This is a genomic window from Arthrobacter sulfonylureivorans (genome assembly GCF_022637435.1).
GTDB lineage: Bacteria > Actinomycetota > Actinomycetes > Actinomycetales > Micrococcaceae > Crystallibacter > Crystallibacter sulfonylureivorans.
This window is the reverse complement of record NZ_CP093326.1, coordinates 3,305,053-3,417,255: the sequence shown is the minus strand read 5'-3', so window position 1 is coordinate 3,417,255 and position 112,203 is coordinate 3,305,053. Positions and strand designations below refer to the sequence as shown.

Sequence of the window (112,203 nt, the reverse complement as noted above, 5' to 3'; positions counted from 1 at the left end):
TCGCCCTCAACGCCGGCCTGGAGCCGGGCGTTGTGGCGGACAAGGTCCGTGGACTGGGTGACGGCCACGGCCTGAACGCTGCCACCGGCGTGTACGAGGACCTGCTGGCTGCCGGCGTCAACGACCCGGTCAAGGTGACCCGCTCTGCCCTGCAGAACGCGGCCTCCATCGCCGGTCTGTTCCTGACCACCGAAGCAGTTGTCGCCGACAAGCCGGAGAAGTCCGCTCCGGCCATGCCGGGTGGCGACGAGATGGGCGGCATGGGCGGCTTCTAAGCTTCCCTGCCACCTACCTCGGCCTGGTAAACAGGCGATGGTTGACGCGAGGCGCGGTTCCCAGCACGGGAGCCGCGCCTTGCGGTTTTAACCCCTGTCCGCGCGCAGCCAGTCCGGGCCCTCGAGCTGCCAGGCATCCAGCTCCGCGGACAGGTTCCGCTTGGCGCGCTCCAGCCACTTCTCCCGCGCTGCAGGTGTGCGGTACAGCGGGTCCAGTTCCAGCAGCCGGCGGACGACGGCGGTGCGTCCGGCGGCGAAGTCGGCGTCGGCCACGTGGGCATAGTCTTGGCGGACGTTGCGGACATAGCTACGGTACTCTGCCGGCGCTCCGCCGAGGACGGCCAGATCGGCATCGCACAACAGCGCCCCGGATTCGTCCTGCGGGCCGGGGGAGTGTTCCGCCGTGAGCAGGACCAGCCGGACCACTTCGGCCGTCTCGTCAGGGCCGATGCCCGCGGGAGGCAGGCTGGCTGCGGCCAGGTCCGCGGACTCCTGTTCATCCTGGCCGGCGCGGCCGTTGTAGACCGCGTCGTGGAACCAGGCCGCCAGCCACACCGCGCGCGGCCGGCGCCCGGAGTCCACGGACGGCGCGAGCTGCCCCAGCGCTTCCAAGACCGCCAGCAGGTGGCCGGGGCCGTGGTAATGGCGGTGCGGTTCCGCCCAGCGCTCCAGCAGTCCGCGGCCCAGATTCTCCTGCCCGGGCAGCAACTCGTTCCACCGACCCAGCAGTACGCGGCGCAGTTTTTCCGGGCGCTGCCGGGCCGGGACGCGTAGCCCGCTGGCCTGCAGCCGGCGGGTCAGCTCGCCGGCGCTGACCTCGACAGCTCCCAGCTCGACCAGTTCGCGGTAGCGGCTGACCGGCACGTCGTAGTGGTCCCGGTCGAAGGCACGCTCGCGGATCCCGGCGGCCGCGGCGAAGCGGTGCAGCTCGGCCAGCGAGCTGTCCGAGACGAGGTGCGAGAAGTGCGTGCCGTGGGCGGGCCAGAGCGGAGGATCGATAAGTATTGCCACCTGCCCAGCCTAGGGCCAGGAATGTCGGCCGGATCTGAAAAGATGGAAATCATGACTATCACTGCTGCCGCCGACGGCTCCGCCCTCGGCAACCCCGGTCCGGCCGGCTGGGCTTGGTACATCGACAACACGGCGTGGGCTGCCGGCGGCTGGCCGCACGGCACCAACAACCAAGGCGAACTAATGGCCGTGCTGGATCTGTTCCGGGCAACCGCGCACGTGCCCCAGGAGCACCTGCGCGTGCTGTGCGACAGCCAGTACGTGATCAACTGCGTGACCAAGTGGATGCCGGGGTGGAAACGGCGCGGCTGGAAGAAGGCCGACGGGAAGCCGGTGCTGAACGTCGACTTGCTCAAGGACATCGACGAAGTGATCAAGGGACGCAGCTACGAGTTCGAGTGGGTCAAGGGCCACGCCGGCCACCCGCTGAACGAGGCCGCCGACGAACGGGCCCGCGCGGTGGCCGTGGCCTTCCAGAACGGAACCGGTGCTCCGGCGGGTCCGGGGTTCCCGGGCGGACCGGGCACCTCGGGCAGCGCGGTCCTGGGAGCTGCGTCGTCCGGCGCCGCCCGTGCGGGAACCAGCCCGGCCGGCCGCCCAGCGGCGGAGCCCCTTCCTGCCCGCAACGGGTCACGGCCGGCAGTGGCAATGACCCCTGAACCGGATCTGTTCTCCGAACTGGAGGACTTCGCCAGCGACGAGGCGGCCGAGGGGTCGCCGGAAGAGCTGGTGGTCCGGTTGGAACAGCAACTTCTCAGCCCCGCGGTCCGCGCGGACTTCGGCCGGCTGGCTGTGCTGCTGCACCCTGACTTCGCCGAGATCGGCGAAGCCGGCCGGATGTGGACGCGGGACGCGATGATCAGCGAACTCCAGGAAAGCCCTGAGCTGGATGCCTCGCTGGAGGTCTTCGCCGTCGAACGGCTCGGCGAAGACAGCATCCTGCTGACCTACCGCAGTATCCGCCGCGAGGGGTCCGCCCTGCGCAGTTCGCTCTGGCTGCGGGACGGCCAACAGTGGCGCCTGCGCTTCCACCAGGGCACACCCGAACAGGGCTGAGCGGCGGCGCCCGCACCCGGCCGGACAGTGCTCAGGCCAGGAACATCCGGGCGTTGGCTTCCTCCGCCTGCAGGTACTGCTGCGAGGCGTGGGACAACGCCGCGTTGATGCTGGCCAGGGATTCCTCCACTTTCAGCTGGGTGGCCCGCCAGTCCGTGACGAGTTGCTGGAAGTTCGCTGCCGCCGCGCCGGTCCAGAGCGACTCCAACTCGCGCAGTCCGGACTGCATGGTGTTCACCTCCGCCTGCAGCCGCCCGATGGTGCCCTGCACCGCCATGCTCTTGGCGGCGAGGGCCTCGCTGTCTACTTGGAATACGGCCATGGTGTCCTCCGCTGGTGGTGTATCTATCCGACACCGTTCAGGCTAGGCAGCCGTGGACGCTGCCGCGAGGCTCCGGCCGCCGGTTGTGGATAACCGGATGCGTCGGGAGCGTTGTGGATTAGCCGAGGTCGAAGGGCTCGTCTTCGTCCGCCTGCGGATGGAAGGGGATCCTGATGGACATGGTGGCGCCGCCGCCCGGCGTCTCCGTCAGCCGTACCGTGCCGTCGTGCTGGGCCACCAGGGCCGCAACGATGGCTAGGCCCAAGCCCGTCCCGCCGGTTTCGCGATGGCGTGAAGTGTCCGCCCGGTAGAAGCGTTCGAACACCCGCGCCGCCTCGTCTTCGGAAATACCGGGACCATGGTCGCGGATCTCGAGGACGGAATCCAGCCGGTCGTCGATCACCGGTTGGACGCCGACGGCGATCTCCAGCGGCGAACCCTCGGGGGTGTAGCGCAGGGCGTTGGTGACCAGGTTGGCCACCACCTGGCGCAGCCGGGCTTCGTCGCCGCGGATGGGGGCCGGCCGCGGCGCACCGCCGTCGAGCCCCACCACGGTGATCACCCGGTCCGGTGCGCTGGCCCGCGCGTCCAAGGCGGCATCGTTGCCGAGCATAAGAAGGTCCAGCGGTTTGGCTTCGAGGGGACGCTGTTCGTCCACCCGGGCCAGCGTCAGCAGGTCATCCACCAGTTGGCCCATGCGCTTGGCTTCGCTTTCGATTCGGCCCATCGCGGCGCCGACGTCCTCCGGCGACTGCAGCGCCCCGTGCCGGTACAGCTCCGAAAAGCCGCGGATGGTGACCAGCGGGGTGCGCAGTTCGTGTGAGGCATCCTGAACGAAACGGCGCATCCGCTGCTCGGAAGCGCTACGCGAGGCGAAGGCTGTTTCGATGTGGGCGAGCATGGCATTCAACGAACTGGCGAGCCGGCCGACCTCGGATGCGGGGTTGACCACCTCAACGCGGCGCGAGAGGTCGCCGGCGGCAATGGCTGCGGCTGTTCTGTCCACCCGGCTCAAGGGCTGGAAGGACCGGGTCACCGCCAGCCATGCGATGCCGATGGCCGCGACCGTCGAAGACACGCCGATCAGAAGTGTGCTCACCGAAACCTTGTTGAAGGTCTCGTTGACCTCGTTGTAGCTCACCGCAACTGCGACGGAGCCGGCACCATTTTGCAGCGGCGTCACAAACACCCGCCAGCCGTCGCTGTCCCGCTCGATCCCCGGAACGAAGAAACCTTTGCCTTGGACGGCGGCCGCCTCGTCCGGAGAAATGGTCGGCAGGTCCGGGCGGTCGTCGGGGTTGTTGGTATCGATGCTGATCTGGCCGTCGCGTGACAGCAAAGCGCCGTAGTACCGCTCTGACGGGTAGGGGTTTTGGGTGGGGTTGGTCGCCTCGCGGACCAGGAAGGAGGAGATGGCCTGGCGGTTCTTAAGCAAGTCAGCGTCGAGTTGCTTCACCAGCGTGTCATGCAGCAGGGTCAGGGTTAGCACCGAAATGACCGTCAGGGTGGCGACCATGAGCACACCCATGATCAGGACCAGTTGCGACCGCAGGGATGCTGACCTCCAGCGTTCAACCATCGATCAGCGGCGGTCGGCCGTACGCAGCAGGTACCCCACGCCGCGCTTGGTCTGAATCAGCGGCGGCGTGTCCGGATTCGTGTCGATTTTCCGCCGCAGGTAGGAGATGTAGGACTCGACGATCGAGGCGTCGCCGTTGAAGTCGTACTCCCAGACATGGTCCAGGATCTGCGCCTTGGACAGCACCCGGTTCGGGTTCAGCATCAGGTAGCGCAGCAGCTTGAACTCGGTGGGGGAGAGGTCAATGACTTCGCCGCCGCGGCGGACTTCGTGCGCGTCGTCGTCGAGCTCCAAGTCATCCACCTGGATGACCGCGTCGTCCGCCAGCAGAGGCCGGGTGCGGCGGAGCACGGCCCGGATCCGGGCCACCACCTCGTCCAGGCTGAACGGCTTAGTCACGTAATCGTCGCCGCCCACCGTCAGGCCGGTGACCTTGTCTTCGGTCTCGTCCCGGGCGGTCAGGAAGACCACCGGAAAATGACGGCCGGCGGCCCGGAGCTTGCGGGTCACGGTGAAGCCGTCCATGTCCGGAAGCATGACATCAAGCACGGCCAAATCGGGCATGTGTGCTTCGGCAGCGTCCAAAGCCTCGCGGCCATTGGCGGCAGCCACTACCTCAAACCCGGCGAACCGCAGCGAAGTCGACAGCAGTTCCCGGATGTTCGGCTCGTCGTCGACGACCAGCAGTTTGGCTTCGGGCTCAGGCTTTTTCACGTTCCCAGTGTGCTCCCGGTTTCTGGGAGTTTGCTGAATGGATGCTGCAGGCAATCATGGCCTGCGCTGAGGGCGGCGGCTCGGTCAGCCGCGGCGGCTGAACAGCTCCACCGGGGCAAGCGTGCCCTGCCGGACTCCCGCCGCCAGGTTCCCGATCTTCACCCTGGCGTCCGTGCCCATATGCAGGTGCATGCCCAGCGGCGGAGCACCGGAAGCGGACATCTTGTCCTGAGTCCGCTGCAGGAACTCGACAGCGAAACCGTGCCGGTTGCGTTCGCCCTCCAGCCGGAAGCCGGCCGCCGTCAGGGCGGCAAGGTATCCGGTGCGGTCTTCCAGGAATGACGAGGCCGGTGTGGATGCCCAAGGCAGCGGGAACTGCGGAGTGCTCGCGGACATGGACATGATGTCGTAAAGCGCAAAGATGCCTCCCGGCTTCAGCACCCGGTGTATCTCGCGGAAGGCGGCCGCCTTGTCGGGAATGTTCATGCCCACGTGCAGCATGGTCGCCGCATCGAAACTGCCGTCGTCGAACGGCAGCTCCAGGGCGCTGGCCACGCTGAACTGGACCAGCGCCTCCAACCCGGAGCGCCGGGTGAGCGATTCGGCCGTCCGCACCGACCCGGGCGTCAGATCCACACCCTGGACCGTGACGCCCAGATGGTGGGCCAGATAGCGGGCGGGCCCGCCTATCCCGCAGCCAACGTCGAGCACCCGCATACCGGCGCGCAGGCCGGCCCCTTCGGCCACCGACTGCGTGGCGTCGGTGCCGCCGATGTGCAGCTGGTCCGCCGCCGCCAGCACGTCCGGGTCGATGTTGTCCGGATCGTGGCCAAGCGCAGCCAATCCGTCCAGGATGAGGGCCTCCAGGCCGGGATGCTCATAGTGGGCGGCGACGTCGTCTTCGATGTCCATAGCAGCCTCCAACCGGTCGGGATGCCACGAGTGTACGCCCGGACCGAGGCCGTCCGTCCGCCCGCCGCGGGCCGGAACACCGGCTCTCCGCGGCGAAGACGGGGCGAAGAGGTTATCCCTGCACCACGTCTTTGGCGTCCTTGATGGTGTAGGCGTAGCCCTGCTCGGCCAGGAAACGCTGCCGCTTGGCGGCGAAGTCCTGGTCCAGCGTGTCCCGCGCCACCACGGTGTAGAACCGCGCGGACCGGCCGTCCGCCTTGGGCCGCAGCAGCCGGCCCAGCCGCTGGGCTTCCTCCTGCCGGGAACCGAACGATCCGGAGACCTGGATGGCCACGGTGGCTTCGGGCAGGTCGATGGAGAAGTTGGCCACCTTGGAGACCACCAGCGTCTGCAGCTCGCCGCGGCGGAACGCGCCGAACAGCCGCTGCCGTTCCTTGACCGAGGTGCCGCCCTTGATCACCGGCGCGTCCAGATGCTCGGCGATCTCGTCCAGCTGGTCAATGTACTGTCCGATCACCAGCAGTTGCTCGCCCTCGTGCGCCTTCACCAGCGCATCCACCACCGGCGTTTTGGTCGGGGAGGTCGCGCACAGCCGGTACTTGTCGCCGTCGTCGGCCATGGCGTACGCCACCCGCTCGTCCCGCGGCAGATCCACCCGGACTTCCACGCAGTCGGCCGGGGCGATGTAGCCCTGCGCCTCGATGTCCTTCCACGGGGCGTCATAACGTTTGGGCCCGATCAGCGAGAACACTTCGCCCTCGCGGCCGTCCTCGCGCACCAACGTGGCAGTCAGCCCCAGCCGCCGCCGCGCCTGCAGGTCGGCCGTCATCCGGAACATCGGGGCCGGCAGCAGGTGTACCTCGTCGTAAATGATCAGGCCCCAGTCGTTGGCATCCAGCAGCTCAAGGTGCGGGTACAGCCCGCCGCGGCGCATGGTCAGCACCTGGTAGGTGGCGATGGTGACCGGCCGGATTTCCTTGACCGAGCCGGAGTACTCACCCACCTCCTCGGCTGTCAGCGAGGTCCGCCGGACCAGCTCGTCCTTCCACTGCCGCGCGGAGACCGTGTTGGTGACCAGGATCAGCGTGGTGGTGGAACTGGTGGCCATGGCGGCCGCGCCGACCAGCGTCTTGCCGGCCCCGCACGGCAGCACCACGACGCCGGATCCGCCGGCCCAGAAGTTCTCCACGGCCAGCCGCTGGTACGGCCGCAGCTGCCAGCCGCCCGGCTTCGCGGATTCGGCCAGCGCTATCGGATGCGGCCTGCCGTCGACATAGCCGGCCAGGTCCTCCGCGGGCCAGCCGAGCTTGAGCAGCAGCTGCTTGAGCTGCCCGCGCTGCGAGGAATGCACCACCGTGGTCTCGGCGTCGATCCGCGGGCCCAACAGCGGCTGGATCTTCTTGGCGTGCATGACTTCTTCGAGCACCGGGTAGTCGGTGGTGCGCAGCACCAGGCCATGCTGCGGGTCCTTCTCCAGCCGCAGCCGCCCGTACCGGGACATGGTCTCCTCGATGTCCACCAACAGCGCGTGCGGCACCGGGAAGCGGGAGTAGTTCAGCAGCGTGTCCAGCACCTGTTCGGCATCCAAGCCGGCGGCGCGGGCGTTCCACAGCCCCAACGGAGTGATCCGGTAAGAATGCATATGCTCCGGCGCCCGCTCCAGCTCCGCGAACGCGGCGATGGCATGCCGGGCCTCGTTCGCCTGCTCATGGTCCACCTCCAGCAGGATGGTCTTGTCGCTCTGGACGATCAAGGGTCCGTCGGCCATTCAGCTGCCCTCCAGTAGTTCAATGTCCATCACCCGGTGGATGGAGACGGTGCGCTCGCTGTCGCGGTCGGGGTCGAACACGCGCAGCCTGCCGCCGCTGACGGACAGCGGCAGCATGACCTGCCGCCGGTGGTTGCCGTCCGGATCCACAATCCCGATCCGCACCCGCTGCTTCAACCGGATGGCGGTCCGCAGCGTCTCCAGCGTCAGCAGCGGCCCCGCTTCGGCGGCCGGACGGGCCGGAATACCCGTGCTCCGCAGCGCCGCGAGCTGGGCGTCGGTCGCTTCGGCGGTGAGTTCCCACGGATTGGTTTTCACCGGGAACGACGACGGCGCCCGGCCGGCCTTCGCCGTCGCGGCACCGTCCGCCGGGGTGCCGACCGCAGCGAAACCGCCGCTGCCGTTGCCGCGCCCGCCGCCGGTGCCCGCCGCGCCGCCCAGCGCCACGCCGTCGTCGGCCTCCGGGGCAGGCGCATAGCCAAACTGGCGCAGCGAGGCGAGCAGCTCGCGGGCCGCGGTGCGCGAAACGGCCACCGTGGGGGCCAGCCGGCGCAGGCCCAGGCGAGCGGTGCGCGGGTCGGCGAGCAGGTCGGTCAGCGTGTTCTCGTCGTCGCTGCGCAGGAAGCTGGCGGCCGCGCCGAGCCGTAGCGCGCCATGCCGGGACGCGGTGTCCTCCACCAAGTACTCCAGCGGCTGCGGCACGTCGGTGGCCGAGTGCCGGCTCAGGAAGCCGAGGATCCCGGCCGCGTCACGCCCGGCGTCAAGCGCATGCCGGATGCTGTCCGCAGAGAACCGGTAGATGGCGGCAGGGCCTTGGCCTTCGGCGGTGGACAGGAGGGACAGCTCGGCGGCGATGTCCGGGGCCAGATAGCCGGGAGCCACCGCGGTCAGGTCCGCCTGCAGCACGAATTCGACCAACGGTTCCGGCAATTGACCGGCCAACAGCTCGGCGGCGTCGGCGAGCCTGGCCTGCGCCAAGGCGCGTCCCAACCCGGTCAGCGCGCCGGACCCCACCAGCCCCAGCCGTGCCGCCTCGGCAAGGATGCCCGGCACCAGCCGCTCAAACCGCCGCTGCTGGCGCGGCCGGCGCCAGACCAAGTAGCTGGTGACCGCGTCCGGAGAGGGAGCCGGAGTGCTGCCGGTGGCAGCCGCGTCCGGTACGGCATCCGCCGCAACGTCCGGTTCGCCGGGTCCGCCAGCGGAAGCCGCCGGCAGGCACAGTTCTTCCAGCGCTTCGAGAACGCGGCGCCGGACGGCCGGCGCATCGGGACGGGACGCTTCGGCGGCCAGCGCATTGATGGCGGTGTCCGACGGCGTCCTGCCACCCACCAGCGAAGGCGCGCGGTCCAGCTGCAGCCAGGCCGACACGAGCAGCAGCCACTGGTCCTGGCGCGGCAAGGAGGCGAACATGGCGTCCGCGTGGACCACCCAGCGGGAGGTATCGACGTCCAGGACGAGCAGTCCGGCGGCGGCTGCCAGCTCCAGCAACCAGCTGGTCTCGTCCGCTTCGATCCGCAGGGAGTCCGCCAGCCGCCGGACCTCCCGGACGCCCACGCCGCCTGCGCGGAGGGTGACAACCGGGCCCCGGCGGACCTGGTCCAGCAGCTCGGCCACCAACCGCAGCGTCTCGGCTGCGGCGGAGTAGGCCGCGTTGTCGCGCAGCGAATTCCGGACCTGCCCGGCAGCTATCGCGGGCGGCAGGGTGTGCCACGGGTCGGCCATTGCACCGCCGCGGACCGCCAGGCCGGCCGGCCAGGGGAGTTCCACATGCGATGCGTCGATGGGAACCAGCAGCCCGTGCGCTGCCAGCCAATCGATCGGTAAGGTGGCCTCGCGGGGACCGGTGCCGGCCAGCGGGTGCGGCAGTGCGCCGAGCGGGGAACGGCGGAACTTTCCGAGCAGCTCGTCGGTGTGCTCCGGTGCCTGGGCCATCAGCGCCGGCCAGGTCCGCGGGTCGGCCAGCCAGCCGTCGAGGGCGGCTGCCGCCCGGGCGGCCGCTGTGCCGACGCCTTCGTTCCCCTCAGGATCGGGGATGTTGGTCGGCAGCTCATAGCCGGTCTCTTGCAGCAGTCGCACCGTGTGGAGCAGATGATCCGCGGCCACCGTGCTGGAGGCGGCCAAGGTGGCATAGCTTCGGCCCAGTCCGGCCGGGTACGGTCCAAGCGCTTCGGCCAGGCTGGCCACCGGAAGGTAGGCCGGGGGCAGCAGGAGGTCCCCGCCGTCGTCCGCTGGAAAGGCATTGTTGCCGGACGAGGGCAGCTCGGCGCGCACCAGCAGGGCGAGGTCCTGCAGGCGGGCCAGGTACGAGTCCAGGTCCGGCTGGACGGCTGTGCCCGCCGGCGGCACGAGCAGGGGCCGCAGGGAGCGGGCGTCGGCGGCGCGATCGGCATCAACATCGGTGCTGAGCACCACTGCTTCAAGCACTTCAAGCTCGGGCCGGGAGAGGTTCTCTAGCACCCGCTGGAGGCTGATCCGTGTGCAGGCCCGGGCGGCTAGGGCGGAAAAGTCCGGTACGGGCGGCAGGCAGAGATCCGGCCGGGCGCTGAACAGCTGGCGCAGCTCGGCGTCGCTGCGGGCGGCCAACTGGCCGGCCAGGGCACGGATGGAGGACACCGGATTAACGTTACCCCGCACCACTGCGGCCGACGCAGCCCGGGCCGGACCCGCCTTCGCCGGCTCCGGCGGTGCCGCTAGCTGCTGCGGCGACGCCGGATACTGCCGGCCATCAGCAGCACCATCAGCACGAAGGCGATAGGGAAGCAGAACCACGCCAGGCCCATGAAACCGGTCCACACCGGGGTGCCGGTCATGGCGCCGGCCAGAATAACGCCGAGGCTGCCCAGCCCTGCCAGCAGGAGGACGACGGCTGAAAAGACCAGCACGCGGTGCAGCGCACCCGACTCGGCGGGGCGGGGTGCATTCTGGGCGGGGACTGTTCCGGACATGGCACCAGATTAACTCCCGTCCGTGCGGCGGCCCAATCCCGCCCGCACGCCGGGAGCGGAAACGGCCGCACACAAAACTCCGCCGTCGGCGGAACAAGCTAATCTAGAGACAGACTTTCCCCGCCACGCGGAGGCCGCACCTGCGGCCGGTGTACTGCCGGCGGGGCACATGGTAAGAACGCAGCAGCGGGCGGTACCGCCGCGACATTTAAGCAGAACGAGGTAAGCAAAGTGCCCATCGGCAAAGTCAAGTGGTTCGACACGGAAAAGGGCTTCGGGTTCCTGGCCAGTGAAGACGGCCAGGAAGTGTTCCTGCATGCTTCTGCGCTGCCGGCCGGCGTCAAGGACGTGAAGGCCGGCACCCGGATGGAGTACGGCATCGCGGACGGCCGCCGCGGGCCGTCCGCATTGTCCGCCCGCATCCTCGACGCGGCTCCCTCGGTGGTGCGCGCAACGCGCAAGCCGGCCGAGGACATGGCCGTGATCACCGAAGACCTGATCAAACTGCTGGACGAAATCTCCAACGGGCTGCGCCGAGGCCGCTATCCGGAACGCTCCCACGCGTCCAAGGTTGCCGCGGTGCTGCGCCGTGTAGCCGACGACCTGGACGCTTAAGCGGACTTGATGACTGAAAACCTGATCGACTCCGGCGCTGAAACCGCGCCCGTGGAGCAGCCCGTCGTCGGTGGGCCCGAGGCCGAGGCCGCGCCCCGGCGTCGTGCTGCGCGTCGCACCGCCAAGCTTGACCTAGTCCTGGCCGCCGCGGTGGACCGGGCTCGGGAGGGCGTGCTGGAGATCGCCCCGGCCGAACAGATCGGTGCGCATGTCGGCAGCTTTGCCGACGGCGACCGCTTGGTTACCCACCGGTTCGAGGCGAAGCTGGCGGGCTATGCGGGCTGGCAATGGTATGCCACGTTGGCCCGTGTCCCGCGAGGCAAGGAAGCCACGGTCTGCGAAGTGGGCCTGCTCCCGTCCGAGGGTTCGCTGCTTGCTCCCGAATGGGTGCCGTGGGCGGACCGCGTGCGCCCTGAAGAAGTGGCGGCTGCGGCCGAAGCCGAGGCAGCCGAGGCGGCTGAGGCGACCGCGGCAACCGAAGCGCAGGACGTCGCCGAGGCGGCTCCCGCAACGGACACAGGGGAAGTCTCCGCGCCTGAGGGCCAAGACGTGACCGCGGAAGCCGCTGCAGCCGTGGACGAAGACACAGCGGACGAAGCGGCCCCTGCAACTGCGGACGGAGACGCAGCGGACGAGGCGGCCACTACAGACGAGGCAGCCGAGGCTCCGGCCGGCGAGGGCATAACAGAGGCGGCCGAAATCGACGCGACCGAGGACTTCACCGAAGCCACGTCCTGACGTGACAGATCGACGAGGCAGGTTCTACAGCCGGAAGGGGCGGTAAAGCATGTTTCGTTCCTTGCGGCTGTTCAATTACCGGATCTGGTTCTTCGGCGCGCTGGTCTCCAATATCGGCACGTGGATGCAGCGAACCGCCCAGGACTGGCTGGTTTACGACATCCTCACTGAGCAGGACGCCGCCGCCATGGGCATTGTGATGGCGCTGCAGATGGGCCCGCAGTTGGTGATGGCTCCTTGGGCCGGGCTGATTGCCGACCGGTTCGACCGGCAAAAGCTGCTGATGGCCACGCAGATTTCAATGGCGGTGCTGGGCCTTGCGCTGGGCTTGATGGTGATCGCCGACGTGGCACAGCTGTGGCATGTGTATGCCTTCGCCCTGGCACTGGGCATGGTGACGGCGGTGGATGCGCCAGCGCGGCAGACGTTCGTCTCGGACCTGGTCCGCGACGACTACCTGCCCAACGCGGTGGCGCTGAACAGCACCTCGTTCAACCTGGCCCGGATGATCGGTCCGGCCATTGCCGGCGTGCTGACCGTAGCCATCGGTCCGGGCCCGGTGTTCCTGATCAACACCGCCACCTTCGCTGCGATGATCGCTGCGCTGTTGGCCATCCGCAGGCAGGAACTCCACCCGCGGCAAAAGGTGGCCAAGGGCCGCGGCCAGATCCTCGAGGGCTTCCGGTATGTGAAGGACCGGCCGGACCTGGTGGTGGTGCTGGCCGCGATCTTTATCATCGGCACATTTGGTCTGAATTTCTCCGTTTTTGTGGCGTCCATGGCGCGCACCGAATTCGGCGGCCATGCCGGTGACTTCGGCGTGCTCTCCTCGGTGATGGCAGCCGGTTCGGTGACCGGGTCGCTGCTCAGCGCGCGCCGGGACAGGCCGCGGCTGCGCTATGTCTTCGGCGCGTCGGCGGCCTTCGGTGTTGCCTGTACGGCGGCGGCCCTGGCGCCGACCGTCTGGCTCTTCGGGCTGGCACTGGTGCCGGTGGGGGCAGCGGCAATCACCATCATGACCAGCGCCAACGCGTACGTGCAGACCACCACCGACCCGATGATGCGCGGACGCGTCATGTCCTTGTATATGGCCATCCTGATGGGCGGAACCCCGATCGGAGCTCCGCTGGTCGGCTTGGTGTCCAATAGCTTCGGCCCGCGCTGGGGGCTGGGGGTGGCAGCACTGTCAGGAGTGGCCGCCGCCGCCGTGGGGATTCTGTGGGCCTGGCGCGCGCACCACATGCGGCTGCGGTTCGATCGCTCGGCCCGGCGAAAGCTGAGCATCACCTATGGCGTGCCGGACCGGCCGGTCTAGGCGGGGGCCGGTTCGGACCCAAAAGAAGTGGGGCCAAAACAATGAAGGTCCGGCTCCCGTGAGCGGGAAGCCGGACCTTATTTGGTATACGGTGCGGAACTTAGTCCTGCAGCCGCTCCACCACGTAGTCGATGCAGGCCAGCAGGGCGCTGACGTCTTCCGGATCGACGGCGACGAAGGTGGCAATGCGCAACTGGTTGCGGCCAAGCTTGCGGTACGGTTCCACATCCACCACGCCGTTGGCGCGAAGCACCTTGGCCACCGCCGCGGCATCAACCGACTCGTCGAAGTCGACGGTCGCGATGACGTTCGAGCGGTGCTCAGGGTTGACCACATATGGCGTCGCCAGCGCGGAGGCCTCGGCCCACTGGTACACCCGCCCGGCCGAATCGGCGGTGCGGCCGGAGGCGAAGTCCAGGCCGCCGTTGCTGTTCAGCCACTGGATCTGCGCATTGAGCGTCACGAGGGTGGCCAGCGCGGGCGTGTTGTAGGTCTGGTTCTTCAACGAATTATCGATCGCCGTTTCCAGGTTGAGGAAGTCCGGGATCCAGCGGCCGGTGGCGCCGATCTTGGCAGCGCGTTCCAGCGCGGCGGGGGAGAAGACGCCCAGCCACAGGCCGCCGTCGGACGCGAAGTTCTTCTGCGGCGCGAAGTAGTAGACGTCGCTCTGGGCGACGTCTACGGCGAGCCCGCCGGCAGCCGAGGTGGCGTCGATGAGAACCAGGGCGCCGTCGTCGGCACCTTCCACACGCTGCACGGGGGCGGCGACACCGGTGGAGGTTTCATTCTGCGCCCAGGCGTACACGTCCACGCCGGCCTCTGCCCGCGGCTCCGGCCGGGAACCGGGCTCGGCGGTGATGATGCTGGATTCGGCCAGGAACGGAGCCTTGTTGGTGGCCGCGGCGAACTTGGAGCTGAACTCGCCGAAGGAGAGGTGCTGGGCCTTCCGCTCGACCAGGCCGAACGAGGCGACATCCCAGAATGCCGTGGAGCCGCCGACGCCCAGGATGATCTCGTAGCCTGCGGGTGCCTTGAAGAACTCGTGGAGTCCCTCGCGGACGCTGCCCACCAGGTTTTTGACCGGGGCCTGGCGGTGCGACGTTCCCAGCAGGTTGCGGCCCGCGGCGACCAGCGCGTCGACCTGTTCCGGGCGCACCTTGGACGGACCGGCGCCAAAACGCCCGTCCTTCGGGAGCAGGTCGGCGGGAATGCTGATGGACTGGGTATCGCTCATGAATACCTTTCCTGGCGTGGTGGCAGTGTTCTCGATGGCAGTTCACCGTTGAACGCCCGTATCATTCTGCCCCAACGCCGGCGGGCGCCGTTAGTCGGAACCGGGAATGTTGCGTGGCACCGCGGCGCGTCTACCGGCAGTGAAACTTCCGGTCGTGTAAGGAAAACAGGCTAGGCTGGAGAAGGGCCCCACCCTCATGCCTGCTGCTGGAGCAGCCTTATTTACCGCGCGCCGAGGAGCAAGAACCAATTGACTGATCTCATCGACACCACCGAGATGTACCTGCGCACCATCCTCGAACTCGAAGAAGAGAATATCGTCGCGCTGCGTGCCCGGATTGCCGAGCGGCTGCGCCATTCCGGCCCCACCGTCTCCCAGACGATCGGCCGGATGGAGCGGGACGGACTGGTGGTGGTCACCGGCGACAGGCATTTGGAACTGACCGAACTGGGCCGGCGCAAGGCGACCGAGGTCATGCGCAAGCACCGGTTGGCCGAGCGGTTGCTCTCCGACGTCATCGGCCTGGAGTGGGCCTATGTCCATGACGAGGCCTGCCGCTGGGAACACGTGATGAGCGAGCGGGTCGAACAGCGGCTCTACGATCTGCTGGGCAAGCCGACGGTGTCTCCGTACGGCAACCCGATCCCGGGATTGGAGGCGCTCGGCGGCCAGTCGGCAGAGGAAACCAGCTACGGCTTGCTCAATCTGGCGCAGGCCATGGGCAGCTATACGCCCGATAAGCAGGTCAGCATCGTCCGGCTTGCGGAGCCGATCCAAGTGGAGCCGGAACTGCTGATCCAGCTGGAAGAGGGCGGTCTGAAGCCGGGTGCGACACTGCAGCTGGAGACCGCAGGCGAGTACATTTCCGTGCGCGTGCCGGGTATCGAAGGCGCCCTGGAATTGCCTCCGGAAGTGGCGGCCCACATCTTTGTTTCGATGGAATGAAACGTTGCGCCGCGGAATCACGCGGCGCAGATAACGGATTTATTACTTCCGGGTAATTTTCCGTATAGTTGTGCCGGGCACCGAGACATCGGTCCCGCACCCTCCGCAAGCCGAACCCTGTCGGCGGGGGAGTGTATCCGTGAGACAGGGGCGGAGGACCCACCAAGCGGCAGTTTGTTCGCTGCCTTGGGGTGAAGCCGCAGCGGGCAAAGCCACGGTGAATCGTTCCACTGTTGCTCTGTGCGGTGCGGCCGAGTTTTCTCTTGACTCGAATCCGACAGCTAACTTCGCAGGCGCTTTGGGAGAGGTATAGATTTTGGCAGGACACAAAGCCTCGGGACGGCGCCGTTCAACCGCCCCGGTCGAGTACTCACGCCCGCGCGCAGCAGCGACAGCCGGTCGGCGGCGTGCCCAGCCGGCACCGTCGCCGGTAGCAGCGGCCGCCCGCGACGTCGGCCATAAAACCGCGATTGTCGCCGCCGCCTCCGGCATGGTGCTGACGGTGATGCTTCCGACGACGGCCGGCGCCACAGCCGACGGCCCGCAGGAAGCAGTGGCGACCAGCAGCATCTCCGCGGCCACCGAAGCGCGCCTGACATTTGAACGGGCCGGGCTGACCAGCAAGTTCGACCCGGACACCAAGCTGAAGCAGGTCATGGTCGCCTCCGGCGGAAAGGCCAAGGCGATCGGCAGCGAGGGATCCCTTTCGCAGCCGATGGACGAGCTGATCAAGACTTCGCCGTTCGGCTACCGGGTCAGCCCCATCACCGGTTATGCCGGAGAGTTGCACACCGGCCAGGACTACGGGGCCCCCTGCGGCACGCCCGTTGCTGCAGCGGCCGGCGGCACCGTCGTCGAGGCCGGGTTCCAGGTTGGCGGCGGCGGCAACCGGATTGTGGTGGACCACGGCAACGGCCTGGAGACCACGTACAACCACCTGAGCACCATCGACACTGCGGTGGGCGCCGCCGTGGCCCGTGGCGAGGTTTTGGGCGAGAGCGGCACCACCGGAGCGTCAACCGGCTGCCATTTGCACTTCGAAGTCATGGTCAACGGCAAGCTGGTGGACCCCACCGGCTGGCTCTGATTGACACGCCGTAACCGGAATGTGACTCAGACGCCAAACTGTTATAAGGTTTCACCTGTGCCTGGCATCAACTGCCAGGCACCTTCGGGCGGAATGCCGAATTCTGCCGTCGCCCGAAGTTCGTTCGCACCGAATCGCATGGCAGAAGCGGGGGACCCACTTCCCGGACATCGCAGGATGTCCTTGGGGTAAAGCCGATCAGGACCGGGCCACCAGCCCGGAAACCGGCCGGCCGGATGAACTCCCATCCGAACCCGACAGCTCACCTCGCAGGCATTTGGGAGAGGTACAACCGTGTCCAAGAGCATTACTGCGGGCCGCCACCGTGCGACCCCTGTCCGCACCAGCCCGCTTGAGACTATTTCCAAGGCTGTTTCCGCAAACGCCGGAACTGTTGGACGCCAAGGTGCCGTGATCGCCGCCGCTACCGGCCTGGTTCTGACCGCTGCCATTCCGGCACAGGCCGTCAGCGCCGAGCGCAGCGTTGATGCCCCGGCCCGCGTGCAGGTTGAAGCCGTGCAGGCGTCAGCGGCCGTGAAGCTGACCTTCGAACGTGCCGGCATCACTTCCACGCCGGCACCGCAGACCGTGGTCCAGGCGGTATCCAACGAGATCAACCCCACGACCGGCGACGACGCCGCATCGGACAAGGGTAAGTCCACCAAGAAGGCCGGCGAAGCTGCCGCAAGCGGAGCGGCCGGCGCCATCGTCGCTGCCGCCTACGGCCAGATCGGCGTGGGCCAGGACTGCACCGCGCTGGTCGAGAACGCGCTGCGCGCGGCCGGCTACGCGGTCGGCGACCTTGCCCCGGCACAGTTCTTTGCTTACGGCACGCAGGTTTCCACGCCGCAGCCGGGCGACATCATCTACTACGCCAACGGCGGTGCCGGCGTGGCCCACGTGGCCATCTACGTTGGCAACGGCCAGGCGGTCCACGGCGGCTGGGCCGGCTACAGCACCGTCCTGGGCAGCGCTTACATCGGCTCCGGCCCGGTGTTCATCCGTCCGGCCGGCTAAAGCCTTCCTGACGCTTTCCGTGCGGTTTGTATCGCGGCGCGCCTTTCGGGGCGCGCCGTCGGTCATTAAGGGCACAGCACGACGGCGGAATTCGGCGCGGGTCCGCCCGCTTCGGTGCGTGCCTGGCAACCTCCGTAACCTAAAAATCACCGTTCCGTGATCAGAACGTGACAATGCTAGCCGGATCGTATACGCTCTTACCCGTGCCAGTTGTCAGACGGCTGGCGCCTCCGGGTGGATTGCCGAGCTCTGCCACCAACCGGAGTTCGTTCGCAAAACTTCGCGGGCAGAGGCGGGGGAACCAAATTCGGGTTCCGTACAGGAACCCTTGGGGTTAAGTCGTCAGGACTCTCAGGCTTTTGCCGGGGAGGAATACGGCCGGGTGCACTCCCATCCGAATCCGACAGCTCACCTCGCAGGCATTGGGAGAGGCCTTTAACGTGTTCAATAACACCGCTACGGGGCGCCACCGCGCCGTTTCCGTCCGCACCAACCCGCTGGAGACGATTTCCAAAGCCGTCTCATCCAATGCCGGATCCATGGGTCGCTCTGCAGCCGTTATTGCTGCCGCCTCCGGATTGGCCCTGACCGCAGGCATCCCCGCGCAGTCAGCCACCATCGAACGCACCGCATCCACCGTGTCCGTCCCCAGCCGCGTTCAGGTGGACACCGTGCAGGCGTCCAGCGCCGTGCAGTTGACCTTCTCGCGCCCCGACATCAAGTCCACTCCGGCACCGGAGCCGGAGCCTGTGGTCGAAACAGTGGCCCAGGAAGTGGCGCCGGTTGTCGAGGAGGCCGCTGACGCTGCACAGGGCGCCGTCCAGAAGGCCGCCCCGGCAGCCGCAGCCAAGCCCGCGGCAGCCCCCGCCAAGGAAGCCGCACCGGCCTCCGCCAGCGGCGTGGCCTCCACCCTGGTCTCCTCCGCCTACGGCCAGGTCGGCATTTCGCAGGACTGCACCGCCATGGTGGAGAAGGCCCTGCGCGCCGCCGGCAAGTCGGTGGGCGACCTCGCCCCGGCGCAGTTCCTCAGCTACGGCACGCAGGTTTCCACCCCGCAGCCGGGCGACCTGCTTTACTACTCCGACGGTGGCGCCGGCGTTGCGCACATCGCCATCTACGTGGGCAACGGCCAGGCCGTCCACGGCGGCTGGACCGGTTACACCACCGCGCTGGCCAGCGCCGACGTCGGATCCGGCTACGTAGCCATCCGCGTCAACTAGGCTTCGTCCTTTTCGGTCCACTGGACCGTCCACCGGCCCCGGTCCACGCCCAGCGTGCGCCGGGGCCAGCGGCGTTTTTGGGTCGATCGGCAAACGTCCGGCCGGATCTTCCGGCGGCCGGGAAACAGCCGGTGAGCATCTGGCTACTCTGCTCTCACACGGCCCACCGGCAGCGAAAAAAGTTAGCGCAGAACGTACCGGCCGTCATACTCTTTGACTGTTAGTGCAGAAAATCCAGTCCCTGGCCGGAACTGAAGCGCCGGTCGGATAGGCCACTCCTAGAGGAATGTGCATGCGCACACTCGTTCTGAATGCCGGATACGAACCGCTGGCGGTCGTCACCTTCCGCCGGGCGCTGCTTCTTGTGCTCACCGGCAAGGCCAGCGTGATCGCTGAGGACGGTGATCCCGTCGTCGGGCCGAACGACATTCTGGGCCGTCCCTCGGTGATCCTGCTTAACCGGTACATTAAGATCCCGTACAATCAGGACACCGCCGTGACCCGCCGCGGAGTGCTGCGCCGCGACAACCACCTCTGCGCATATTGCGGCAAGACGGCCACCACGGTGGACCACGTCCGGCCAAGGTCGCGCGGAGGCGAGGACAGTTGGGAGAATCTGGTGGCCTGCTGCCTGCGCTGCAACAACGCCAAGGGCGACCGCACCCTTGCCCACATGGGCTGGAGCCTGCGGTTCACGCCGCGTCCGCCCAGCGGGGCCCGCTGGCGCATCCGCGACCTAGACCGGCCCGCCCCGGCCTGGAGCCAGTTCCTCGACGCCCATACCGCCGCGTGACTGCTGCCGATTTCGATGCCGTCGTGCTGGCGGGCGGCCGCTCCTCGCGTTTGGGCGGAAGATCCAAGGCGCTGCTGCAACTCGACGGGTCCACGCTGTTGCGCCGCACGCTGGAGGCCGTCCGCGGCTCCCGGCGGATCGCCGTCGTCGGTCCGGATGAGTTGCTGGAGGAAGTGGACACCTTCCGCCGGACGGTGGCCGACGGGCCGCCCCGCCTCCTGCTGACCCGGGAAGACCCGCCGTTCTCCGGTCCGGCCGCGGGCATCGCGGCCGGGGTCCAGGCCCTGGCGGCAGATAACGACGGCGGTGCCCCGCGCCGCGCGCCGTTCACCCTGCTCTTTGCCTGCGACATGCCGTTGCTGGCCGGGCTGCCCGAACTGCTGCTGGGCGGTGCCGCCCGCGCGCCGGAGGCGAAGCTCTGGATCCCGGTGGACGCGGACGGCAGGCGGCAACAGTTGGCGTGCTGTGCGGACAGCGCGGCCCTGGCTGCGGCGGTGCGGAAGGCCGGGGGAGCGGCCGGCCTGGCCGGCCAACCGGTCCGGAGCCTGCTCGCCGGCCTGCCGGCGGTAGAGCTCCAGTTGGAGCGGGCTGGGCTGCACACCTCGGACGTCGACACCTGGCAGGACGCGGACCGCTTTGGCATTGCCCCGCCCGCGCCGTAGCCTGAAACAAACGTCGTACTTGCCCGTGTACCGGGCGGATCGGAGGCCATTGTGTCCGGAGCGGCCGAACAGCTCTCCCCGTATGTCAGCGAACTGCTGAAGGCGCTGGAACTCGAGGACATGCCGGTGGACATCGACGCCGTGCTGGGGCTGGCCGGCGTGGCCGCGCACAGCGTGGTCCGTCCCGCTGCGCCGCTGACCACTTTCGTGGTGGGCTACGCAGCCGGCTTCGCGGCCGCCACCGGGCAGGCCACACCGGAAGTGGCCATCCGCGCGGCCTCCCGCGTGGCCGACGAAGTTGCGCGCCGCCACGGCGCAGTACAGGAGTGAGCTCCGGACTTCGCTGGGAAGACGCCCGGGCCGCCGCCTACGCGGCCGGCCTGGCGGCAGCGCTTCGGCCGGCCGCCGACGTGGAGCTGGCAGCATGCACCGGCCGCACGCTGGCCGCCGACCTGCCGGCGCTGCTGCCGGTGCCGCACTACGCCTCGTCCGCCATGGACGGCTGGGCCATCGCCGGCACCGGGCCGTGGCAATTGGTGCCGGCCGGCACTGGGCTGCGGCCGGGACAGGCCGCCCCGGTGGTCACCGGCGGCCTGATCCCCGACGGCACGGACAGCGTGCTGCGCAGCGAATGCGGGACTGCGGCGACGCAGCAGCTTGAGCTGTGCCCGGGGACCACGGAGCGGGAATTGGCCGCCGGGCGCCATATCCGTCCGGCCGGCGAGGAGACCGCAGCCGGCGCCGTCGTGGTGGCCGCCGGCACGGTGCTGACTCCCGCGCATCTGGCCGTCGCCGCGGTCTGCGGCCACGATGCGCTTCCCGTTGCTGCGGTCCCGCGGGTCGCGCTGCTGCTCACCGGCGACGAGGTCGTCACCTCCGGGATCCCCGCACCGGGCCGGGTCCGCGATACGTTCGGCCCCACCCTGCCGGCCATCATCGCCCGGTTCGGAGGCCAGGTCGCCGGCAGCCGGCGGCTGCCCGACGACTTCGCAACCACGGCGGAGGCCATCGCCGACTGCGGCGGCGACGTGGTGGTCACCACCGGCGGGACCGGCACATCCGCCGCCGACCATCTGCGCCGGGTGCTGGACGCCGACGGCGCCGCCATCCTGGTCCCGTCCATCCGGATGCGCCCGGGGCACCCGGCACTGCTGGCCCGGTTGGCCGACGGGCGCCCGCTGGTAGGCCTGCCCGGGAACCCGCTGGCGGCGATGATGGCGCTGCTGACCCTGGCGGACCCGCTGCTGGCAGGGATGACCGGCCGCCCGCCGGCGCCGCTGCGCACCGTGCGCGCCGGAACAGCCCTGCGGCCGCTGCACAACCAGGACCGGCTGGTGCCTTACGGACTTGCTCCCGACGGCGGTGCCGTCCCCGCGGACCACATCGGCTCGGCCATGATGCGCGGACTGGCGGCCGCCGACGGCGTGATGGTGGTGCCGGCCGCCGGCGCGGACCCCGGCCAACGGCTGCCCGCCCTTGACCTGCCCTGGTGAGCCGGCGCCGGCGACCCGGTCCCTAGACTCCCGCTTCCTTGGCCTCCAGCCGCCCTCCCGTCTGCAGCCGCCCTCCCGTCTGCAGCCGCCCTTCTGTCTCCGGCCGCCCTCCCGCCTCCTTGGCCTCCGGCGCCCGGGCGGCCGCGGCGCGTGCCGTGGATTACCCTTGTAACAGGCAGTAGAGGAGAAGTACATGGGCCGCTTGACCCAGCGCCGGAAGGTGCTCAAACTCAGTCTTGACGCGCCGCCGCGGCGCCGCGAGGACGTGATGGCGGTGGAAGAGCCGCTGGAAATCCGGCTGGCCGGGCGCGCGTTCTCCATCACCATGCGCACGCCGGGCGACGACTTCGACCTGGTGGCCGGTTTCCTGGTCTCCGAGGGCATCGTCTGGTCGCCCGAACAGCTGCTCTCCCTGCGCTTCTGCGCCGGCGAGGACGAGAACGGCCGGCAGACCTTCAACGTGGTGGAGGCACAGCTGGCGCCCGGCGTGGCACTGCCGGATCCGCGGCTGGACCGCCAGGTGGTCACCAGCAGCGCGTGCGGCATCTGCGGCACCGCGTCGATTGACGCGGTGACCAAGCGCTCCCGCTTCGCGCTGCATGATGACGACGCCGGTGCCGCCGCGGGCACTGACGGCACCGACGGCGGCGGTGACGTGGCGCTGGACATCCTGCTGCAGCTGCCGGACCGGCTGCGCGAGCAGCAGCAGGTCTTCGAACGCACCGGCGGCGTGCACGCGGCCGGCCTGTTCAGCTTCGAGGGCGAACTGCTCTGCCTGCGCGAAGACGTGGGACGGCACAACGCGGTGGACAAAGTGGTTGGCTGGGCCCTGCGCGAGGGCAAGCTGCCGCTGCGGAACACGGTGCTGCAGGTCTCCGGGCGGGCCTCCTTCGAGCTGGTCCAGAAGGCCCATCTGGCGGGCATCCCCGCCCTGTCGGCCGTCAGCGCGCCGTCCTCGCTCGCCGTCGAACTGGCGGAAAAAGTTGGTCTGACGCTGGCCGGTTTCAGCCGCGGCCGCAGCGTCAACGTGTACACGCACCCGGCACGGATTGGCACCGCCGTCGGCCATTTGGTGTGAGACCGGCTACGGCTGTCGAGAATTACGTGTGAGCCGGGATACATTAGGGGCATGACTCGCCCGGCACCTGTGAATGACATTGACGAAAGCACCCTGAAGGTCAAGGAACCGAAGAAGGCTGCCGCCGGTATTCCGGCTGTGAAGATTGCGCTGGAGCGCGGCATCGAGCAGGCGGGCGTCGCGCGCACCGCCCGTTCGCTGCTGCGGATCAACCAGCGCGGCGGCTTCGACTGCCCGGGCTGTGCCTGGCCGGAATCCATCACCGGACCGCGCAAACCGGCCGAGTTCTGCGAAAACGGCGCCAAGGCCGTGGCCGAGGAGAACACCAAGCGCACCGTAACGCCTGAGTTCTGGGCGCGGCATTCCATCGAAGAACTGGCCACCAAGACCGAGTACTGGCTGGGCCAGCAGGGCCGGATCACCGAGCCGGTGATCATCCGCGAGGGCGAGACGCATTACTCGCCGATCTCCTGGGCGGACGCATTCAGCCTGATCGGGGAGCGCATCCGGGCGACGACGCCGGACCGCTGCGTCTTCTACACCTCGGGCCGCACCGCGAACGAGACCGCGTTCATGTACCAGCTGTTCGCGCGTTCGCTGGGCACCAACAACCTGCCGGACTGCTCTAACATGTGCCACGAGTCCTCCGGCAGCGCCCTGAACCCCACCATCGGCATCGGCAAGGGCACCGTGTCGCTGGAGGACATCCACCACTCCGAACTGATCTTCGTGGTGGGCCAGAACCCGGGCACCAACCACCCGCGCATGCTCTCCGCGCTGAAGGAGTGCAAGGACAACGGCGGCACTATCGTGGCCGTCAACCCGCTGCCGGAAACCGGGCTGATGGCGTTCAAGGACCCGCAGTCGGTGGACGGGCTGGTCCGCGGCGGCACCAAGCTCGCCGACGAGTTCCTGCAGATCAAGGTGGGCGGGGACCTGGCCCTGTTCCAGGCGCTGGGACACCTGCTGCTGGAAGAGGAAGACCGTGCCCCCGGCACCGTGGTGGACAAGGCCTTCATCGAGGCGAACACCGACGGATTCGAGGACTACGTCGCGGCCCGCCGCCACATCGACTGGACCGAGACCGAGAAGGCCACCGGGCTCTCCCGGCTGGACATCGCGAAGGTGGCCGGACTGTTGGCCAAATCCAAGGCCACCATCATCTGCTGGGCGCTGGGACTGACCCAGCAGCCGCATTCGGTGGATACCCTGCGCGAGATCATCAACCTGCTGCTGCTGCAGGGCAACTTCGGCAAGCCCGGCGCCGGTGCCTGCCCGGTCCGCGGCCACTCCAACGTCCAGGGCGACCGCACCATGGGCATCTGGGAAAAGCCGAAGGAATGGCTGCTGGCCGCGCTGGACAAGGAATTCGGCATCACGTCCCCGCGCGAGCACGGCGTAGATTCCACCGAGGCGATCGACGCCTTCGCCGAAGGCAAGGTGGACGTCTTCGTGTCGATGGGCGGCAACTTCGCCTTGGCGAACTCGGAAACGGAGGCGCTGGAAGCCGGGATGCAGAAGGCCGGCCTGACCGTACATATATCCACCAAGCCCAACCGGTCCCACGTGGTGCACGGCAAGACCTCGCTGATCTTGCCCACGCTGGGCCGCACCGACCGGGATGACAAGCACCCCAACGGCGCACAGTTCCTCTCGGTGGAAGATTCCATGTCCGTCATCCGCTCCACGCAGGGCCGGCTGGAACCGGTCAGCGAGCACCTGCTGGCCGAGCCGGTGATCATCGCGCGGATGGCCCAGGCCACCTTCGGCGATGACCACCCGGTGGATTGGCGGGCGATGGCCGAGGACTACGACGTGGTCCGCGACCACATCTCCCGCGTGCTGCCCGGATTCGAGGACTTCAACACCAGGATCCGGAACAAGAGCGGCTTCGTGCTGCCGAACCCGCCGCGCGACACCCGCTCCTTCGCCACGGACATTGGCAAGGGCCGGTTCACCGTCAGCCCGCTGGAGTATTTGGAGGCGCCCGAAGGCCACCTGATCCTGCAGACCCTGCGCAGCCATGATCAGTACAACACCACGTTCTACGGACTGGACGACCGCTACCGCGGCATCTCCAATGGACGCCGGGTGGTGATGGTGCACCCGGACGACCTGGCCGAACTGGGTTTCGCCGACCGGGACCTGGTGGACGTGATCAGCACGTTCAAGGGCACCGAGCGCCGCGCCGACGCGTTCCGGTTGGTGGCCTACCCGACGGCGCGCGGCTGTGCCGCCGCCTACTTCCCGGAAGCCAATGCGCTGGTCCACCGGGACCTGGTGGCCCGCGAGTCCAACACCCCCGGCTTCAAGGCGATGACGGTGCGCTTCATCCCGCACGAGGAGAAGCAGCTCAGCTGACGCTGCGGCCGCCGGAGGACCGGCCCCTGGCGGACCGAGCCACCCGTTGCGCGCCCAGATCAGGGGTTGGCGTCCAACTCATCGGATGCTGCCCCTGATCTCACCGCGAGGTCACCCTGTGGCGTCCAGATCAGGCGTTATAACGGGCGATCTGGACGCTAAACCCTGCGCTCGACAAAAACGGAGCCGGAGCCTCCGGCAGCTTGACAGAGCCGGGGCGTCCGGCAGCCTGGACGAGGATGGTTCCGGGCGTCCGGCAGTCTGGACGGGGACAGATTCCGCGCGTCCGGCAGCCTGGACGAGGACGGAGCCGGGGCGTCCGGCAGCGCGGACCGGGACAGGTTCCGCGCGTCCGGCGGCCCGGCCGAGGACAGGCGTCGGGTGTCCAACTGCACGGCACCAGGACAGATTCTGGCCGCGGCGGCGCCGGCGGGAACAGCGCGGGCCTCCGGAAGGTTCTAGGGTTGCAGTAGGACCATCAGCCCTAAGGAGCCATCATGTCCATGGAAGGTGCAGCCTGGAGTTCGCTCTACCGGCTTTCGCATTCGAAGGACCAGAAGTCGTTCTCCCGCGACACCGTCCGCCGCACCTTTGCGTTCGCCGCGCCGTACAAGGCCAAGATCACGGTCTTCGTGCTGCTGTCGGTGGTGACTGCCGCGCTGGCCGTTGCCACCCCGGTCCTGGCCGGCCAGGTAGTGGACGCGATCGTCGCCAAGACCGGCATCGAGCTGGTGGCCTGGCTGGCCGTGGTGATCGCGCTGGTGGCCATCGCCGACGCCGGACTCAGCATGGTGACCCGGTGGATCTCCTCCGGCCTGGGTGAGGACATCATCCTGGATCTGCGCACCGCCGTATTCGACCATGTGCAGAAGATGCCGATCGCCTTCTTCATGCGAACCCGCACCGGAGCCCTTGTCAGCCGGTTGAACAACGATGTGATCGGTGCCCAGCGGGCCTTCGCCGGCACGCTTTCCGGAGTGGTCAGCAACGTGGTGGCGTTGATCCTGACGCTGATCGTCATGCTGAACACGTCTTGGCAGGTCACGCTGCTGGCCCTGCTGATGCTCCCAATCTTCCTGCTACCTGCCCGCCGGATGGGCAGCCGTCTGGCGGACCTCCGGCGCGAGACCGCCAACCACAATTCCGCCATGAGCACCCAGATGACCGAGCGGTTCTCCGCACCCGGAGCCACGCTGGTCAAACTGTTCGGCCGCCCCGCCGACGAATCCCGCGAGTTCAAGCTGCGGGCCCAGCGCGTGCGAGACATCGGCATCAAGACGGCGGTCATGCAGTGGGTCTTCGTCACCGCGCTGACCCTGGTGTCGGCGCTGGCGCTGGCCCTGGTCTACGGGCTGGGAGGCTTCTACGCGATCATTGGCCAACTGGAGCCGGGCGACGTGGTGACCCTGGCCCTGCTGCTCACCCGCCTGTATGCCCCGCTGACGGCCCTGGCGAACGCCCGGGTGGAGATTTCCAGCGCACTGGTCAGCTTTGAGCGGGTCTTCGAAGTGCTGGACCTGAAGCCCCTGATCACCGAAAAGGACGACGCCGGTACCGTCCCGCCGGGACCCGTCTCCGTTGAGTTCAAGGACGTGCGGTTCGCCTACCCATCCGCCGAGAAGGTGTCGCTGGCCTCGCTGGAAGAGGTGGCCACCCTCGACGCCCGCGGCGGCGATGAAGTGCTGCACGGCATCAGCTTCCGGGTGGAACCCGGCCAGACGCTGGCGCTGGTGGGCTCCTCGGGCGCCGGAAAGTCGACCATGGCCCAACTGCTGGCCCGGCTGTACGACGTGGACTCCGGTTCCGTTGAACTCTCCGGCATCGATGTCCGGGACCTGAGCTTCGAGGCGCTGCGCGGAACCATCGGGATGGTGACCCAGGACGGGCACTTGTTCCACGAAACCATCCGCTCCAACCTGCTGCTGGCCCGGCCGGAGGCCAGCGACGCCGAGATCTGGGACGTGCTGCGCCGTGCCCGGCTGGAAGAACTGATCAAGTCTCTGCCGGATGGTCTGGACACCATGGTGGGGGAGCGCGGCTACCGGCTCTCCGGCGGCGAACGCCAGCGGATGACCATTGCTCGGCTGCTGCTGGGCCATCCCCGGGTGGTCATCCTGGATGAGGCAACGGCGGCACTGGACTCGACCAACGAAGCCGCCGTGCAGGCGGCGCTCACCGAGGCACTCGCGGGGCGCACCGCCGTCGTTATTGCGCACCGGCTCTCCACCGTGCGCTCCGCCGACCGCATCCTGGTGGTGGAGGGCGGACGGATCGTGGAGCAGGGCACACACGCCCAGCTGCTGGCGCTGGAAGGCCGCTACGCCGAGCTCTACCGGACCCAGTTCCTCAGCGACGCCACGGTGGCCAGCTGATCCGGAGGGGTTGAAGCGCACCGCGCCGACAGTCCAGCCGCGCCAAGCGTGTGCTTGGGCCGGTCAATGACTAGAGTTGCTGTGGGGTCCCCGGCGACAAATGAGCGGAAAGCGGTGCAATGCAGCGAGGAACCAACCTGGGCCGCTTGGGCGGCTACAACCAGGCTGTGATCCTGGATGCCATCCGTCGCGCCCACGAGGGCATCGCCCGGGTGGAGCTGGTGGAGCGCACCGGGCTGTCCCCGCAAACTATCTCCAACGTAGTGCGCCGGCTGGTGGACGAAGGCCTGGTCCGGGAAGACCGCAAAACGGTCAGCGGCCCGGGCAAACCGCGAACGGTGCTGCAGCTGGAGGTATCCAGCCGGTTGGCTATCGGCATCCATCTTGACCCGGTGGTCATGACCTTGGTCATGCTCAATCTCGACGGCGAGGTGGTGGCCCGGGCCCGGCACGACAACCCCGGTGCGGGCCAGCCCGATGGCATGACGGCGGCCATGGCCGCCGCGGTCGAAGAACTGATCGCCGCCTCGGGCATCGAGCGCCACCGGATCCTGGGCATCGGGCTTGCTGCGCCGGGGCCGATCGATGCGGCCGAAGGCGCGGTGGTGGACCCGCCGATGATGCGCGAATGGAGTTCGGTGCCGCTGCGCGAACCACTCAGCCGCCTGACGGGGCTGCCGGTGCTCATGGATAAGGACACGACTGCGGCGGCGGTGGCGGAGCTCTGGGCCAGCGGACGTCAGGAGCCCGAGAACTTTGTGTTCGTGTATCTGGGCACGGGCCTGGGCGCCGGCGTGGTCCTAGACGGCGCGGTGCTGCGCGGAGCCTCCAGCAACATCGGCGAGATCGGCCATTTCCCGGTGGACGAGGAGGTGCCCCTGTGCGAGTGCGGGAAACGTAATTGCGTGGGCATGGCGTTGAATTTCGGCACGCTGTTCCAGCAGGCCGCGGAGACTGGCATTTTTCCGTCCGACGCCGAGCTGGGCGACCGGCACCAGGCCACCGAGAGCATCATCACCCTGTGCCGGAAGGCCGTTGAGGGCGATGCTGCCGCCGCGGCGATCGTCGGCCGGGCTGCCCGGTTGGTCGGCGGCACGGTGGCTCAGGTGGTGAATATCTTGGACGTGGACCGGGTGATCTTCGGCGGCCCCTTGTGGAACGGGCTCGAGGAGCTTGCCCTGCCGATCCTGCACCAAGAGATCAACACCCGCTTCGTCTCCCGGGCCATCCATGGGGTCGAGGTGGTCTCGTCCTCGCTGGGGTTCGAAGTGGGTGCCATCGGCGGCGCCTGCCTGGTTCTGGACGACGCGTTGTCGCCGAAGGCCAGCGGGCTGCTATTGGGCAGCTGACTGCAGGGCCGTACCACACGCAGCTGAACATCCTGTGCTTTTCGTCATATTCCTTGACTTTGAGCGCCCCTGTGCCTTGCAGCTTGCATTATTTAATCCAATCGATTTAGATAAGAAGTGGCGGCAGTGCCTGGAGTACTCACACTCTGGGGAATGAACGGCTCCGGAGCGGCTTATGTGCTTCAGGGGAACGGCGCGGTCGTCAGCCAACAGGTGGCAGGAAGCTGCTGCTGGCTCCGAGGAACGGGAAGAAACGGAACCAGCGGTCCCATGCTGACAGGGATTCCTGCCCACTTCGGTGGAAATGCACTACAACAGGCCACCGTCTGTGCTTCCGTGGGGGGTTGCACAGGCGGGGGCCTGTTTCCGTCTGAGCAGAGTCCGGCCGGCGTCCGTGTATGACAGTGTCACAGCGGGACGGGGCGGCGACGGCCGGGGCGGCGGTGGCTGAAGCGGCGCACGCCGCGGGTAAGGATCAGTGCCCCCGGGCAGATTCGAACTGCCGACACCCGCTTTAGGAGAGCGGTGCTCTATCCCCTGAGCTACGGGGGCAACGCCAAAAGCTTAGCTTAACTGGCGTGCCGTACCGGTGCGGCGGCCGGGCGGCGGAAGCATCGGTGGCTCACGCTTCGCCAGGCCACGCCCCTCCCGGGCCGGGCCCGCTCAGCCTTCGGCCGGAACGGAACCCTCGGCCGGCTTTGGCTTGCGGGTGAAGACCGCGAGCGCCGCCACCACCAGGCTCAGCCCGAACAGGATGGACTTGGCCACCGTGAGGAAGCTCGCCAGCGAGGCGTCGCCCACCGGGTCCGTTGCCAGCATGGCATCGACCGCAACGTTTTCGCCCAGATCGGCTGCCACATAGAGCACGACGACGGACCATGCCAGCCAGCGCCAGAGCCGTAAGCGGACTTGCTGGCCCAGCAGGATCAGCCAGGTAAAGCCGAACAGCAGCGGGAAGATGGTGTCCGCGGTCTTGTGCCAGTAGTTGTACTGTCCGGCCCCGTCTTCGCCGAACGCCGTCCGGAGTTGCTGCGCGTATTCGGTGGAGTACCCGCCGATGAGGGTGTCCGGCAGGCCCAGTCCGCCGGTCAGCTGGGCGAACTGCGGCATCACCAGCAGGAACGAATAGCCGAACAAGAACGCCGAGGCCACCGCTCCGGCGATAACGATCAGGTTGGCGTTGCCGGCCGCGCGCTGGGGGGACCGGGTGCTGCCGGGGATGGCAGGCTTTGCCGCGCCGCCAGCGGGGGCCGGGGCTGCCGCGGCACCGTGTTTCTTCGCGCGCTGTGCTGGGGTTTTGGACATGCCTCCATTATGCCGGTGCAGCCATCTGCCGACTGTTGGCGGAAGATTTGGCGGCCGTCCCCGAGTGTCGGTGGCGGCTAATAGACTTAAGGGACCATGGATTTCCTCACCGACCCGGCATTCGACCCGCATGTTGCCTCTCCGCCCGCCCCGCACCTGCCCGGCGCAGAAGAGCTGCTCTCGGGGCTGAACCCGCAGCAGGAAGAGGCTGTCAAGCATGCCGGCTCCCCGCTTTTGATCGTCGCCGGTGCTGGATCCGGCAAGACCCGCGTGCTCAGCCACCGCATCGCCTACCTGCTGGCCACCCGTCGGGCGCGTCCGGGCGAGATCCTGGCCATCACGTTCACGAACAAGGCCGCCGCGGAGATGCGCGAGCGGATTGAGTCGCTGGTGGGGGACCCGGCCAAGCGGATGTGGATCTCCACGTTCCACTCCTCTTGCGTGAAGATCCTGCGCCGCGAAGCCAAGCACGTAGGACTGAACTCGAACTTCTCCATTTACGATTCGGCAGACACGCTGCGGATGGTCAACCAGGTGGCCAAGGGGCTGGACCTGGACCCGAAACGGTTCCCGCCCAAAACCATTCAGCACAAGATCTCGGCGCTGAAGAACGAACTGATCGACGACGAGGCCTTTGCCTCCAGCGCCAACTATTCGGATCCGTTCGAACAGGCGGTCGCCTCGGTCTACACCGGGTACACGCAGCGGATGCGCCAGGCCAATGCCATGGACTTCGACGACCTGATCGCCCAAGTGGTCTTCATCTTCCAGGCCTTCCCGGCGATTGCCGACTCTTACCGCCGCCGCTTCCGCCATGTGCTGGTGGACGAATACCAGGACACCAACCACGCCCAGTACCGGCTGGTGCGAGAGCTGACCCGCGAGTCCGAGGACGGGGCACTCCCGGCCGGCGAACTGACCGTGGTGGGCGACTCAGACCAGTCGATTTACGCCTTCCGCGGGGCGGACGTGCGCAACATCGTCGACTTCGAAAAGGATTACGCCAACGCGCGCACCATCCTGCTGGAGCAGAACTACCGGTCCACGCAGACCATCCTCAGCGCGGCCAACTCGGTCATTTCGCGGAACCCGAACCGCTCGGCCAAGCGGCTGTGGACCGCCGAGGGCGACGGCGAAAAGATCATCGGCTACGTGGGCGAAAACGAGCACGACGAGGCGCGGTTCATTACCGATGAAATCGACCGGCTGCAGGACTCTGAAGGGGTACGGCCCGGCGACATTGCCGTGTTTTACCGGACCAACGCCCAGTCCCGTTCCATCGAGGACCTGCTGGTTCGGGTGGGGCTGCCCTACAAAGTGGTCGGCGGCACCCGCTTTTATGAGCGCAAGGAAATCAAGGACGCGCTGGCCTACCTGCGGGTTCTGGTGAACCCGGACGATGTGGTCAACTTGCGCCGGATCCTCAACGAACCCAAGCGCGGGATCGGTGAGCGGGCCGAGTATGCCGTGGCCGCGCTGGCGGAGCGGGACCGGGTCTCGTTCATGGCGGCACTGCGCCGCGCCGAGGAAGCGCCCGGCATGGCCACCCGGTCGGTGAACGCGGTGGCCGGCTTCGTGAAGCTCATCGACGACCTGGCCGAAGTCGCCGCCGGATCAGGCGCTGCGGCAGCACTGGAAGCCGTGCTGGAACAGACCGGCTATCTGGCCATGCTGCGGCAAAGCACTGACCCGCAGGACGAGTCCCGCGTGGAGAACCTCGCGGAGCTGGTGGCAGTGGTGCGGGAATACGAGCGCGACAACCCTGACGGGTCGCTGTCCGAATTCCTGGAACAGGTGGCGCTGGTGGCCGATGCCGATCAGATCCCCGACGCCCCGGACGCGGAGGCTGCGCAGTTGGCCAAGGACCAGGGCGTGGTCACGCTGATGACCCTGCACACCGCCAAGGGGCTGGAATTTCCGGTGGTTTTCCTCACCGGCATGGAACACGGGGTCTTCCCGCATCAGCGGTCGATGTCCGACCCGAAGGAACTGGCCGAAGAACGGCGGCTGGCCTATGTGGGACTGACCCGGGCCCGCAAGCGGCTGTACCTGACCCGGTCCGAGTCGCGGAGCATGTGGGGTCAGAGCCAGTTCAATCCGGCCAGCCAGTTCATCGAAGAGGTGCCGGCCGAGCTGATCGACTGGAAACGCGAGGGCAGCGCACGGCCCATGTTTGCCTCTGCGGGCAGCTTCGGGTCGAGCCGCTATGGTGGCTCGCACTGGGGTGCCGGTACAGCCAGCAACCAGGACATCAGCAATCTGCGCGGATCGGCGCCGTCAATCACCAGCGCCAAGACCCGGGCCGGCCGCGTGCAGCCGCAAAAGGAAGTCATCGCGCTGGCCATCGGGGACAAGGTCAACCACACCAGCTTCGGCAACGGAACGGTGCTGAGCCTCGAAGGAGCCGGTGACAAGACGGTAGCCAAGGTGAAGTTCGACGCGGGCGAGAAGCGGCTGCTGCTGCGCTACGCACCTCTGACTAAGATCGTTTAACCACACCGCCACCCTGCTGGGAGATTCGCCACGTTTCGGCAGCTGCATTTGGCAGCGGCCTGACCCGGCGCTTACCGTTCTTATCCATGGATCGCGTGGACATTAGTACCCTGGAACGGCTGGCGACCCCCGCCTTTTGGCTCGACACCCCGCTGCGCGTGTCGCTGATTCTGCTGGGCGGATTCCTGGCAAATATGGTGCTGCGGATGGTGATCAAGCGCGTCACCGGAAAGATCGCCGACGGCGAGACCGCCAAGCTGGACAAATTCGATCCCGTCGCGGCCCGCAAGAACAGCAAGGACCCGCGCTACTGGCTGATGCAGGATTCGCCGATCGCCGCGGTCCGCCGGGCCCAGCGTTCCAAGACGATCGGATCGGTGCTGCGTTCGATCACCACGATCGTGCTGGCCACCCTCACCATCCTGATGGTGCTCACCGAGCTGAATTTCAACCTCGGCCCCCTGCTGGCCAGCGCCGGTATTGCCGGTGTTGCCATTGGCTTCGGCGCCCAGACGCTGGTCAAGGACTACCTGTCAGGACTGTTCATGGTGGCCGAAGACCAGTACGGCATCGGCGACGTGGTCGATCTGGGCGAAGCCTCCGGCACCGTGGAATCGGTCGGTCTGCGGGTCACCCAGGTGCGTGCCGTGGACGGCACGCTGTGGCATGTCCGCAACGGCGAGATCCTGCGGGTGGGCAACTCCTCGCAGGGCTGGGCGCGGGCAGTGCTGGACATCCCGGTCCCTTACGACTCCGATGTGGAGAAGGTCTCCGAGCTGATCCTCAAGACCGCGATGGAACTGCGCATGGACGAGGACAACCGCAGGCTGATCCTGGACGACCCGGAGGTCTGGGGCGTGGAGGCGCTGACCGGTGAATCCGTGGTGATCCGGTTGGCGATCCGCACCAAGCCGTTGGAGCAGTGGGCGATCGCGCGCAAAATGCGGGCCCGCCTGAAGGCCGCCTTGGCCGAAGAAGGGCTGCGGATCCCGCTGCTGAACCAGACCGTCATCCGGGGCAGTGCGCCCTCGGCCGCTGCCGCGCAGGGTGGGGGCACCCCTCAGGGCGAGGACCCTGCCCAGGGCGAGGACGCCGCCGTCGCCGATCAGGCGGAAGTTGGCAGCAAGCATTAGCCTCACGGCGCCGTTACCTCAAGCCGTGACCATTCTACAAGTTGTAGAAGTGTGCCCTTGGCCACTAAAGCGGTAGTCTGGGACCGGCCCCCGGCGCCAAAGGGACTAGAGTTCCCCATGGAGCATTGCAGGCATCCGTCCACCGTCCGTGGCCACCGTCACGGCCAACCGTGGATGCCGCTCCGAGTCAGAAACGACTTCGACGTAGAAGGACACAACCCGTGGACCTGTTTGAATACCAGGCGCGCGATCTCTTCGAGGCACACGGAGTACCCGTGCTGGCTGGAATCGTTGCGTACACCCCAGAAGAAGCCAAGGCAGCTGCTGAGAAAATTGGCGGCGTAGTTGTCGTCAAGGCTCAGGTGAAGGTCGGAGGCCGCGGTAAGGCCGGCGGCGTCAAGGTCGCCAAGACCCCGGACGAGGCGTTCGAACACGCCTCCAACATCCTCGGTATGGACATCAAGGGCCACACCGTCAACAAGGTCATGATCGCCCAGGGCGCCGACATCGCCGAGGAGTACTACTTCTCCGTGCTGCTGGACCGGGCCAACCGCAACTACCTGGCCATGTGCTCGGTAGAGGGCGGCATGGAGATCGAGCAGCTGGCTGTTGAGCGGCCTGACGCCCTCGCCAAGGTTGCCGTTGACCCCGCCGTCGGCATCGACCAGGCCAAGGCCGACGAGATCGTCGCCGAAGCCGGCTTCGCCGAGGAACTGCGCCCGAAGGTCGCCGAGGTCATCATCAAGCTCTGGGACGTGTTCAAGAAGGAAGACACCACCCTGGTTGAGGTCAACCCGCTGGTCAAGACCGGCGCCGGTGACATTGTTGCCCTGGACGGCAAGGTCTCGCTGGACGAGAACGCCTCCTTCCGCCAGCCCGGCCACGAGGAACTTGAGGACAAGGACGCCGCGGATCCGCTTGAGGCCAAGGCCAAGGAGCTGGACCTGAACTACGTCAAGCTCGACGGCCAGGTTGGCATCATTGGCAACGGCGCGGGCCTGGTCATGTCCACCCTGGACGTCGTCGCCTACGCCGGCGAGAACCACGGCAACGTCAAGCCCGCCAACTTCCTGGACATCGGCGGCGGCGCCTCGGCCGAGGTCATGGCTGCAGGCCTGGACGTCATCCTCAATGACAGCCAAGTCAAGAGCGTGTTCGTGAACGTCTTCGGCGGCATCACCGCCTGCGACGCCGTGGCAAACGGCATTGTCAAGGCGCTGGAAATCCTGGGCGATAAGGCCAGCAAGCCGCTGGTCGTCCGCCTCGACGGCAACAACGTCGATGAAGGCCGGCAGATCCTGCTCAACGCCAACCACCCGCTGGTCACCCTGGCCCTGACCATGGACCAGGGCGCCGACAAGGCCGCCGAACTGGCCAACGCCTAAGGACCGAGGAACTAAGAATATGTCTATCTTCATCAACAAGGACTCGAAGGTCATCGTCCAGGGCATCACCGGCGGCGAAGGCTCCAAGCACACCGCGCGCATGCTGCACGCCGGCACCAACATTGTGGGCGGCGTGAACGCCCGCAAGGCCGGCACCACCGTCACCCACGGTGAGAAGACCCTGCCGGTGTTCGGCACGGTCAAGGAAGCCATGGCCGAGACCGGCGCCGACGTCTCCATCGTCTTCGTGCCGCCGGCTTTCACCAAGGACGCCGTGGTCGAGGCCATCGAGTCTGAAATCGGCCTGGTCGTAGTGATCACCGAGGGTGTGCCGGTGCAGGACTCCGCAGAGTTCTGGGCCCTGGCACAGTCGAAGAAGGATGCCAGCGGGAATCAGATCACCCGCATCATCGGCCCGAACTGCCCCGGCATCATCACCCCGGGCGAGTCCCTGGTGGGTATCACCCCGGCGAACATCACCGGCAAGGGCGGCGTGGGCCTGGTCTCCAAGTCCGGCACGCTGACCTACCAGATGATGTACGAACTGCGCGACCTTGGCTTCTCCACCGCCATCGGCATCGGCGGCGACCCGGTCATCGGCACCACCCACATCGACGCCCTGGCTGCGTTCGAGGCTGATCCGGAGACCAAGGCAATCGTGATGATCGGCGAAATCGGCGGCGACGCCGAGGAACGTGCCGCCGAGTACATCAAGAACCACGTCACCAAGCCGGTTGTCGGCTACGTGGCCGGCTTCACCGCACCGGAGGGCAAGACCATGGGCCACGCCGGCGCCATCGTGTCCGGCTCCAGCGGCACCGCGCAGGCCAAGAAGGAAGCTCTCGAGGCCGCGGGCGTCAAGGTCGGTAAGACCCCGTCCGAGACCGCGCACCTGCTGCGCGAGGTGTACCCGGAGCACGAGGAAGCCTCCAACCTCTAGGCGCACCGCCATCAGTTGCTGAAGCCCGCCACCTGCACACGGTGGCGGGCTTCACTGTTTTCTGGCGGCCGCCGAAACCCGTTTAGGCTGGATCGAATACCACTGCACAGGAGGCCACATGCGCGCTGCCATCATCCACGGACCGGGTGACATCCGGGTCGAAGACCGCCCCGATCCGAAAATCCTCACCCCGACCGACGCAGTGGTCCGGGTGACGGCCTCCTGCGTCTGCGGCTCTGATCTCTGGCCGTACCGCGGCGCGCGTGAGCCAGGGGATCCGCATCCGATCGGGCATGAATTCATCGGCATCGTGGAGGCCATCGGCGATCAGGTCAGGACCTTGTCCGTCGGCGACCTGGTGATCGCGCCGTGGGCGATCAGTTGCGGCCAGTGCCCGGCCTGCCGGGACGGCGTGCAGACGTCCTGCGGGCACCGGGCCAGCTGGGGAGGCAGCGATGAGCACGGCCTGCCGGTCGACGGCGGCCAAAGCGAGGCAGTCCGGGTGCCCCTCGCCGACGGCACGCTCGTGGCCGTTCCCGGCGTAAGCCAGCCGGATGACGCACTGGCCAAGAGCCTGCTCACGCTCTCCGACGTGATGGGCACCGGCCACCATGCCGCCCTCAGCGCCAAGGCCGGCCCGGGGCGCACCGTCGTGGTGGTGGGCGACGGCGCCGTGGGGCTCTGCGCCGTGCTGGCAGCTAAGCGGCTGGGCGCGGAGCGGATCATCGCCATGTCCCGGCATGCAGACCGGGCGGCGCTGGCGCGTGAGTTCGGCGCTACCGACATCGTCGCGGAACGCGGCAAGGCCGCAGCGGACCAGGTCAAGGCGCTGCTCGGCGGCGTCCTCGCCGATTCCGTGCTCGAATGCGTGGGCACGGCGGAGTCGATGGATCAGGCGCTCCGCTGCACCCGGCCGGGTGGTGCGGTCGGGTTCGTGGGCGTACCGGTCGGCGGCGCCGAGCTGCCGGTCTGGACCCTGTTCCGGAAGAACATTGCCGTGGCCGGCGGCGCCGCCCCCACCCGCGAGTATCTGCCCGAACTGCTGGAGGACGTGCTGGCCGGCACGATCAACCCCGGCAAGGTCTTCGACGCCGTGATGCCGCTGGAGGCCGCCGCGAAAGCCTACAGTGCGATGGACGAACGCCGCGCCATCAAGGTGCTGCTGCGGCCCTGACCACGCCGTCCACGGTCAGCTGCGCAACCGTTCCATGCCGGGATCGACCAGCGGTTCGGCGGCCACCGTGGCGGGAACCCGGCGGCCGAAGTACTCGATTTCCACAGTCTGGCCTTCGGACGTGTCCGCGGGGAGCCAGGCATAGGCCACGGGCCGCCCCACCGTGTAGCCGAACGCGGCGCTGGTGACGTATCCGGACAGGACGTTGTCTACGTAGACCGGTTCCTTGCCCATCACCACGGACCGACCGTCGTCGATGGTCAGGCAACGCAGCCGACGGGTCGGCGACCCGGCAGCCGCCAGCGCGGAGGCGCCAACAAAGTCGCCCTTGTCCGCCTTGACCGCAAAGCCGACGCCGGCTTCCTCCGGGGTGTGCTCGGTGGTCATGTCCGTGCCCCAGAGCCGGTACCCCTTCTCCAGCCGCAGGCTGTTGAAGGCCGCGCGGCCGGCGGCGATGAGACCCTGCTCCTGTCCGGCCTCGAACAGTGCGTCCCAGAGCCGTAAGCCCTGGTCTGCAGAGGTGTACAGTTCCCAGCCCAGTTCGCCCACATAGGAAAGCCGCATGGCCGTGACCGTCAACCCGGCGATGCGGACCTGTGCCGTCCGGAAGTACTTCAGCGAAGCGTTGCTGAAATCGTCGCTGCTGACCTTGGCCATGACCTCGCGCGCCAGCGGCCCCCACAGTCCAATGCAGCAGGTTCCCGGCGTGATATCCGTGACCTGTGCCCACTGCGCCGGATCGGCCGCCGACTGCGCGGCCGCTTCGCCGCGCAGGTACTCGTAATCGGCGTTGTTGTTGATGCCGGCCTGGAACCGTTCCGGCGCCAGCCGAGCCACGGTGATGTCGCTCCGGACACCGCCGACGGCATCCAGCAGCAGGCAGTAGGTCACCGCGCCGGGCCGCTTGTCCAGCTGTCCGGTGCTCAGCCGCTGCAGCAAGGGCAGTGCGCCCGGGCCGGAGACCTCAACCCGCTTGAGCGGGGTCATGTCATACATGGCGACGGCGGTGCGCGTCTTCCACGCTTCGGCGGCGGCGATGGGGGAGTGATAGCGGGCCGCCCACGCCTCCCGTTCGGGTTCCCGCCAGTCCTGCGGCAGGTCGGCCAGCAGAGGTGCGTTGGCTTCGTACCAGTGCGGGCGCTCCCAGCCGCCGGACTCCAGGAACACCGCACCGAGTTCCTGCTGGCGGCCGAAGAACGGACTGGTGCGCAGGTTCCGCGGCGACTCACGCGGCTGCAGCGGATGCAGCACGTCGTAGATCTCCACGAAATTCTGCTGGGACGTCTCGCTGATGTAATCCGGGGCCAGTTGCACGTCTTCGAACCGGCGGACGTCGCCGTCGTGCAGGTCCGTCTGCGACCTGCCGTCCACCAACAGCTCCGCCACCGCCTTGGCCACGCCGGCGGAGTGGGTCACCCACACGGCTTCCGCCAGGTAGAACCCGGCGACTTCCGGCGACTCGCCGATCAGCGGACCGCCGTCGGGGGTGAAGGAAAAAATGCCGTTGAAGCCGTCGGTGATGCTGGCGCCGTGGAGCGCGGGCAGCAGGCGCTGGCTTTCCCGCCAGGACGGAGCGAAGTCCTCCGGCGTGAAGTCCAGCCTCGACGGCATCCGATCTTCGGATATGTCGGCGGCGGGGACGGCGGGCAGCCCGTCCAGCTCCACCGGCATGGGTCGGTGCGCGTAGGAACCGATCCCGAGCCGGTCGCCGTGCTCGCGGAAGTACAGGTCCGCGTCCTGGTGCCGCAGGATGGGCAGCCGGGCACCATTGGGCAGCTCGTTCCGGCCGGCAAGTTCCGGCAGGGCCGAGGTCGTGACGTATTGATGTGCCAGCGGGAGCAGCGGCACGGTCATGCCGGCCATCGCGCCCACCTTCGCCCCCCAAAATCCTGCGCAACAAACAACGACGTCGGCCGGCACCCTCCCGGTGTCGGTCGCCACCGCGGTGACCCGTCCGCCGTCGTGCTCGATGCCTGTCACGGTGGTGGAGCCGCGGAACTCGATCCCCGCGGCGGAGGCGCGGGCAATCAGCAGCCGGACGGCACGGGCGGCCAGCGCGAGGCCGTCGGAGGGGATGTGCAGGCCGCCGAGGACATTGCCGGCCGGCAGCAGCGGATGGTGTTTCTCGCACTCATCCGGATCGATCAGCCGGGCCTCCACGCCCCATGACGCGGCGAAGCCGGCCTTGCGCTTGAGGTCTTCGAACCGGGCGGGCGTGGTAGCCACCTCCAGACCGCCCACTTGGTTGAAGCAGGAGATGCCGTCCGCTGTCAACGAGAGCATTTTGCCCACCGTGTAGCCGGCGAACTCGGTCATGGTCTTGGACGGGTTCGTTTGGAACACCAGCCCCGGGGCGTGCGAGCTGGAGCCGCCGGCCAGATGCAGCGGGCCCTGCTCCAGGACGGTGACGTTTCTCCAGCCGCGGGTGGCCAGTTCGTCCGCCAGGTTGGCGCCGACAATCCCGGCTCCAATAATGACGACGCGCGGGGTGGTGCTCATGCGGCAATGCTCCTTCAGATAGCTGGACGGGACAAGGGGTTGGGCGGGACAAGCGGGTACGGCGGGACAACGTGCGGCGGGTGGAATCTGCCGGCCGCGGCGGGCAGGCTCGTTGCTGGCTGGTGGACGCCATTGCTACACGTCCGTCGACCTACACGTAACCGTCGACCTTCACACCGGGCGGGAGGTTCGGTTCCTCTTCCGATTCCCGGACCATGATGGTGCCGTCCTGGACGATCACCTCGTGGACCCGGACCGGGAGTTTGGCCGGTGGCGCGTCCACCCCGCCCGTGCGCAGATTGAACTTTGACGCGTGCAGCGGGCATTCGACTTCGCAGCCCTCGACCCAGCCGTCGGCCAGCGAGGCGTCCTGGTGGGTGCAGGTGTCGTCGATGGCAAAGAGCTCGCCTTCTTCGGTGTGGAAGACCGCGATGGGAGGCGAGGTGTCCAGCCTGATGGCATCGCCGGGTGCCAACTGGCTCAACGGGCAGGCTTCGTGCATGGAGCGCCTTCTTTCTGGCGGCCGCGTGCTGCGGTCAGTTCCGTGGTGAACAACGTTGTCCACAATAGGCAACAGTGTGCCCCGTCACCTTCCGTTGTCAAGGACCCGGCGGCAATTTTTCCCGCCCAAAAAGAGGAAGCGGAAATCTCTTGACAGCGGGGCCGCGAATCTCCATTGTGTTTCACATAGCGCTTCATGTTGCGTATGGCGCTTCTTGGATGATCTACCCGCCGCTTTGAAAGGTATTCCCAATGCAGACCCTCGTCGTCATCGGGGCATCCCTGTCCGGTCTCTCTGCTGCCCGGGCGGCGCGTGCGCAAGGATTTTCAGGTCGTCTGGTCATTGTGGGCGCCGAGCTCCATCCGCCCTACGACCGTCCGCCGCTGTCCAAGGACTTCCTGGCCGGCCGGATCACTGAAGCGGATCTGGCGCTGTCGGAGGTCGACGACGATCTGGCGGCGGAGTGGCTCCTCGGTGTGAAGGCCGTACGCCTCGACACTGAGTCGAAGACCGTAGCCCTCAGCGACGGACGGAGTCTCGCCGCGGACGGAATGGTTTTGGCCACGGGTGCCTCCGCCCGGGTACTGCCCGAGGTCGACGGCTGCAGCAACGTGTTCACCCTCCGTACGCTGGACGACGCCCGTGCACTGCGCGGGCAATTGCAGCCCGGGCGGAAAATGGTGGTGGTCGGCGCCGGGTTCATTGGCGCCGAAACCGCGTCGACGGCACGTGCCGCAGGCCTCGACGTCACGGTCATCGAGCGTTCCGCTGCCCCGCTCTCCGGAGCGCTGGGCGCCGAAATGGGGGCGGCCGTGGCCGGTCTGCACGCCGCCGGCGGAGTGGACATGCTGTGCGGCACCTCCATTAAGTCATTCCGGATACTGGGCGGCAGTGTCAGCCATGTAGTGCTGGACGACGGCCGGGAGCTGCCCGCGGACATTGTGCTGGTGGGCGTCGGCGGACAACCGAACACCGACTGGCTGATCGGTTCCGGGATCCAGTTGGGCAACGGCGTGCTCTGCGACGCAGCGGGCCGCACCAACATCCCGTCGATTGTGGCCGTCGGCGATTGCGCAGCCTGGTGGAATCACCGGCTGCAGGCGCACCACCGGGTTGAGCATTGGACCGGCGCGCTGGAGCGGCCGGCCTTGGCCGTTGCCGCTTTGCTGCAGGGCGGAACGGTACCGCGGGCGGTTCACCCGCCGTATTTCTGGTCCGACCAGTACGGTTCGCGGATCCAGTTTGCCGGCCACGTGCACGGGCACGACCGTGTCCAGGTTGAGCACGGGTGCCTCGAAGACCGCAGCTTTCTGGCCGTCTACTACGCCGGTGATGAACCGGTCGCCGTACTGGGGGTCAACCAAGTCCGCCAGTTCACCAGGTGGCGCAAGTTTCTGAACCGGGAAGCCGAACGGTATGCGGAAGCCCCGGCGGGCGCGTTCGCCGCGGCCTCCTGACGCGCTCTACCTCAACCAGCAACGCTGACCGATCTGTACACAAGGAGTACCGCATGACCGCTGAGATCGTCTCGGAGAGCCTGATCGCCACTCTGCCCGGCCATACCTATGTTGACGACGACGTCTTTCGGGCCGAGCAGGAGCGCATCTTCGAACAGATGTGGTTTTGTGCGGTCAGGTCCGCCGATCTGGACAAGGCCGGCGCCTACCGGACCGTGCAGATCGGACGCGAATCGGTCATCGTGACCCGCAACCGCAAGGGCGCGGTCCGTGCGTACTACAACATCTGCCGGCACCGGGGGGTCAAGCTCTGCATGGAAGAGAGCGGGGAAGCGGGGCGTTCGTTCCAGTGTCCCTACCACGCCTGGACCTACGACTTCGACGGCAAGCTCATCGCGGCGCCCAACCTGACCAAGATGCCGGACATTGACAGGCAGAAGTATGGGCTGGTGGACGTGCCGGTCCGCGAGTACATGGGCTACGTGTGGCTGTGCCTGGCAGATGAACCGCCCTCCTTCGATGACGATGTGGTCGGCGCGATCGAAGAGCGATTGGGCGACGCCGGAGCGATCGCCGGCTACGACATCGCGAACCTGAGCCTGGGCCGGAGGATCAGCTACGACGTGAAGGCCAACTGGAAGCTCATCATCGAAAACTTCATGGAGTGCTACCACTGCGCCACCATCCATCCGGAGCTGACGGAAGTCTTGCCCGAGTTCGCCGACGGGCTGGCCGCGCAGTACTTCGTGGGACACGGCGCCGCATTCGGCGAGGACATCCAGGGCTTCACCGTGGATGGCTCCGAAGGGCTTGAACGCATTCCGGGCATCGGCGAGGACCAAGACCGGCGCTACTACGCCATCACCATCAAACCGACGGTGTTCGTCAATCTGGTGCCCGACCACGTGATCATTCACCGCATGTTTCCGCTTGCCGCAGACCGGACCGTGGTGGAATGCGACTGGCTGTACATGCCCAGCGTGGTGGAAGCGGGCAGGGACCTCACCGCATCGGTGGAACTGTTTCACCGGGTCAATCAGCAGGACTTCGACGCCTGCGAACGCTGCCAGCCGGCGATGAGCTCCAAGATTTACGCCAAGGGCGGGGTGCTGGTTCCCAGCGAACACCACATCAGCGCGTTCCACGAGTGGGTCACTGCCCGCCTGACCGAGCCGGCCTCCGTCGTCAATTGACGGCCGCCGCCCTTACTGGCCGCCGGCCGCCGTTGTCGTCATTGGGCAGCCAGCGGCCCACCGGCACGGTTCAGCTGTCCCGGGAGTAACCCATCCGGGCGCTGATGTCCTGCCCGGCCTGCTTGACGTCCTCGATCAGGCCGGGCATCTCCTGGGGCATGAACCGGAATGCGGGACCGGAAATGCTGACGGAACCGATCACGGATCCCAAGTGGTCCCAGACGGGGACGGCAATGGAGTTGAGGCCGATCTCGAATTCTTCCTGGACAACCGCGTAACCGTTGGCGGATACCAGCAGCAGTTCTTTTTCCAGCTTCTGCCGGGACGTGATCGTCTTGGCCGTCAGCGCCGGCAACCGCGTCTGCTTAACGATCTTTAAACGGTCCTCCGAGCTGAGCCCGGCCAGCAGCACCTTGCCGCTGGAGGTGGCGTGCAAGGGTGTCAGGCTGCCGATCCAGTCGGACATCGCCAGGGTGGAGGTGCCCCGGGCCTGGTCCACGTTGACGGCAAAGTTGGAACGTAGCACCGCCAGGTTCACGGTTTCCTTGTACTGTTCAGCCAGTTGCTCCAGCACCGGCCGGGCCTCGCGGACCAGGCTCAGGTTCCCTGGAATGGAATTGGCCAGCCGCAGAATTCCGAACCCCAGCTGGTACTTCCCGCGCTCCGTGTTCTGCTGGACCATGCCCCGGTGGTCCAGCGATGCCAGCAGCCGTGAGGCGGTGGACTTGTGCACGCCCATTTCCTCGGCGATGTCGCTGACCCCGGATTCCCCGCGCCGGGCCAGGATTTCCAGCACGGTGATGGCGCGGTCCACGGACTGCACCCCACGGTTCAGGTTATCCGGTGATGCCTCGTCGTCGAGCTCTTCAGGTTCAGCCATGGGACCATAGTCTCAAATTCCGTCAGGATCGACGTTGTAGGGGCATGGCAGGGAGCGTCGCCTAGCTGGTGGTGGCGTCGCCGGCGCGCGCCGCCTTCGCCGAACGGTGCGAACCGAACGCCGTGTAGTCCGCAGTGCCGGGCTCTCCCCAGACGACCAGCACGCGCAGCGGGCCGGAGCCGGTATTGGCCAGATCGTGCTCCGAGCCTGCCGGCGCCAGCACCGCATCACCCGCGGCCAGATCGTGAACCTGGCTGTCCACCGTCATCCGCGCAGTCCCCTCGATCACCACATAGAGTTCCTCGAGCGCTCGGCCGCTGTCCGGATGGGAATGCATGCCTTCGGTTCCGCCCGGCGGCAGCTCCCACGTCTGCACGGCCACCGGCAGGCGGGACTGTTCGTGGAACAGCCACTGCATCGTCACCGGTGCCGTGCCGCCGTGGAGGTTGTAGTCAAAGGCATAATCGCCGCGTCGTTCCAGCATGGCTTCAGCGTACGCCGACGGCTTCAGGGTCTTCCTGGCGGGCCGGCTGCGGTGCCGTCACGGGAAACTCGTGGGACAGGGCGGCGGCCATACCGGCGGAGGCACGTTGCAACAGGATGATGCCCTTGGCTGCCGTCGCTTCGGCGGCGGAGGAGAGGCAGCCGGAGGCCGGAGTCAGTTCGGGCCTGACCGGCAGGACGTCGTAGTTCGGCAGGACGGCGGGCGGTGCGTCGACCACCTTGTCCATCCGGACCCGCTCCGGGTACAAGTGCAGCATCAGCGATGTCTCCAGCACGCCGCCGTGTTCCAGGTCCCAGCCGGTGAAGCCGTTCGGATACAACTCGGCGATGGTGGCGTCGTCAACAAAGTCCCAGTAGGAGAGCAGGACCACTTTGGCGTCGTCGATGCCACCCTGGTGCAGCTCGCGGAGCGCCAGATCGACGCCTTCGTACAGGAACTGGTAATTCTCGAAGTGGCCGTTGATGAAGGCGATGTTCCGTGCGCCGTGTCGGGCAAATTCCAGCGTCAGGGTCTTGGCGATGGCGATCATGGTGGAGGCATCCAGGCTGGTGGTGCCAGGGAGATGGTTGCCGCCCCCCGAACGCTGCTGGGACTTGTAGCCGTAGACCACCGGTGCGGCGACTAGTGCGTCGATTGCCTCCGCTGTTGCTCCGGCCAAGGCCTTGGAGAGGAGCACATCGACATTGAGCGGCATGTGCGGGCCGTGCTGTTCGATGGATCCAACGGGTATCAGCACCACGGCGTTGTCCTGGGTGATGCGTTCGCGATAGGTAAAGGCGTCGAGTTCTTCCATGTACACGCTGGTGCGCATGCTGTCTCCAAGATCGTGGTTGCTGGTCCGGCCGCGGGGACAGGCCCTTATAAAGCCGTGGATATGGTGCTGCTGTGGCGGGACCGAGCGGTCCCGCCACAGCAGCGTGAGGGTCAGGCCTGGATGATGTTGTTTTCCGGGCCGAAGCCGAATTTGGTGATGTTTTCGACGCCGTCTTCGCTAATGACGAGAATGTCGTGTTCGCGGTAGCCGCCGGCGCCGGGTTCGCCGTCGGCGACGGTGATCATCGGTTCCATGGAAACCACCATGCCGGGTTCCAGGACGGTGTCGATGTCCTCGCGCAGTTCCAGGCCGGCTTCGCGTCCGTAGTAGTGCGAGAGGACGCCGAAGGAGTGGCCGTAGCCGAAGGTGCGGTTCGGCAGCAGGCCGTGGCCGATGTAGATCTCGTTCAGCTCGGCTGCGATGTCCTTGCAGACGGCGCCGGGCTTGATCAGTTCCAGGCCGCGGCGGTGGACCTCCATGTTGACGTTCCACAGTTCGAGGGAGCGCTGGTCCGGCTCGCCGAGGAACAGGGTGCGTTCCAGGGCGGTGTAGTAGCCGGAGGTCATCGGGAAGCAGTTCAGGGACAGGATGTCCCCGCGCTGCAGTTTGCGGGTGGTGGCCCAGTTGTGTGCGCCGTCGGTGTTGATGCCGGACTGGAACCAGACCCAGGTGTCGCGGACTTCGCGGTGCGGGAAGGTGCGGGCGATCTCGTGCACCATGGCTTCGGTGCCGATCAGAGCCACTTCGTATTCGCTGATGCCTTCGCGGATGGCGGCCTTGATGGCTTCGCCGCCGAGGTCGCCGATCCGTGCGCCGTGTTTGATGACCTCGATTTCCTCGGCCGACTTGATCATCCGCTGGCGCATGGCGTCCTGGGAGACGTCGAGCAGTTCGGCGCCCTCGAAGGCGGCCTGGATGCGCTGGCGGGTCATCAGCGGCAGGGCGTCGTCCTCGACGCCCAGGCGGCGGGCGCTGACGCCGCGCTGGCGCAGGGCTTCCTGCAGGCCGAAGTAGAAGTTGTCACGGCGCCAGTCCGTGTAGACGATGTTCTCGCCGTAGCTGGTGCGCCACGGCATGCCGGCGTCGATGTTCGCGGTGACCGTGACCGAGTCATCGGCGGTGACCACCAGGGCGTAGTTGCGGCCAAACGTGGTGTACAGGAAGTCCGAGTAGTACTTGATGCCGTGGTAGCTGGTGAGGATGACGGCGTCGAGCTCTTTGGCGGCCATGATGGCGCGCAGGCCGGTCAGGCGGCGTTCGAACTCTGCATCGGAGAAGGTCAGTTGCTGCTTTTCTCCGTTGTGCAGGACCTTCAGGCGCTCGAGTTCGGAAACGCTGTTGGCTGAGCTGGGGGCGATGGTCATGGGTTCTCCTTTAGTGCAGTTCGTACATGAGGTCGTAGTGGTCTTAGGGGGTAGGTGCGACTGTCCGGTTCTCGGGAGCGGGAGGAGTGTCCGGGTGGACAGACTCTTCAGCGTCAGTCAGGGCTGTTTCGCAGCTTCCGTAGTTCTTCAAGAACTCCTCGTCGGAGCTGCTTTCCTTGAGGCCCAGTGGAATGCCGGCGGCGATGCGGGACCGGAACCGGGGGTATCCGAGGAAGAAGTAGACGCCAGCAGCCGTCACCGTTCCGCCGAGCCAGGAGAAATCGATGCCGCCTACCGCGGTGGCGATCGGTCCCTGCAGGACGGGGACGGAGCCGTACATGCACATCCAGGTCATGAAGATGCCGGCAAAGAAAGCGATAAAGGCTGACGGGTTGAAGGCCTTGAGTTGGGTGTCTTCAACTGAGCGGAACAGGTAGCTGAAGTTCTTGTGGCGGCGCTCGAAAACGAAGTAGTGCACGGCCATGATGCCGCCCCAGGTGGCGACCCACGCTGCGATCGCGATGATCCAGTTGTGCAGCAGGTGGGCAAAGTCGGTCGCGAACATGAAACCGATGACCGCCGCCATGGCGAGGCAACCCACCAGGATAGAGAGCTTCTTGCGGGAGACCTTGATGTCAAGGGCTTGCGTGGCGACGCTGAAGGTGTACATGTTGATGATGTTCGTGGCGATCGGACCGTGGATCACCAGCAGGATGACCGGGATCGCGAAGGCACCGTAGTTTTCGACGATGAGTTGGCCGGGATCCGCGCTGCCATTCTTTGTTGCCAGGCTTGCACCGAGCACACCGAGCCAGACAACCGGGAGGAACTGGCCCAAGACGCTGACGATGTAGAGCTTGGACGGCCGGATCTTCTTGCTGACGAAGCGGGAGTAATCGGGGGCGTAGGTGAACCAGCCGATTCCCCAGCCGATGCCGATGGCGGTCATGATGGAGGACATGGCGGCGATCCGGGGCATTCCGGTGAGCACCTCGCCGACAGGGCCCTGGTAGGACCAGTCAATGTCGAGCTGGGTCCAGGCCACGATCGACATGGCGATCAGCACCAGGACCGTCGGCGGCATGGTGATGCGCTCGAATCGGGCGATGGCCCGGTAGCCGCGGTAGCAAATGGCTACTTGGATGCTCATGATCACGGCCGCTGTGGCGATCCGCCAGCCCAGGTTCGATTGCGTGGGGTCGACCCAGCCGATCATTCCGAACAAGGCCATGATGAGATCTAGGATCACCCAGGTGTTGACGGCAGACCAGCCAATGGCGATCACGGCTTGGATGGCCGCCGGCAAGTAGGCGCCGCGGCGGCCAAAAGCCCCACGGGCCAGGAGCATGCCGGTGGCGCCGGTGCGTTGCCCCAGAATGACGAAGAAGCCAAACCCGAGCATGCCGATGACATTGCCGGCGATCAGCACAGTGAGCGTATCGGCCAAGCTGAGGCCCAGGCTGATGCCCAGGGCCCCGAGGATCCAGTTGATCGGCGCGACATTGGCGCCTGCCCAGATCCAGAACTGGCCGGAGAGCTTGGTGGTGCGGGCCGATTCGGGAACCGGCTGAAGGATGTCTTCTACTTGATGAGTGCTTTGCTCGGATTTGGTGGCGGATCTCTGGCTCATGGCTGTTCTCCTAGCGAATTAGAACGGGAAGCGGAGCAGGCCTTCATCCAGAGTAGAGGTGATGCAACTCACAGCGTATATTCGGAACGTAACCACTTAGGGGTCCAACCGGCGACACTCTGTCGCTATGGTGTCGGCCCGTGTGCCTAAAGATGAGAGTTTTCCATGGTTGTTAAGCTGTCGGATGTGCTGGAGCTGGAAGTGATGCAGCGCGCCAGTCCGTTGGTGCGTGCGGGCAAAGCGTTGATTCCCGCCGGCACGGTGAGATGGGTCCATTCGAGCGAAGTCCTCGAAATTGCGCCGCTCCTGCGCGGTCAAGAACTGCTGCTCAGCGGCGGGGATGCCCTGTTGAACCTCCGGCCTGCCGCGCAACACGAGTACGTCCGGAGCCTGGCTGCGCGGCACGTGACGGCCTTGGCGATTCAAACTGCGGGTTCTGGCCGCTCCCTGTCCGCCGAACTCGTCCAAGCGGCCGAGGAGGTCGGGCTGCCGCTGATCGAGTTGCGGCGCGTGGTGCCGTTCGTGGAAATCGCGGAGGAGGTTAACCGGAAGGTCGTAGCCGAACACGTCACGGCCCTGCAGACCGCGGATTCCCTCTCGCAGCGTCTAGCGGAACACCTTGCTACGTCGGGTCCGACACTTAGCCCATTGATCGAGATCGTCTCGCAGGCGCTGCGGATCGAGGTGGCACTGCTGGATCCCAGTGGTAGCGTCCTGGAATTTGCCGGCGGCTTCCCTCCTGATTCCACTTCGGTCAATGTGGAATCCGACATTTTTGTTGGCAGTCTGGTGTCCGCCCGGCTCCGGCTTCAAAGCCGGGAGGACGTCCCGCCCGAATTGTTGAAGACGGTGGGGGAGCGGATCGGCAGCATTTTGGCATTGGCCGTTTCCCAGCAGCACCGGCCAACAGCGCAGCAGATTGCCCACACCGGTTTGATGCGGGCTGTAGTCGGCGGGGCAGGTGCTTCCCAGATTCACGAACTGTGCACAGGGGCCGGCGTGTCGACGGTTCAGCCGACCTGCGTCATGGTGTTTCGCCGGATCGGGTTCACCAGTGTGCGGGGAGTGGCAGAAAAAATCCTCAGGACCCGCTGCCCCGAAGCCCTGACCTATCTGGACGGCGAAAGCCTCTGGGCCATGGTCCAGCTCAGTGTGAGCGGGACGCGCCAAGAGCGACGGCAGATGCTGGAAGGATTGCGAGCCGACCTTCGCGGTCTGGCGGTGGCGGGCGCCGTGGGCCCAACCGTGGCCACGGTGCTGCATGCTCACTCGTCGGTGGTTGAAGCCCGTCTCACCCAAGCGGTGGGGGCTCCCGACGATCTGGAGTCCAACCTCCGCGACTGTGAGGATTTCCTCCTCGAACGGCTGGCCGCCCGTGAGCTTTCCGGGCCGGTGGGCGGACGCATCACCCAGGAGTTGCTGGGCGAACTGCTGGACTATGACAGCAGACGGGGAACGCGGCTGCTCGGTACCCTCGACGCCTGGCTGATCAGCGGATGTAATTCTGCCGAGGCTGCCCGCACCCTCTTTATTGAGCGCCAAACGTTGCACAAGCGGCTGCGCAAAATATTCGAGCTGATCGGCGGCGACCCGCGCGGCAGTGCAAAATTACCCGGACTCTTTTTGGCAGTGCACCTGGCGAAGAATCCGTCGCCGATAGAAGTCGGCGTCTAAGGACTGGCAGGGCTACAACACGGCGCGGATGGTTTTTTCGAAGCTGGTGATGTGTTCCAGGGCGAGGCCGGATGCGCGGTCCGCATCGCCGTCGACGATTGAGTCCAGCAGTTCCACATGCTCGGTGATGTGGCCGGCGACGGAGGGCACCTTGTCCAGGACCAGGCACCAGATCCGGGTGGCCAGGTTGTCCAGCCGGATCAGCGTGTCCTCCAGATACGGGTTGCCGGCGGCCCGGTAGATGGCCCGGTGCACGCTGAGGTCGTAGCGCATCAGGTCATGCTTTTCCGGCCGGTCGTCGTCGAGCTTCTCGATCTCCCGGGCTAGCTGGGAGAGTTCCGCGCGCAGGGTTGCGCCGGCAGCTTCCGCGGCCTTGCGGGCGGCGAGTGGTTCCAGCACGCGGCGCAGCTCCGAAACCGCGGCCAGTTCGGTGATGTCCACGATGGTGGCGAAGGTGCCGCGCCGCGGATAGGAGATGACCAAGTGGTCGATCTCCAGTTTCTTCAGGGCCTCGCGCACAGGGGTGCGGCCGAAGCCTAGCTGGGCCGCCAGCTGGCCGTCGTTGATCGGAGCGCCGGGCCGGATGTCCAGCATGATCAGCTTGTCCCGCAGGGCCCGGTAGGCCTGTTCCGCCAGCGACAGGGACTCGATGCCGGCATCGGTTTCGGCTGTGATGCTCATGGTGCTCCTTGCTCGGCCGGGGGCCTGGTTGTCGGGCGGGCGGTCCAGGCCGGCTGTTAAAGCAGGACCTCTTGACTCGCTGTGATGCCCATCATACTATTGCAACCAGTTCTGATATATCAGTCACACATTAGTCGTGTTGGAACAGTTTCTTCAAAGGAGTCATCGGATGGCGAACACCCTTTCCGCCACCTTGGCCGCCGCGGATCCCGAGGTTGCCGCAGCCATTGGCCGCGAGCTGGAACGCCAGCAGTCCACGCTGGAAATGATTGCGTCGGAGAACTTTGCCCCCACTGCGGTGATGGAAGCCCAAGGTTCGGTGCTGACCAATAAGTATGCCGAGGGCTACCCGGGGCGACGCTACTACGGCGGCTGTGAGCACGTGGACGTGATCGAACAGTTGGCCATCGACCGGGTGAAGGAGCTCTTCGGTGCGGAGGCTGCCAACGTCCAGCCGCACTCAGGTGCCCAGGCCAATGCGGCGGCAATGTTCGCCTTGCTCACGCCCGGCGACACCATCCTGGGTCTGAACCTGGCGCACGGCGGGCATCTGACCCACGGCATGAAGATCAACTTCTCCGGCAAGCTCTACAACGTCGTCTCTTATGGAGTGTCCGAGACGGACCACCAGATCGACATGGCCGAAGTTGAGCGGCTCGCCGTCGAGCATGAGCCGAAGCTGATCGTGGCCGGCTGGTCCGCCTACACCCGGCAGCTGGATTTCGCCGCCTTCCGCCGCATCGCGGACACGGTGGGCGCCTACCTGATGGTGGACATGGCGCACTTCGCCGGACTGGTCGCCGCCGGACTGCACCCGAACCCGGTGCCCTACGCCGACGTCGTCACCACCACGACGCACAAAACGCTGGGCGGCCCGCGCGGGGGAGTCATCCTCTCGAAGCAGGAGCTGGCCAAGAAGATCAACTCGGCGGTGTTCCCCGGACAGCAGGGCGGCCCGCTGGAGCACGTCGTGGCGGCCAAGGCAGTTGCCTTCAAGTTCGCCGCCTCCGAGGAATTCGCCGACCGGCAGCGCCGCACGCTGGAAGGCTCACAGCTGTTGGCCAAGCGCCTGCTGGCCGACGACGTTGCCGCCGCCGGCATCAGCCTGGTCAGCGGTGGCACCGACGTGCATCTGGTCCTGGTGGACCTGCGCCACTCCGAGTTGGACGGCCAGCAGGCCGAGGACCGGCTACACTCCATCGGCATCACCGTGAACCGCAACGCCGTGCCCTTTGACCCGCGCCCGCCGATGGTTTCCTCCGGCCTGCGGATCGGAACGCCGGCGCTGGCCACCCGCGGCTTCGGTGCCGCCGAATTCACCGAGGTGGCCGACATCATCGCCACCGCTCTGAGCCGCGAACCCGCCGCGGACCTGCTGGCCGAACTGCGCAGCCGCGTCGCCGTGCTGGCGGAGAAGTTCCCGCTGTACCCCAACCTGAACGCCGAGCCGAACGGAGCCGAATAATGGCCGATCTGCTGCCCGAGCATCCCGATTTCCTCTGGCGGAATCCGGAGCCGAAATCCTCCTACGACGCCGTGATCGTCGGCGGCGGAGGCCACGGCCTGGCCACCGCCTACTACCTGGCCAAAAACCATGGCATGACCAACATCGCGGTGCTAGAGCGCGGCTGGTTGGCCGGCGGCAACATGGCTCGCAACACCACCATCATTCGCTCCAACTATCTGTGGGACGAGAGCGCGGGAATCTACGAGCACTCGCTCAAACTCTGGGAGCAACTGCCGGAGGAGCTCGAATACGATTTCCTCTTCTCCCAGCGCGGCGTGATGAACCTGGCGCACACCCTGCAGGATGTGCGCGAGAGCATCCGCCGGGTGAACGCCAACCAGCTCAACGGCGTGGACGCGGAGTGGATTACCCCGGACCAGATCAAGGAGCTGTGCCCCATCATCAACACCGGGGACAACATCCGCTACCCGGTGATGGGCGCGACCTACCAGCCCCGCGCCGGCATCGCCAAGCACGACCACGTGGCCTGGGCCTTCGCCCGCAAGTGCGACGAAATGGGCGTGGATATCATCCAGAACTGCGACGTCACCGGATTCATCAAGGACGGCGACAGGGTTGTTGGCGTCGAGACCAGCCGCGGCCGGATCAACGCCGGCAAGGTGGGCCTGGCCGGCGCGGGACACAGCTCGGTACTGGCCGAACTGGCCGGCTTCGAGCTGCCCATCCAGTCCCACCCGCTGCAGGCGTTGGTTTCCGAGCTGCACGAGCCGGTCCACCCCACGGTGGTCATGTCCAATCACGTCCACGTCTACGTTTCCCAGGCGCACAAGGGCGAACTGGTCATGGGTGCGGGCATCGACACCTATAACGGGTACGGCCAGCGCGGCGCTTTCCACGTCATCGAGGAGCAGATGGCGGCCGCCGTCGAGCTCTTCCCGATTTTCGCCCGCGCCCACGTCCTGCGGACTTGGGGCGGCATCGTCGACACCACCATGGACGCCTCGCCGATCGTGTCCAAAACGCCGATCGACCAGCTCTACGTGAACTGCGGCTGGGGAACCGGCGGATTCAAGGGCACACCGGGCGCCGGCTACACGTTCGCCCACACCATCGCCACTGATGAGCCGCACCCGCTGAACGCTCCCTTTGCCCTGGACCGGTTCGAGACCGGCCACCTCATCGACGAACACGGCGCCGCCGCCGTGGCCCACTAGGAAGGAAGACCAAGATGCTTCTGATCGAATGCCCCTGGTGCGGGCCGCGCGACGAAACCGAATACCACTATGGCGGCCAGGCCCACGTGGCCTACCCGGCAGACCCGAACCAACTGAGCGACGCGGAGTGGGCCAAGTTCCTCTTCTACCGTGCCAACCCCAAGGGCCTCTTTGCCGAACGCTGGGTGCACAGCACCGGCTGCAGGCGCTGGTTCAACGCGGTGCGCGACACCGTCAGCTATGAATTCAAGGCCGTGTACAAGCCCGGCGAGCAACCACCGATCGACCTCGGCGGCCTGGCAGGCGCCAAGGCCCAGCCAGCCGAAGGAGGAGCGAAATGACCGCCCCCAGCAACCCCGCCAACCAGTCCCAGCGGCTTGCCGCCCCCGCCGGAGCCGCTGCCCGGATCGACCGGAACAAGCCGCTGAGCTTCACGCTCGACGGGGAACCCTACACGGGCTACGCCGGGGACACCTTGGCCTCCGCGCTGCTGGCGGCCGGCAAGGTCACGGTGGGCAACTCGCTCTACCTCGGCCGCCCGCGCGGCATCATGTCAGCCGGAGTGGAAGAGCCCAACGCCCTGGTCAAGGTCAGCGCCCGTTACCCAGGGCACGTTGACGAGTCCATGCTGCCGGCGACAGCCCTCGAGCTGACAGACGGGATGGATGCCAAGCTGCTGAGCGGTCTGGGCCAGTTGGATCCGCGGACCGACGAGGCCGTCTACGACCGCAAGTACGTGCATACCGACGTGCTGGTAGTCGGCGCCGGCCCGGCCGGTCTGGCCGCTGCACGCGAGGCAGCCCGGAGCGGTGCCCGCGTGATCTTGATGGATGAGCAGCCCGAGGCCGGCGGCTCCCTGCTGTCGGGCCGCGGCGAAACCATCGACGGCCTGCCCGCGCAGGAGTGGGTGGCCCAAACGGCCGGGGAGCTGTCCGCCGCCGAAGAGCTGACCTACCTGCCCCGCACCACTGCGTTTGGAAGCTATGACAGCAACTTCGTGGTGGCCGTCCAGCGCCGCACAGACCATCTGGCCGGCGAGTTGGGAGCCGGTGTCTCTCGCGAGCGCATCTGGCATGTCCGCGCTCAGCAAGTGGTGCTCGCCACCGGCGCGCACGAGCGTCCCATCGTCTTCGCGAACAACGACCGCCCCGGCATCATGCTGGCTTCCGCCGTGCGCGGCTACCTCAACCGGTACGCGGTGGCCGCCGGCAACAAGGTGGTCGTCGCCACCAACAACGACTCGGCCTACAAGCTGGTCGCCGACCTGTCCGCGGCTGGCATCGAGGTCGCCGCTGTGGTGGAGGCGCGCACGGAGATCGGCGGCGACGCCGCGGAAACGGTGCGCACGGCCGGCACCCGAGTGATCACCGGAAGTGCCGTGGTGGATACGGAAGGCAAGAACGACGGCGGAAGGGTCAGCGCCATCGTCGTCAGCAGTTTGGACGCCGAAGGGCAGCTGACAGGGGAACCGGAAACGATCGACGCTGACCTGCTGGCGGTCTCCGGCGGCTGGAATCCGGTGGTGCACCTGCACAGCCAGCGCGAGCGCCGGCTGTCGTGGAACGAGGACCTGGCGACCTTCGTGCCCGGCCGTGCGGTGAAGGACCAGCAGACCGCCGGAGCCGGCAACGGCACCCTGGATCTGGCCGGCAGCCTGCAGGAAGGCGCAGCCGCCGGCGCTGAGGCAGCCACCCGCGCCGGCTTCAGTGTGGACCCGCAGGTCCCGGCGGCTGCCGCGGAAACCGTCACCCCGATCCGGCCGCTGTGGCTGGTTCCCGCCCCCGGTGGCGAGACCGCCGGCTGGAAGAACCACTTCGTGGACTTCCAGCGTGACCAGACTGTCGCCGACGTGCTGCGTTCCACCGGCGCCGGAATGCGCAGCGTGGAGCACGTGAAGCGCTACACCTCGATCAGCACAGCCAATGACCAGGGCAAGACCTCCGGGGTCAACGCCATCGGTGTCATCGCCGCGGCACTGAACAATCCCGACGTCGGAAGCATCGGCACCACCGCCTACCGCGCCCCCTACACTCCGGTGGCGTTCGCGGCCCTGGCCGGGCGGCAGCGCGGGGAGCTCTTCGACCCGGCACGGCTGACCTCGATCCATCCGTGGCACGTCGCCCACGGCGCCCTGTTCGAGGACGTGGGACAGTGGAAGCGGCCTTGGTACTTCCCGCAGCCGGGCGAGGACATGGACGCCGCGGTGCTGCGCGAATGCGCCGCGGTCCGCGAATCCGTTGGCTTCATGGATGCGACCACGCTGGGCAAGATCGAGATCCGCGGCAAGGACGCCGGCGAATTCCTGAACCGGATGTACACCAACGCGTTCAAGAAACTGAAGCCGGGCCTGGGCCGCTACGGGCTGATGTGCACGCCGGACGGCATGATCTTCGACGACGGCGTGACGCTGCGCCTGAACGAGGACCGTTACTTCATGACGACCACCACCGGCGGTGCTGCCAAGGTGCTGGACTGGCTGGAGGAGTGGCTGCAGACCGAATGGCCGGAACTGGACGTCGTCTGCAACTCGGTCACGGAGCAGTACACCACGGTGGCCGTCGTGGGCCCGAAGTCCCGCGCGGTCATCGCCAAGCTGGCGCCCGAGCTGGACCTGGACAACGACGCCTTCCCCTTCATGGCGTTCAAAGAAACCACGCTTGCATCCGGAATCCCGGCCCGCGTCTGCCGGATCTCGTTCTCCGGCGAGCTGGCATTCGAGATCAATGTGTCCTCCTGGTTCGGGCTGAAGGTCTGGGAAGACGTGGCCGAGGCCGGTGCGGAGTTCAGTATCACCCCGTACGGCACCGAGACCATGCACGTGCTGCGTGCGGAGAAGGGCTTCATCATCGTCGGCCAGGACACGGACGGCACGGTCACTCCGCAGGACGCCGGGATGGAATGGGTGGTCTCCAAGGCCAAGGACTTTGTGGGCAAGCGCTCCTACACCCGCGTGGACAACCAGCGCGAGGACCGCAAGCAGTTGGTCGGGGTGCTGCCGGTGGACAAAACGTTCCGCCTGCCTGAGGGCGCGCAGTTGGTCAACCAAGGCACGCTCATCGCACCCGCAGAGGCACCGGTGCCGATGGAGGGACATGTGACCTCCAGCTACCACAGCGCCGCGTTGGGCCGCAGTTTCGGCCTGGCCCTGATCAAGAACGGCCGCAACCGCATTGGCGAGACGCTACAGGCTCCCGTCAACGGGCAGTTGGTGGACGTCGTCATCGCAGAACCCGTACTCTACGACCCCGAAGGGAGCCGTCGTGATGGCTGAACAGGTCATGACCGATATTGCAGCACTGCGCCGCAGCCCGCTGGCGCACTTGACCGAGGCAATCCGCCAGGGCGCCGTCGCCGGCGAACGCGGTGTCAGCCTACGCGAAATCCCGTTCCTGAACATGGTCGGCCTGCGGGCCGAACCGGGGACGGCCGGCGCCAGGGCGCTTGAAGCCGCCGCCGCACTCCCGTTGCCGGCCGGCCACGGCGAGGTTGCCGGCAGCGCGGGCTCGACCGCCATCCTGTGGCTGGGGCCGGACGAGTTCCTGCTGGTCGGGCCCGAGGGAACTGATGTTACCGCGGACCTCTCCGCCGCCCTCGGCGGTGAGCCGGGCGCCGTCGTCGACCTTTCGGCCAACCGCACCACGTTGGAACTCTCCGGACCGTCGGCACGGCTGGTGCTGGAAAAGGGCTGCCACGCGGACCTGCACCCGCGCAACTTCCGTCCCGGTACCGCGATCACCACCCAGCTGGGCCCGGTGCCGGTGCTGCTGTGGCAGACCGCGGAGCAGGACGGCGGCCAGGTGTATCGCATCATGCCGCGGGCCTCGTTCGCGGACTACACGGCCCGCTGGCTGCTGGATGCCATGACTGAGTTCGCCGCCCCCGAGGTGGACTGAGATGGCACTGAGCGCGCTGGACCTGTTCTCGATCGGCATCGGACCGTCGTCGTCGCACACGGTGGGCCCCATGCGTGCGGCCCGGCAGTTCGCCGAGTCGCTCGCGGCCGACGGGCTGCTGGATGCAGTAGCCCGGGTGAAATCGGAGCTGTTCGGCTCGCTCGGTGCCACCGGGGCCGGCCACGGATCGGACAAGGCAGTGATCCTGGGCCTGCAAGGCGAGGACCCGGAGACGGTTGATCCGGATGCCGCGGATGCGCAGGTGGAGGAGGCGGTGGCCGGGCGGAAGCTGCGCCTGGCCGGCACGCGCGTGGTGGAGTTCGACCGGGCTGCGGATGTGGTGCTGCACCGCCGCCGCTCGCTGCCGGCCCACCCGAATGGGATGACCTTCACCGCGTACGACGCCGGTGGCTCGCCGCTGCGCGAATCCTCCTCTTATTCGGTGGGCGGCGGATTCGTGGTGCCTGCCGAGGAGGCCGAGCAAACGGCCGGGGACGCGGCCGGTGCCACGGGCGCGACCGATGCCACCGAGCCCACCGATGCGACCGAGCCTGGTACCGCGGGCGGCGGGCAAATCCCCTATCCGTTCAGCAGCGGCGCCGAACTGCTGACCCGCTGCCGCGAGGCCGGGACGTCCATCGCCGGCGTGATGCTGGCCAACGAGCTCACCTGGTGGAGCGAAGCAGAACTTCGGGCCGCGCTGCTGCGGATCTGGGCCGTGATGCAGGAGTGCGTCGAAAACGGCTGCACCAGCACCGAGGAGAGGCTGCCCGGCTCACTGCTGGTCCGCCGTCGTGCTCCGGGACTGCGGCGGAGGCTGCGTGCCGCCGAGGCGGCGCGTGCCGCGGAGGGCACGCCGGACGCGGACCCGCTGTGGGCGATGGAATGGGTGAACCTGTACGCGCTGGCGGTCAATGAGGAGAACGCCTCCGGCGGCCGGATTGTCACCGCGCCCACCAACGGCGCGGCCGGCATCCTGCCCGCTGTGCTTCACTACTTCACCAGGTTCGTGCCCGGCGCCGACGACGACGCGGTGGTGGACTTCCTGCTCACCGCGGCCGCCATCGGCATCCTGTTCAAGACCAACGCCTCGATCTCCGGGGCCGAAGTCGGCTGCCAGGGCGAGGTCGGTTCGGCCTGTTCGATGGCTGCGGGTGCCCTCTGTGCGGTGCTGGGCGGGACTCCCGAGCAGGTGGAGAATGCCGCAGAGGTGGGCATCGAGCACAACCTGGGCCTCACCTGCGATCCGGTAGGCGGGCTGGTGCAGATTCCCTGCATCGAGCGCAATGCCATTGCCAGCGTGAAGGCCATCAATGCCGCGCGGCTGGCGCTGGCCGGCGACGGCGACCATCGGGTATCCCTGGACATGGCGATCAAGACCATGCGCGATACCGGGGCGGACATGAAGGCCAAATACAAGGAGACGTCCCGCGGCGGGCTGGCGGTGAACGTCGTTGAATGCTGACCAGAACGGGAACACCATGTCGATCCATAATGAGCACATCCTGACGCTTGACTGCCCGGAGCGGCTGGGCCTGGTGCATGCCGTCTCCGGCTTCCTGGTGGAGTATGGGCAGACCATCCAGGAACTCACGCAGTTCGACGACCGGCGGTCCGGGCATTTCTTCATGCGCACGGACTTCGCCGGGCAGAACGGCGGGGCCACATCCACCGAGGAGTTGCGCGCGGCCTTTGCGCCGCTGGCCGAGCAATACGGCATGGCCTGGCAGCTGGAACCCAAGGGCCGCAAGCGGCGGGTGCTGGTGATGGTATCCAAGTTCGGGCACTGCCTGAACGACCTGCTGTTCCGTTCCCGGATGGGCGAGTTGCCGGTGGAGATCGTCGCCGTCGTCTCCAACCACCTGGACCACAAGGGTCTAGTGGAATGGCACAACATCCCGTACCACCATGTGCCGGTCACGCCGGATACAAAACCTGCCGCCGAAGCCGAACTGCTGGAGCTGATCGACGCGCACGACGTGGAGCTGGTGGTGTTGGCCCGCTACATGCAGGTGCTCAGCGACCACCTCAGCCGGGAACTGACCGGGCGCACCATTAACATCCACCATTCGTTCCTGCCGAGCTTCAAGGGCGCCAAGCCGTACCACCAGGCGTATGAAAAGGGCGTCAAAACAGTCGGTGCCACCGCCCACTACGTCAACGCCGAACTCGACGAGGGCCCGATCATCGCCCAGCAGACGGTGGAGGTGGACCATACGTTCGGCCCCGAGGATCTGGTGGCTGCGGGCCGCGATACCGAGTGCAAGGCGCTGACGAATGCGGTCAAGTGGCACTGCGAGGGACGGGTCATTTTGCACGGGAACCGGACTGTGGTGTTGCGGTAGGCCTTGTGTCTAGGGATGGGCAGATTTCAACGCGCTTAGACACCTCCCTCGTTCCTCGCTCGGCGATGCGCGCTTATGAAACCTGCCCATCCCACTGAGCCACCTCGCTCGTTTAGTTCGGTGGTGCGCGCTCATGAAACCTGCCCGTCCCACTGACCCACTTCGCTCGTTTCTGGTTCGGTGGTGCGCGCTTATGGAAACTACCCATCCCACTGGGACACGCGCTTTCCTCGGTGAGTGATGCGCGCTGAGGGTGATCCCCCATCCTTTCTGGACAGCGGCTCCGACGGGTGTGATGTTCGTCTAAGTTTTTGCAGGAGTGCAAGTTTGCACTTGTGAATGTTTTCGGCCACTGGCACACTGGTTCGGTGAGTCAACTAAATTCCTTGCGTGAGCGTAAGCGCGCCGAGTGCTGGGCCGCGCTGCATGATGCCGCAGCCGAGGTCGCGCTACAAGACGGAATTGAGAGCGTCACAGTTGACGGGGTAGCCGACGCAGCCGGGGTTTCCCCGCGCACGTTTTTCAACTACTTCCCGTGCAAGGAAGACGCGGTGCTCGGCCTTCGGGAGCCGGTGCTCGACGATGCCATGCTGTCCGGATTCGACGTCCGCGCCAACCTGCTGGACGAAGTCGGCAAGCTGATGCTGGCGGTCACCCGTTCCATCCAAGGCGGAGACGATGCGATTCGCCACCGCATCATGCACAAGTACCCGCACCTGCTGCACCGCCGCGTCCAGTACGTGATCAAGGTGGAGCAGTTGGTAACCACGGCTGTTTCCGAACTGCTCGCCGACTCGGACCGGCTCGCGGACGCCGAACGGATTCTGGCCGCTCACCCCGTCGGCGGGCAGTACACCGCCGAAGACACCGCCCGCATGCTTGTGCTGACGGCAGGCACAGCACTTCGCTTTGCCATGCAAAAAACCATGTCCCAACCCACCCTGGAATCGCAGACCGAGGCCCTCGAGCACAGCTTGGCCCTGTTGCGTGCAGTCCTAAAGGAATCCGAATGACAAACGAGAGCCTGCAGGCGCAACAGCGCCCAGCGGCATCCAAACCGTCCCAGCCGGGGAAGCCTGGCCACAGCCATGGCAACCTGCTGCTGGTGTTCGTCGCGCTGATGATGTCGATGATGCTGGCGGCCTTGAACCAGACCATCCTGGCAACCGCTTTGCCCACCATCGTGGGCGAACTGAACGGCGCCAACCTGATGCTCTGGGTGATCACCGCCTACATCTTGGCGGCCACCATCATGATGCCCATCTACGGCAAGCTGGGCGACCAGATCGGACGCAAGTATCTGTTGGTCGGCGCGATCATCGTGTTCTTGGTCGGTTCCGTGATCGGTGCCCTGGCCCCGGACATGGGATGGCTGATTGCCTCCCGCGTGGTCCAGGGCCTGGGTGGCGGCGGGTTGATGATCCTGTCACAGGCCATCATCGCCGATGTGGTTCCCGCCCGGGAACGCGGCAAGTACATGGGGGCCATGGGTGGCGTCTTTGCGTTGGCCTCCGTGGTGGGCCCGCTGCTGGGCGGCTGGTTCACGGAGGGGCCGGGCTGGCGCTGGGCCTTCTGGATCAACCTGCCCGTGGGTGTATTGGCGCTGATTGGTGCGTTGTTCTTCCTGAAGTCGCGGCCGGTGACGATGCGGCCGAAGCTGGATTTCTGGGGCATGCTGCTGATGGCGGCTGCAACTACCGGATTGGTCCTGGTGAGCAGCTGGGGCGGCAGCACCTACGCCTGGTCGGATCCCATGATTATCGGGCTGATCGCCGGAACCGTGCTGGCCGCCGTCGGGTTCGTGCTGGTGGAACGGAAGACGGCCGAGCCCATCATTCCTATGTCCATGTTCCGCGACCGCAACTTCATCATGACCACCATCGCGGGCCTGCTGGTTTCCGTGGCCATGTTCGGCGCGCTCGGCTACATGCCCACCTACTTCCAGATGGCTACCGGGGTATCTGCAACCGCGGCCGGCCTGCTGATGATCCCGATGATGGCGGCGCTGCTGGCCTCATCGATGTTCTCCGGCATCCTGGTGTCGAAGACCGGCCGCTACAAGTGGATGCCGGTGGCCGGCTCCGCCATAGTGGCGGTTGCCCTGCTGCTGATGAGCTTTGTTCATGCAGATACGGGTGTCTGGGTGCTCTGCGTCTATCTCGGCCTGCTCGGTCTTGGACTGGGCCTGAACATGCAGATCCTGGTGCTCATCGTGCAGAACTCCTTTCCGCTGCGGCAGGTGGGCACGGCGACGGCGGCGAACAACTTCTTCCGCCAGATCGGCGCCACGCTCGGTTCGGCCGTCGTAGGCAGCCTGTTCGCCCACCGCCTGGTTGACCTGTTGACCGACCGGCTGCCGACCGCCGCGGTCGCAGCCACGGGCGGCGGCAACTCGCTGACTCCGGACATGGTGGCGCACCTGCCGGCACCCGTGCACGACGTCATCGTCGCGTCCTACAACGAAGCCTTGATGCCACTGTTCCTCTACATGGTCCCGCTGGCCCTGGCCGCCACCGTGCTCTGCCTCTTCGTGGTGGAAAAGCCGCTGGCCACGACGCTGGAACCGGATGTCATGCCGGAGGCAATTTCGGAGGGGAACGTGATGATCACCGCCGAGACCGAGGGCAATCATCCGGCGAACACGGATCTGCGCGGAGCCGAAGCAGGCCACCGGTAGCACCCGCCCCGCAGCGTGTCGCCGCTCCAGCAGCGGCGGCACGCTCGGCGCCCTATAGCTCCGGAACGCACTCGCCCTGGCCCAGCAAGGACAGGCCGGAGAGGTCCCCGTCGGCGAATTCCAGGATGTCGTGGGAGGCCTGCGCATACATCAGTTGGTTGGGGTCATCGACGTGGTCCAAGCCGATCAGGTGGCCCAATTCGTGCATGATGATGGCCCGGGCGGAATTCTTGCCAGCGGGGGCACCGAGCAGCTGGCGGAACTGCGGGGTGTCCAGTTCTATCTGTCCGGATACATACGCGGAAACCCCGCCCCGCGAGGCCCAGCCGCTGCCGCCCAGACCGATCGTGGGGCCGGCCAGTGCGGGGCTGTGCTCGGGATCGGACCAGGCAATCAGCACCGGGGCCCAGCGCTCGCCGTAGCGGTCCGGCTGGTAGGACGGGCGCCGCTCGGTGGGCCGCTCGGTGGTGGTGCCCTCGTAAATGAACTGCAGGCCGGTGGCAGCGGAGACGCGTTCCACCGCCTGGTGAACCAGGTCCGTGCCACCCGCGGGGGAGTCCGCCGCACGGACCACGTAACGGATCGGGCGGCACGGGTCGTAGGCGATGTAGTCCTGACCCGCGGACGGCGACGCGAGGAAGCGATACGAATTGCTCTCCTCATATAGCGGCGCGGGGACGCCCAGCGGCGACTCCGCGATGTCGACGCCCGACGGCGGAAACCCGCCGTGGCCCAAACCCTCGGCCGTGGATCCTCCGTCGAACGGGGCGGCGTTAGCCGTCCCGCTGGGTTGCACCGTCGACGCGAGCCGCGGCTGGCCCAGCCAGATGAAGGCCCAGGCCACCAAAGCCGCGATGGCGGCCAGCAGGATCAGCTTGCCGAACGGTGACGGACCGCCGCTGGGCTTCAGCTGCGGCCGAGCGGCCGAGACGTGCCGCACCGACGGCAGTGGCCGGACGGATTGCCGCCACGGAACCGGGCCCTGGCGCGCGGTCGGGTTGACCCAGACCTCCGGCTCTTCCGCGGCGTCATCAGGCCTCGGGCGTCCGTCGGACTCGGCCAAGGCCCACTGCGGCACTCGACCGGTCCGGGATCTGGGCACGGGCCGGCTTGGACCCGGCGCCTCGCCCGGGCCGTCGGTCGGCGGCCAGCTCATGGTCCCCCTCGCATGGCGGACAGCGGGAGCATCGTTGCCCCGCTTGCCTCAGAGTAACCAAGCCTTGGGGCAAACGGTAGGTGTCTGCCAGATGGCCGGCAGATGAACTGGCCGGCCGGGGCCGAGGGGTCAGGCTGTGCCGGTGCCGAACAAAGAGCCCAACACGTAGGTGGCTAGCGCCGCGCCGAAGCCGATCGCCAGCTGCCGCAGGGCACGCTTGACCGGTGACGCACCGGAGAGCAGTCCCACGATGCCGCCGGTCACCAGTAGCGCCAGGCCGACCAGAATCAGCGCGACCACCACCGCCGCGGTGCCCTGCAGACCGAAGATGTACGGCAGGATCGGGATCAGCGCGCCGGAGGAGAAGAACAGGAAGCTGGATACAGCGGCATTCCAGCCGGTGCCGATCTCCTGATAGTCGTTCGCGTAGGTCTCCGGCGCTTGCAGCGACAGGCTCGGGTCGCAGTCGCAGTCCAAATAGCCCATTCGTTCGGCGGCGCGGTGCTCGGCTGCTTCCGGGGTCATGCCGCGGGCGCGGTACACCAGCACCAGTTCATTGGCGTTCAGATCCAGGTCCGGTGCCGCCTGCAGTGTGATCTGGGTGGGTCGGGTGGCGGAGAGCAGCTCCCGCTGGGAGCGGACTGACACGTATTCGCCGGCACCCATGGAGAGTGCGCCGGCCAGCAGTCCGGCGAAGCCGCTGAACAGGATGAACCCGCTCGATACGCCGGTGGCACCGATGCCCATGATCAACGCCAGGTTGGAGACCAGGCCGTCGTTGGCGCCGAAGACCGCGGCACGGAAGTTGCCGGAGAGCCGTGCCCGACCGCGGGTGGCCAGACCGCGGATGACCTCTTCGTGGATCAGCTCGTCGGCGGCCATGGCCTCGGTGGCCGCGGGTTCGGTCGCGTAGGGGGAGCGGCTTTCGGCCCGCTGAGCCAGGGCCAACACGAACACCGAGCCGAAGCGGCGGGCCAGGACGCGCAGCACAGTGCGGCGGAAGGACGGGCGGAGCCGTTGGTCGCCGTGCTCGCCCAGCAGGTCGCGCCAGTGCTTTTCGTGCCGGCCTTCCGCCTCGGCCAGGGCTAGCAGGATCTCGCGCTCCTCGCCGTCGCGGCGCTGGGCCAGGTCACGGTAGATGGCGGCTTCGGCACGTTCGTCGGCCAAGTAGCGACGCCATAGCCTGATGTCGGATTTCGACGGCGGTGCCTGGCAGTCGGCGTGGGGGTCCAGAGGGTTGGGGCCGGCTGGATCGGGGCTCGTTGTCACGCTGCTCCTGAGTCGGACCGGAGACGGTTCGATGATCTCCGGTCAGTTAACAATCAACTGACCGAAGGTCTCGCTCGCCTCGGCGCAGGATCAGGCCGTGCCTTTTCGTGCGCCCAGGTGGACTGCCGGGCCGCTCATGCTGGCCAGTATGTCGACAGGCCTCCACGCCCGTGCGCGTTGCCGCGCGGCGGTGGAGCTACTCCCCTTCGCAACCTCCATTGTAGCTGGTCGGGGGAGGGCGGCCTGTTAGCGGGTGGCGCCGTCCCGGGTTCCTAATGCGGGCGTTTGCGCCGGTTCGGGTCTGTCCAGCTGTCAATGAATCGGGTGAGGAGGGGGCCGGCCACGGCCAGAATCAGAACATAGGCAGCAGCGAAGGGGCCGACCTCCGTGTAGCCGGCTGCAACCGCCAGCCCGGCTATGATCACGGAAAACTCGCCCCGGGTCGTCAGGGCGGCCCCCGCCCGCAGTCGTCCGCGGAGGTGGACTCCCTCCTTCCCCGCCGCATACCAGCCGCTGCCGAGCTTGGTGGCGGTGGTGACAACCGCCAACAGCAGCACCGCAGGCAGGATCGGCAACACGTCGGCCAGACTGAGAGACAAGCCAAAGGTCAGGAAGAAAAACGCCGCGAACAGGTCACGTAAAGGGCTGAGGATCTGCCGTGCGCGGTCCGCAAAACTCTGCGGAATCGCGATACCGACCAAGAAGGAACCGACGGCCGCTCCGGCTCCTACCCCTTCGGCGATCCCGGCCACCACCAGCGCAATGCCCAGCAGCCGCAGCATGACCTGTTCGTCCTGCGGGTGGGAGAGCAGGCGCCCCACCCTATGCCCCGCCTTGTGCGCCGCGGCCATGATCAGGGATACCGCGCCAAGCGCCAGGGCAACGCCGCCGGCTGCCTGCCAGGCCCCGCCGCCGGAGAGGAAAACCACAAGCATCGGCAGGTACAGGGCCATCGCAATGTCCTCGAGCACGAGCACCGACAGGACGGCCGGAGTTTCCCTGTTCCCCAAGCGTCCGAGATCATCGAGCAGCCGGGCGATGATGCCGGACGAAGAGACCCAGATGACCCCGCTCAGGGCCAAAGCCGCCTGCCATGGCAGTCCCAGCAGCAGGCCGAACAGGAATCCGGGGACAGCGTTCAGGAGGAAATCCACCAAGCCCGAACTTCGGTGTCGTTGGAGGCTGTGCATCAGTTCAGTCGCCGAGAATTCGAGCCCGAGCAGGAGCAGCAAAAGAATGACGCCGATCTCCGCGCCGGCCTCCACGAAGGGGCCCGCCGCGTTCACCGGCAGCAGCCGGCCCTCGCCGAAGAGCAGCCCGGACAGCAGGTAAAACGGAATCGGCGAAAGGCCGAGCCGGTGCGCGAGGAGACCGAGCCCGGAAAGGACGGCGAACAGTATCCCCAGTTCGATGAGCAGAAGCGAGAGATGCTGCACGGCGGCCCACGGCTATCCAGTTGGCGGTGGACTGATCAGTTCTTCAACCGCGGACAGCCCGTCGGCTCCACCCACAACGATGAGGACATCGTGGGACAGCAGGCGCTGCTGCGGAGTCGGCGCGGTGATCACTGACTCCCCGCGGATGACCGCCACAATGGAGCAGCCCGTCCGTGTTCGGGCCTTGGTGTCGCCCAGGGGGTGGCCCGCGTAGGGCGAGTCAGGTCGAACGGTGATGCGTCTGGTTTCCAGCCCCGGAATTTCCTTGGAGAGCTGGGCGAAGCGCTGGGTTATCCGCGGGGCGCCGAGAAGTTCTGCGAGCTGTGACGCTTCTTCCGGTTCCAGCTGGAGACGACTGACCGCCCGGTCCGGATCGTCCTCGTCGAACGTGAACAGGTCGGCCCCGCCCTCCCGGTCAATAACCAGAGCGAGGCTGACCCCGGAATTGGCGGTGAAGTCATAACGGATGCCGACGCCCGGAAGGATGGTTTCCACGATGTCCACACCACGATCTTAGGCTTGCGAGCCATCGCCGTGGATAGGCCAGGGCAAGGCGTGACCGGAGAGCATGAGTGCCAGCGGAACGACCCGCACTTGCCCAGCAGGCAACAAGTGTTGAGTGTTAAGCTATTTGTGGTCTGCGGCACGTCGGCTTCGGCCGCCGCGGCGGCGTCTTCCGGCCGCCGCGTACCTGCTCCCACCACCTTGGCCCGAGAAGGATGTTTAGTGAAGGCACTGCCCGTCGAACCCAGCAATGACCCGGTGGCCATCGGGTCGCGGATCCGCGCAGCCCGCCAAGGGCAGCGCATGACCATCGAGCAGGTGGCGGACTCAACTGGGCTCACCAAGGGCTTTCTCAGCCGGGTGGAGCGGGACCTGACCTCGCCGTCGGTCGCGTCGCTCGTCACCTTGTGCCAAGTGCTGTCCATCTCCATCGGCGATCTCTTCTCCATGCCGGAAACGCACCTCACGCGAGCAGGGCAGGGGCCGCGGATTAGCCTGGGTGGCGAAGGTATCAAGGAGGAACTGCTGACCGCCCGGCACGAGCGCCGGCTGCAGATCATCCGCGCCGTGATCGCGCCGCGCGGCCGTGGCGAAACAGACCTCTATGCGGTGGACTGCGATGTGGATGTCCTCCATGTGATTGCCGGCCGCATCACGCTGGTTTTCACGTCCGAACGCTACGAACTTGCCGCGGGCGACACCATCTCCTTTTCCGGCCGCGAGCCACACACGTGGATTAACGAGACCGACGAAGAAGCCATCGTCACCTGGACTTTGGTTCCGGCCGCGGCCCGCTGACCGGCGCTGCGCCGGCGCATGGTTCGCGCCGGCGCACACACCCGAACTGCGCACGCAGGACGGGCAACCTTGACTGTTACCGGTGCCACAAATATCATTTCAGGCAACAGATGTTGCACATAGGGCAACCTTGCCCCGCGCCGGACGCCGCCACGCATCCCGCACCGTCCGCCGCATCGAAGGAGAACCATGGAAGAGCTTCGTGTGGAAGCCAACGGCCACCTCGGCCCGATCGACTCGTCCCGGATCCCGCGCTACGCCGGCGCCGCCACCTTCGCCAGGTTGCCCCGCTTGGACCAAGTGAAGCAGGCGGACATCGCCGTCGTCGGTGTTCCCTTCGATTCCGGCGTGTCCTACCGCCCGGGCGCCCGCTTCGGCGCCAACCATGTGCGTGAGGCTTCGCGGCTGCTGCGACCGTATAACCCCGCCTGGGACCTCAGCCCGTTCGAAGAGGTCCAGGTGGCGGACGCCGGCGACATGGCCGTCAACCCGTTCAACATCAACGAGGCCATCGAGACCATCCAGCAGAACGCGCTGGACTTGACCGCCTCCGGCACCAAGCTGGTCACGATCGGCGGCGACCACACCATTGCCCTGCCGCTGCTTCGGGCGGCCGCCGAGCGCGCCGGCGGACCGGTGGCCATGCTGCACTTCGACGCGCACCTGGACACCTGGGACACCTACTTCGGCGCCGAATACACGCACGGCACGCCGTTCCGCCGCGCGGTGGAGGAAGGCATCCTGGATACCGAATCCATCTGCCACGTGGGCACCCGCGGCCCGCTCTACGGCAAAAAGGACCTCGACGACGACCACCGCTTCGGCTTCGGCATCGTCACCAGCGCCGACGTCTACTACCAAGGCGTCCGCGAAGTGGTGGCCAAACTGCGCGACCGGATCGGCAACACCCCGCTCTACGTCTCCATTGACATCGACGTGCTGGACCCGGCCCACGCGCCCGGCACCGGCACCCCGGAAGCCGGCGGCATCACCAGCCGCGAACTGCTGGAAATCATCCGCGGCTTCCGCGGCATGAACCTCATCGGCGCCGATGTGGTGGAAGTGGCTCCAGCGTATGATCACGCCGAAATAACCGGGGTGGCCGGCAGCCACGTGGCCTACGAACTCGTCTCTTTGATGGCCGACAACGCCGCCGGCGGCGGCTCCCGCAACGGTTACGCCGCGCAGGCGCTGGAGGCCCCGCGGCCGTCGCAGCCGCAGGACATCGAGTCGGACCAGGAGTCCTTCGAATGACGGCACCGAAGAGCGGCGCCCTTCCCGGCGCAGGCGCGGCCCACGCCGGGCCGGCCAAACCGGCCGTGCGCAACGGCGGGGACCTCGTCGTCGAAACTCTCAGTGCCTTGGGTGCGACGACGGTGTTCGGCATTCCGGGGCAGCACGCCTTGGGCTTGTTTGACGCTTTGTCCAGGTCCCCGCTGCACTTTGTCTCCTCCCGGGTGGAGAACAACTCAGCTTTTGCCGCCGACGGGTTCTCCCGTGCGACCGGCGATGTTGGCGTGCTGTTCCTCTCCACCGGCCCGGGCGCACTGACCTCGCTGGCCGGGCTGCAGGAAGCCTACGCCACGGGCGTGCCGATGGTGGTGATCGCCAGCCAGATCCCGCTGGAAGGGCTCGGAGCCCGCCGCAAGGGCATGCTGCACCAGCTCGACGATCAGAAGGCTTCGGCCGCAAATGTCACCAAGAGTCAGCGGTTGATCCAGCATGCCTCCGGCATTCCGTCGGCCATCCAGGATGCCTGGACCGAGGCCATCTCCTCGCCGCAGGGGCCGGTCTGGGTGGAGGTGCCGCAGAATGTTCTGCTGGACCCCATCATGGTGCCGCCGGTGGAGGATGCGCTGGCCGAAGCGTTCGACAACCCGCCGCGGACCGAGCTGGTCAAGGAGGCGGTGCGTTGGCTCACCGAAGCCAAGCGGCCGGCCATCATCGCCGGCGGCGGCGCCCGCCGGGGCAAGGCCGAACCGTGGCTGCTCTCCATTGCGGAGAAACTGCACGCCCCGGTGGTCTGCTCTCCGGGCGGCAACGGTGCATTCCCGTGGAATCACGAACTGTCGCTGCAGTCCTGGGTGGAGGATCGGTATGTCACCGACGTCCTTGAAGAGGCCGATGTCCTGGTGGTGGTGGGTTCGTCGCTGGGCGAGGTGACCAGCAACTACTTCACCATGGAGCCGCGCGGCCGGATCATCCAGATCGACGCGGAACCCCGCGTGCTCGAGTCCAACGGTCCGGCGCTGGGCATCCGCGCCGACGCCGGCCAGGCGCTGCACGCGCTCGACGACGCCCTCTCCGGGGAGCTGCGGAACCGGCCCGACTGGCGCGGCCAGACCCCCGAGCAGCTGGTCAAGGACACGCTGGCCAAGGTCCAGGCCCGGCTGGACAGCCAGGACCTGGCCAAGGAGCGGGCCTTCATGGCGGATATCCGCGAGGCCGTCCCGGACACCATGCAGACCTTCTGGGACATGACCATCTCCGCCTACTGGGCCTGGAGTTGCTGGGACTCGCGCGAGGGCCAGTTCCATTCCGCCCAGGGCGCCGGCGGTCTCGGCTTCGGTTTCCCCGGCGCCATCGGCGGCAGCGTGGGCCTGGCCAGTCAGGGAAAGCCGGCCCGGGTGCTGGCCGTCTCGGGCGACGGTTCCGCCATGTACTCGATCAGCGAGCTGGCCACCGCGAGCCAGCACAACCTGCCCGTGACCTGGCTGATTGTGGACGACGGCGGGTACGGCATCCTGCGCGAATACATGGAAGGGGCCTTCGGCAAAGCAACCGCCACGGAGCTGGCCCGGCCCGACTTCGTCGCCTTGGCCGAGTCCTTTGGCGTTCCCGCCCGGCGGGTGGCGCCCGAGGGTATCCGCGCCGCGCTCGAGGAGAGCTTCGCCGCGCAGGGCCCGAACGTCGTCGTCGTAGAGACCCTGCTCAAGATGTTCGCGCCCACGCATCTAGGTGGCTGACTCTTAGACCACTGACGCTGGGGCCAGACCCCTGGCTCGGGCCAACCACTCATCGAAGTATCAGCAGGCGGCCTTCTCAGCCCTGAGAAGGCCGCCTGCTGATACTTAGAATCCGGTAGGAGGAGTGGCGAGGGTGTGCTCCAGATCCCATTCATTTAGTTTGCCAAGACAACTAGTTGAAGTTATAGTTGCTTTAGGCAAGTATAAGAATGAGGTGTGCCGTGGCTGTCGAAACCGAAACCGCCCAGGAGCTGGTGGCCTGCGTCTTTTCCCTGCAGCGGTCCTTGCGTGCCGCGACCCACCACATGGCGGATCCATCCGGCCCTGGCTTCGCGCTGCAAGGCGTTATGCGGATCATCGGCGAAGCGGGGGAGCTTCGTGCCACCGAGTTGGCGGCCAAGCTGGGCATCGGTCCAGCGGCACTCAGCCGGCACATCGCGGACCTTGAGGCGTCAGGCTTCGTGCTGCGGCGACCACATCCCGACGATGGCAGGGCGTCGCTGATCTCGCTGTCCGAGGCCGGCCAAGCCAGCATGCGGGCCGAGGCGATCCGCCGGGCCGCCCTCATGCAGGGCATGCTCGGCGACTGGTCCGAGGACGAAGCCCAGGCCGCCATCACCGCCGTCGGCCGCCTTGCCGAGGCCCTCCACACCTCGATCCTGTCAACGAAGCCGGGAACCTACCGCTACGAACCCGCAGGAGTCTGACTCGTTGAACGAACCCACTGAACCAAACCAGACCTCAGCCGTGATGCTCAAGGAGCACACGCTTCACAGCAAAGCTCCCGCCGAACGGACAAACGCCGAACAGGCGCCCGCCAAGCGGACGTCCGCCGACGGCGACCTGATGAGCCACAAGCAGATTCTGCAGGTCCTCACCGGTCTGCTTGCGGCCCTGTTCACCGCGATGCTTTCCAGCACGATCGTGGGCAACGCGCTGCCCACCATCATCGCCGACCTGCACGGCACCCAGACTGACTTCGCCTGGGTGGTCACCGCAGCGCTGCTGGCGAATGCGGCCACCACGCCGATCTGGGGCAAGTTCGCCGACCTGTACAACAAGAAGCTGCTGGTCCAGCTGTCCATCGTGATCTTCGTGGCCGGCTCCGTGCTGGCCGGGTTTGCCCCGGACATGACCACGCTGCTGGCCGCGCGGGTGGTCCAGGGTACCGCGATGGGCGGCCTGACCGCGCTGGTCCAAGCCATCATCGGCACCGTCATCCCGCCGCGCGAACGCGGACGCTACGCCGGCTACATGGGTGCCGTCATGGCCGTTGCGACGGCTGGTGGCCCGCTGCTGGGCGGCTTCATTGTGGACAGCCCGTTGGGCTGGCGCTGGACCTTCTTTGTCTGCGTCCCGCTGGCTGTCATTGCGCTGCTGATGCTGCAGAAGACGCTGAAGATGAGCCACGAGCGCCGGCACGTTAAGATCGACTGGCTCGGCTCCGTGCTGTTGACGGCCGGCGTGTCCATCCTGCTGATCTGGGTCTCCTTCGCCGGCCAGCCCGGCCACTATGAATGGCTTTCCGGAACCAGCGCACTGATGGTGGGCATCGGCGTCGTGCTGCTGGCCGTGTTGGTGTGGGTAGAGTCCAAGGCCGCACAGCCGATCATTCCGCTGAAGATCATCACCGAGCGCACCACCGCGCTGTCCATCATCGCTTCCATCTCGGTGGGCGTAGCGATGTTTGGCTCCGCCACGTTCGTCGGCCAGTACTTCCAGGTGGCCCGCGGCGCGACGCCGACCGAAGCCGGCCTGCTGATGCTGCCCATGGTTGCCGGCAACCTGATCGGCGCCACGGTCTCCGGGCAGCTGATTACCCGCTATGGCAAATGGAAGCGCTTCCTGGTCATCGGGGCCATCCTGGTGATCAGCGGAACCGGTCTGGCCGGCATGATGGATCATCAAACATCGCTATGGCTGGCCGGCATTTTCCTGCTGCTGCTCGGATTGGGCATGGGCCTGCTGATGCAGAACCTGGTGCTCGGCGTGCAGAACACAGTGCGGGCCAAGGACATCGGCGCGGCCAGCGCCTCCGTGGCGTTCTTCCGCTCCTTCGGCGGCGCCATCGGCGTTTCGGTGCTCGGCGCCGTGCTCGCCGGCCGGGTCAACACCCTGGCCACCGCCGGCATGCAGGAGGCCGGCATCCCGGTCTCCGGAGATGGTGCCGGTGCCACGCTGGACTTCGCGTCCTTGCCTCCCGCGGCCGCAGAGATCATGCGGTCGGCCTACGGAGACGGCACGGCCCTGATCTTCCAGCTTTCCGCCGTCATTGCGGTAGTGGCGCTGATTGCGGTGCTGTTCATCAAGGAACGGCCGCTGCGCCGCACCATCGACATCAAACCGACCACCGCAAGCCCGGTGGAACCCGGCATGGTCGGTGGCGCCGGACCGGTGATGACCGGATCGCTCCCGGTAACCGACGGCGCTCGGCCCACGGGCGGCGGGCAGCCCGACGCGGCCGCCGGCGGGCAGTGCAGAAAATAACGACGGCGAAGCGCCCCGCCCCTGGTGGAAACCACCAGGGGCGGGGCGCTTTTGCGTCGGCGGTTATAACTGGCCCAGTGCCCGGGTGCCCGGCCTTGGATGCCCGGCCTTGGACGCTCCGGCCTCGGACGGGCCTGACTGACCGTGCCGAGGCCCCGCGGCCCGCGGGCCCGCGAGCCCGTTCAGTCCAGGAACTCCATCAGCCGGTCCTCCAAGGCGGCCAGATCGCCAGCCTTCTTGAACTCGCACTCCCAGACTGTGAGGATCTGCCAGCCGGCTTCGTGCAGCGCCGCCTGCTGGACCTTGTCCCGGGCGGCCGTCCGGGAGCGTTTGGCATCCCAGAACTCGGCGTTGGACTTCGGCGCATGCTGGCCGACTCTGCAGTCGTGGGCGTGCCAGAAGCAGCCGTTGACGAAGATGACCTTGCGGCGCCCCGCGAACACCAGATCCGGTTTGCCCGGCAGCTTCTGGCCCCCGGCGCTGCCATGCAGGCGGTAGCGGTACCCCCTGGCATGCAGCAGCTTCCGGACCAGCAACTCTGGTTTGGTGTTCTTGCCGCGGATCTTGGCCATATTGGCGCTGCGCTGCTGTGGGGTCAGCGAGTCAGCCATGGATTAAGTCTAGGTTGCACGGACAAGCGAGCCTGAGGTCAGCCGCCGGTGGTTTGGCGGCCGGACTGGGGGTCCGGACCCTGGAAACGTGAAGTTTTGCGCGTGACCGCGCTCTCATTCGCGACCGGAACGGCAGCCGTCGCACTATCCTTAAACGCTGAAGCGGCGGGCGAAGATCCGCTGCCCTCCCTTCGAAAGGACTCTCGATGCGCTTGATCGGCACTTCGGACCTCAAGATTTTCCCGCTCGCTTTGGGCGGCAACACCTTCGGCTGGACCTCCGATGAGCCCGGCTCGCAGCAGGTACTGGATGCCTTCGCCGATGCCGGCGGCAATTTCATCGATACCGCGGACAGCTACTCCTCCTGGATTCCGGGTAACACCGGCGGCGAGTCCGAATACATCATCGGCCGCTGGATGGCCGAGCGGAAAAACCGTGATTCGGTGGTCATTGCCACCAAAGTCGGTGGGCACCCGGAGCTTCAGGGCCTCTCGGCGGTGAACATCGCTGCCGCCGCGGAGGCTTCGCTGCAGCGGCTGGGCACGGACCACATCGACCTTTACTACGCCCATTACGACGACGAGGGTACGCCGCTGATCGAGGCGGCCGCAGCGTTTGACGCCTTGGTGAAGGAGGGCAAAGTCCGCCAGATCGGGCTGTCCAATCTGTCTCCAGAGCGGATCGCGGAGTGGATCAGCATCGCCCAGCAAAACGGCTTCGCGCTGCCGGTGGCGCTGCAGCCGCGCTACAACCTGGTGGCCCGCAAGGACTATGAGCAGGGTTACGCGCCGCTGGCCCGGGAGCACAACCTGTCGGTCTTCCCCTACTTCTCACTGGCCGCAGGCTTCCTGACCGGCAAGTACCACAGCACCGACGACGCCGAGGCCAGCCCGCGCGGCGGCATGGTGGGGGATTACCTCACCGCGAACGGCTTTGCGGTGGTGGACGCCGTGGAGGCGGTCGCCTCCTCCCGCGGCATCTCTATCACCACGGCGGCGCTCGCCTGGCTGCTCAGCAAGCCAGGCATCACCGCGCCGCTGGCCAGCGCCCGGACGCCGCAGCAGTTGCCGGATCTGATGGCTGCGGTGGATGTGGAGCTGTCCGCCAGCGAAGTTTCCGCCTTGGACCAGTCATCGCAGTCGTTCGCCTGAGCACTCCGCCTAGAGCGACTTCAACGAGCGACGGCGATGCCCACCGCAGGTGATCAGTTCACATGCGGTGGGCATCGCCGTCAGGTGGCGGAAGCTCCGCCGTCGTTGCTGGGGGCTTAGAGCCAGCCGGCCGGATCCACGGTCTGGCCGTTTTTCACAACCTCGAAGTGCAGGTGGCAGCCGGTGGAGTTGCCGGTGGTGCCCAGCTCGCCGATGCGCTCGCCTTGGGCCACCTTTTGGCCCAGCGAAACGCCGATCGACTGAAGGTGGTTGTAGGTGGTTTTCAGGCCGCCGCGGTGCTGGACCACAATGCGGTTTCCGCCGCCGCCCACCTGGAAGCCTGCCTCAACCACCTTGCCGCCGTCGGAAGCTTTGACCGGGGTGCCGCAGCCCATCGCGTAGTCGATGCCGGTGTGCAGCTCGCCGGCCGCGCCGGTGATCGGATTCAACCGGTAGCCGAACCCGGAAGTCTGTTTCATGTGCGGAATGGGAGCCTTCAGGCTGCCGGTCGCGAAGCCGGCGGTCTTGGCCTTGGCCGCATCGGCCTTCTTCGCTGCAGCGATGGCGGCTGCCTTCTTCTTGGCGGCGGCCTGGGCCTTGGCCTTCTTGTCCGCTGCGGCCTTCTGATCGGCTGCTGCCTTCTTGTCCGCTGCAGCCTTCTTGGCAGCGGCGTCGTCGGCCTTCTTCTTTTCGGCGGACGCGGCGGCAACCTTGGCCTTTTCCTGGGCGGCCTGGCTGGCAGCCCAGGGCCGGTCGAACCGGAGGTCGGCATCCTTGGCAGCCTGGACGCTGACCGCACTGTTGTTGGACACGAGATCGGTGCGAACCAGCTCCTCCGCGTCGCCAGCATGAGCCACCGGGATGGCAATCACTGCCAGCATGCCAGCGGTTGCGGCCGCAATGCCTGCCCGGCGTGCAACCGAGTGAGCCGCGGCGGGCGCTTCTGCGCGGCGGCGGCCACCGGGTTCACCGGTAGGGCGGGAGATCAGGGAAAGGGGCGACGTGCGGGTGTCGGAACGGCGACGACCGCGGACAGGGGTGTTCACAGGGATTCCTCTCATGCGCCTGCGAAGTTAGCTGTCGGATTCGAGCGAGAGCTCACTCGGTCCTGCCTGCATGGCCGCGGGAAGCCGGCCTGCCTCTGAGGACTTCACCCCATGGTGCCCCCAAGCACCGTACGTGGTTCCTCCGCCCCTGCCTTCGACATAAAGCTCGATATCTTATGGTCCGCCGGCAGGGTTCGACGGGCGGACCGGGCCTACCTTCCTAGTAGGAACTTCATCCAATTTACTGGAGCGACACGCGGCGTTACAACTTCGTTATCCGTGTTCCTTGTCACGGGGGAGCGCCGGTGGTCCGGGAGTCACCCCAACGACCAACCGCGATCCGGCCGCCATACAAGCCGCTAATTGCCGTCATCCGGCAGCTCACCCCATCAACCAGGCCGCCGTATGCGTGCGGCCGGAGATCTCATTGCGTTCGCCGGCCTGAACCGGAACGCCGGCCGGAAAGTAACTGTGGCGCCGTTCTTCCAGCCGCTGACGGGACGTCGGCGAGGGAATCGAGGTGCCCTTGCTTCGGTCGCAGCTCGCGCAGGCCGCCACGAAATTGGTCATCACCGTGGCCCCGCCTTTTTTCCATGGGAAGAAATGGTCAGCGATGGTGGCCGGGTTCGGGCAACGGCGGTGCCGCCCAACTTCCAGTTCGCACTGGCCGCCGGCGCGCGCCAATCCTTCGCGGCGTTGCTCCCGGTTAAATTTGCGCAGCGGATCGCGGCGGCGCACATCGCGGGAGCGCCGGATCCGTACAGCAACGGCCACTGCCACCAAGACGAGCACGGGCGGACCGATCCAGCCCAGCACAGGCCAAACCGCCTGGAGCAACGCCTCGGGGCCGCCGCCAGCGAGAAGCTGCCGGATCCCATGCAGCAGCCCGGTACCCAGGGCGGCCGAGAGGGCTGCATAGGCCAGCCACGCCAAGGCCGCGACGAAAGCCCACAGCGTGATCCGCCGCGACCAGTAGATCATGCCCAGTTCATACATCTGCCCACCCGAAGTCCCCCCAGCTCCGTGAGTCCATCCGCCGCCTAGGCTAGCCGAGGCACCCTGTGAATTCCTCGGCCCAAACCAGCCCCGCCTACAACGCGGCCGCTCCGGCCTCGGCCACTGACTGGTCCTGTTCACCGGAGCCGCCGCTGACGCCAATCGATCCCACCACCTGGCCGTCGCGGGAGAGCGGAAGGCCCCCGGCGAAGATCATGATCCGGCCGTGGTTGCTGGCATGGATGCCGTAGAACTGATTGCCCGGCTGGGCGTTGTCGCCCAGGTCCTTGGTCTGGATATCGAATGCCCGGGACGTGAAGGCCTTGTTGATCGAGATGTCGATGCTGCCCAGCCATGCCCCGTCCATCCGCACATGCGAGACCAGGTTCCCACCGGCGTCGGCCACGGCAATGTTCATTGGCTGGCCGATCTCCGCGGCCTTGGCCTCCGCGGCGGCAATGACCCGGCGCGCATCTTCCAGAGTGACAGTGTCCATGGTTGCTCCTTGATCGAAGGCCGCGGGGCGGTCCTATCTGATGTAATCGTTGGGATTGAGCACATGCGTGGCGGCGGCACCGAGGACCGCTCGGTTGCTGCTCATGGAGGATCCTCTCTGATCCGGACCGGAGCCAAGGGATGGATAGGAGCCACCGTAGCCCTCGAGGTGCCGGGCTGGCTAGGGTTGGATCTCCGCGCCCTCGACGATTCCGTCCGGACCCCTTGTGGCCCCGAACGCGATCCGCAAGGGTGGACCCCATGGGTGCGAACGCAGCGGCAGGCCGGATAGTGGGTGCGGATGTCATCGTGGTGGGTGCCGGGCTCTCCGGACTGGTCGCCACCGCCGAATTGACCGAGGCCGGGCGCCATGTGCTGCTGGTGGAACAGGAGTCTGAGGCGAATCTGGGCGGCCAGGCCTGGTGGAGCTTCGGCGGCCTGTTCCTGGTCGATTCGCCGGAGCAGCGCCGGCTGGGCGTCAAGGATTCGGTCGAGCTGGCCTGGCAGGACTGGCTGGGCACCGCCGGCTTCGACCGGCCGGAGGACTATTGGCCGCGCCGCTGGGCCGAGGCCTACGTGAACTTTGCCGCGGGCGAGAAGCGGGCGTGGCTGCGCGAGCGCGGACACCGGATCTTCCCGGTGGTCGGTTGGGCCGAACGCGGCGGCTACGAGGCGAGCGGACCCGGCAATTCCGTGCCCCGCTTCCACATCACGTGGGGGACCGGTCCCGGCCTCGTGGAACCGTTCGCGCGCCGGGTGCGGGAAGCGGCCGATGCCGGACTGGTCACCTTCGCCTTCCGGCACCGGGTGGACGGGCTGCTCACGCAAGACGGAGCGGTTACCGGAGTGCGCGGCAGCATTTTGGAACCGACGACGGCGGGGCGCGGCCGGGCGTCCTCACGCACCGTGGTGGGGGATTTCGAATACCCGGCCGGCGCCGTCGTCGTGACCTCCGGCGGGATCGGAGCGGATCTGGACGCGGTGCGGCGAAACTGGCCGCAGCGGCTGGGCACGCCGCCCCTACACATGGTTGCCGGTGTTCCCGAATACGTGGACGGACGGATGCTCGGCATCGCGCAGGCAGCCGGCGGACGGGTGATCAACCCGGACCGGATGTGGCACTACGTGGAGGGCATCCGGAATTGGGATCCGGTGTGGGCACGGCACGGCATCCGGATTCTGCCCGGCCCCAGTTCGCTCTGGCTGGATGCGACCGGCAAGCGGCTGCCGGCACCGCTGTTTCCCGGATTCGACACCTTGGGCACGCTGGCCCACCTGCGCTCCACTGGACACGATTACAGCTGGTTCATCCTGAACAAGAGGATCATCGAAAAGGAGTTCGCGCTCTCCGGCTCGGAACAGAACCCTGACCTGACCGGCAAATCGGTGCGGGAGGTGCTCAAGCGGGCCACCACGGACGTGCCGGGCCCGGTGCAGGCCTTTTTGGACCACGGCGTGGACTTCCTGCAGGCGGACACCGTGCCGGAGTTGGTGGCCAAAATGAACGAACTGGTGCGGAACCATCCGCTCGGCGAAACGGATGTCCGGGCCACGGTTGGAGACGCACCGGGCGGGCCTGCCGACACAATGACGCCCGCCGAACCTGTGCTTCCGGCGTTCAGCGAAGACCGGGACGGCCCGATGCTGGACCCGGCCGAGGTCGAGGCCGAGATCCTTGCGCGGGACCGCGAGGTGGGCAATGCCTACGGCAAGGACGCGCAGGTGATGGCCATCCGCGCGGCGAGACGCTACCTGGGCGACAAGCTGGTGCGCACGGCGAAACCGCATCGCCTGCTGGATCCCGATGCCGGGCCGCTGATCGCGGTGCGGCTGTCGGTGCTGACCCGCAAGACGCTCGGGGGACTGGAAACGGACCTGCAGTCACGGGTGCTGACAGCGCACGGGCAGCCGGTACCCGGACTCTACGCTGCCGGGGAGGCGGCGGGGTTTGGCGGCGGCGGCATGCATGGCTACCGCTCGCTGGAGGGCACCTTCCTGGGTGGCTGCCTCTTCAGCGGCCGCGCCGCCGGCCGTGCAGCCGGTTCCTGACGCAGCCGTCCCTGACGCGGTGGCAGTCCCGCAGGTTCCTGACTGACCGGCAGCTTCGCCGTTTCTGGCCGTTACCTCGGCCGAGCCGGACCGGTGAGACGGAGACCACCTGATGTCCGGAATAAACCGGAGCAGACATAGGTTTTCCCTGTAGATGCAATTGCATGGACAATCAAGGAGAGCCGCAGTGTCAGAACGCAAGATCGTAGTCATTTCAGCCGGACTCGGCGTACCGTCCTCCAGCCGGATGCTGGCCGACCAGTTGGCTGCCTCCACGGCGGACCAGTTCCGGCTGCAGGGTGTTGAAGCCGAGATCCAGATGGTGGAGTTGCGCGATTACGCGGTCGATATCGCCAACAACATGGTGACCGGTTACGCGGCACCGAAGCTGGATGAGGTGCTCAAGGCGACGGTTGCAGCGGATGCGCTCATCGTAGTGACTCCGGTCTTCAGTGCTTCCTACAGCGGCCTGTTCAAGTCCTTCTTCGATGTGGTCGAGCCGCGCGCGCTCGCCGGCAAGCCGGTGCTGATGGGTGCCACCGGCGGCAGCGCCCGGCACTCGTTGGCGCTGGACTACGCCGTCCGCCCGCTGTTCAGCTACCTGCGGGCGCGGACCGTGCAGACCACAGTCTTCGCCGCACCGGAAGACTGGGGCGCCGGCGAGGCCGGAACCGGCGGATTGTCCGAGCGTTCCGACCGTGCGGCTGCCGAACTGGTTGATCTGGTGCAGGGCACGCCGGTGACCGAGCGCGGCCGCGGCGGCGTCGAGTCCAAGAGCTTCGAGGAGATCCTCGCCAGCGTCGGCCACTAAATGAGCATCCACCACTGAGCCCGACGACGGCCCGGTCTGGGGTTAGCGACAGCAGGCGCATCGGCGCCGCCTAGCTGTAGTCTCCAGCGAGGTTGGGTACGCGGCTGGCTGGTGGCTGACCTTTGAGTGAGGTGTGGCCTCTGTGGTGATTGTAATCGTGTAGCCAGGCTCCGAAGGCCGCGGTGCGTTCGGTTTCTGATGCGTATGGCTTGGCGTAGGCCCATTCCTCCAGCATCGTGCGGTTGAAGCGTTCGACCTTGCCGTTGGTCTGCGGCCGGTATGGTCTGGTGCGTTTGTGCCTGATCCCCGCGCCGAGTGCCTTGGCGAAGAGCTTCGAACGGTAGCAGGATCCGTTATCGGTGAGCACCCGTTTGACCGTGACGCCGCAGGACTCAAAGAAGGCGTTGGCCCGTTCCCAGAAGCCTGCTGCGGTTTCCTGCTTCTCGTCGGTGAGGATCTCGGTGTACGCCAGCCGGGAATGGTCATCGACGGCGTTATGCAGGTAGGCATAGCCGGGCCGGCGGTTGGCGTCCGTTCCGGTCTTGTTCTTCCTCCCTGCCCCGCGGCCAAGGACTTTGTGTCCTCCGCCGTCAGGGATCCGGCCGAGCTTCTTGATGTCCACGTGCACCAGGTCCCCGGGATACTCGTGTTCGTAGCGGCGGATGGCTCGTCCGGTGGCCCGGTCCTGCCAGGTAAGTTTCGCCAACCGGTATCGCGAGAGTACCCGGTGGACGGTGGACGGGTGCATGCCGAGCTTGTAGGCGATCCGGTCCGGTCCCCACCGCCGGTTAACCCGCAAAGCGATGATCCGGCGTTCACGCCGCCTCGGCGTCTGCCCCGGGCTGGTATGGGGCCGGCTGGAGCGGTCTTCCATCCCGGCTTCGCCGTCTTCGCGGAAGCGGACTGCCCACCGCCTGGCTGTGCTGACCGAGACCTGGAATCGCTCAGCAGCCCGGCGGTAGGTCCAACCGTCCTTGACGATGCACTTGGCCAGCTCGAGACGGCCCTTGGGCGCGAGGAAGGCGTTAGGGTGGGACATGAAGACCTCCGGTGAGAAGTGAACTCTAGACAAGCTCCACCTCACCCGGAGGTCTTCTTCATGTCACTCAGCCACGCCGGACGTACCTAACGTCCATGGAGACTACACCTAGCGCCCCCGACCGGGCCGTTCGCGTTGCTAAAAGCGTTCGGGCTGCTGGCCAAACTTGAAGTGCCGCCCGCTGATACTTGTCGGCTTCACTTCCACATAGAAGTCCTTGAGGGTGGGAATCCAGGTCTCGACCGGCAGCGCCTCTGCAGCCGCAATTTCCTCCTGGGTCTGGAGCACGCGTGCGGTGCCTTTGACCACCACACTCCACGCTTCGCCGCTGCCAATGCCGTCCGCCTCGAACAGCACGTGTTCGTTGATGGTCAGCTCGGCCAACTTGGTGCCCGGCGCCGTCCGCAGGACCAGCCTGCCGTCACGGGCTACAAAGTTGATCGGAAAGATGTCGGTTTCGCCGGCGGCGGTGAGGACGAGGCGGCCGTGCTTGGTGTTCTTCAGCAGCTTCCAAGATTGCTCGTCGGTGAGCTCAAGGATCGGGTCGTCATGTTCAAACATCATGCCGCTATCTTCTACAGTTCCGTAGAAGAAAGGAAGCCTTTGGGGGAACAGTGGGGCACCCGACTGAAAAGTGCCGGTGCCCGCTTCTGCCGCCCATCGAGAGGGGCAGCAACGGATTAAGCGGCGAGGCACCACCGTTCGGCCGGGTATCCGGCCCAACGGCGGTGCCTGCTGGGTCATTCGCCGTGCAGCGGCACGGCAGGCCGGTGTTACTTGGCCGGGGTGATCAGCGCGGCAGCGCCGGTACGGGCGGCGTCGAAACGGGCGGCGACGTCCGCCCAGTTGACGATGTTCCAGAACGCCTTGACGTAGTCGGCCTTGACGTTGACGTAATCCAGGTAGAAGGCGTGCTCCCACATGTCCAGCATCAGCAGCGGGATGGTGCCCACCGGGATGTTGCCCTGCTGGTCGTAGAGCTGCTCGATGACCAGATTGCCGCCCAGCGGTTCGTAGGCCAGCACGGCCCAGCCCGAGCCCTGCAGGCTCAGCGCTGCGGCGCCGAAGTGGCCGCGGAACGCGTCGAAGGAACCGAAGTACTCATCGATCGCCGAGGCCAGTTCGCCGGTGGGCTTGTCGCCGCCTTCCGGGGAGAGGTTCTTCCAGAAGATCGAGTGGTTGGTATGTCCGCCGAGGTGGAAGGCCAGATCCTTGGACAGCTTCGGCACGTTGCCGAATTCGCCCTTGGAACGGGCGTCGGCCAGCTGCTCCAGAGCGGTGTTGGCGCCGGCCACGTAGGTGGCGTGGTGCTTGGAGTGGTGCAGCTCCATGATCCGGGCCGAGATATGCGGCTCCAGGGCTGCGTAATCATAGTCGAGCTCGGGCAGTTCGTACTTGCTCATGTTCTTCCTCTTCTCGTCGGAATTACTGTGCGTAAACAACTACGTGCACACTTCCAGCCGGCACGGGCAACGGGTGGTTGGCCCGCCGGGCTGCCGCTTCTCATTCAAGCATGTTCGGGGCCAGCACCGTAGCGGATTTCGCCCGTAACGTAGCACGACATCCGCAGCCTGCCGGGCCAGTTGGGCTCTCTGTCGACATTTCACCTCCGGCCAGCGGGCCGGGCTGAGGTCAATTCATGCTGTGGCAGAGCCCGGCGAAGGCGCCGAGTTCCTCCAGTCCGGCGGGCCGTGCCGGAAGGTAGTCGGTGAGTGCGCGGGAGCGAACGATGACTGCGCGCCATTGTCCCCGCGAGACCGCCACGTTGTTGCGGTTCCGGTTCAGCACGAATTCCATCCCGCGCGGAGCCTCGGCCGCCGCAGACACGGCGGTGGACACGATCACGACGGGCGCCTCCTGGCCCTGGAATTTGTCTACGGTGCCGACCCTCACATCCGGCAGTCCGGCGCCATCGAGTACCGAGCGGATCAGCTGGACCTGGGCGTTGTAGGGAGCCACTACCAGGATGTCCGCACCGGCCAGTGGCCGCGGCTGCGCTGTGCCATCGCCGCGCCAGAGCAGACCCACATGCGGGCCGACCTGGGCCAGCACTTCGGCGGCTTCCTCCGGCGAGGACGTGGCATTGCCCTGATGGTCGACGTAGACGCACTCGACTCCCGCCGGGGCTCCCTCCAAGTGCCGTGTGGCGGCAGCGGGTGCCGATTCGAGCCGCCCGTCGTAGGACAGGACCGACACTGCCCGGCAAAGGTCCGGATGCATGCGCCAGCTCCGGGCGAGGAAAAAGCCCAGCTCCGGCGGCAAGGTGGCATGCCCGGCGGAGAGCCAACCAAGGGCAGACCCATCCACCGGTTCCGGGTGCGTGCCCTGGGTGACCTGGGGCAGTTGCTGCGGGTCACCCAACAGCAGCAGCCGCTTGGCGGCCCGGGAAACAGCCAAGGTGTTCGCCAGCGAGAACTGGCCGGCTTCGTCAATGACCAGAAGATCCAGGGACTTGGGCGGGACCGCCGAACCGGTCATGGTCCACGCCGTGCCGCCGATCAGCGCACCCCCCGGCGACTCGAGCAACCGGGTCACATCTGCAGTGCTCCGGTTGGGCCAAGGAAGGTCATGGTCGCCGTTCGGCTTTTTGGCGACCAATTCCGGCGGCACACCGGCCTTTTCGATGGCCGCGCGCAGCATGTTGTCCACCACGGCATGCGACTGGCCGGCCACGCCGACTTTCCAGCCGAGTGCCACGAGCCGGGCGACAGCGTGTGAACCGACGTAGGTCTTGCCGGTGCCCGGCGGCCCCTGGACCGCCAGATAGGAGTCCTGCAAATCAGCGACGGCGGCGGTGATCGCATCGACATAGCCGTCCGGGTGGTCCTGGATTTCGGGCAGTTGAGCCAGCGTTGCCAGCCGCGGTGGACGCCGGCGCAGCAGCTCCAACGCCGGTTCGGCGGGGAAGTTGGGCAGCGTACCGGCAACCGCGGTGGCGATGTCGGCCAGGGCCTGGCGGATGGAGGTTGTGCGCACCGGCTGGTCAGGCGTCAGCGCCACCGGGAACTCGGTGTATTCGTCGGCGCCGCGCGGCAACCGCTCCTTGATCAGCAGCGTGTCCTTCACGCCGTCCGCGCCCAGTTCCAGCACCTCGGCGCCGAAGCTGAAGGCGCGGTGGTTGACGCCGTCCTTCTGTTCGCAGAGGAACGCCGGGTAGGGCTGGTTGTAGAGGCGGCAGAGCAGGCTGCCATCCTTGATGGTGGAACCGGGAGCCAGCCGGCCGGTCAGCGCGAGAACACGGACCGGGTTGCTGCGGGAGTTCGGTTTCGCCCAGTCGGAAACCACGCGGACGGAATCGACCGTGAAGACGTCGCGCACATCGGCCCAGTCCTCGACCGGGGCATCCAGCCGGTCAAAATGCGCCCACCAGAACTGCTTCTCTTCGCGCCGGTGGTAGCCGACCGACGCCGCGACCATGGCAACCGCCTGTTCATCCTCGGACAGCGTCTGGTTGCGCGCCGCGGCCGTTTCGGCCGCTGCCGCCACGAAGTCGAGCAGCCGCCGTTCCTGCGGAAGGACCGGTCCGCCGTCGTCAGCGCCTGTTCCCGCCGAGAGGGCAGGAGCGGGCACCGCTGCCCTTCCCAGCACAACCCCGCGTTCGGCGGCCAGCCGCAGCAGCCAGTTTCGCAATTCCAATGTGGACAAGCAGTCGTATTCGTTGTAGTCCGCAATGCTCTTGAGGATCGTGTCGGCTTCGGAGTCATTGCCTGCATCCCGGGCAGCGCAGTACTGGGCGTAAGCCACGACGGATGCGTCGGCGTCCTTGACGTCTCCGGACCGCAGGTTCTCGCCCATGTAGAGCGGTTCCAGTTTCTTGATGCTGTAGGAGTTTTCCGAAATCCGCAGGCTGTGCCGGACCGTGTCGTACAGGTCAACCAGGATGCCCTCGCGCAGCAGTTCATCAACTGCCTCTTCGCCGACCAGATGCTGCAACGACAGCCGGCGCAGGGCGGCTTTCTCGTAGTTGGCGTAGTGGTAGATGTGCAGGCCCGGGTGGCTGCGGCGCCGTTCGGACACGTAGTCCAGGAAGTCCGCTAGCGCTTTTCGTTCACCCGAGCGGCTGTGCGCCCAGAAGGGTTTGAACGGCGCTGGGCCGCCACTGGCCGGCGGGTTCTCCACCACGCCGAAGAGGTATTCCAGCCCCCAGACCCCGTCCTCGTCCTGCCAGAGCGGGTCGCCCTCGAAGTCGAAGAAGATGTCGCCCGGGTCCGGCGCGGGCAGCCGCCCCAACGTGTGCTGGTCCAGCACGCGGTAGGCAACGGTGTGTTCGGCACCGTCCTTGCGGAAGGTGACCCGGCCGTCCGGTTCCGCCGTGCCGGTCTGCATGCGCGCCTGGTCGCGCAACCGGGCCAGCGGGCCGGTCGGCGATTCGCCGGCCGGCAATTCGAGCGCGGCCAGTTGGTCGATCGTGCGGATTCCCGCCGCGCGGAGTTTGCGGCGGCGGACCGTGCTCATGTTCGCCACCAGCAGGAGATCACGGTGCAGCTCCACCTGTTCGGCACAGTAGTCGCAGCGGCCGCATGCCTTGACCCGCTCGTCTCCCCAGCGGACCGGGGCGGGCTGCCCGCGGTGTCCGGCGACCAGGTCCAGGAAGCGGCCGCGGCGTTCGCGGAAGACCGGCAGCAGGTCGGTCAGGCTGTGGTCGCTGTGCCGGCCGTCGCCGAGCACCAGCGTGACCGTCGGAGCCGCCCTTATGCCGGCCTGGAGGAGCTGGTCTCCGTAGGCGGCCAGCTGCAGCAGCGCGGTGACCTTGGCGTGGCGGGCCAGTTTGGTGTCGTAGACGGCGTAAGCCGGGGCCTCGCCGTCGTGCTGCGTCTTGACCAGGAAATCGGACCGACCATGGAAGCCGCCGTCAAAGAAGGAGGCCTGGAACACCACGTCCGCGCCGGACTGCAGCGCCGCTATGGATTCGGCATGCTTGGCGTGGAGGTCTGCGCGGGTGTAGCTGCGGGTCTCGGCGATCTCCACCACGCCGGAGCCGAAAGCGTCGCGGAACTGCCGCAGCACCCGGTGTTCGTGCACATCGCCCAGTGCCGCCGTGCGCTCGAGCATCTCGTCCCGGCCGAAGTCCGGCACCGGGGAGCGGCCCAGCTTCTCATCCAGCTTGCGCAGCAACTGGTACTCGCACTGGGCGGCGGTGACCAGGTCGGTGGCCGTGTAGACCAGATCCCGGTCAGCCCCGGCGGCGTCGGAGTCGAGCAGAAACACGGTGCCTCCTTGCACAAGTACGGCAGCTGCCAACCCGGCCGGCGGCGGGGTCCCCCCAACGATATCCCGCCGCCGTCCGGTGCCTGCCGGCAGTTAAGGATGTACCAGCCGGTGCGGACAGTTTCGGAAGGATGCGCCGGGGTGGCCGCCGAAGGTGCCCGGACGCGCGCCAATCATTCGCCGGTGCGCGACCGGCAGGTGGAACGTTACGCTGCCTGTTACGCGATGTGACCAGGGTCTCTCACATGCGGCACTCGACCCGCTAAAGTAGCCCTAGCTTCAAGAATTGTGGCCGCCAAGCTCCGACTTTGGCCACATACCAACCCCACGCTCGTTGGGTGGTTCGGATGACGAAGCGGCCTGCATCAGCCACTGGCTACCGGTGCGGGCAAGAGCACCCGAAAGGACTCGGCGCCCGGCGCCGGCTGCCATGGACACCCTTGAATCCCCGCAACTCCAGGTCTTGAGTCTGGCCGACTACGAGCAGATCTCCGCAGCCAGGGAAGCCTTTGTGGATTTCCTGCTGGATGCGGCACTGCAAACCCGCGGGCAGCAGCGCGCCGTCGCCGCGGCCCGATGACCACCAGGACCGAACCAAGCCCGACGGCGGCCGGTCCCGCGCCGACACCCGCTGAGACCTCCGGGCGGCGGCGTGCCCGCGGGCTGCTGTTGGACACCGACGTGGTCGCCGAGCTCAGGCGCGAGAACCCGGACCCCGCCGTTGTGGCGTTCCTGCAGCGGCGCCGCCGCTCGCGCGTCTACATTTCAGCGCTGACACTGGGGGAGCTGCACGCGCTCAGCACCCAGGACAGTGCCCTGGCCGGACGGGCGGACAGCTGGCTGGTCGAGCTCACCGAACGGTTCGCCGCGTACATCCTTCCGGTAGACCTGCAGGTGGCCGAGGCATGGGCGCCGCTGGCCGTCCAAGACGTGCCCGCCGTGGAGTCGCTGATCGCCGCGACGGCCGTCAAGCACTGCCTGACCGTGGTGTCCGGAAACGCCGAAGGCTACCGGCGGCTGTCGGTTGAGGCGTGCGACCCGTGGAAGTCTGCCCCCGCCGGATAGTGCCGGCGGGTAGCACGCAGCGGCTAGCACCGGCGGATAGCCCCGACGGCTAGCACCGGGCGGTAGCACCGGCGGGCACAGGCCCGTATGACGGGGCGGATCCGGTGTGCAAACGGCCACAGTCGCGCCGCTATTTTCCGGCCAACGGAGCCTCCCCGGCGATGAACGGTTCCCCATGTGGCCCCTTCGGTGCTTTACTGACCGGGCGTTCGGAACGCGTGAGAAACTAAACGGGGTCCGGTGACGGGCGGCACTCGTGCCGCCCGTTTTCTGCGGACAAGCTCCATCACGGTAAGGAATACATGGCTCATGGCCACTGAGAACAACATCACGGGTGCGGCGGATCCCGCTGTACGCGTTGACAACGACGGCGGGGCTCCCGCCAAGTGGAAGATCGTCGGTCCCGGCCTCGTCGTAGCGGCCACCGGCGTCGGCGCCGCGGATATGGTGGCCACCCTGGTGGCCGGTTCCCGTTACGGCTACGGCCTGTTCTGGGCGGTGATCGTCGGCGTCATCCTGAAGATCATCCTGGTCGAAGGCGCCGGGCGGTTCTCGCTGGCGACCGGCAAGACGATCTTCGAGGGCTGGCGCTCGCTGGGCCGCTGGACCACCTGGTACTTCGGTCCGTACATCATGATCTGGGGCTTCGTTTACGGTGCCACCGCGATGTCCTCGGCAGCGCTGCCGTTGGCCGCCGTCTTCCCAGTGCTGCCGCTGTGGGCCTGGGCCATCCTGATGGGCCTGGCCGGTTTTGTCATGGTCTGGTTCGGTAAGTACGCCACCTTCGAGAAGATCACCGCGGTGCTCGTCGGACTGATGTTCGTCACCGTCGTCGGACTGGCCGTCATTGCCGTGCCGAACATTCCGGAGATGATCGGCGGCCTGGTGCCGATGATCCCGCAGGACGACGGCGGCATTTTCTACACCTTGGCGCTGGCCGGTGGCATCGGCGGTACCATCACACTGGCAGCCTACGGCTACTGGCTGCGCGAAAAAGGCTGGCACACGCCCAAGTGGATGCGCGTGATGCGGATCGACAACTCCGTGGCCTACGTCATGACCGGCATCTTCGTGATCGCCATGCTGATCGTCGGTGCCGAGGTGGTCCGCACCGCCGGCGTCTCGCTGAGCGCCGGCGACGAAGGCCTGCTGGACCTCTACGACGTGCTTAAGGCCGAGTACGGCGACGTGGTCGGCACCGGCTTCCTGATCGGTTTCTGGGCGGCATCGTTCTCCTCCATCATCGGCGTCTGGAACGGTGTGTCCCTGATGTTCGCCGACTTCTGGGGCAACATGCGGAAGAAGGAGTCCGGTCACCCGGACACCCGCGTTGGCGGCAAATACTTCAAGTTCTACGTGCTCTGGCTGACCTTCCCGCCCATGCTGCTATTCATGCTGGGCAAGCCGATCGCGCTGATCCTGCTTTATGGTGCGCTGGGATCGCTGTTCATGCCGTTCCTGGCACTGACCCTGCTGGGCCTGCTCAACGGCAAGCGGATCCCGAAGGAGTGGGCCAACAAGCTCCACACGAACATCGCGCTGGGCATCTGTGCACTGCTGTTCGTGGTCCTCGGTGTTTACCAGTTGTGGAACAGCATCGCGCCGGCCTTAGGCGGCTGATTTCGGACAGTTTTGCTGCCCCGTGCCTGTGTTTGGTGCGGGGCAGCACTGTTTAAGACGACGACGGCGGTGCGCGCCCGCAGCGCGGGTGGCACGACGCCGGACACAGGCCCTAACTGCGCTGGTTGCTGCGGTGCGCCCCTCGGCGCTACTCCAGGCTGGTCCTGTGGTGCCCGCGGCTTTCTGTTTCGTCGCCACCGACCATCGACGCGAGCAGGTCGTCGGCTTCGCCCAGGCCCCGGACTGTCTGGACCAGGATGGCCCGCGCTTCGGCCTCGGGTGTGCGATGGTGCGAATCGGCAAGGATACGGAGTCCTTCCAGCGTCCTCGCATCCAGATCCGGCACGGTGAGCGATTCCATGACAGCCACCCTTCCTCGGGACGTTCCGCGGCCCGAATGCCGACCATGATAGACCCGCGGCGGGCCGGCTGGGTATAGGCCGGCCCGCGGCCGCCGGTCAGCGCAGCGGGTCGAACGGCCGGATCTCGTCCGGCACGCGGCCGGTGACAATCTGCTCGGCCAGCAGTTTGCCGGTGGCCGGGCCCAGCACAATGCCCCACATCCCGTGGCCGCCGGCAACGTACACGCCGGGGGAGCGGGTTGCACCAACCAGCGGCAGCCCGTCCGGGGTGACCGGGCGCGGCCCCACCCAGATGTCCTCGAGATGCTCCAGATCCATGTTGGTGAACAGCGGCCGCACCGAGGCCAGGATGGCGTCGATCCGCCCGGTCTGCAGCGGTTCGTCCGGGCCTCGGAACTCCATTGTTCCGGCGACGCGCAGCCGTCCCTGATACGGGGTGCAGGCCACACGCCGGGCGGGGAAGTAAATGGGGAACTCGGCCGGCTGGTCGGTGGCCACGCTGAAGGAATACCCTCGGCCGGCCTGCACCATGGTGCGCACGCCCAGCGGCTTGGCCAGCTCGGGAAGCCATGCCCCGGTGGCCAGCACAACGACGTCGGCGTGGAACGGCTCCTGGGAGTAGGTCTCCACCGAGATCCCGGTGTGGCCGTGGCGCAGCGAGCGGACTTCCGCGCCCGGGATGATCTTCCCGCCCCGTTCCACCACCGCTGCGGCAAGGGCCTCAACAAAAGGACCGGGCTCAAGGAATCGCTGTCCTTCCAGCTCGAACACCGTCGAGACGGCGGCGGACAGCTGCGGCACCTTCATCTGGGCGTCGTCCAGGCGGGTCAGCGGAGCGGACTGGCCGGCCTTCTCCACGTTGGCAAGCTCGTGGACAAAATGCCGGCTCTCCCTCTCGTCCTCGAAGCCGACGATGAAAGGGCCTTTCCGCGTCCAGGATTCGACGCCGTTGTCCGTCAACTCGTCGAAGCTCTCCAGCGCCATCCGGTCGATCGGCGTCAGCGCGGCCATGGTCCGGTCCCACGCCTTCTGCGTGCCGTGCAGCGCGAAGCGGGCCAGGAACTGCCACAACTGCGGGTCCATCCGAGCGGGAACGTGCAGCGGTGCCGCAGGGTCAACCAGCGCCTTCGGGCCGTAGGTCCAGAGGCTCGGGTCAGACAACGGCATGGCCATGCCCGGAGTCAGCCAGCCGGCGTTGCCCCAAGATGCACCGGCGGCGACGCCGGACCGGTCCAAGACGGTGACTTCCACGCCGCGTTCCTGCAAGTGCCAAGCGGTGGCCAGTCCCACCATGCCGGCCCCAACGACGACGGCGGTGCTGGGGGTGTGTGCGCGCGAGTACATGGGTGCTCCTCGGGTTGTATCTACTTTCGGCACCATCGTGAACAATGTTTAGCTGTATCTCAAGTGATCTGGAGAAGATTCTGCGAGACTGATTATTGCTCATCAAAAGTTCAGGAAGTGGTGACTGTCACATGGTGGAATCGAATGATGTTCGACGCACTTTCGGGGCTCCAGCCGGGTCCGGTTTGGACCGCATCGACCGGTTGATCGTCGAGCTGCTCCAGAACGATGCCCGGACCCCCAATAACGCGATCGCGGCGGCCGCAGGCATTGCTCCGTCAACCTGCTTGGGCCGGATCCGATCCCTGCGCGAGCGGGGTGTAATTCGAGGCTTCCATGCCGACGTCGATCCCGCTGCGGTGGGGCGCGGCCTGCAGGCGCTGATTTCCATCCGGCTGCAGGCGCATGCCCGGTCAAACCTGACCGAGTTCAAGGACTACCTGGCCGGACTGTCCGCGGTGGAGGGGATCTTCTTTGTCACCGGAGACCGCGATTTCCTGATCCACGTGGCCGTGGCGGACTCCAATGCGCTACGCAATCTGGTGGCGAACAACCTCAGCCTCCGCCCGGAGGTTGCCGGCACCAATACCACCGTCATCTTCGAGCATGTCCGCCCGCCGGGAAGTTCGCTCGCCCCCTGAGTGCGCCTGCACCTGCGGCCCGGTGAGGTGCGGTCTAAATCTCCCTCGCCGAGGCGGTCGCATCCTCACTTCGCTAGGGCGCAGCGCTCCATTATCACCATTTGTTGACATGTCATTCTTTACGGCGCTAGGATTGTTGAAACGTCAAGCAATCTATCGAAGGCTGCCATGTCCTGGTTTAAGAATCTTTTCAGCAAGTCCAGCGCCCGCCGGTCTGCCGCCAACCCCGCGCCGGCAGCGGCCGAAGCCCAAGAGACCGCAGCCAGTGCTGCCTCGACGGCCCCGGTGGCCCCGGCGACGGCAGCTGCCGTCGCCGGCCTCCCCAAGATCGCCATCATCACCGGAAGCACCCGCCCCGGCCGGGTCAACGACTCGGTGGCCGCATGGGTGGCCGCGGAACTGGCCGGTCGGACCGATGCCACGTTCGAGGTCGTCGACATTGCCGACTTCAACCTCCCGCTGCTGGATGAGGCATACCCCGCCGCTTACCAGAACTACCAGGGCGATCACACCAAGGCCTGGTCGGCCAAGATCAGCGAGTTCGACGGCTACGTCTTCGTGGCTAACGAATACAACCACACCGTCTCGTCGGCACTGGCCAACGCGCTGTCCTACCTGAACGCGGAATTCAACAACAAGGCCGCCGGCATCGTGTCCTACGGTTCGATGGGCGGCGTCCGCGCTGCCGAACACCTGCGCAACCTCCTGGCCGAGCTGCAGGTGGCCGTGGTCCGCAACCAGGTGATGTTCTCGCTGTTCACCGATTTCGAGAACTTCGCCGACTTCAAGCCGACCGAGCAGAACGCCGGAACGCTCGCCCCAATGATCGACCAGCTCATTCCCTGGGCCCAAGGCTTCGCCACCATCCGCACCCCGCAGGCCGCAGCTGTCTAAGTCTGCCTGCTGACCGAATCGCTCCGCCGTATCCTCATCCGGCGGAGCGATTCGCTTTAAGCGGGCCGGACTACGGCCCGCCGGCCGCCACAATGGCGGCGATCGAGGTCAGGAAACCAGGCAGCCAAGCCACGGCCAGTACAGCCAAAGCTATCCGGCCGCCGACGAGCACCCAGCGTCCCTGCAGGAGCCCACTCCTCGTCCGGGGCTCGGCACTTAAAACCGGCGCTCCACCCGGTGCCACGCCGGTCAGTTCGGGCTCACCGGGCTTCGATTCTGGCCCGCCCGCAACTCCGGAGTCCACTTCCGCTCCACGCCGCCGGGCCCGCAAGAACGTCAGCCTGAGGGCCGCCGCGGCCCAACTCACGACGGCGGCGGCAACCATCCATGCCGCGACAGCTACCGCGCCAGCGCCCAACGGAACCAGAACAAGCAGCAGCGGAAGGTACCACCGCACGTCTTTCGCCGATTGAAGCAGCGGCACGTGCCGGGACAGCCAGGTACTTGCCGTCGCAACCAGCATGCCGTGGGCAACAGCCAGCGCGGAGAACGCAGCTATCGAGAGCCAGCCCGGGCCGACTGCCCGGAAGTCCCGGCTGTCCGGCTCCAGCGGTCCGAACACCGTGCCCAGTCCCAGCAGCAACAGCAGCCCGAAGGCGGCTCCGCCGACCCGCCCGGCCGGCAGCCACCACCGAACCAGCCCGTAAAGCAGCGCCGTCGCGCAGCCGATGGCGACGCCGAACGCGACGAAGCCCGACGTTCCTTCCAGACTGATCTCGCCGATGGTCTCCCCGGCGTCGGTCAGCCTCCCGTCGTCTTCCGGCGATGTCACCGCGAGCAGGCGCATCACAAGCCGTCCGCCGGCACCGGCCATGCACAGTCCGGCCACGCCGCCGCCTACCAGCAGCACGTTCGCCCACCACAGCACCCGGCGCGCAACATGCACCAGGAGGGCACCGACGTCGTTCGAAGGGGCGCGGCGGTGGAAGGGGCCGGCGCCGCTCAGGAGGGCACCGCCGTCGTTAGTGTCCGTGGGGAGCTGGAAGCGCTCCCCGCCCCGGAGGGCCACCGCGGCCAGTCCCGCGACCAGCAGCAGGCCGCAGGCGATCATGATCATCACGCGGTTAGTATCCGATGGCCCCGGGCGCCAGCGAACCCCAGTCATTGTCGGCTGGGGTCCGCGCGCTAACCGACCTGCCGGAAGCTCCGGCGCGGGCAGGCAGCGATTATGCTGTTTCGTGCGCCTCGTCCCCGCGGCGCATCATGTAGGTGATCCCCAGGGCCAGCATGACCGCGCCGAGGACGAAGTTCAGCCAGTTGGTGGCTGTGTTGGTGGACAGGAAGTTGGCCCCATATTCGGCGGGTCCGACGATCAGGCCGTACAGCCACAATGCCAGGTACAGGATGCCTGCTCCCATCAGGAATTCCCGGGCAGCACTGGCGGTGCGGCTCATGATGTAGCCCACCACGCCTACCACCAGGTAGACGATGTTGAGCAGCACGGACACTTGGAACACGTTGAGCAACTTGGCTTCGGAGCCGCCGGCGAAGGCCATTTCTCCGTAATTCATAGTGATGCCGGGGATGAAGCCCAGGACACCGATCACAAAGAGAACAATTCCCGAAGTCATCGCGGCGTTACGCACATTTCCGCGGGAAACGTGGGCGTGACCGGCATGCGGTGAAGCGGTTGTCATTTCTCCTCCCAAACAATGAGTTTCGAAACTTTGTCGAGGTGCAACTCGGCCGTTGGTAGGGCGTATCTGACGTCGGAACCAGCGCTTTCAGTGTACGTCCGTTTGCCCACTCCGGCGGGGAAAAATCACGACGACGGTGGGCCGGCTCAGGCCTCGAGCAGTCGCTTGAGCGTGTGCAGGTCCTGGTCCACCGCGGCCGCATCGGCGTCGAAGCTTGACTCATCCATGCCCTCGCGGCGGAAGAGCGTGAACACCACCTCTGCGCCGTCGCCGTTGCCGAGCACGCGCAACGGGTTGTAGATCGACTCGCCGGACGCGGTGATGACGTAGTGGTCCAGCACGCCAAACTCATTGCGTTCGGCAAACTTCACCCGCACCGGTCCCGCGGCCGTTTCCGCGACCCAGTCGTCGTCGACCATGCCGATGGAGGAGCTGAGGCCGGCGGCCCACTTGGGCAGGTTCTCCGGGTTGCCGGCGAAGTCGTAGACCTCCCCAAAAGGGCGGTTGATGGCGATGCTGATGTGCCGCGCTGCAAAGGTCATGCGACCAGTCTTCAGGTTCGCTTCGGCCCGGACAAGACCCGATGGCCGGTCCTGCCGGCCGGAACGCCCAAAGATGGAGGCTCGGGCCGCAGTGCATGACAGACTTGGACCATGGCATCCAGGACTGGCAACGGCGACGATCTCCAGGAGAAGGCAGCCCACATCGGCATGCGCGTGGAAGACCGCTGGCAGGCGTACCGGGAACGGCGGGCACGGCGGCGCGGATATGTGGCTACCGTGATGCCGTTTACCGGCTACGGCACGGCCGGCTGGATCCGCGTGCTCGGCCGGGTGGTGATGGCCCGCCCCGGAGCCTTCGACAACGGCCGGATGCCCTCCAAACTGGTGGCCGACGGCATCCGCGGCTGGCGGAACTTCATCAGCCCGCCGGTGGCCAACGCGCGCGTGACCATCTCCGCCGCCGGTGTCGAACACCATGTGGTGGCCGACCGTGGCGGCGTGGTGGATGCGAAAGTGTCAGTGGATCTTGCGCCCGGCTGGCACACCGTCACGCTGCGCTGCGAGGACTCCGAACCGGTGGAAGCTGCGGTGAATGTGGTGCCGCCGGGGGAGCGCTTCGGCGTGGTCTCCGACGTCGATGACACGGTGATGGTCACCGCGCTGCCGCGTCCGCTACTGGCGGCCTGGAACACCTTTGTGCTGGATGAGCATGCGCGCAACCCCACGCCGGGCATGGCGGTGATGCTGGAGCGGGTCACGCGCGAACACCCGGGCAGCCCGGTGTTATATCTTTCCACCGGCGCGTGGAATGTTGCACAGACGTTGACCAGGTTCCTGTCCCGGAACCTGTATCCGGACGGCGCGTTGCTGCTCACCGACTGGGGCCCCACCAAGGACCGCTGGTTCCGCAGCGGCCAGGGGCACAAGGTTGACCAGCTGCGGCGGCTGGCCGAAGAGTTCCCGGACATAAAGTGGCTGCTGATCGGCGACGACGGACAGCACGATGAAGCCATCTATGCGGGCTTCGCGCTGCGCTATCCGGGGCACGTGGCGGCCATCGCCATCCGGCAACTGTCGGTCAGCGAAGCGGTCCTGGCCGGCGGCCGTTCACAGGACCGCCCCAGCGGCCCGGCGCGCAGCATCCCCTGGATCTATGCCCCCGATGGGAAGGGCCTGGCGAACCAGCTCCAACAGCTGGGAATCCTGTAGCACCGGCGCCCAAGCGGCAGCGCTGAGGGCCCGGCGAGAGAAGCGGGTACTCAAAAGGCGGCCTTCTCAGAGCTGAGAAAGCCGCCTGTTGAATAGCGAATGATTAGGCCGTGGCGTCGACCGGGCCGAAGACGGCTTCGATCATCTCGCGGGCTGATTCGTTGTCGGTTTTCTCGGCCAACGCAATCTCGGAACACAGGATCCGCATGGCCTGCTCGAGCTGGTGCTTTTCACCGGCCGAGGAGCCGCGTCCGAGGGCCCGCAGCGAGAGATCGCGGACCACTTCGCTGACCTTGTAGATGTCGCCGCTGTTGATCTTTTCCTGATTGGCCTTGAAGCGGCGCGACCAGTTCTCCTGGTCCTCGGGCACCTTCGCCTTGAGGATCGCGAAGACCTCCTTGACGCCCTTCTTGCTGATGGCCTTGCGCACACCGACCGTTTCCGCGTTGCCCAGCGGCAGTTCGATCATCAGTCCGTCATGATGCGCGCGGAACTGCACGAACTTGGTCTGGCAGTCCTTGAACGGACGGGTCCGGAGATCGGTCACGGTGACAGCGCCGTGCGGGGGGTAGACGAGGGTGTCGCCAACTTTAATGTTCATTGATGCCCTTTCATGCCATTATGGCAGATACTGCCACATTGGCACCGAATACTCAAATATTGGGGTATCTTGGAATCTGCTATGCCACAGAAATCGCCGATCAGCGGCGCTTCCAGAACCGATGTGCCCGGCCCTTCCACGGCTGAGCTCCCTGCTGCTGCACCCGGATTAAGGGAGCGACGGCGGCGCCAGACCCGGACCGAAATCAGCCAGGCCGCGCTGCGCCTGTTCCAGGAATACGGCGTTGATGCCACCACCGTGGACGGCATTGCCAACGCGGCCGGGATCTCCCAGCGGACCTTCTTCCGGTACTTCACCAGCAAGGAAGAAGCCGCGCTGCCGGCGCATCAGGATTTCGACGCCGCACTTGAAGCCGGGCTGCTGACCATCGACCCCGCCGGCGATCCGCGCGAAGAGCTCGAACGCGTCTACCAGCAGGTGATGCAGGGGTATGCGGACAACGATGCGCCGCAGGCCCGCAGCATGTTGCTGGTCAACCAGCTCATCCGGAAGGAGCCACTGCTGAGGGCGGCGCTGCTCAAGCACAATGCCACCCGGACCACCGGGCTGGTGGATGCCCTGATGGACAGGTTTGGCCGCGACGGCATCAGCGATCTGCAGATCCGGCTCGCGTTCGAGACCTGCGCGGCAGTGGTCCGCGTCGCCTTCGAAGTATGGGTGACCCGGCGCGAGGCCGGCCGGAACGACAACCTTCCGGACATCTACGCTTCGGCCCGGCAGCTGGCCCATTGAACGTGCGGTACGAGCGGAGCGTCCCTCAGCGAGGCGGCGCCGACACCGTGAAGGCCGACACCGTGAAGACTGCTCAGGTGCCTGAATGAAGACCGTGCCGATCGATGCGCCCTGTCCCTGCCGGAGCGGCCATGCCTATGGCCAATGCTGCCGGCCGTTCCTCCGCGGTGACGCGGAGGCCCCGACGGCGGAGGCCCTGATGCGCTCGCGCTACACCGCGTTTGTGACGGGCGACGTCGACTATCTTTTGCGGACCTGGCATCCGGAAACGCGGCCGGCGAGCCTTGAGCTGGATTCCGCGCTGGCATGGACCGGCCTGCAGATCCTGAGGACCGTGCGCGGCGGCGAATCAGACCGCGCCGGCACAGTGGAATTCCGGGCTACCTACCGCGAGGGCGGCCAGGACCGCGCGCAACAGGAGAAGAGTACGTTCGTTCGCGAGGATGGCCGCTGGGTCTACCGCGACGCGCTGTCACAGTCCTGACTCCGGCCGACCGCCAAGCCCGCCGTGCGCCTCACTCCGCCCGGCCTGCGCCGCAGGCCATCCGCCCTGCGCCGCACGCCGCCCGCCGCAGGCGCGCCGTCGCTAATTAGTCCAAGGCCAGAAACAAGACGGCGAAGAGGCCGAGCGCGCCGAGCACCACCACACTGCCGGCGACCCAGGCGGCCGCGGCGGCATCGGCGTGGATCCTTTCGTTGGCGATGCCGGAGACTGCCCGGCGGTAGCGCAGCTGCTGGGTGATGTAGATGCCCAGGGCCGTGCACAGCGCCACGGCCACGAGCGTTCCGGTGAACCAGCCGTATTCCGGAAACCAGCGCAGGAACATGGCCGTCGCCACGATCATGGCCAGGGTCGTCCGGCTCCAGGCCAGCGAGGTGCGCTCAGGCTGCAGGCCGGCGTCGTGGTGTTCCGGCTCGGGCACGGAACGGCCGCGTCGCATCATGTCAGCCGCAGGAGGACAAAGACCAGCAGGAGCGCCGCCACCACGCCGCCGCCAATGGCCAGAATCGGCGCAATCAGCGGAAGCGGCAGGGGAGTCTTGTGCCGCATGGACCGTTCGATGTTCAGCCAGCGGAAGAAGGAACCGCAGCCGATCGCCATCGCCAGTACCAAGAGGACCACGGCGATGGTGGTGCGGATCGCCGGATCGAAAATGTCGGTGGTGAAGGCCTCCACGGCGATGCCGCCGGCCACCAGGGCCAGCGACGTGCGGATCCAGGCGAGGAACGTGCGCTCGTTGGCCAGCGTGAACCGCGGATCAGGTTCGGTGCCGCCGCGGAGCAGCTTGGCGGCGAACTTGCCGCGTTCCGGACGGGGTGAAGGCGATGAAGTAGGCACGGCTTCATGGTAGTCATGTCCGCGGCAGGGCAACGTTCATGACGGTCATATCGGGCCAGGGCACGCCCGTGTCCGGCGCCGGCACGGGAACGAACCCGCGCGCCAACCGCCGGCGGCCACCAACCGGCGCGGCCATCGGGCAGGGCGCGGTCACGCCGCCGGGCGGTCCCCGTCGTCGTTCTCTTGGTCCATCCTTGTCACGGTGAAGAAGCGGTTTCCCGCCCCTTTGCGCGAACTGGGCACCAGGAGCTTGGAGTATTTTTCGCACCATTGGGCGGTGCCGACGGAATCGGCGACCGCCGAAGCGATGGCGTCCATATTGTCGGACCACCCCAGAACGCGCTCGCCTTCGAGGCAGAACTGGATGAGGCCCAGCTGGGTATCAACATGGAGATCGACGTCCACCCAAACGTCGAATCCCGCTGTGTTGCTGTCTGTATCTTCTGTTTTATATGTATTCATCATGAGACTTGTGTTGCGCATCACACTCTGTGGTGCGCCCTCCCACTATAGGGTTCACCATCCGGAATGCCAAACAGTTTCCACAGCGTAAACGGCCGGTAAAGTAAATCGGGCCATGACCAAGACACCTTCCGCCCAGCGCCTGTCCTGCAACGTTCCGATGCGTTGGGGCGACATGGATGCGTATGGGCACATCAACAATGTGGAGATCCTGCGGATCCTGGAGGAAGCGCGCATCCACGCGTTCGGCCCGCCGGCGGGGACCGGCGGACCCGGACTCGAGGTGGACCTGCCGGTCTTTTCCGACCTGCCCGAATCCACCCAGGCGCTGGTGGCCGAGCACCGGGTCAAGTACGTCCGGCCGCTGAACTACCGCAACATCCCGGCCCACGTGGAGGTCTGGATCAGCGCGATCAAGGGCGCCAGCCTGACCATCGCGTACATGATCATGGACCCGGTCACCGCCGAGCAGTGCGTGCTGGCCGAAACCACGCTGGCGTTCTTCCACACCGACTCCGGCCGGCTGCTGCGCCTGAGCGGCCGCCAGCGGCAGATCCTGGAACCCTACCTGGGCGAGCCCAACTTCCGCTGAAACAACGACGGCGGTGCGTCGGCTTCTGATCGCCGCGCGCCGGCCGCCACCTAGTCGGGTCGTTGGCTGACGGCATGCCGGCCCAGGTTGGACAGTGCCAGCGGGAACGCGGGGCTGGATGGAAACGGCTTGCTCGACTCCACGATCAGGTCCGGGCCGATGCAGACCATCTCGCCCGGTCCCAGCAGCCGCCAGCCGGCTTCGCTGTCCATGACCTCGCTGGCAATAACCACGCCGGGATACCGGGCCAGGTCGGGAAAGTGCGCCCGGATCCGGCTGCTTCGGGCGTCGAGTTGGTCTTGGCCAGCAGGATCGCCGGCGGTGCGCTCCAGGACGTACAGCTCGTTGGTCTCCGGATAGCGGAGCGCCCACAGGTGGTCCGGCGTCGTGATGATCATGTTCAGGCTGTAGAGCGGCAGGGTATCGATGATCCAGCCCAGCGCGGCGGTGATACCCCGGGCCACATCGCCATGGCTGCGGCGTGTTTCCGCGGTAATCAGCGCGAAGATCCGTTCGCTATCGGTCTGGCCGCGCACCAGGGACGCGGCGCCAAGCCGCTGCAGCCGTTCATCCAGCAGTTCCAGGCCACGGCAGACCCCGTTGTGGGCGAACAACCGGCCGTCCTGTTCGAAGGGGTGGGTGTTTGCAACGGAGGCCTTGCTGGCCGACGAATACCGCACGTGGGCCAGGAAAGTGGAGGAGGTGAAGTCCCGTGCGGCGCGTTCGAACGTCCGCCCGTGCCAGGCCGATTCTGCTTGCCGGCTGACAATCGGGGCGCCGAGCGACGTGAAGATGCCGATGCCCGCTCCATCGGGTTGGCGCCTGCTCTGCTCGGACAGGCTGTCAGGAGCACCCAGCAGCCAGAAGGTGGCGTGGACCCGGTGTCCGCCCGCGTGGAGTCCAAACAACCTGCACATCCGTGGTGCCCTCCGTCCTGTCGCGCCGGCTATCCGTCCCCTCGCAACGACTGCCCGGAGACAGCCAGTGCTTCCGTCAGAATCCGTACCGCCTTCGGCCCGACGCCGTGCAGCGCCAGCAGTTCGGCCTGGCTGTGGCGGGCCACCGTGTCTAAGTCCGTGATGCCGGCCGAGACCAGGGCACGGGTGGCCGGGCCGCCGATCACTGGCAGCAAGTGCGGCGTGGTCCCGGAATCGGCGGCTTCGAGCTGCATGGCCAGCCGCTTTGGAGCGCAACTCAGCCAGGAGCGGCGCAGCAACCAGTTGAGGTCCTTGCCGTTGATGTCGGCCAGCGGCAGCCGGATGCCGATCGGCGTTCCCTCGGCAGCCCACCGCCCGGCCGTCGGGTGGGCTGCCAAGGCGGCATCGGCGTCGTCGTCGCTCAGACGTAGTTGAAGCAGGCCGTCCTGGCCCAGCGACGTAAACTCCTTCTTCCGGACGGAGAAGGCAGCCATGCCGGAGTGCACGGCCTCGACGGTTTCCGGCAGGGCCAGCGCGCTTTTCCGCAGCTGGGCCAGCGTAGTCATGGTTCCTATCCGTCCCAGCCGAGATTGCGGGCGATGCGTTCCAGGACGTCGAGGGTGGCCGCGTACTCGTGGTCGCTGATGCCCTCGGCTAGGACGGCCCGTGTGCGGTCAACCACGTCGCCAAGCGAGGCCAGACTGGCGCGGCCGGTGTCGGTCAACGCGTAGTGTCCGTCCGTGGAACTGACCCAGCCGCTTTCCACCAGCTCTTCCACCGGCGCCTGCGGCCCTTCGTCTTCCGTCTCCGGGATGAACGGGCCCAGGGCTTCGGTGAGCTCATCGTCGGTGGAGGGTTTGTCCGCCAGCAGGTTCATCAGCTGCCACTGGCGGCGCGTGATGCCGTGTTCTTCCATGGTCTCGATGAACTGCTCGTCGATCAGGCGGTCAACGAGCTTCAGCCAAAATCCGATGGGTCGTAGAGGTGCCATGCCGTCACCCTACAAGGGAGGCCTCCTGCTGATCGACCTAAAACGTCGAATCCGCCGCGGAACTGTCAGTATGAATGCTTTTCTGCCGTCAGCAGACCATGCTGACTCCGGTGCCGGAGCTTCCTACGATGGAACCAGCCAGGAGGGAGTTCCACCGTGCTTGAACTTCAAAAGCTTCATCGCCATCCCGCTTCCAGACCGGCGCCGCTGCTCCGCGACGTCTATGGAACCGTGCTGCGCCGGGAGCGCCGCCGCCAGCGGCGCACGCTCGACGACGTTGCCAGTCGCGCCGGGGTGTCGATTCAATATCTGTCGGAGATTGAGCGCGGCCGCAAAGAAGCCTCCTCGGAGATCCTCGCGGCGGTCTGCGCATCGCTGGGCTCAGGGCTGGCCGCTTTCCTGGCAGCGGCGCACCGTGAATTGACTGCGACCGAACGCCGGCCCGTTCTAGATCTGACCCGATCGGTCCCGCCGGGTTCGTTGGCGTCGGCTCCATTGGGCCTCGGCAGCAGCACCGAGCGGGGCGCCGTCTCAGAACCGGGCGCGGTCGCCCAAGCCGCGCCTCCGCCGTCGTCCATCCTGATGGCCGCCTAGGCCCCGACGTCACCGCGGCCGATCCACCTGCGGGCATCTGCGGTCCTTGTGCCATCTGTGGCGCGCCCGGCATCTCAGGCCGCGGCGGTCTGTACATTCCGGTACTAAACGACACAGGCCAGGGCGTGCCGCCAGCGGACAGCACAACGGGCAGGTGCAGCCTTGCGGCTGCGCCTGCCCGTTGGGGTTGCTGTATGGCGGGGATTAGGCCATGGCTGCCAGCTTGGTCTTGCCGAAGATGGCGCGGTCAACCGAGATCCGGCCGGGGCCAACCAAGGCCAGCGCCAGTGCGGCAGCGCCGAGCAGCAGCACCAGTTCGTAGCCACCGGCCTCCACGAAGACGCCCGCGGAAACGTGGACCAGCACCAGGGCACCGAACATGTTCAGCGCCAGCAGGGCGGCGACCACGCGGGTCAGTACGCCTAGGATCAGGGCGATGCCGCCGCCCAGTTCCAGGCCGGCGACGATCGGGGCCGCGATGTCGGCCACCGGAATGCCCATCTGGCCAAACGCGGCCTGGGTGCCGGCAATGGTCCATTCGTTGAACTTCTGCCAGCCGTGGGCTGCGAAGAGGAAGCCCAAGATAACGCGGAGGACGGTACGTGCGGTGGTGGTCAAAGCGGAATTAGTCATGATGTTGTCACCGTTTCGATGGTCAGGGGAACTCGGCCGTCTGGAACGAGCGATAAGCATCTAGGTTGACGCTTCAACTAAATCTTGACAGAAATAATGTTGAAGTGTCAACTTTCGCACCACTTAAGTCCGGCGGACCGGCTGGCGCAGAATGGTCTTGAGCTTGGACGGCTCGGTCTTCCGGGCGTCGCTGAGGTAGATCTCGTGGTGGCGGCCCACCGGTTCCAGCTTGTTCGCCGGCAGGTACTCATCGTGCAGCCGCGCCAGCACGGGTCCTTCGTCGTCGTACGGTCCCACATGCATGATCTGGACGCTCAGCCCTTCATCCAGCGACCCGAGCCGGAGCGAGTCCACGGCGGGAAGTTCCTTTTTGGCAGCTGCCTGCTGCATCGCGTCTTTTATGTGGTCCGCCCGCAGCCAATCGGGCTGGCGGATCATCAGCGTCCAGGACCACTCGTCCTTGGCGCGGCGGGTGAAGGCGGACATGTCCTTGGCCCACCACAGGCCTTCCAGCGGGCCGACAACGTAGTCGCGGGCGAACTGCTTCTTGCTGGCGAACTTCAACGTGTAGGAGACGGAATACAGTGCTTCGATCACCTGGCCGTACCACTCGGACGTGTTTGGATTGCCGTGGCCGTCTGCCTCCAGAAACTGCATTGGTGGGACGGTAACCAAGCGGAAATCCTTGCCCGGGGAGTAGAGCTCCTTCTGGTCCTTCTTGAAATCCAGCTTGTCCATGTTTGCTTTCCAAAGTCGAGGAATGTGGTCTAGTTATATCGCGTAGTCACGGCTGAGACGAGGGAAAATGCTGCAGCAGTTCGCCGCCGAATGGTGGCGCAGGATCAGCGAGGGGTTCACGCGCGGTGAACCGCTCGAGACCGGAATCCTGGAACTGGCGCTGATCCTTGTTGTTGCGTTGGTCTTGTCGGTTCCACGCGGCAGCTGGCGTTACTTCGGGTTGTTCGTCACGGCGGTCCATGAGCTTGGGCACGCTTTCGCGGCGCTGACCACCGGCCGCCTGGTGCGCGGAATCCATCTGCGGTTCGACCAATCCGGTGCCATGATCAGCCGTGGGGCGGGCCGGGCTTCGGCCGCGTGGGCAGGGTTCTGGGGATACCCGGTGCCCGCGCTGGTGGGGGCGGTGCTGGTGTGGGCCGCCTTCACCGGTTGGTCCGGCGCGGCGCTGTCGGTGAGCGCGCTCCTGCTGCTGGCCACGTTGCTGTTCATCCGGAATCTCGAGGGCATCGTCATCGCCGTGGGACTGGCGGTTGCCTCCCAGCTGCTGGTCTGGTTTGCGCCGGCGGAGTTCCTGGGCCACCTGACTCTGGCCATTGGCGTCGCGCTGCTGGTAGGTGCCGTGCGGGACTGGTTGAATCTGCTGAGCGTCCACACACGGCGCCGCCATCAGTTGGCTAATTCAGATGCGTTCATCATCGCCAAACGGACGGGGATTCCCGCCGCCTTCTGGCTGGCCGGGTTCGCGCTGGTCATCCTGGCGTGCTGGGCCGGGGCAGTGGCAACCGTAGCCGGCGTCGGCGACCTGATGAACCTCTGACCGTTCTGCGGAAACCCTCCGTCCGCAGCTGCCCGTGGTGGTGGCCTTGCCCACAGTCATTTCCGCCTCCCCGTGCACTGCAGCGGTTCCCGAGGGACGGGAATTATCGCCCTACGCGAGACGTTGTGGAATCGATGTTGAAATGTCTGGATGAGCAGCTATGATGGGCGCTCGCAGATAGGTCAAAACAAACTAGAGCATCAGGAGTTCTAAACCCGCATGGCAACCGATTACGACGCACCGCGCAACAAGGACGACGACAACAACAATGAGTCGCTCGAAGCCCTTCAGGCCCAGCGCTCCGGTGGTGCGAAGACCGCGCTGATCGACGTCGAGGATTCGGACACCGCCGAGGGCATTGACCTTCCGGGTGCTGACCTCTCCGGCGAAGAACTGGTAGTTCAGGTAGTTCCTCCCCGTGAGGACGAATTCACCTGCTCCTCCTGCTTCCTGGTCCGCCACCGCAGCCAGGTAGCCCGCGAAAAGAACGGCGAGAAGTACTGCCGCGACTGCGAAGGCTAAATCTTAAGTTCCGAACCCCGCGCTGATAGCAGCGCGGGGTTCTGCTGTTAAACCAAGGGCGGCGGTTTGCTAGGACCGCGTGCCTCACACGTCGCGGACGGCCTGGCTGATCGGGGTGCTCCCGTTGATGAATTCGATCACCTTGCCGGTGGTGGACGGAACGGCCAGCACCTCCGCGGCGACCATCGCGACGTCTTCCCGGCTCACCTGACCGCCCGGTGTGCCCGGTCCGGCCTGGATCTTCCCGGTCGCCGGCTCCAGCGTCAATGCGCCGGGACCAAGGATCGTCCAATCCAGCGACGTTGACTTCAGGTACTCGTCCGCGGCAGCCTTCGCCTCGGCGTAGGGGAAGAACGAATTGTCTTCCGGAACCCCATGATCCTTGCCGGCGCCCAGATAGGAAACCATGATGTATCGCTGCACACCGGCGGCGGCCGCGGCATCCATCGACCGGATGGCCGCGTCGCGATCCACTGCATAGGTGCGTTCCGGATTGCCGCCGCCGGCACCGGCCGACCAAACAACGGCCTCGTGCCCGCGCAGTTGATCGGCCAACTCCCCGGCGGTGGCGGTCTCGACGTCGGCAAGCACCGGCGTGGCGCCAGCGTCCCGGACATCGGCGGCGTGATCGGGGTTGCGGATCATCGAACTGACCTCGTGGCCCTGGCCGGTGAGGATGCGGGAGAGATGCAGCGCGACCTTGCCGTGGCCGCCAATAATGGCAATGCGGGACATATGCTTCCTTCCGTTGTGGTCTCCCCAACTTAGGCACGCAAACCGGCCAACGCCAGCGCCGGGCACGTCCGGAAGTACGACGGCGGTGCTCATCGCGGGCGGGAAAGTCGCGGACTACGGCGGCGGTGCTCACCTCGGGCGGGAAAGTCGCGGACTACGGCGGCGGTGCTCACCTCGGGCGGGAAAGTCGCGGACTACGGCGGCGGTGCTCACCTCGGGCAGGACAGTCCGCGGCGCGCTGGCTTGCTCAACGATGGGCTGCGGTCAGCCCAGCCCGCGCCGCCACCCATGGGGTGTCTGGCGTGCGGCTTCCGCGGACCCTAACCGTCGCTGCCGGTCAGATGGATCGCGGCCTCCGGAGTGGCCACCCGGAAGCTGAACGACTGCTCGATGTACAGATAAACGAACTCTTCGTCGTGCCGGTCGTAGCCGACCGACAGGTCCTGGCCCGACTCGAACAGAAAGTCCCCGCCGCGCAGGCTCATCACTATCGCCCCGCGGACTCCGGGCGCCCAGATAATCGGGCCGCCGAGCAGCTTGCGCAGGTGCTCGGACAGCAGATATCCGCCGTGCTCCGTCGCCTCCACCACGGCAGTGTAGTGTCCGGGGCCGAGCGCCAGTCCGAAAGGCCCGCCGATGCCCACCTGCAGCAGCGCCGAGACAGCCTTGGCCACGCGCTTGGGGTAGTCGTTGAAGTCTGGCACGCGCGCTATGGGTGCGTGCGGCGTGGCGCTGGTGACTCCGGTGATACCCACCTGCCTCCAGCCGTGGAAGACGGCCGAGTTCTCCGCAATGGCAATCTGGAGTGCAGCCTCATCCAGATCGGTGAGGTCCACATCGGCCGCTCCTCGATCATGATCCAGCAATTCCATGCGGGAAACCTTGAACGGTGCCCGGACCTCCACCAAGGGCAGCACCCCGCGCCGTCGCGCCGCCACGCCGTCGGCCGGCGCCGGCCCGGTCACCCGTTCCGTGCGTCCCAAATTCGTGGCGGAATACTCCCAGCCGTAAGGCCCTGCGAAATCGACCATCTTGCGGGCACCCAAGGCCACGGTGAGTCGCTCCCTGGCTTCCTGATCCAACAGCCTCCATCCGCCGTCGGAAATCGGGGCATGCTCGCGGAGCAGGTGGTTAATGGTCATGAGAAGTCCTCCCGGAGGCTGCCGATCCCCAGCGACGGATCAGGGCGACCCTGCCCGGACCCCGAACCTGTCGCCGGCGCTTCGGGGCTCGATCCCGCTGCGGCCGCAGCCTCGGCGGCGCCCCCGTTGGCCACAATGTCGCCGTCCTGGAACAACGTGCCGCGGGCAATTTGCCGCCATTTCGGCTTTCGCCGCAGCAGGAACTCCAGGTCCATGCTGAAATGCTTGAACTCCTCGGCCAAGGAATCCTCCATAATGGCGACCGATTCCGGATCCTTTTCCAGCGACATCCGTTGCTCGTACCAGCCGATCGCCTCGGCTTCCTCGGTCAGGTTGGCGCACATGCGCGCAAACGTCCGCGTCTCGGCGGAGAGCTCTTGGGCGGGTTCGTGATACTGGTCAAAGCCCATCTGGATTCCTCCGTGAGGTTGTGCCTCTGAGCCAGCGTAGCCACGGCCCAGCAACCTGACTACCCCCTGACGACGGCGGAGCACGGCTGGTCTCGGGAAGCTCAGTTTGGGTGCGGGCCAAGCAACCCCGCCCGGCTCGTTGGGGTTGACGTCCCGGGCGTTTACCGGCGCCTTCAAGGATAGAGAACCGCATCTTGCCGCCGAGAATCCGGTATTGGCTCGGATGCTGTCGATGCCGGGAAGGCCGTGGCCTACTGGGACCCGGCATCCAAGCGAGACTGAACCGCAGGGCGACGCAAGCGCGGTGATCACCTTGTCACTGCCGATCGTCGGCCAGCAGACGCCACCGGTGCCGGAACAGCCCAGCCGCCATCGAAGCGGCGCAGTCTGGGCCGCTGGTAGATGGTTTCTGGAGTGGCAACGGTGGCTGCGAGCATTTTGACCGGGACCGTCGCCGTTGGCGGTTTACTGATCATCACTGCCGGCAAGTACACCGCCGACGTATAGAGCCGAGCGCCGCGAGACCAAAGCCTCCATCAAAGACTGAGAGTCAGGCGCCTGGCCGCATGAAGTCGGATTCATAGGCCGCGATGACGGCTTGGGTGCGGTCCCGGACCCGGAGCTTGGAAAGGATCGACCCGATGTGGGTCTTGATGGTTTCGGTGCCGAGGAACATCGCCTGCGCTATTTCCTGGCTGGCCAAGTGACGGAGGACCTCGGCCTCACGGCTGCTGAGCCCGGCAGCAGCAACGCGGTCGCGGGAATTGTTGCCGTGGACTGCGACTAGCTCGCGAAGCTTGGCCGGGAACACGATGGAGTCGCCAGCGGCCACTGCACGTACGGTGTGAAGGAGTTGTTCCGGCCGGGCTCGTTTGAGCAGGAAGCCGTCGGCGCCGGCTTTCAGCGCCTGATACACGTAGTCGTCGCTTTCGAAGGTGGTCAGGATCAGGATCCTGGGGCGATCGACGACGAGGGCCACCAACTGGGCGGTCGCCTCGATGCCGTCCATCTGCGGCATCCGCACATCCATCATCACCAGATCCGGCTGCAGCCGCCGCACTTCCGGCCACACTTCCGTTCCATCGGAGGCTTCACCGACGACTTCGATGTCTCCGTGTGCACCGAGAATGACGGCAAGACCGGAGCGGACCAATGGTTCATCGTCAACCAGCAATACGCGGATGGGCTGGTTCACCTGGCTCGCTCCTGCAAGGGGATGTCCACGGACAAGATCCAGCGGCCGCCGGCTAACTGGGACCGGGTGCTGCCGCCGGCCAGTCTGGCCCGCTCCTGCATGCCCGCGATGCCGCGGCCACTGGGCCTCGGCGCAGCCGCGTCCGAGGACTCCGCTATTGGATTCACGAGTCGAATCTGCAGGTACCGGCCGATGGGATGGATGTGAAGTACTGGCTCCCGCGGTGAAGCGTATTTAAGTGTGTTCGTGAGCCCCTCCTGCAGAATCTTGAACGCGGGCGCCGACGCTGCTGCCGGCACCTCCTCCAACATCTGGGTCTCGAACTCGCGTTCCACGTGCAGGCCTTGGTCTTCCATGTGGTCCAAATAACCGGGTAATTGTCGAAGTCCCGCGGGATTTTCTACTTGCGCTCCGGGCGCCCGCAGAATTCCGATCACTCGATCGAGTTCGGCCAGGGCACTTCGGCCAGTGTCGGCGACCGCGCGCATGGCCCGCGCTGCACCATCGGGATCACGTCCCAACAAGGCTTCGGCGGCGGTCGCCTGAAGCGTGGTTACGGTCAGGGCATGGCCCACGGAGTCGTGGAGTTCGCGGGCAAGCTCGTTTCGTCTGGCTTCCATCCGCGCTTGCTCTTCCTCTAGTTCACGGTGCTCCGCCGGAGAGGGACCCAGCAAAAGCGAAGCCCAGTGGGGCAACGCCATGCCTGTCAGTATGGTGAAAATGATGACTCCGGTACTCAGCCCCAGCGACCACAGTGCCGCCGTCGTGCCATCGGTAAAGGGGACGACTGCGGCAGCCAGTTCGTTGGCGGAATCCGCGTTGCCGAGCAGAGGCAGGATTACCGCGGCGAGGATCAGAGGGGCCGCGAATGCGATTGCCACCAGGGTGAGGCCGCCGGCCATGAGATGAACGAGGTACCAAACCGCGCCTCTGATGCGTCGTTGCCGTGTCACGGGACCGGCCGGTTCGGCCAGTTTTACCGCCAGGAGTTCACCGACGGCGGTTCGTTCCAACGCCCGGGTTGCGGAGAGCGCCGCGGGCACGGCGAGCAGCAGGACCAGCACTGCGAACGCGACGACAGCGTTGGCGGGGCTCACGGCGGCTAGTTGGGTGGCCCAGATGAAGACGACGATGTACGGCACAGCGAGCAGGGCGCCGATCATCATGAACACGAAGTGTCTGAAGATCCGCCCTGCCCGCTGTAACGGCCTTCGGCCCGTTTCTGTCATGGGCTCATTCTCGGCCATCGCCTGCTGGCCGTCATCCACTGAGCCCGCACCGGCGGCAGGAGCCGCGGTGTTTGAGGTAGTAGGCCAGTGTGGCGGCGCCGAGCAGTACGCCCCAAGGAATCCACAGGAGGGTCGGGCCAATCGTCGCCCAGTTGGCCCAGTCGATCGGGATGCCGCCAGCGCCGCGTATGGTGAACACCCGAATCATCTCGGCACCGGCGGGAATAGCGATGAGGGATACAAAGCCAGACGGAATGACAGCCAAGAGGACCGGGACCCGGCGTCCGCCCAGGAAAGGGATCCAGCGGGGGAACGCCGAGCCCCAGCGCTGGATCAGGCCCAGCGTCAGCAAGACTCCTAGCAGCGCCATGGAAGCCAGGCCAAGACCGGCGTACACCAGACCGCTGTCCTGCATCTGCTGCAGGAATGCCGGCTCGATTCCGAACGGAATGCCCGCCGCCCAAGCAAAGCGCGTGACGGCATAGACTCCTGGAATGATGGCGGCGGCGATGGTAACTGGCTTTCCCCACCGTCTGGCGGTTGCAACAGAGGAATGACGACCGCAGGCGACACAAGCGCCCGAACTCCTGCGAACGGCCACGGTTGCGGTCAGGATCCACAGCGCCACGCCAATGATGCAGACCAATTGATGGCCCACAATCGGCCACGGCAGATCGATCGCTGTTCGCAAGAATCCAGGATCGGTCAATGACTTGACCGTGAGAAACGGCAGATAGCCCAGTGTCGCCAGGATATTGCTATCGACGACCGCCAGTAGCACGACGGCGCCATAAACGGAGGCAAAGACCGTGGAGCCCTTCGCCAACGCCCGGGCCGGAAGCAGTCGGTAATGAACGGCAAAGCCAAGTAGGGATCCCAGCATCGCCAGAGACGGCAGGACGTACGCGAGGACGGCGCCCAGCGGCCCATTCAACTCGTGGGACAGGGCCTCGGCGGGAACCAGAGGTAAGGAACCTTGCGTCAGCAGGAAGACAAACGCGGTTATCGTGTAGATGCCGGCCGCCAAGGCCGTGATCAACGGTGCCCGTTCTATGAACCGGACGCTTGCAGCTGGGGGATGGTGTTGCACTCCTGTAGTAGTCATGATTTCAGTCTTCCCACCGGGGATCGCCTGCGGATCCCGCTGCCGGGCGAGCGGCATCCCCCGAATGAGGGAAAGCGAGTGCCTCATAGTAAAGTTGCGGGGTGATTCGCCGATACTCTGCTTTGCTGATGCTCCCGCTCGTGGCCCTGGTCGCCACCGGTTGTGGACAGATCGAACAGGCCGCCTCCGACGCCGCCGACCAAGCCGCAAACGCTGCTTCCGAAGCCGTCAGCCAAGCCGCGTCCGATCTGGCAAATGCGGCTGTCGGCGAAGCTGTCAAGCAGGCGTGCGCTCCGATCCGGGACGGCAGCATCGGTGCCGAAGAGCAGCAGCTGCTCGGCGGACTGGTCTCGGCCGCAGACGCCGCCGGCGTTCCCGCCGAGATCACCGGCCCGATGTCGCAGATTGCCGAATCCGGCGACCAGATCCCGGCCGAAACCGTCGCCTCCATGCAAAAGGCGTGCGACGACTACAGCGCCGGCTAGGGTTCCGTCCGCCGGCACCTATTCTCCGTCCGGACGCCGGAAGATCCTGACCGACGCCTCGTTTGCCAAGCGGCCGGGGGCCCTCAGAACGGCGGAGCTGCCGGCTGCGCTGGCCACCCAGGGAACGGGCTGGATCGTCTGCCCGGGCTGTCGGTCTCTGAACCGGAGGCCAATCCAATATCAAGTTCTTCTTGTTCCGCTAGCTCGGGTGCGCCCGAATGGACAGCTGGCGTTCCTCGAACATCAGCGTCAGAACCACCCAAGTCTCCATGCGGTGGGTCGGTGGATTGTCCGGAACTGATGCCCAGCACCGCCGGTTCCGGTTGGCGTTCGGGTAGTTGGGCGTTCTTCAGCCAGGCGTGGTTGCGTAGTGGTTTTTGTGCCGGATCCAGGGTGGGCGGCGGGAAGAACCAGGCGACGCCGTTGATGACCTCGATCCGCCAGTCTCCTTCGTGGATGAGGTGGTGGTGGTGGCTGCATAGCATCACGCCGTTGTCGGTGGAGGTTGGGCCGCCCTTTTCGAACCACCGGATGTGGTGCACCTCGGTCCAGGGTGAGGGGGCGGTACAGCCGGGGAAGGCGCAGCCTCCGTCCCTGGCGATGATCGCCAGCCGCAGGTATTTCGGGAACAGCCGCTGGGATTGGCCGACGTCCAGGATCACGCCCATGCCGGCCAGGACCACCGGGATGATGTCTGCATCGCAGGCTATCCGGCGGATCGTCTTGGCGCTGAGCGCTCCGGAGAAGGTGCCGGTTCCGGGGCGGCCGAGGTCGGTGGCCAGGTCTTTGTAGTCAATGGTGGCCAGCAACTGGGGACGGCGTCCGCCGGCGGCCGGCAGCAGGTCCGTGGTCAGAGCGACCTTGCAGGCACCGATGAGTCCGTCCAGTTGCTTCTGCTGCCGGGTCCGCCGGTCCAGGTCCCGGCCGGTGGCGGCGGCCGGATCAGCATCGTCTGGTTGGTTCCCGCCTGCTGCGGTTCTGCTAAGCGGGTCGACGGCAGCTGGCAGGGACCCGGCAGCGTCCTCGCCGGTAGCATCATCCCCGGTGCCGGGGGCGGCACCGGGCGTACCGGTGCCGTCAAACCCGACCGTGCCGGCCGTAGCGGTGCCTTCCCTCAAACGGGGATTGGTGGCCGTGTTGTAGACCGTGGCCAGGACCTCGTTTTGCTCGTCGGTGGCGTTGATCTCGTAGCAGTGCAGGCCGTTGCGGCGGCCGCGGTAGAACAATCCTTGGCGTGATTTCAGCTCGGCGGCTGCCGGGTCGGCGCCGCCGGGATTCAGGCCGCCCTCCCAATACCGGATCAGCTCCCGCAGCGAATCGGCGTCGTAATCGGAGGCATGCTTCACCAGTGCCTCTTCCATCTTGCGCAGCTGCTCCGGTTCGGCGGTGCGGCGCAGCCCGTCCACGGCTTTCCGGATCAGGTTCGCGGCCTGGCCGGACACCTTCCCGTCGTCCAACGCACGGGCGAGCACCGGCAGCCGGGGCGGCGCGGCCGGCCT

At 66.7% G+C, this 112,203-nt stretch carries 106 protein-coding genes, 1 tRNA gene and 5 riboswitches (2 of these 112 cut by a window edge); of the genes, 55 read left to right on the top strand and 52 right to left on the bottom strand.

What is annotated here, in order from left to right:
* Positions 1 to 275, top strand: the end of a protein-coding gene (gene groL / locus MNQ99_RS15810) for a chaperonin GroEL (protein WP_127515205.1). Its footprint begins 1,354 nt before the window's first position; only the last 275 of its 1,629 coding nucleotides appear in the window; its start codon lies beyond the left edge, outside the window; the stop codon is at positions 273 to 275.
* Between the two features lie 87 nt (positions 276 to 362).
* Here the strand turns inward: groL and MNQ99_RS15805 are convergent, their stop codons facing one another.
* Positions 363 to 1,286: a DUF4031 domain-containing protein gene (locus MNQ99_RS15805; RefSeq protein WP_241913609.1), complete on the bottom strand. Its 924-nt coding sequence runs from the start codon at positions 1,284 to 1,286 to the stop codon at positions 363 to 365.
* Positions 1,287 to 1,337: 51 nt separating this feature from the next.
* On the opposite strand from MNQ99_RS15805, the gene MNQ99_RS15800 reads away from it, so the two are divergent.
* Positions 1,338 to 2,342, top strand: a complete 1,005-nt coding sequence (locus MNQ99_RS15800) for a ribonuclease HI family protein (protein ID WP_241913608.1) — start codon at positions 1,338 to 1,340, stop codon at positions 2,340 to 2,342.
* Between the two features lie 31 nt (positions 2,343 to 2,373).
* Here MNQ99_RS15800 and MNQ99_RS15795 read toward each other — a convergent pair whose 3' ends face one another.
* The 7 genes from MNQ99_RS15795 to MNQ99_RS15765 all read right to left on the bottom strand — a co-directional run bounded on the left by MNQ99_RS15795 (position 2,374) and on the right by MNQ99_RS15765 (position 10,582).
* Positions 2,374 to 2,664, bottom strand: a complete 291-nt coding sequence (locus tag MNQ99_RS15795) for a WXG100 family type VII secretion target (protein ID WP_127515210.1) — start codon at positions 2,662 to 2,664, stop codon at positions 2,374 to 2,376.
* Between the two features lie 118 nt (positions 2,665 to 2,782).
* Positions 2,783 to 4,180, bottom strand: a complete 1,398-nt coding sequence (locus MNQ99_RS15790; RefSeq protein ID WP_241913607.1) for a sensor histidine kinase — start codon at positions 4,178 to 4,180, stop codon at positions 2,783 to 2,785.
* A gap of 66 nt (positions 4,181 to 4,246) precedes the next feature.
* On the bottom strand, positions 4,247 to 4,957 hold the full coding sequence (locus MNQ99_RS15785; RefSeq protein ID WP_127515214.1) for a response regulator transcription factor: 711 nt from the start codon (positions 4,955 to 4,957) through the stop codon (positions 4,247 to 4,249).
* An 84-nt stretch (positions 4,958 to 5,041) separates the two neighbouring features.
* A complete protein-coding gene (locus MNQ99_RS15780; protein WP_241913606.1) occupies positions 5,042 to 5,869 on the bottom strand; it encodes a class I SAM-dependent methyltransferase in 828 nt (275 codons plus the stop codon).
* A 112-nt stretch (positions 5,870 to 5,981) separates the two neighbouring features.
* Positions 5,982 to 7,637 (bottom strand): DNA repair helicase XPB, encoded by a 1,656-nt coding sequence (locus tag MNQ99_RS15775; RefSeq protein WP_127515218.1) that lies wholly within the window; start codon positions 7,635 to 7,637, stop codon positions 5,982 to 5,984.
* On the bottom strand, positions 7,638 to 10,250 hold the full coding sequence (locus MNQ99_RS15770; protein WP_241913605.1) for a helicase-associated domain-containing protein: 2,613 nt from the start codon (positions 10,248 to 10,250) through the stop codon (positions 7,638 to 7,640).
* A gap of 77 nt (positions 10,251 to 10,327) precedes the next feature.
* Positions 10,328 to 10,582 carry a hypothetical protein gene (locus tag MNQ99_RS15765; protein WP_127515222.1) on the bottom strand — a complete coding sequence of 85 codons (255 nt, stop codon included), beginning with the start codon at positions 10,580 to 10,582 and terminating at the stop codon, positions 10,328 to 10,330.
* A 231-nt stretch (positions 10,583 to 10,813) separates the two neighbouring features.
* On the opposite strand from MNQ99_RS15765, the gene MNQ99_RS15760 reads away from it, so the two are divergent.
* The 3 genes from MNQ99_RS15760 to MNQ99_RS15750 are packed head-to-tail and all read left to right on the top strand — an operon-like array spanning position 10,814 to position 13,250.
* Positions 10,814 to 11,197, top strand: a complete 384-nt coding sequence (locus MNQ99_RS15760; RefSeq protein ID WP_127515223.1) for a cold-shock protein — start codon at positions 10,814 to 10,816, stop codon at positions 11,195 to 11,197.
* A 9-nt stretch (positions 11,198 to 11,206) separates the two neighbouring features.
* Positions 11,207 to 11,935 carry a DUF3027 domain-containing protein gene (locus MNQ99_RS15755; protein ID WP_422387469.1) on the top strand — a complete coding sequence of 243 codons (729 nt, stop codon included), beginning with the start codon at positions 11,207 to 11,209 and terminating at the stop codon, positions 11,933 to 11,935.
* A gap of 49 nt (positions 11,936 to 11,984) precedes the next feature.
* A complete protein-coding gene (locus MNQ99_RS15750; RefSeq protein ID WP_127515227.1) occupies positions 11,985 to 13,250 on the top strand; it encodes an MFS transporter in 1,266 nt (421 codons plus the stop codon).
* 100 nt (positions 13,251 to 13,350) lie between these two features.
* Here MNQ99_RS15750 and serC read toward each other — a convergent pair whose 3' ends face one another.
* Complete coding sequence (gene serC, locus MNQ99_RS15745; RefSeq protein ID WP_241913604.1) at positions 13,351 to 14,484, bottom strand: phosphoserine transaminase; 1,134 nt, start codon at positions 14,482 to 14,484, stop codon at positions 13,351 to 13,353.
* Between the two features lie 249 nt (positions 14,485 to 14,733).
* Between serC and MNQ99_RS15740 the strand changes: the two genes are divergently transcribed.
* The 12 genes from MNQ99_RS15740 (at position 14,734) to MNQ99_RS15685 (ending at position 28,861) form a co-directional block, all read left to right on the top strand.
* On the top strand, positions 14,734 to 15,429 hold the full coding sequence (locus MNQ99_RS15740) for an iron-dependent transcriptional repressor DtxR (RefSeq protein WP_127515231.1): 696 nt from the start codon (positions 14,734 to 14,736) through the stop codon (positions 15,427 to 15,429).
* A 98-nt stretch (positions 15,430 to 15,527) separates the two neighbouring features.
* Positions 15,528 to 15,741: riboswitch (cyclic di-AMP (ydaO/yuaA leader) on the top strand.
* Between the two features lie 4 nt (positions 15,742 to 15,745).
* On the top strand, positions 15,746 to 16,516 hold the full coding sequence (locus tag MNQ99_RS15735) for a M23 family metallopeptidase (protein ID WP_241913603.1): 771 nt from the start codon (positions 15,746 to 15,748) through the stop codon (positions 16,514 to 16,516).
* A 117-nt stretch (positions 16,517 to 16,633) separates the two neighbouring features.
* Positions 16,634 to 16,807: riboswitch (cyclic di-AMP (ydaO/yuaA leader) on the top strand.
* A gap of 3 nt (positions 16,808 to 16,810) precedes the next feature.
* Complete coding sequence (locus tag MNQ99_RS15730; RefSeq protein ID WP_127515233.1) at positions 16,811 to 17,533, top strand: NlpC/P60 family protein; 723 nt, start codon at positions 16,811 to 16,813, stop codon at positions 17,531 to 17,533.
* 261 nt (positions 17,534 to 17,794) lie between these two features.
* A riboswitch (cyclic di-AMP (ydaO/yuaA leader) is annotated at positions 17,795 to 17,969 on the top strand.
* A 4-nt stretch (positions 17,970 to 17,973) separates the two neighbouring features.
* Positions 17,974 to 18,753, top strand: a complete 780-nt coding sequence (locus tag MNQ99_RS15725) for an NlpC/P60 family protein (RefSeq protein ID WP_241913602.1) — start codon at positions 17,974 to 17,976, stop codon at positions 18,751 to 18,753.
* A 292-nt stretch (positions 18,754 to 19,045) separates the two neighbouring features.
* Positions 19,046 to 19,546 carry an HNH endonuclease gene (locus MNQ99_RS15720; protein ID WP_127515234.1) on the top strand — a complete coding sequence of 167 codons (501 nt, stop codon included), beginning with the start codon at positions 19,046 to 19,048 and terminating at the stop codon, positions 19,544 to 19,546.
* Positions 19,543 to 20,208 (top strand): molybdenum cofactor guanylyltransferase, encoded by a 666-nt coding sequence (gene mobA / locus MNQ99_RS15715; RefSeq protein ID WP_241913601.1) that lies wholly within the window; start codon positions 19,543 to 19,545, stop codon positions 20,206 to 20,208. The genes MNQ99_RS15720 and mobA overlap by 4 nt, the downstream gene beginning before the upstream one ends.
* Before the next feature lie 51 nt (positions 20,209 to 20,259).
* Positions 20,260 to 20,538, top strand: a complete 279-nt coding sequence (locus MNQ99_RS15710) for a DUF6457 domain-containing protein (RefSeq protein ID WP_127515236.1) — start codon at positions 20,260 to 20,262, stop codon at positions 20,536 to 20,538.
* Complete coding sequence (locus tag MNQ99_RS15705; RefSeq protein WP_241913600.1) at positions 20,535 to 21,701, top strand: molybdopterin molybdotransferase MoeA; 1,167 nt, start codon at positions 20,535 to 20,537, stop codon at positions 21,699 to 21,701. The genes MNQ99_RS15710 and MNQ99_RS15705 overlap by 4 nt, the downstream gene beginning before the upstream one ends.
* A gap of 193 nt (positions 21,702 to 21,894) precedes the next feature.
* Entirely contained in the window at positions 21,895 to 22,779 is an 885-nt protein-coding gene (gene fdhD / locus MNQ99_RS15700) for a formate dehydrogenase accessory sulfurtransferase FdhD (protein ID WP_127515239.1), read from the top strand.
* Between the two features lie 51 nt (positions 22,780 to 22,830).
* Positions 22,831 to 25,140: an FdhF/YdeP family oxidoreductase gene (locus MNQ99_RS15695; RefSeq protein ID WP_241913599.1), complete on the top strand. Its 2,310-nt coding sequence runs from the start codon at positions 22,831 to 22,833 to the stop codon at positions 25,138 to 25,140.
* 497 nt (positions 25,141 to 25,637) lie between these two features.
* Entirely contained in the window at positions 25,638 to 27,512 is a 1,875-nt protein-coding gene (locus tag MNQ99_RS15690) for an ABC transporter ATP-binding protein (protein ID WP_241913598.1), read from the top strand.
* Positions 27,513 to 27,631: 119 nt separating this feature from the next.
* Positions 27,632 to 28,861 (top strand): ROK family transcriptional regulator, encoded by a 1,230-nt coding sequence (locus MNQ99_RS15685; protein WP_241913597.1) that lies wholly within the window; start codon positions 27,632 to 27,634, stop codon positions 28,859 to 28,861.
* Positions 28,862 to 29,340: 479 nt separating this feature from the next.
* On the opposite strand, the gene MNQ99_RS15680 is transcribed toward MNQ99_RS15685, so the two are convergent.
* Together MNQ99_RS15680 and MNQ99_RS15675 are read right to left on the bottom strand one after the other, a co-directional pair.
* Positions 29,341 to 29,413 (bottom strand) — tRNA-Arg (locus tag MNQ99_RS15680).
* Positions 29,414 to 29,524: 111 nt separating this feature from the next.
* Positions 29,525 to 30,166 carry a hypothetical protein gene (locus MNQ99_RS15675; protein ID WP_241913596.1) on the bottom strand — a complete coding sequence of 214 codons (642 nt, stop codon included), beginning with the start codon at positions 30,164 to 30,166 and terminating at the stop codon, positions 29,525 to 29,527.
* Positions 30,167 to 30,262: 96 nt separating this feature from the next.
* On the opposite strand from MNQ99_RS15675, the gene pcrA reads away from it, so the two are divergent.
* From pcrA to MNQ99_RS15650, 5 genes are all read left to right on the top strand, one after another.
* Positions 30,263 to 32,659 carry a DNA helicase PcrA gene (pcrA, locus tag MNQ99_RS15670; protein ID WP_241913595.1) on the top strand — a complete coding sequence of 799 codons (2,397 nt, stop codon included), beginning with the start codon at positions 30,263 to 30,265 and terminating at the stop codon, positions 32,657 to 32,659.
* A gap of 86 nt (positions 32,660 to 32,745) precedes the next feature.
* Complete coding sequence (locus tag MNQ99_RS15665; RefSeq protein WP_241913594.1) at positions 32,746 to 33,792, top strand: mechanosensitive ion channel family protein; 1,047 nt, start codon at positions 32,746 to 32,748, stop codon at positions 33,790 to 33,792.
* A gap of 221 nt (positions 33,793 to 34,013) precedes the next feature.
* The gene (gene sucC / locus MNQ99_RS15660) at positions 34,014 to 35,177 is read left to right on the top strand and encodes an ADP-forming succinate--CoA ligase subunit beta (protein WP_127515253.1); all 1,164 of its coding nucleotides are present in this window, start codon (positions 34,014 to 34,016) and stop codon (positions 35,175 to 35,177) included.
* Between the two features lie 19 nt (positions 35,178 to 35,196).
* Entirely contained in the window at positions 35,197 to 36,117 is a 921-nt protein-coding gene (gene sucD / locus MNQ99_RS15655; protein WP_241913593.1) for a succinate--CoA ligase subunit alpha, read from the top strand.
* 118 nt (positions 36,118 to 36,235) lie between these two features.
* Positions 36,236 to 37,291: a zinc-dependent alcohol dehydrogenase family protein gene (locus tag MNQ99_RS15650; RefSeq protein ID WP_241913592.1), complete on the top strand. Its 1,056-nt coding sequence runs from the start codon at positions 36,236 to 36,238 to the stop codon at positions 37,289 to 37,291.
* Positions 37,292 to 37,306: 15 nt separating this feature from the next.
* Here MNQ99_RS15650 and MNQ99_RS15645 read toward each other — a convergent pair whose 3' ends face one another.
* A complete protein-coding gene (locus MNQ99_RS15645) occupies positions 37,307 to 39,790 on the bottom strand; it encodes a GcvT family protein (protein WP_241913591.1) in 2,484 nt (827 codons plus the stop codon).
* 151 nt (positions 39,791 to 39,941) lie between these two features.
* Complete coding sequence (locus MNQ99_RS15640) at positions 39,942 to 40,292, bottom strand: bifunctional 3-phenylpropionate/cinnamic acid dioxygenase ferredoxin subunit (protein ID WP_127515262.1); 351 nt, start codon at positions 40,290 to 40,292, stop codon at positions 39,942 to 39,944.
* A 251-nt stretch (positions 40,293 to 40,543) separates the two neighbouring features.
* Here MNQ99_RS15640 and MNQ99_RS15635 point away from each other — a divergent pair, with 251 nt between their 5' ends.
* On the top strand, positions 40,544 to 41,749 hold the full coding sequence (locus MNQ99_RS15635) for an NAD(P)/FAD-dependent oxidoreductase (RefSeq protein WP_241913590.1): 1,206 nt from the start codon (positions 40,544 to 40,546) through the stop codon (positions 41,747 to 41,749).
* A gap of 53 nt (positions 41,750 to 41,802) precedes the next feature.
* On the top strand, positions 41,803 to 42,942 hold the full coding sequence (locus tag MNQ99_RS15630) for an aromatic ring-hydroxylating oxygenase subunit alpha (protein WP_241913589.1): 1,140 nt from the start codon (positions 41,803 to 41,805) through the stop codon (positions 42,940 to 42,942).
* A 70-nt stretch (positions 42,943 to 43,012) separates the two neighbouring features.
* Here MNQ99_RS15630 and MNQ99_RS15625 read toward each other — a convergent pair whose 3' ends face one another.
* The 5 genes from MNQ99_RS15625 to MNQ99_RS15605 all read right to left on the bottom strand — a co-directional run bounded on the left by MNQ99_RS15625 (position 43,013) and on the right by MNQ99_RS15605 (position 48,135).
* Complete coding sequence (locus MNQ99_RS15625; RefSeq protein ID WP_241913588.1) at positions 43,013 to 43,822, bottom strand: IclR family transcriptional regulator; 810 nt, start codon at positions 43,820 to 43,822, stop codon at positions 43,013 to 43,015.
* Between the two features lie 61 nt (positions 43,823 to 43,883).
* A complete protein-coding gene (locus tag MNQ99_RS15620) occupies positions 43,884 to 44,306 on the bottom strand; it encodes a cupin domain-containing protein (RefSeq protein ID WP_241913587.1) in 423 nt (140 codons plus the stop codon).
* Positions 44,307 to 44,310: 4 nt separating this feature from the next.
* Positions 44,311 to 45,138, bottom strand: coding sequence for a creatininase (locus MNQ99_RS15615; protein ID WP_241913586.1), 828 nt, complete (start codon positions 45,136 to 45,138; stop codon positions 44,311 to 44,313).
* A gap of 113 nt (positions 45,139 to 45,251) precedes the next feature.
* A complete protein-coding gene (locus MNQ99_RS15610; protein WP_241913585.1) occupies positions 45,252 to 46,505 on the bottom strand; it encodes a M24 family metallopeptidase in 1,254 nt (417 codons plus the stop codon).
* Between the two features lie 43 nt (positions 46,506 to 46,548).
* A complete protein-coding gene (locus MNQ99_RS15605) occupies positions 46,549 to 48,135 on the bottom strand; it encodes a purine-cytosine permease family protein (protein WP_241913584.1) in 1,587 nt (528 codons plus the stop codon).
* 165 nt (positions 48,136 to 48,300) lie between these two features.
* Between MNQ99_RS15605 and MNQ99_RS15600 the strand changes: the two genes are divergently transcribed.
* The gene (locus MNQ99_RS15600; RefSeq protein ID WP_241913583.1) at positions 48,301 to 49,809 is read left to right on the top strand and encodes a PucR family transcriptional regulator; all 1,509 of its coding nucleotides are present in this window, start codon (positions 48,301 to 48,303) and stop codon (positions 49,807 to 49,809) included.
* Between the two features lie 12 nt (positions 49,810 to 49,821).
* On the opposite strand, the gene MNQ99_RS15595 is transcribed toward MNQ99_RS15600, so the two are convergent.
* Entirely contained in the window at positions 49,822 to 50,490 is a 669-nt protein-coding gene (locus MNQ99_RS15595) for a GntR family transcriptional regulator (protein ID WP_241913582.1), read from the bottom strand.
* Positions 50,491 to 50,659: 169 nt separating this feature from the next.
* On the opposite strand from MNQ99_RS15595, the gene glyA reads away from it, so the two are divergent.
* The 9 genes from glyA to MNQ99_RS15550 all read left to right on the top strand — a co-directional run bounded on the left by glyA (position 50,660) and on the right by MNQ99_RS15550 (position 62,087).
* On the top strand, positions 50,660 to 51,955 hold the full coding sequence (gene glyA / locus MNQ99_RS15590) for a serine hydroxymethyltransferase (RefSeq protein WP_241913581.1): 1,296 nt from the start codon (positions 50,660 to 50,662) through the stop codon (positions 51,953 to 51,955).
* Positions 51,955 to 53,172 (top strand): sarcosine oxidase subunit beta family protein, encoded by a 1,218-nt coding sequence (locus MNQ99_RS15585; protein WP_241913580.1) that lies wholly within the window; start codon positions 51,955 to 51,957, stop codon positions 53,170 to 53,172. The genes glyA and MNQ99_RS15585 overlap by 1 nt, the downstream gene beginning before the upstream one ends.
* A gap of 14 nt (positions 53,173 to 53,186) precedes the next feature.
* On the top strand, positions 53,187 to 53,513 hold the full coding sequence (locus MNQ99_RS15580; RefSeq protein ID WP_127515595.1) for a sarcosine oxidase subunit delta: 327 nt from the start codon (positions 53,187 to 53,189) through the stop codon (positions 53,511 to 53,513).
* Positions 53,510 to 56,443 carry a sarcosine oxidase subunit alpha family protein gene (locus MNQ99_RS15575; protein ID WP_241913579.1) on the top strand — a complete coding sequence of 978 codons (2,934 nt, stop codon included), beginning with the start codon at positions 53,510 to 53,512 and terminating at the stop codon, positions 56,441 to 56,443. Before MNQ99_RS15580 ends, MNQ99_RS15575 begins: the two co-directional genes overlap by 4 nt.
* The gene (locus MNQ99_RS15570) at positions 56,436 to 57,065 is read left to right on the top strand and encodes a sarcosine oxidase subunit gamma (protein WP_127515591.1); all 630 of its coding nucleotides are present in this window, start codon (positions 56,436 to 56,438) and stop codon (positions 57,063 to 57,065) included. The genes MNQ99_RS15575 and MNQ99_RS15570 overlap by 8 nt, the downstream gene beginning before the upstream one ends.
* 1 nt (position 57,066) lies before the next feature.
* Positions 57,067 to 58,530, top strand: coding sequence for an L-serine ammonia-lyase (locus tag MNQ99_RS15565; RefSeq protein WP_241913578.1), 1,464 nt, complete (start codon positions 57,067 to 57,069; stop codon positions 58,528 to 58,530).
* A 16-nt stretch (positions 58,531 to 58,546) separates the two neighbouring features.
* The gene (purU, locus tag MNQ99_RS15560; RefSeq protein ID WP_241913577.1) at positions 58,547 to 59,410 is read left to right on the top strand and encodes a formyltetrahydrofolate deformylase; all 864 of its coding nucleotides are present in this window, start codon (positions 58,547 to 58,549) and stop codon (positions 59,408 to 59,410) included.
* A gap of 386 nt (positions 59,411 to 59,796) precedes the next feature.
* Positions 59,797 to 60,423: a TetR/AcrR family transcriptional regulator gene (locus tag MNQ99_RS15555; RefSeq protein ID WP_241913576.1), complete on the top strand. Its 627-nt coding sequence runs from the start codon at positions 59,797 to 59,799 to the stop codon at positions 60,421 to 60,423.
* Complete coding sequence (locus MNQ99_RS15550; protein ID WP_127515583.1) at positions 60,420 to 62,087, top strand: MDR family MFS transporter; 1,668 nt, start codon at positions 60,420 to 60,422, stop codon at positions 62,085 to 62,087. The genes MNQ99_RS15555 and MNQ99_RS15550 overlap by 4 nt, the downstream gene beginning before the upstream one ends.
* A 52-nt stretch (positions 62,088 to 62,139) precedes the next feature.
* Here the strand turns inward: MNQ99_RS15550 and MNQ99_RS15545 are convergent, their stop codons facing one another.
* From MNQ99_RS15545 to MNQ99_RS15530, 4 genes are all read right to left on the bottom strand, one after another.
* Entirely contained in the window at positions 62,140 to 63,243 is a 1,104-nt protein-coding gene (locus MNQ99_RS15545; protein WP_127515581.1) for a matrixin family metalloprotease, read from the bottom strand.
* A gap of 129 nt (positions 63,244 to 63,372) precedes the next feature.
* A complete protein-coding gene (locus MNQ99_RS15540) occupies positions 63,373 to 64,512 on the bottom strand; it encodes a VIT1/CCC1 transporter family protein (protein ID WP_422387468.1) in 1,140 nt (379 codons plus the stop codon).
* 272 nt (positions 64,513 to 64,784) lie between these two features.
* Complete coding sequence (locus MNQ99_RS15535) at positions 64,785 to 65,948, bottom strand: cation:proton antiporter (protein WP_241913575.1); 1,164 nt, start codon at positions 65,946 to 65,948, stop codon at positions 64,785 to 64,787.
* 12 nt (positions 65,949 to 65,960) lie between these two features.
* Complete coding sequence (locus MNQ99_RS15530) at positions 65,961 to 66,452, bottom strand: cation:proton antiporter regulatory subunit (RefSeq protein WP_127515575.1); 492 nt, start codon at positions 66,450 to 66,452, stop codon at positions 65,961 to 65,963.
* A 222-nt stretch (positions 66,453 to 66,674) separates the two neighbouring features.
* On the opposite strand from MNQ99_RS15530, the gene MNQ99_RS15525 reads away from it, so the two are divergent.
* From MNQ99_RS15525 to MNQ99_RS15505, 5 genes are all read left to right on the top strand, one after another.
* Positions 66,675 to 67,250, top strand: coding sequence for a helix-turn-helix domain-containing protein (locus tag MNQ99_RS15525; protein ID WP_127515573.1), 576 nt, complete (start codon positions 66,675 to 66,677; stop codon positions 67,248 to 67,250).
* A gap of 189 nt (positions 67,251 to 67,439) precedes the next feature.
* Positions 67,440 to 68,504 (top strand): agmatinase, encoded by a 1,065-nt coding sequence (speB, locus tag MNQ99_RS15520; RefSeq protein WP_241913574.1) that lies wholly within the window; start codon positions 67,440 to 67,442, stop codon positions 68,502 to 68,504.
* Entirely contained in the window at positions 68,501 to 70,216 is a 1,716-nt protein-coding gene (locus tag MNQ99_RS15515; protein ID WP_241913573.1) for a thiamine pyrophosphate-binding protein, read from the top strand. Before speB ends, MNQ99_RS15515 begins: the two co-directional genes overlap by 4 nt.
* A gap of 221 nt (positions 70,217 to 70,437) precedes the next feature.
* Entirely contained in the window at positions 70,438 to 70,923 is a 486-nt protein-coding gene (locus MNQ99_RS15510; protein ID WP_241913572.1) for a MarR family winged helix-turn-helix transcriptional regulator, read from the top strand.
* A 43-nt stretch (positions 70,924 to 70,966) separates the two neighbouring features.
* Positions 70,967 to 72,703, top strand: a complete 1,737-nt coding sequence (locus MNQ99_RS15505; protein WP_127515604.1) for an MFS transporter — start codon at positions 70,967 to 70,969, stop codon at positions 72,701 to 72,703.
* Between the two features lie 182 nt (positions 72,704 to 72,885).
* Here the strand turns inward: MNQ99_RS15505 and MNQ99_RS15500 are convergent, their stop codons facing one another.
* The gene (locus MNQ99_RS15500) at positions 72,886 to 73,314 is read right to left on the bottom strand and encodes a very short patch repair endonuclease (protein ID WP_241913570.1); all 429 of its coding nucleotides are present in this window, start codon (positions 73,312 to 73,314) and stop codon (positions 72,886 to 72,888) included.
* 206 nt (positions 73,315 to 73,520) lie between these two features.
* Between MNQ99_RS15500 and MNQ99_RS15495 the strand changes: the two genes are divergently transcribed.
* Complete coding sequence (locus MNQ99_RS15495; protein ID WP_241913569.1) at positions 73,521 to 74,465, top strand: aldo/keto reductase; 945 nt, start codon at positions 73,521 to 73,523, stop codon at positions 74,463 to 74,465.
* A gap of 116 nt (positions 74,466 to 74,581) precedes the next feature.
* On the opposite strand, the gene MNQ99_RS15490 is transcribed toward MNQ99_RS15495, so the two are convergent.
* The 3 genes from MNQ99_RS15490 to MNQ99_RS15480 all read right to left on the bottom strand — a co-directional run bounded on the left by MNQ99_RS15490 (position 74,582) and on the right by MNQ99_RS15480 (position 77,003).
* A complete protein-coding gene (locus MNQ99_RS15490; protein ID WP_241913568.1) occupies positions 74,582 to 75,511 on the bottom strand; it encodes a M23 family metallopeptidase in 930 nt (309 codons plus the stop codon).
* A gap of 3 nt (positions 75,512 to 75,514) precedes the next feature.
* A riboswitch (cyclic di-AMP (ydaO/yuaA leader) is annotated at positions 75,515 to 75,688 on the bottom strand.
* A 204-nt stretch (positions 75,689 to 75,892) separates the two neighbouring features.
* Complete coding sequence (locus MNQ99_RS15485) at positions 75,893 to 76,507, bottom strand: HNH endonuclease (protein ID WP_241913567.1); 615 nt, start codon at positions 76,505 to 76,507, stop codon at positions 75,893 to 75,895.
* A gap of 94 nt (positions 76,508 to 76,601) precedes the next feature.
* The gene (locus MNQ99_RS15480; protein WP_127515560.1) at positions 76,602 to 77,003 is read right to left on the bottom strand and encodes a GlcG/HbpS family heme-binding protein; all 402 of its coding nucleotides are present in this window, start codon (positions 77,001 to 77,003) and stop codon (positions 76,602 to 76,604) included.
* Between the two features lie 260 nt (positions 77,004 to 77,263).
* On the opposite strand from MNQ99_RS15480, the gene MNQ99_RS15475 reads away from it, so the two are divergent.
* Together MNQ99_RS15475 and MNQ99_RS15470 are read left to right on the top strand one after the other, a co-directional pair.
* Positions 77,264 to 79,051, top strand: coding sequence for an FAD-binding dehydrogenase (locus MNQ99_RS15475; protein ID WP_241913566.1), 1,788 nt, complete (start codon positions 77,264 to 77,266; stop codon positions 79,049 to 79,051).
* A 187-nt stretch (positions 79,052 to 79,238) separates the two neighbouring features.
* On the top strand, positions 79,239 to 79,862 hold the full coding sequence (locus tag MNQ99_RS15470) for an FMN reductase (RefSeq protein WP_241913565.1): 624 nt from the start codon (positions 79,239 to 79,241) through the stop codon (positions 79,860 to 79,862).
* A gap of 70 nt (positions 79,863 to 79,932) precedes the next feature.
* On the opposite strand, the gene MNQ99_RS15465 is transcribed toward MNQ99_RS15470, so the two are convergent.
* The 4 genes from MNQ99_RS15465 to MNQ99_RS15450 form a co-directional block, all read right to left on the bottom strand.
* Positions 79,933 to 80,901, bottom strand: coding sequence for an IS481 family transposase (locus tag MNQ99_RS15465; protein ID WP_241912780.1), 969 nt, complete (start codon positions 80,899 to 80,901; stop codon positions 79,933 to 79,935).
* Positions 80,902 to 81,039: 138 nt separating this feature from the next.
* Positions 81,040 to 81,465, bottom strand: coding sequence for a pyridoxamine 5'-phosphate oxidase family protein (locus MNQ99_RS15460; RefSeq protein ID WP_241913564.1), 426 nt, complete (start codon positions 81,463 to 81,465; stop codon positions 81,040 to 81,042).
* 209 nt (positions 81,466 to 81,674) lie between these two features.
* A complete protein-coding gene (locus MNQ99_RS15455) occupies positions 81,675 to 82,304 on the bottom strand; it encodes a superoxide dismutase (protein ID WP_241913563.1) in 630 nt (209 codons plus the stop codon).
* Between the two features lie 229 nt (positions 82,305 to 82,533).
* Positions 82,534 to 86,109 carry a TM0106 family RecB-like putative nuclease gene (locus tag MNQ99_RS15450; RefSeq protein WP_241913562.1) on the bottom strand — a complete coding sequence of 1,192 codons (3,576 nt, stop codon included), beginning with the start codon at positions 86,107 to 86,109 and terminating at the stop codon, positions 82,534 to 82,536.
* Positions 86,110 to 86,386: 277 nt separating this feature from the next.
* A riboswitch (SAM riboswitch) is annotated at positions 86,387 to 86,510 on the top strand.
* Positions 86,511 to 86,539: 29 nt separating this feature from the next.
* On the opposite strand from MNQ99_RS15450, the gene MNQ99_RS15445 reads away from it, so the two are divergent.
* From MNQ99_RS15445 to MNQ99_RS15435, 3 genes are all read left to right on the top strand, one after another.
* On the top strand, positions 86,540 to 86,689 hold the full coding sequence (locus MNQ99_RS15445; RefSeq protein ID WP_241913561.1) for a hypothetical protein: 150 nt from the start codon (positions 86,540 to 86,542) through the stop codon (positions 86,687 to 86,689).
* Complete coding sequence (locus MNQ99_RS15440; RefSeq protein WP_241913560.1) at positions 86,686 to 87,174, top strand: PIN domain-containing protein; 489 nt, start codon at positions 86,686 to 86,688, stop codon at positions 87,172 to 87,174. Before MNQ99_RS15445 ends, MNQ99_RS15440 begins: the two co-directional genes overlap by 4 nt.
* Before the next feature lie 309 nt (positions 87,175 to 87,483).
* A complete protein-coding gene (locus MNQ99_RS15435; protein WP_241913559.1) occupies positions 87,484 to 88,794 on the top strand; it encodes an Nramp family divalent metal transporter in 1,311 nt (436 codons plus the stop codon).
* A gap of 148 nt (positions 88,795 to 88,942) precedes the next feature.
* Here MNQ99_RS15435 and MNQ99_RS15430 read toward each other — a convergent pair whose 3' ends face one another.
* Together MNQ99_RS15430 and MNQ99_RS15425 are read right to left on the bottom strand one after the other, a co-directional pair.
* Positions 88,943 to 89,155, bottom strand: a complete 213-nt coding sequence (locus MNQ99_RS15430; RefSeq protein ID WP_127513608.1) for a FitA-like ribbon-helix-helix domain-containing protein — start codon at positions 89,153 to 89,155, stop codon at positions 88,943 to 88,945.
* Between the two features lie 97 nt (positions 89,156 to 89,252).
* Positions 89,253 to 90,500: an NAD(P)/FAD-dependent oxidoreductase gene (locus MNQ99_RS15425; protein ID WP_241913558.1), complete on the bottom strand. Its 1,248-nt coding sequence runs from the start codon at positions 90,498 to 90,500 to the stop codon at positions 89,253 to 89,255.
* 131 nt (positions 90,501 to 90,631) lie between these two features.
* On the opposite strand from MNQ99_RS15425, the gene MNQ99_RS15420 reads away from it, so the two are divergent.
* Positions 90,632 to 91,141 (top strand): Lrp/AsnC family transcriptional regulator, encoded by a 510-nt coding sequence (locus MNQ99_RS15420; RefSeq protein ID WP_127513604.1) that lies wholly within the window; start codon positions 90,632 to 90,634, stop codon positions 91,139 to 91,141.
* Positions 91,142 to 91,309: 168 nt separating this feature from the next.
* The gene (locus tag MNQ99_RS15415; RefSeq protein WP_338423101.1) at positions 91,310 to 92,035 is read left to right on the top strand and encodes an NADPH-dependent FMN reductase; all 726 of its coding nucleotides are present in this window, start codon (positions 91,310 to 91,312) and stop codon (positions 92,033 to 92,035) included.
* Positions 92,036 to 92,105: 70 nt separating this feature from the next.
* Here the strand turns inward: MNQ99_RS15415 and MNQ99_RS15410 are convergent, their stop codons facing one another.
* From MNQ99_RS15410 to MNQ99_RS15400, 3 genes are all read right to left on the bottom strand, one after another.
* Positions 92,106 to 93,155, bottom strand: a complete 1,050-nt coding sequence (locus MNQ99_RS15410) for a hypothetical protein (protein WP_241913557.1) — start codon at positions 93,153 to 93,155, stop codon at positions 92,106 to 92,108.
* Between the two features lie 106 nt (positions 93,156 to 93,261).
* Entirely contained in the window at positions 93,262 to 93,732 is a 471-nt protein-coding gene (locus MNQ99_RS15405; RefSeq protein ID WP_241913556.1) for a DUF4383 domain-containing protein, read from the bottom strand.
* A 146-nt stretch (positions 93,733 to 93,878) separates the two neighbouring features.
* Positions 93,879 to 94,274 (bottom strand): SRPBCC family protein, encoded by a 396-nt coding sequence (locus MNQ99_RS15400; protein ID WP_127513596.1) that lies wholly within the window; start codon positions 94,272 to 94,274, stop codon positions 93,879 to 93,881.
* Positions 94,275 to 94,385: 111 nt separating this feature from the next.
* On the opposite strand from MNQ99_RS15400, the gene MNQ99_RS15395 reads away from it, so the two are divergent.
* Entirely contained in the window at positions 94,386 to 95,444 is a 1,059-nt protein-coding gene (locus MNQ99_RS15395; protein ID WP_127513594.1) for an App1 family protein, read from the top strand.
* Positions 95,445 to 95,547: 103 nt separating this feature from the next.
* On the opposite strand, the gene MNQ99_RS15390 is transcribed toward MNQ99_RS15395, so the two are convergent.
* Positions 95,548 to 96,045 (bottom strand): CarD family transcriptional regulator, encoded by a 498-nt coding sequence (locus tag MNQ99_RS15390; protein WP_127513592.1) that lies wholly within the window; start codon positions 96,043 to 96,045, stop codon positions 95,548 to 95,550.
* 81 nt (positions 96,046 to 96,126) lie between these two features.
* On the opposite strand from MNQ99_RS15390, the gene MNQ99_RS15385 reads away from it, so the two are divergent.
* Together MNQ99_RS15385 and MNQ99_RS15380 are read left to right on the top strand one after the other, a co-directional pair.
* Entirely contained in the window at positions 96,127 to 96,798 is a 672-nt protein-coding gene (locus MNQ99_RS15385; protein WP_164745461.1) for a TetR family transcriptional regulator, read from the top strand.
* A gap of 85 nt (positions 96,799 to 96,883) precedes the next feature.
* Entirely contained in the window at positions 96,884 to 97,282 is a 399-nt protein-coding gene (locus MNQ99_RS15380; protein WP_241913555.1) for a YchJ family protein, read from the top strand.
* 106 nt (positions 97,283 to 97,388) lie between these two features.
* On the opposite strand, the gene MNQ99_RS15375 is transcribed toward MNQ99_RS15380, so the two are convergent.
* From MNQ99_RS15375 to MNQ99_RS15365, 3 genes are all read right to left on the bottom strand, one after another.
* Positions 97,389 to 97,721: a DUF202 domain-containing protein gene (locus tag MNQ99_RS15375; protein ID WP_241913554.1), complete on the bottom strand. Its 333-nt coding sequence runs from the start codon at positions 97,719 to 97,721 to the stop codon at positions 97,389 to 97,391.
* Between the two features lie 17 nt (positions 97,722 to 97,738).
* Entirely contained in the window at positions 97,739 to 98,137 is a 399-nt protein-coding gene (locus MNQ99_RS15370) for a YidH family protein (RefSeq protein WP_241913553.1), read from the bottom strand.
* 150 nt (positions 98,138 to 98,287) lie between these two features.
* On the bottom strand, positions 98,288 to 98,602 hold the full coding sequence (locus MNQ99_RS15365; RefSeq protein ID WP_127513581.1) for a hypothetical protein: 315 nt from the start codon (positions 98,600 to 98,602) through the stop codon (positions 98,288 to 98,290).
* 112 nt (positions 98,603 to 98,714) lie between these two features.
* Here MNQ99_RS15365 and MNQ99_RS15360 point away from each other — a divergent pair, with 112 nt between their 5' ends.
* Positions 98,715 to 99,191: an acyl-CoA thioesterase gene (locus tag MNQ99_RS15360; protein WP_241913552.1), complete on the top strand. Its 477-nt coding sequence runs from the start codon at positions 98,715 to 98,717 to the stop codon at positions 99,189 to 99,191.
* A gap of 50 nt (positions 99,192 to 99,241) precedes the next feature.
* Here MNQ99_RS15360 and MNQ99_RS15355 read toward each other — a convergent pair whose 3' ends face one another.
* From MNQ99_RS15355 to MNQ99_RS15345, 3 genes are read right to left on the bottom strand one after another with little or no spacing between them, the layout of a single operon-like run.
* Positions 99,242 to 100,108: a class II glutamine amidotransferase gene (locus tag MNQ99_RS15355; protein ID WP_241913551.1), complete on the bottom strand. Its 867-nt coding sequence runs from the start codon at positions 100,106 to 100,108 to the stop codon at positions 99,242 to 99,244.
* 29 nt (positions 100,109 to 100,137) lie between these two features.
* A complete protein-coding gene (locus MNQ99_RS15350) occupies positions 100,138 to 100,674 on the bottom strand; it encodes a helix-hairpin-helix domain-containing protein (protein ID WP_241913550.1) in 537 nt (178 codons plus the stop codon).
* A 5-nt stretch (positions 100,675 to 100,679) separates the two neighbouring features.
* Positions 100,680 to 101,099 (bottom strand): MarR family winged helix-turn-helix transcriptional regulator, encoded by a 420-nt coding sequence (locus tag MNQ99_RS15345; RefSeq protein ID WP_241913549.1) that lies wholly within the window; start codon positions 101,097 to 101,099, stop codon positions 100,680 to 100,682.
* A gap of 156 nt (positions 101,100 to 101,255) precedes the next feature.
* Here MNQ99_RS15345 and MNQ99_RS15340 point away from each other — a divergent pair, with 156 nt between their 5' ends.
* A complete protein-coding gene (locus MNQ99_RS15340) occupies positions 101,256 to 101,693 on the top strand; it encodes a helix-turn-helix domain-containing protein (protein ID WP_241913548.1) in 438 nt (145 codons plus the stop codon).
* Positions 101,694 to 101,897: 204 nt separating this feature from the next.
* Here the strand turns inward: MNQ99_RS15340 and MNQ99_RS15335 are convergent, their stop codons facing one another.
* Positions 101,898 to 102,326 (bottom strand): DoxX family protein, encoded by a 429-nt coding sequence (locus MNQ99_RS15335; RefSeq protein ID WP_127513568.1) that lies wholly within the window; start codon positions 102,324 to 102,326, stop codon positions 101,898 to 101,900.
* Between the two features lie 123 nt (positions 102,327 to 102,449).
* Positions 102,450 to 103,064, bottom strand: a complete 615-nt coding sequence (locus MNQ99_RS15330; protein WP_241913547.1) for a GyrI-like domain-containing protein — start codon at positions 103,062 to 103,064, stop codon at positions 102,450 to 102,452.
* Positions 103,065 to 103,131: 67 nt separating this feature from the next.
* Here MNQ99_RS15330 and MNQ99_RS15325 point away from each other — a divergent pair, with 67 nt between their 5' ends.
* Complete coding sequence (locus tag MNQ99_RS15325) at positions 103,132 to 103,881, top strand: M50 family metallopeptidase (RefSeq protein WP_241913546.1); 750 nt, start codon at positions 103,132 to 103,134, stop codon at positions 103,879 to 103,881.
* 219 nt (positions 103,882 to 104,100) lie between these two features.
* On the top strand, positions 104,101 to 104,403 hold the full coding sequence (locus MNQ99_RS15320; RefSeq protein WP_127513562.1) for a DUF4193 domain-containing protein: 303 nt from the start codon (positions 104,101 to 104,103) through the stop codon (positions 104,401 to 104,403).
* A gap of 84 nt (positions 104,404 to 104,487) precedes the next feature.
* On the opposite strand, the gene MNQ99_RS15315 is transcribed toward MNQ99_RS15320, so the two are convergent.
* From MNQ99_RS15315 to MNQ99_RS15290, 6 genes are all read right to left on the bottom strand, one after another.
* Positions 104,488 to 105,138 carry an SDR family oxidoreductase gene (locus MNQ99_RS15315; protein WP_127513560.1) on the bottom strand — a complete coding sequence of 217 codons (651 nt, stop codon included), beginning with the start codon at positions 105,136 to 105,138 and terminating at the stop codon, positions 104,488 to 104,490.
* Positions 105,139 to 105,458: 320 nt separating this feature from the next.
* A complete protein-coding gene (locus MNQ99_RS15310) occupies positions 105,459 to 106,280 on the bottom strand; it encodes a family 1 encapsulin nanocompartment shell protein (protein ID WP_127513558.1) in 822 nt (273 codons plus the stop codon).
* A complete protein-coding gene (locus MNQ99_RS15305) occupies positions 106,277 to 106,690 on the bottom strand; it encodes a ferritin family protein (RefSeq protein ID WP_241913545.1) in 414 nt (137 codons plus the stop codon). Before MNQ99_RS15305 ends, MNQ99_RS15310 begins: the two co-directional genes overlap by 4 nt.
* Before the next feature lie 550 nt (positions 106,691 to 107,240).
* The gene (locus MNQ99_RS15300; protein ID WP_241913544.1) at positions 107,241 to 107,885 is read right to left on the bottom strand and encodes a response regulator transcription factor; all 645 of its coding nucleotides are present in this window, start codon (positions 107,883 to 107,885) and stop codon (positions 107,241 to 107,243) included.
* Positions 107,882 to 109,051, bottom strand: a complete 1,170-nt coding sequence (locus tag MNQ99_RS15295) for a sensor histidine kinase (protein ID WP_241913543.1) — start codon at positions 109,049 to 109,051, stop codon at positions 107,882 to 107,884. The genes MNQ99_RS15300 and MNQ99_RS15295 overlap by 4 nt, the downstream gene beginning before the upstream one ends.
* 94 nt (positions 109,052 to 109,145) lie before the next feature.
* Complete coding sequence (locus MNQ99_RS15290) at positions 109,146 to 110,219, bottom strand: hypothetical protein (RefSeq protein ID WP_241913542.1); 1,074 nt, start codon at positions 110,217 to 110,219, stop codon at positions 109,146 to 109,148.
* Between the two features lie 101 nt (positions 110,220 to 110,320).
* Here MNQ99_RS15290 and MNQ99_RS15285 point away from each other — a divergent pair, with 101 nt between their 5' ends.
* Positions 110,321 to 110,704, top strand: a complete 384-nt coding sequence (locus MNQ99_RS15285) for a hypothetical protein (protein WP_241913541.1) — start codon at positions 110,321 to 110,323, stop codon at positions 110,702 to 110,704.
* An 83-nt stretch (positions 110,705 to 110,787) separates the two neighbouring features.
* On the opposite strand, the gene MNQ99_RS15280 is transcribed toward MNQ99_RS15285, so the two are convergent.
* On the bottom strand, positions 110,788 to 112,203 hold the 3' portion of the coding sequence (locus MNQ99_RS15280) for an HNH endonuclease signature motif containing protein (protein ID WP_241913540.1). It continues 405 nt past the right edge of the window; 1,416 of the gene's 1,821 nt are visible here — the last part of the coding sequence; its start codon lies beyond the right edge, outside the window — the gene reads right to left on this strand; its stop codon occupies positions 110,788 to 110,790.

Coding starts and splice junctions, on each gene's coding strand:
- MNQ99_RS15570 (WP_127515591.1), top strand. CDS start 56,436: ATGGCTGAACAGGTCATGACCGATATTGCAGCACTGCGCCGCAGCCCG.
- MNQ99_RS15630 (WP_241913589.1), top strand. CDS start 41,803: ATGACCGCTGAGATCGTCTCGGAGAGCCTGATCGCCACTCTGCCCGGC.
- MNQ99_RS15345 (WP_241913549.1), bottom strand. CDS start 101,099: ATGGCACCTCTACGACCCATCGGATTTTGGCTGAAGCTCGTTGACCGC.
- MNQ99_RS15355 (WP_241913551.1), bottom strand. CDS start 100,108: ATGTGCAGGTTGTTTGGACTCCACGCGGGCGGACACCGGGTCCACGCC.
- speB (WP_241913574.1), top strand. CDS start 67,440: ATGGAAGAGCTTCGTGTGGAAGCCAACGGCCACCTCGGCCCGATCGAC.
- MNQ99_RS15565 (WP_241913578.1), top strand. CDS start 57,067: ATGGCACTGAGCGCGCTGGACCTGTTCTCGATCGGCATCGGACCGTCG.
- MNQ99_RS15460 (WP_241913564.1), bottom strand. CDS start 81,465: ATGATGTTTGAACATGACGACCCGATCCTTGAGCTCACCGACGAGCAA.
- MNQ99_RS15640 (WP_127515262.1), bottom strand. CDS start 40,292: ATGCACGAAGCCTGCCCGTTGAGCCAGTTGGCACCCGGCGATGCCATC.
- MNQ99_RS15480 (WP_127515560.1), bottom strand. CDS start 77,003: ATGGACACTGTCACTCTGGAAGATGCGCGCCGGGTCATTGCCGCCGCG.
- MNQ99_RS15335 (WP_127513568.1), bottom strand. CDS start 102,326: ATGACTAATTCCGCTTTGACCACCACCGCACGTACCGTCCTCCGCGTT.
- MNQ99_RS15350 (WP_241913550.1), bottom strand. CDS start 100,674: ATGACTACGCTGGCCCAGCTGCGGAAAAGCGCGCTGGCCCTGCCGGAA.
- MNQ99_RS15465 (WP_241912780.1), bottom strand. CDS start 80,901: ATGTCCCACCCTAACGCCTTCCTCGCGCCCAAGGGCCGTCTCGAGCTG.
- pcrA (WP_241913595.1), top strand. CDS start 30,263: ATGGATTTCCTCACCGACCCGGCATTCGACCCGCATGTTGCCTCTCCG.
- MNQ99_RS15505 (WP_127515604.1), top strand. CDS start 70,967: ATGCTCAAGGAGCACACGCTTCACAGCAAAGCTCCCGCCGAACGGACA.
- MNQ99_RS15545 (WP_127515581.1), bottom strand. CDS start 63,243: ATGAGCTGGCCGCCGACCGACGGCCCGGGCGAGGCGCCGGGTCCAAGC.
- MNQ99_RS15720 (WP_127515234.1), top strand. CDS start 19,046: ATGCGCACACTCGTTCTGAATGCCGGATACGAACCGCTGGCGGTCGTC.
- MNQ99_RS15455 (WP_241913563.1), bottom strand. CDS start 82,304: ATGAGCAAGTACGAACTGCCCGAGCTCGACTATGATTACGCAGCCCTG.
- MNQ99_RS15390 (WP_127513592.1), bottom strand. CDS start 96,045: ATGAACATTAAAGTTGGCGACACCCTCGTCTACCCCCCGCACGGCGCT.
- MNQ99_RS15620 (WP_241913587.1), bottom strand. CDS start 44,306: ATGCTGGAACGACGCGGCGATTATGCCTTTGACTACAACCTCCACGGC.
- MNQ99_RS15435 (WP_241913559.1), top strand. CDS start 87,484: ATGGCCACTGAGAACAACATCACGGGTGCGGCGGATCCCGCTGTACGC.
- MNQ99_RS15780 (WP_241913606.1), bottom strand. CDS start 5,869: ATGGACATCGAAGACGACGTCGCCGCCCACTATGAGCATCCCGGCCTG.
- MNQ99_RS15610 (WP_241913585.1), bottom strand. CDS start 46,505: ATGACCATCGCCCCCAGCTCAGCCAACAGCGTTTCCGAACTCGAGCGC.
- purU (WP_241913577.1), top strand. CDS start 58,547: ATGTCGATCCATAATGAGCACATCCTGACGCTTGACTGCCCGGAGCGG.
- MNQ99_RS15645 (WP_241913591.1), bottom strand. CDS start 39,790: ATGAGCACCACCCCGCGCGTCGTCATTATTGGAGCCGGGATTGTCGGC.
- MNQ99_RS15380 (WP_241913555.1), top strand. CDS start 96,884: ATGAAGACCGTGCCGATCGATGCGCCCTGTCCCTGCCGGAGCGGCCAT.
- MNQ99_RS15325 (WP_241913546.1), top strand. CDS start 103,132: ATGCTGCAGCAGTTCGCCGCCGAATGGTGGCGCAGGATCAGCGAGGGG.
- MNQ99_RS15400 (WP_127513596.1), bottom strand. CDS start 94,274: ATGACCTTTGCAGCGCGGCACATCAGCATCGCCATCAACCGCCCTTTT.
- serC (WP_241913604.1), bottom strand. CDS start 14,484: ATGAGCGATACCCAGTCCATCAGCATTCCCGCCGACCTGCTCCCGAAG.
- MNQ99_RS15415 (WP_338423101.1), top strand. CDS start 91,310: ATGTCCTGGTTTAAGAATCTTTTCAGCAAGTCCAGCGCCCGCCGGTCT.
- MNQ99_RS15310 (WP_127513558.1), bottom strand. CDS start 106,280: ATGACCATTAACCACCTGCTCCGCGAGCATGCCCCGATTTCCGACGGC.
- MNQ99_RS15305 (WP_241913545.1), bottom strand. CDS start 106,690: ATGGGCTTTGACCAGTATCACGAACCCGCCCAAGAGCTCTCCGCCGAG.
- MNQ99_RS15585 (WP_241913580.1), top strand. CDS start 51,955: ATGGCCGATCTGCTGCCCGAGCATCCCGATTTCCTCTGGCGGAATCCG.
- MNQ99_RS15690 (WP_241913598.1), top strand. CDS start 25,638: ATGTCCATGGAAGGTGCAGCCTGGAGTTCGCTCTACCGGCTTTCGCAT.
- MNQ99_RS15395 (WP_127513594.1), top strand. CDS start 94,386: ATGGCATCCAGGACTGGCAACGGCGACGATCTCCAGGAGAAGGCAGCC.
- MNQ99_RS15330 (WP_241913547.1), bottom strand. CDS start 103,064: ATGGACAAGCTGGATTTCAAGAAGGACCAGAAGGAGCTCTACTCCCCG.
- MNQ99_RS15420 (WP_127513604.1), top strand. CDS start 90,632: ATGGTGGAATCGAATGATGTTCGACGCACTTTCGGGGCTCCAGCCGGG.
- MNQ99_RS15500 (WP_241913570.1), bottom strand. CDS start 73,314: ATGGCTGACTCGCTGACCCCACAGCAGCGCAGCGCCAATATGGCCAAG.
- MNQ99_RS15515 (WP_241913573.1), top strand. CDS start 68,501: ATGACGGCACCGAAGAGCGGCGCCCTTCCCGGCGCAGGCGCGGCCCAC.
- MNQ99_RS15295 (WP_241913543.1), bottom strand. CDS start 109,051: ATGATGATCGGCGCCCTGCTCGCTGTGCCGTACATCGTCGTCTTCATC.
- MNQ99_RS15635 (WP_241913590.1), top strand. CDS start 40,544: ATGCAGACCCTCGTCGTCATCGGGGCATCCCTGTCCGGTCTCTCTGCT.
- MNQ99_RS15600 (WP_241913583.1), top strand. CDS start 48,301: ATGGTTGTTAAGCTGTCGGATGTGCTGGAGCTGGAAGTGATGCAGCGC.
- MNQ99_RS15365 (WP_127513581.1), bottom strand. CDS start 98,602: ATGATGAATACATATAAAACAGAAGATACAGACAGCAACACAGCGGGA.
- MNQ99_RS15615 (WP_241913586.1), bottom strand. CDS start 45,138: ATGCGCACCAGCGTGTACATGGAAGAACTCGACGCCTTTACCTATCGC.
- glyA (WP_241913581.1), top strand. CDS start 50,660: ATGGCGAACACCCTTTCCGCCACCTTGGCCGCCGCGGATCCCGAGGTT.
- MNQ99_RS15800 (WP_241913608.1), top strand. CDS start 1,338: ATGACTATCACTGCTGCCGCCGACGGCTCCGCCCTCGGCAACCCCGGT.
- MNQ99_RS15765 (WP_127515222.1), bottom strand. CDS start 10,582: ATGTCCGGAACAGTCCCCGCCCAGAATGCACCCCGCCCCGCCGAGTCG.
- MNQ99_RS15290 (WP_241913542.1), bottom strand. CDS start 110,219: ATGACTACTACAGGAGTGCAACACCATCCCCCAGCTGCAAGCGTCCGG.
- MNQ99_RS15405 (WP_241913556.1), bottom strand. CDS start 93,732: ATGACAACCGCTTCACCGCATGCCGGTCACGCCCACGTTTCCCGCGGA.
- MNQ99_RS15790 (WP_241913607.1), bottom strand. CDS start 4,180: ATGGTCGCCACCCTGACGGTCATTTCGGTGCTAACCCTGACCCTGCTG.
- MNQ99_RS15385 (WP_164745461.1), top strand. CDS start 96,127: ATGCCACAGAAATCGCCGATCAGCGGCGCTTCCAGAACCGATGTGCCC.
- MNQ99_RS15320 (WP_127513562.1), top strand. CDS start 104,101: ATGGCAACCGATTACGACGCACCGCGCAACAAGGACGACGACAACAAC.
- MNQ99_RS15750 (WP_127515227.1), top strand. CDS start 11,985: ATGTTTCGTTCCTTGCGGCTGTTCAATTACCGGATCTGGTTCTTCGGC.
- MNQ99_RS15595 (WP_241913582.1), bottom strand. CDS start 50,490: ATGAGCATCACAGCCGAAACCGATGCCGGCATCGAGTCCCTGTCGCTG.
- MNQ99_RS15430 (WP_127513608.1), bottom strand. CDS start 89,155: ATGGAATCGCTCACCGTGCCGGATCTGGATGCGAGGACGCTGGAAGGA.
- MNQ99_RS15625 (WP_241913588.1), bottom strand. CDS start 43,822: ATGGCTGAACCTGAAGAGCTCGACGACGAGGCATCACCGGATAACCTG.
- sucD (WP_241913593.1), top strand. CDS start 35,197: ATGTCTATCTTCATCAACAAGGACTCGAAGGTCATCGTCCAGGGCATC.
- MNQ99_RS15650 (WP_241913592.1), top strand. CDS start 36,236: ATGCGCGCTGCCATCATCCACGGACCGGGTGACATCCGGGTCGAAGAC.
- MNQ99_RS15550 (WP_127515583.1), top strand. CDS start 60,420: ATGACAAACGAGAGCCTGCAGGCGCAACAGCGCCCAGCGGCATCCAAA.
- MNQ99_RS15695 (WP_241913599.1), top strand. CDS start 22,831: ATGACTCGCCCGGCACCTGTGAATGACATTGACGAAAGCACCCTGAAG.
- MNQ99_RS15795 (WP_127515210.1), bottom strand. CDS start 2,664: ATGGCCGTATTCCAAGTAGACAGCGAGGCCCTCGCCGCCAAGAGCATG.
- MNQ99_RS15605 (WP_241913584.1), bottom strand. CDS start 48,135: ATGAGCCAGAGATCCGCCACCAAATCCGAGCAAAGCACTCATCAAGTA.
- MNQ99_RS15675 (WP_241913596.1), bottom strand. CDS start 30,166: ATGTCCAAAACCCCAGCACAGCGCGCGAAGAAACACGGTGCCGCGGCA.
- MNQ99_RS15360 (WP_241913552.1), top strand. CDS start 98,715: ATGACCAAGACACCTTCCGCCCAGCGCCTGTCCTGCAACGTTCCGATG.
- MNQ99_RS15495 (WP_241913569.1), top strand. CDS start 73,521: ATGCGCTTGATCGGCACTTCGGACCTCAAGATTTTCCCGCTCGCTTTG.
- fdhD (WP_127515239.1), top strand. CDS start 21,895: ATGGGCCGCTTGACCCAGCGCCGGAAGGTGCTCAAACTCAGTCTTGAC.
- MNQ99_RS15775 (WP_127515218.1), bottom strand. CDS start 7,637: ATGGCCGACGGACCCTTGATCGTCCAGAGCGACAAGACCATCCTGCTG.
- MNQ99_RS15665 (WP_241913594.1), top strand. CDS start 32,746: ATGGATCGCGTGGACATTAGTACCCTGGAACGGCTGGCGACCCCCGCC.
- MNQ99_RS15580 (WP_127515595.1), top strand. CDS start 53,187: ATGCTTCTGATCGAATGCCCCTGGTGCGGGCCGCGCGACGAAACCGAA.
- MNQ99_RS15475 (WP_241913566.1), top strand. CDS start 77,264: ATGGGTGCGAACGCAGCGGCAGGCCGGATAGTGGGTGCGGATGTCATC.
- MNQ99_RS15315 (WP_127513560.1), bottom strand. CDS start 105,138: ATGTCCCGCATTGCCATTATTGGCGGCCACGGCAAGGTCGCGCTGCAT.
- MNQ99_RS15445 (WP_241913561.1), top strand. CDS start 86,540: ATGGACACCCTTGAATCCCCGCAACTCCAGGTCTTGAGTCTGGCCGAC.
- MNQ99_RS15440 (WP_241913560.1), top strand. CDS start 86,686: ATGACCACCAGGACCGAACCAAGCCCGACGGCGGCCGGTCCCGCGCCG.
- MNQ99_RS15755 (WP_422387469.1), top strand. CDS start 11,207: ATGACTGAAAACCTGATCGACTCCGGCGCTGAAACCGCGCCCGTGGAG.
- MNQ99_RS15575 (WP_241913579.1), top strand. CDS start 53,510: ATGACCGCCCCCAGCAACCCCGCCAACCAGTCCCAGCGGCTTGCCGCC.
- MNQ99_RS15685 (WP_241913597.1), top strand. CDS start 27,632: ATGCAGCGAGGAACCAACCTGGGCCGCTTGGGCGGCTACAACCAGGCT.
- MNQ99_RS15425 (WP_241913558.1), bottom strand. CDS start 90,500: ATGTACTCGCGCGCACACACCCCCAGCACCGCCGTCGTCGTTGGGGCC.
- MNQ99_RS15485 (WP_241913567.1), bottom strand. CDS start 76,507: ATGTATGAACTGGGCATGATCTACTGGTCGCGGCGGATCACGCTGTGG.